At 37.8% G+C, this 115,343-nt stretch carries 116 protein-coding genes, 11 tRNA genes, 3 pseudogenes and 1 riboswitch (1 of these 131 running past the window's edge); of the genes and pseudogenes, 35 read left to right on the top strand and 95 right to left on the bottom strand.

The genetic code is table 11. The features are described from left to right. From BTR25_RS12210 to BTR25_RS12160, 11 genes are all read right to left on the bottom strand, one after another. Positions 1 to 1,118, bottom strand: partial view of a LysM peptidoglycan-binding domain-containing protein gene (locus BTR25_RS12210; RefSeq protein WP_368482988.1) — the 5' portion only. The gene continues 175 nt to the left of window position 1, outside the view; only the first 1,118 of its 1,293 coding nucleotides appear in the window; its start codon is at positions 1,116 to 1,118; its stop codon lies off the left edge, out of view. A gap of 60 nt (positions 1,119 to 1,178) precedes the next feature. Beyond that, on the bottom strand, positions 1,179 to 3,779 hold the full coding sequence (locus BTR25_RS12205) for a polynucleotide kinase-phosphatase (protein ID WP_075688336.1): 2,601 nt from the start codon (positions 3,777 to 3,779) through the stop codon (positions 1,179 to 1,181). After that, positions 3,776 to 5,134: a 3' terminal RNA ribose 2'-O-methyltransferase Hen1 gene (locus tag BTR25_RS12200; protein ID WP_254842694.1), complete on the bottom strand. Its 1,359-nt coding sequence runs from the start codon at positions 5,132 to 5,134 to the stop codon at positions 3,776 to 3,778. Before BTR25_RS12200 ends, BTR25_RS12205 begins: the two co-directional genes overlap by 4 nt. A gap of 140 nt (positions 5,135 to 5,274) precedes the next feature. After that, the gene (locus BTR25_RS12195; RefSeq protein WP_075688335.1) at positions 5,275 to 7,851 is read right to left on the bottom strand and encodes a DEAD/DEAH box helicase; all 2,577 of its coding nucleotides are present in this window, start codon (positions 7,849 to 7,851) and stop codon (positions 5,275 to 5,277) included. A 76-nt stretch (positions 7,852 to 7,927) separates the two neighbouring features. Next, positions 7,928 to 8,119 carry a YbxH family protein gene (locus tag BTR25_RS12190; protein ID WP_075688334.1) on the bottom strand — a complete coding sequence of 64 codons (192 nt, stop codon included), beginning with the start codon at positions 8,117 to 8,119 and terminating at the stop codon, positions 7,928 to 7,930. Between the two features lie 123 nt (positions 8,120 to 8,242). Then, a complete protein-coding gene (gene ppdK / locus BTR25_RS12185) occupies positions 8,243 to 10,912 on the bottom strand; it encodes a pyruvate, phosphate dikinase (RefSeq protein WP_075688333.1) in 2,670 nt (889 codons plus the stop codon). 3 nt (positions 10,913 to 10,915) lie between these two features. Then, on the bottom strand, positions 10,916 to 11,743 hold the full coding sequence (locus tag BTR25_RS12180; RefSeq protein ID WP_254842693.1) for a pyruvate, water dikinase regulatory protein: 828 nt from the start codon (positions 11,741 to 11,743) through the stop codon (positions 10,916 to 10,918). A gap of 18 nt (positions 11,744 to 11,761) precedes the next feature. Then, positions 11,762 to 12,397, bottom strand: a complete 636-nt coding sequence (gene ccpN, locus BTR25_RS12175; protein WP_075688332.1) for a transcriptional regulator CcpN — start codon at positions 12,395 to 12,397, stop codon at positions 11,762 to 11,764. A 166-nt stretch (positions 12,398 to 12,563) separates the two neighbouring features. Beyond that, a complete protein-coding gene (gene mutM, locus BTR25_RS12170) occupies positions 12,564 to 13,373 on the bottom strand; it encodes a bifunctional DNA-formamidopyrimidine glycosylase/DNA-(apurinic or apyrimidinic site) lyase (protein WP_075688331.1) in 810 nt (269 codons plus the stop codon). Positions 13,374 to 13,478: 105 nt separating this feature from the next. After that, positions 13,479 to 13,549, bottom strand: a tRNA-Gly gene (locus tag BTR25_RS12165). A 100-nt stretch (positions 13,550 to 13,649) separates the two neighbouring features. Next, positions 13,650 to 13,916, bottom strand: coding sequence for a DUF1450 domain-containing protein (locus BTR25_RS12160; protein ID WP_175596765.1), 267 nt, complete (start codon positions 13,914 to 13,916; stop codon positions 13,650 to 13,652). Between the two features lie 380 nt (positions 13,917 to 14,296). On the opposite strand from BTR25_RS12160, the gene BTR25_RS12150 reads away from it, so the two are divergent. Continuing rightward, positions 14,297 to 16,096 (top strand): GNAT family N-acetyltransferase, encoded by a 1,800-nt coding sequence (locus BTR25_RS12150; RefSeq protein ID WP_083652346.1) that lies wholly within the window; start codon positions 14,297 to 14,299, stop codon positions 16,094 to 16,096. Positions 16,097 to 16,430: 334 nt separating this feature from the next. Here the strand turns inward: BTR25_RS12150 and BTR25_RS12145 are convergent, their stop codons facing one another. Then, positions 16,431 to 17,411, bottom strand: a complete 981-nt coding sequence (locus tag BTR25_RS12145) for an NADPH:quinone reductase (protein WP_075688330.1) — start codon at positions 17,409 to 17,411, stop codon at positions 16,431 to 16,433. Positions 17,412 to 17,807: 396 nt separating this feature from the next. Here BTR25_RS12145 and BTR25_RS12140 point away from each other — a divergent pair, with 396 nt between their 5' ends. After that, positions 17,808 to 18,140: a hypothetical protein gene (locus BTR25_RS12140; RefSeq protein WP_075688329.1), complete on the top strand. Its 333-nt coding sequence runs from the start codon at positions 17,808 to 17,810 to the stop codon at positions 18,138 to 18,140. Positions 18,141 to 18,453: 313 nt separating this feature from the next. Here the strand turns inward: BTR25_RS12140 and BTR25_RS12135 are convergent, their stop codons facing one another. From BTR25_RS12135 to BTR25_RS12085, 11 genes are all read right to left on the bottom strand, one after another. Beyond that, on the bottom strand, positions 18,454 to 19,695 hold the full coding sequence (locus BTR25_RS12135; protein ID WP_075688365.1) for a mechanosensitive ion channel family protein: 1,242 nt from the start codon (positions 19,693 to 19,695) through the stop codon (positions 18,454 to 18,456). A gap of 257 nt (positions 19,696 to 19,952) precedes the next feature. Then, positions 19,953 to 20,034: transfer RNA gene (locus BTR25_RS12130), tRNA-Leu, on the bottom strand. A gap of 6 nt (positions 20,035 to 20,040) precedes the next feature. Next, a tRNA-Trp gene (locus BTR25_RS12125) sits at positions 20,041 to 20,114 on the bottom strand. A gap of 7 nt (positions 20,115 to 20,121) precedes the next feature. Beyond that, positions 20,122 to 20,206, bottom strand: a tRNA-Tyr gene (locus tag BTR25_RS12120). Between the two features lie 31 nt (positions 20,207 to 20,237). Beyond that, a tRNA-Ser gene (locus BTR25_RS12115) sits at positions 20,238 to 20,330 on the bottom strand. A gap of 17 nt (positions 20,331 to 20,347) precedes the next feature. Next, a tRNA-Met gene (locus tag BTR25_RS12110) sits at positions 20,348 to 20,424 on the bottom strand. 17 nt (positions 20,425 to 20,441) lie between these two features. Beyond that, positions 20,442 to 20,518: transfer RNA gene (locus tag BTR25_RS12105), tRNA-Pro, on the bottom strand. Between the two features lie 5 nt (positions 20,519 to 20,523). Beyond that, a tRNA-Arg gene (locus BTR25_RS12100) sits at positions 20,524 to 20,600 on the bottom strand. Between the two features lie 24 nt (positions 20,601 to 20,624). Continuing rightward, a tRNA-Leu gene (locus BTR25_RS12095) sits at positions 20,625 to 20,713 on the bottom strand. Positions 20,714 to 20,720: 7 nt separating this feature from the next. Then, positions 20,721 to 20,795 (bottom strand) — tRNA-Gly (locus BTR25_RS12090). 5 nt (positions 20,796 to 20,800) lie between these two features. Next, positions 20,801 to 20,885: transfer RNA gene (locus BTR25_RS12085), tRNA-Leu, on the bottom strand. 166 nt (positions 20,886 to 21,051) lie between these two features. Between BTR25_RS12085 and BTR25_RS27575 the strand changes: the two genes are divergently transcribed. Further along, positions 21,052 to 21,207 carry a hypothetical protein gene (locus BTR25_RS27575; RefSeq protein ID WP_175596764.1) on the top strand — a complete coding sequence of 52 codons (156 nt, stop codon included), beginning with the start codon at positions 21,052 to 21,054 and terminating at the stop codon, positions 21,205 to 21,207. A gap of 47 nt (positions 21,208 to 21,254) precedes the next feature. Here BTR25_RS27575 and BTR25_RS12080 read toward each other — a convergent pair whose 3' ends face one another. The 29 genes from BTR25_RS12080 to BTR25_RS11945 form a co-directional block, all read right to left on the bottom strand. Next, positions 21,255 to 22,025 (bottom strand): class I SAM-dependent methyltransferase, encoded by a 771-nt coding sequence (locus BTR25_RS12080; protein ID WP_075688328.1) that lies wholly within the window; start codon positions 22,023 to 22,025, stop codon positions 21,255 to 21,257. A gap of 84 nt (positions 22,026 to 22,109) precedes the next feature. Further along, positions 22,110 to 22,868, bottom strand: coding sequence for an exodeoxyribonuclease III (locus BTR25_RS12075; protein WP_075688327.1), 759 nt, complete (start codon positions 22,866 to 22,868; stop codon positions 22,110 to 22,112). A gap of 82 nt (positions 22,869 to 22,950) precedes the next feature. Next, complete coding sequence (locus BTR25_RS12070; protein ID WP_075688326.1) at positions 22,951 to 23,736, bottom strand: divergent polysaccharide deacetylase family protein; 786 nt, start codon at positions 23,734 to 23,736, stop codon at positions 22,951 to 22,953. 107 nt (positions 23,737 to 23,843) lie between these two features. Further along, complete coding sequence (locus BTR25_RS12065; protein WP_075688325.1) at positions 23,844 to 24,281, bottom strand: peptidylprolyl isomerase; 438 nt, start codon at positions 24,279 to 24,281, stop codon at positions 23,844 to 23,846. 225 nt (positions 24,282 to 24,506) lie between these two features. Continuing rightward, complete coding sequence (locus BTR25_RS12060) at positions 24,507 to 24,971, bottom strand: CBO0543 family protein (RefSeq protein WP_075688324.1); 465 nt, start codon at positions 24,969 to 24,971, stop codon at positions 24,507 to 24,509. Continuing rightward, positions 24,898 to 25,893, bottom strand: a complete 996-nt coding sequence (locus BTR25_RS12055) for a DUF2515 domain-containing protein (protein WP_483295255.1) — start codon at positions 25,891 to 25,893, stop codon at positions 24,898 to 24,900. The genes BTR25_RS12060 and BTR25_RS12055 overlap by 74 nt, the downstream gene beginning before the upstream one ends. 272 nt (positions 25,894 to 26,165) lie before the next feature. Next, positions 26,166 to 26,666 carry a G/U mismatch-specific DNA glycosylase gene (mug, locus tag BTR25_RS12050; RefSeq protein WP_075688322.1) on the bottom strand — a complete coding sequence of 167 codons (501 nt, stop codon included), beginning with the start codon at positions 26,664 to 26,666 and terminating at the stop codon, positions 26,166 to 26,168. Between the two features lie 42 nt (positions 26,667 to 26,708). Continuing rightward, the gene (locus BTR25_RS12045) at positions 26,709 to 27,290 is read right to left on the bottom strand and encodes a YitT family protein (RefSeq protein WP_075688321.1); all 582 of its coding nucleotides are present in this window, start codon (positions 27,288 to 27,290) and stop codon (positions 26,709 to 26,711) included. A gap of 98 nt (positions 27,291 to 27,388) precedes the next feature. After that, on the bottom strand, positions 27,389 to 28,723 hold the full coding sequence (locus BTR25_RS12040) for a Na+/H+ antiporter NhaC family protein (protein ID WP_083652345.1): 1,335 nt from the start codon (positions 28,721 to 28,723) through the stop codon (positions 27,389 to 27,391). A gap of 108 nt (positions 28,724 to 28,831) precedes the next feature. Further along, positions 28,832 to 29,260, bottom strand: coding sequence for a cell wall hydrolase (locus BTR25_RS12035; RefSeq protein WP_075688320.1), 429 nt, complete (start codon positions 29,258 to 29,260; stop codon positions 28,832 to 28,834). Positions 29,261 to 29,383: 123 nt separating this feature from the next. Next, complete coding sequence (gene mgrA / locus BTR25_RS12030; protein ID WP_075688319.1) at positions 29,384 to 30,376, bottom strand: L-glyceraldehyde 3-phosphate reductase; 993 nt, start codon at positions 30,374 to 30,376, stop codon at positions 29,384 to 29,386. A gap of 104 nt (positions 30,377 to 30,480) precedes the next feature. Next, entirely contained in the window at positions 30,481 to 32,361 is a 1,881-nt protein-coding gene (gene abc-f, locus BTR25_RS12025) for a ribosomal protection-like ABC-F family protein (protein WP_075688318.1), read from the bottom strand. 135 nt (positions 32,362 to 32,496) lie between these two features. After that, the gene (locus BTR25_RS28435) at positions 32,497 to 32,631 is read right to left on the bottom strand and encodes an RAxF-45 family protein (RefSeq protein WP_303046828.1); all 135 of its coding nucleotides are present in this window, start codon (positions 32,629 to 32,631) and stop codon (positions 32,497 to 32,499) included. A 72-nt stretch (positions 32,632 to 32,703) separates the two neighbouring features. After that, a complete protein-coding gene (locus tag BTR25_RS12020) occupies positions 32,704 to 33,120 on the bottom strand; it encodes a hypothetical protein (RefSeq protein ID WP_075688317.1) in 417 nt (138 codons plus the stop codon). Beyond that, a complete protein-coding gene (locus tag BTR25_RS12015; protein ID WP_139311226.1) occupies positions 33,077 to 33,286 on the bottom strand; it encodes a hypothetical protein in 210 nt (69 codons plus the stop codon). Before BTR25_RS12015 ends, BTR25_RS12020 begins: the two co-directional genes overlap by 44 nt. A gap of 90 nt (positions 33,287 to 33,376) precedes the next feature. Further along, positions 33,377 to 34,690 carry a trypsin-like peptidase domain-containing protein gene (locus BTR25_RS12010; RefSeq protein ID WP_083652344.1) on the bottom strand — a complete coding sequence of 438 codons (1,314 nt, stop codon included), beginning with the start codon at positions 34,688 to 34,690 and terminating at the stop codon, positions 33,377 to 33,379. A gap of 151 nt (positions 34,691 to 34,841) precedes the next feature. Continuing rightward, positions 34,842 to 36,275 (bottom strand): sensor histidine kinase, encoded by a 1,434-nt coding sequence (locus tag BTR25_RS12005; protein WP_083652343.1) that lies wholly within the window; start codon positions 36,273 to 36,275, stop codon positions 34,842 to 34,844. Then, positions 36,247 to 36,951 carry a response regulator transcription factor gene (locus tag BTR25_RS12000; protein WP_075688315.1) on the bottom strand — a complete coding sequence of 235 codons (705 nt, stop codon included), beginning with the start codon at positions 36,949 to 36,951 and terminating at the stop codon, positions 36,247 to 36,249. The genes BTR25_RS12005 and BTR25_RS12000 overlap by 29 nt, the downstream gene beginning before the upstream one ends. A gap of 202 nt (positions 36,952 to 37,153) precedes the next feature. Then, entirely contained in the window at positions 37,154 to 38,149 is a 996-nt protein-coding gene (locus tag BTR25_RS11995) for a phosphotriesterase family protein (protein ID WP_075688314.1), read from the bottom strand. Positions 38,150 to 38,173: 24 nt separating this feature from the next. After that, positions 38,174 to 39,148, bottom strand: coding sequence for a quinone oxidoreductase family protein (locus BTR25_RS11990; RefSeq protein ID WP_075688313.1), 975 nt, complete (start codon positions 39,146 to 39,148; stop codon positions 38,174 to 38,176). A 16-nt stretch (positions 39,149 to 39,164) separates the two neighbouring features. Next, on the bottom strand, positions 39,165 to 39,950 hold the full coding sequence (locus BTR25_RS11985) for an enoyl-CoA hydratase/isomerase family protein (protein WP_075688312.1): 786 nt from the start codon (positions 39,948 to 39,950) through the stop codon (positions 39,165 to 39,167). Between the two features lie 18 nt (positions 39,951 to 39,968). Continuing rightward, on the bottom strand, positions 39,969 to 40,739 hold the full coding sequence (locus BTR25_RS11980; protein ID WP_075688311.1) for an SDR family NAD(P)-dependent oxidoreductase: 771 nt from the start codon (positions 40,737 to 40,739) through the stop codon (positions 39,969 to 39,971). Positions 40,740 to 40,764: 25 nt separating this feature from the next. After that, positions 40,765 to 41,838 (bottom strand): phosphotransferase family protein, encoded by a 1,074-nt coding sequence (locus BTR25_RS11975; RefSeq protein WP_254842692.1) that lies wholly within the window; start codon positions 41,836 to 41,838, stop codon positions 40,765 to 40,767. A 63-nt stretch (positions 41,839 to 41,901) separates the two neighbouring features. Further along, positions 41,902 to 42,303 carry an acyl-CoA thioesterase gene (locus BTR25_RS11970; protein WP_075688310.1) on the bottom strand — a complete coding sequence of 134 codons (402 nt, stop codon included), beginning with the start codon at positions 42,301 to 42,303 and terminating at the stop codon, positions 41,902 to 41,904. A 104-nt stretch (positions 42,304 to 42,407) separates the two neighbouring features. Further along, positions 42,408 to 42,968 (bottom strand): TetR/AcrR family transcriptional regulator, encoded by a 561-nt coding sequence (locus tag BTR25_RS11965; protein ID WP_075688309.1) that lies wholly within the window; start codon positions 42,966 to 42,968, stop codon positions 42,408 to 42,410. A 91-nt stretch (positions 42,969 to 43,059) separates the two neighbouring features. Further along, positions 43,060 to 44,673 (bottom strand): long-chain-fatty-acid--CoA ligase, encoded by a 1,614-nt coding sequence (locus BTR25_RS11960; protein ID WP_075688308.1) that lies wholly within the window; start codon positions 44,671 to 44,673, stop codon positions 43,060 to 43,062. 37 nt (positions 44,674 to 44,710) lie between these two features. Further along, positions 44,711 to 45,463 carry an SDR family NAD(P)-dependent oxidoreductase gene (locus tag BTR25_RS11955; protein ID WP_075688307.1) on the bottom strand — a complete coding sequence of 251 codons (753 nt, stop codon included), beginning with the start codon at positions 45,461 to 45,463 and terminating at the stop codon, positions 44,711 to 44,713. A 35-nt stretch (positions 45,464 to 45,498) separates the two neighbouring features. Beyond that, entirely contained in the window at positions 45,499 to 46,707 is a 1,209-nt protein-coding gene (locus BTR25_RS11950; RefSeq protein WP_075688306.1) for an acyl-CoA dehydrogenase, read from the bottom strand. A 133-nt stretch (positions 46,708 to 46,840) separates the two neighbouring features. Then, entirely contained in the window at positions 46,841 to 47,035 is a 195-nt protein-coding gene (locus BTR25_RS11945) for a hypothetical protein (protein ID WP_075688305.1), read from the bottom strand. A gap of 175 nt (positions 47,036 to 47,210) precedes the next feature. Here BTR25_RS11945 and BTR25_RS11940 point away from each other — a divergent pair, with 175 nt between their 5' ends. Next, positions 47,211 to 48,092 (top strand): VanW family protein, encoded by an 882-nt coding sequence (locus BTR25_RS11940; RefSeq protein WP_075688304.1) that lies wholly within the window; start codon positions 47,211 to 47,213, stop codon positions 48,090 to 48,092. A gap of 21 nt (positions 48,093 to 48,113) precedes the next feature. On the opposite strand, the gene BTR25_RS11935 is transcribed toward BTR25_RS11940, so the two are convergent. Continuing rightward, positions 48,114 to 48,386 (bottom strand): hypothetical protein, encoded by a 273-nt coding sequence (locus BTR25_RS11935; protein ID WP_075688303.1) that lies wholly within the window; start codon positions 48,384 to 48,386, stop codon positions 48,114 to 48,116. A 135-nt stretch (positions 48,387 to 48,521) separates the two neighbouring features. Beyond that, the gene (pssA, locus tag BTR25_RS11930; protein WP_075688360.1) at positions 48,522 to 49,013 is read right to left on the bottom strand and encodes a CDP-diacylglycerol--serine O-phosphatidyltransferase; all 492 of its coding nucleotides are present in this window, start codon (positions 49,011 to 49,013) and stop codon (positions 48,522 to 48,524) included. A 184-nt stretch (positions 49,014 to 49,197) separates the two neighbouring features. Here pssA and BTR25_RS11925 point away from each other — a divergent pair, with 184 nt between their 5' ends. Together BTR25_RS11925 and BTR25_RS11920 are read left to right on the top strand one after the other, a co-directional pair. Then, complete coding sequence (locus tag BTR25_RS11925) at positions 49,198 to 49,452, top strand: sigma-G-dependent sporulation-specific acid-soluble spore protein CsgA (protein ID WP_075688302.1); 255 nt, start codon at positions 49,198 to 49,200, stop codon at positions 49,450 to 49,452. 1,085 nt (positions 49,453 to 50,537) lie between these two features. Continuing rightward, positions 50,538 to 51,791: an erythromycin esterase family protein gene (locus BTR25_RS11920; protein WP_075688301.1), complete on the top strand. Its 1,254-nt coding sequence runs from the start codon at positions 50,538 to 50,540 to the stop codon at positions 51,789 to 51,791. 42 nt (positions 51,792 to 51,833) lie between these two features. Here BTR25_RS11920 and BTR25_RS11915 read toward each other — a convergent pair whose 3' ends face one another. Continuing rightward, positions 51,834 to 52,442, bottom strand: coding sequence for a hypothetical protein (locus BTR25_RS11915; protein WP_075688300.1), 609 nt, complete (start codon positions 52,440 to 52,442; stop codon positions 51,834 to 51,836). Between the two features lie 79 nt (positions 52,443 to 52,521). Beyond that, positions 52,522 to 53,490, bottom strand: coding sequence for a DMT family transporter (locus tag BTR25_RS11910; protein WP_075688299.1), 969 nt, complete (start codon positions 53,488 to 53,490; stop codon positions 52,522 to 52,524). A gap of 205 nt (positions 53,491 to 53,695) precedes the next feature. Between BTR25_RS11910 and BTR25_RS11905 the strand changes: the two genes are divergently transcribed. Then, positions 53,696 to 54,310, top strand: coding sequence for a PH domain-containing protein (locus BTR25_RS11905; RefSeq protein WP_075688298.1), 615 nt, complete (start codon positions 53,696 to 53,698; stop codon positions 54,308 to 54,310). Positions 54,311 to 54,392: 82 nt separating this feature from the next. Here BTR25_RS11905 and BTR25_RS11900 read toward each other — a convergent pair whose 3' ends face one another. Continuing rightward, positions 54,393 to 54,617: a helix-turn-helix domain-containing protein gene (locus tag BTR25_RS11900; RefSeq protein ID WP_075688297.1), complete on the bottom strand. Its 225-nt coding sequence runs from the start codon at positions 54,615 to 54,617 to the stop codon at positions 54,393 to 54,395. A gap of 399 nt (positions 54,618 to 55,016) precedes the next feature. Then, positions 55,017 to 56,408, bottom strand: coding sequence for an asparagine--tRNA ligase (gene asnS, locus BTR25_RS11895; protein ID WP_075688296.1), 1,392 nt, complete (start codon positions 56,406 to 56,408; stop codon positions 55,017 to 55,019). Positions 56,409 to 56,728: 320 nt separating this feature from the next. Here asnS and BTR25_RS11890 point away from each other — a divergent pair, with 320 nt between their 5' ends. Next, the gene (locus BTR25_RS11890; RefSeq protein WP_075688295.1) at positions 56,729 to 56,959 is read left to right on the top strand and encodes a hypothetical protein; all 231 of its coding nucleotides are present in this window, start codon (positions 56,729 to 56,731) and stop codon (positions 56,957 to 56,959) included. 21 nt (positions 56,960 to 56,980) lie between these two features. Here BTR25_RS11890 and BTR25_RS11885 read toward each other — a convergent pair whose 3' ends face one another. Further along, on the bottom strand, positions 56,981 to 57,442 hold the full coding sequence (locus BTR25_RS11885; protein WP_083652342.1) for a GNAT family N-acetyltransferase: 462 nt from the start codon (positions 57,440 to 57,442) through the stop codon (positions 56,981 to 56,983). 72 nt (positions 57,443 to 57,514) lie between these two features. Here BTR25_RS11885 and BTR25_RS11880 point away from each other — a divergent pair, with 72 nt between their 5' ends. Beyond that, positions 57,515 to 57,655, top strand: coding sequence for a BA3454 family stress response protein (locus BTR25_RS11880; protein ID WP_075688293.1), 141 nt, complete (start codon positions 57,515 to 57,517; stop codon positions 57,653 to 57,655). Between the two features lie 118 nt (positions 57,656 to 57,773). On the opposite strand, the gene helD is transcribed toward BTR25_RS11880, so the two are convergent. After that, on the bottom strand, positions 57,774 to 60,098 hold the full coding sequence (helD, locus tag BTR25_RS11875; RefSeq protein WP_075688292.1) for an RNA polymerase recycling motor HelD: 2,325 nt from the start codon (positions 60,096 to 60,098) through the stop codon (positions 57,774 to 57,776). Positions 60,099 to 60,307: 209 nt separating this feature from the next. Further along, on the bottom strand, positions 60,308 to 61,150 hold the full coding sequence (locus BTR25_RS11870; protein ID WP_075688291.1) for a hypothetical protein: 843 nt from the start codon (positions 61,148 to 61,150) through the stop codon (positions 60,308 to 60,310). Positions 61,151 to 61,359: 209 nt separating this feature from the next. Between BTR25_RS11870 and BTR25_RS11865 the strand changes: the two genes are divergently transcribed. Then, entirely contained in the window at positions 61,360 to 61,890 is a 531-nt protein-coding gene (locus tag BTR25_RS11865) for a YceI family protein (protein ID WP_075688290.1), read from the top strand. A 50-nt stretch (positions 61,891 to 61,940) separates the two neighbouring features. Here the strand turns inward: BTR25_RS11865 and BTR25_RS11860 are convergent, their stop codons facing one another. From BTR25_RS11860 to BTR25_RS11825, 8 genes are all read right to left on the bottom strand, one after another. Then, the gene (locus BTR25_RS11860) at positions 61,941 to 62,873 is read right to left on the bottom strand and encodes an ATP-grasp domain-containing protein (protein ID WP_075688289.1); all 933 of its coding nucleotides are present in this window, start codon (positions 62,871 to 62,873) and stop codon (positions 61,941 to 61,943) included. 92 nt (positions 62,874 to 62,965) lie between these two features. Beyond that, positions 62,966 to 63,457: a L,D-transpeptidase family protein gene (locus tag BTR25_RS11855; protein ID WP_075688288.1), complete on the bottom strand. Its 492-nt coding sequence runs from the start codon at positions 63,455 to 63,457 to the stop codon at positions 62,966 to 62,968. Between the two features lie 118 nt (positions 63,458 to 63,575). Continuing rightward, positions 63,576 to 63,839 (bottom strand): metal-sensitive transcriptional regulator, encoded by a 264-nt coding sequence (locus BTR25_RS11850; protein ID WP_075688287.1) that lies wholly within the window; start codon positions 63,837 to 63,839, stop codon positions 63,576 to 63,578. Between the two features lie 225 nt (positions 63,840 to 64,064). Further along, positions 64,065 to 65,567 carry an aminotransferase class V-fold PLP-dependent enzyme gene (locus BTR25_RS11845; RefSeq protein ID WP_075688286.1) on the bottom strand — a complete coding sequence of 501 codons (1,503 nt, stop codon included), beginning with the start codon at positions 65,565 to 65,567 and terminating at the stop codon, positions 64,065 to 64,067. A 139-nt stretch (positions 65,568 to 65,706) separates the two neighbouring features. Beyond that, positions 65,707 to 66,051, bottom strand: a complete 345-nt coding sequence (locus tag BTR25_RS11840) for a hypothetical protein (RefSeq protein ID WP_075688285.1) — start codon at positions 66,049 to 66,051, stop codon at positions 65,707 to 65,709. A gap of 170 nt (positions 66,052 to 66,221) precedes the next feature. Continuing rightward, a complete protein-coding gene (locus BTR25_RS11835) occupies positions 66,222 to 66,617 on the bottom strand; it encodes a sporulation protein (RefSeq protein ID WP_075688284.1) in 396 nt (131 codons plus the stop codon). Between the two features lie 107 nt (positions 66,618 to 66,724). Continuing rightward, positions 66,725 to 66,869: riboswitch (cyclic di-AMP (ydaO/yuaA leader) on the bottom strand. Between the two features lie 220 nt (positions 66,870 to 67,089). Beyond that, entirely contained in the window at positions 67,090 to 67,812 is a 723-nt protein-coding gene (locus BTR25_RS11830; protein ID WP_075688283.1) for a polysaccharide deacetylase family protein, read from the bottom strand. 108 nt (positions 67,813 to 67,920) lie between these two features. Next, on the bottom strand, positions 67,921 to 68,457 hold the full coding sequence (locus BTR25_RS11825) for a VUT family protein (protein WP_075688282.1): 537 nt from the start codon (positions 68,455 to 68,457) through the stop codon (positions 67,921 to 67,923). A 353-nt stretch (positions 68,458 to 68,810) separates the two neighbouring features. Between BTR25_RS11825 and BTR25_RS11820 the strand changes: the two genes are divergently transcribed. The 3 genes from BTR25_RS11820 to BTR25_RS11810 all read left to right on the top strand — a co-directional run bounded on the left by BTR25_RS11820 (position 68,811) and on the right by BTR25_RS11810 (position 71,243). After that, positions 68,811 to 69,599 carry a Cof-type HAD-IIB family hydrolase gene (locus tag BTR25_RS11820; RefSeq protein WP_075688281.1) on the top strand — a complete coding sequence of 263 codons (789 nt, stop codon included), beginning with the start codon at positions 68,811 to 68,813 and terminating at the stop codon, positions 69,597 to 69,599. Between the two features lie 176 nt (positions 69,600 to 69,775). After that, complete coding sequence (locus tag BTR25_RS11815; protein ID WP_254842691.1) at positions 69,776 to 70,681, top strand: MerR family transcriptional regulator; 906 nt, start codon at positions 69,776 to 69,778, stop codon at positions 70,679 to 70,681. Positions 70,682 to 70,724: 43 nt separating this feature from the next. Then, positions 70,725 to 71,243 (top strand): MerR family transcriptional regulator, encoded by a 519-nt coding sequence (locus tag BTR25_RS11810; protein ID WP_075688280.1) that lies wholly within the window; start codon positions 70,725 to 70,727, stop codon positions 71,241 to 71,243. A 79-nt stretch (positions 71,244 to 71,322) separates the two neighbouring features. Here the strand turns inward: BTR25_RS11810 and BTR25_RS11805 are convergent, their stop codons facing one another. Further along, on the bottom strand, positions 71,323 to 72,300 hold the full coding sequence (locus BTR25_RS11805) for an acyltransferase family protein (RefSeq protein ID WP_075688279.1): 978 nt from the start codon (positions 72,298 to 72,300) through the stop codon (positions 71,323 to 71,325). Between the two features lie 249 nt (positions 72,301 to 72,549). Beyond that, complete coding sequence (locus tag BTR25_RS11800) at positions 72,550 to 73,785, bottom strand: DHH family phosphoesterase (RefSeq protein ID WP_075688278.1); 1,236 nt, start codon at positions 73,783 to 73,785, stop codon at positions 72,550 to 72,552. A 178-nt stretch (positions 73,786 to 73,963) separates the two neighbouring features. On the opposite strand from BTR25_RS11800, the gene BTR25_RS11795 reads away from it, so the two are divergent. Continuing rightward, a complete protein-coding gene (locus BTR25_RS11795) occupies positions 73,964 to 74,950 on the top strand; it encodes an NAD(P)H-dependent flavin oxidoreductase (RefSeq protein ID WP_175596763.1) in 987 nt (328 codons plus the stop codon). A 41-nt stretch (positions 74,951 to 74,991) separates the two neighbouring features. On the opposite strand, the gene BTR25_RS11790 is transcribed toward BTR25_RS11795, so the two are convergent. The 3 genes from BTR25_RS11790 to BTR25_RS11780 all read right to left on the bottom strand — a co-directional run bounded on the left by BTR25_RS11790 (position 74,992) and on the right by BTR25_RS11780 (position 76,735). Next, complete coding sequence (locus tag BTR25_RS11790; RefSeq protein WP_075688276.1) at positions 74,992 to 75,480, bottom strand: nitroreductase family protein; 489 nt, start codon at positions 75,478 to 75,480, stop codon at positions 74,992 to 74,994. 117 nt (positions 75,481 to 75,597) lie between these two features. Next, positions 75,598 to 76,326, bottom strand: coding sequence for a M50 family metallopeptidase (locus BTR25_RS11785; RefSeq protein WP_075688275.1), 729 nt, complete (start codon positions 76,324 to 76,326; stop codon positions 75,598 to 75,600). Positions 76,327 to 76,498: 172 nt separating this feature from the next. Further along, on the bottom strand, positions 76,499 to 76,735 hold the full coding sequence (locus BTR25_RS11780) for a hypothetical protein (protein WP_075688274.1): 237 nt from the start codon (positions 76,733 to 76,735) through the stop codon (positions 76,499 to 76,501). Between the two features lie 286 nt (positions 76,736 to 77,021). Between BTR25_RS11780 and BTR25_RS11775 the strand changes: the two genes are divergently transcribed. The 8 genes and pseudogenes from BTR25_RS11775 to BTR25_RS28430 all read left to right on the top strand — a co-directional run. After that, positions 77,022 to 79,427, top strand: a complete 2,406-nt coding sequence (locus BTR25_RS11775) for a Na+/H+ antiporter subunit A (protein WP_075688273.1) — start codon at positions 77,022 to 77,024, stop codon at positions 79,425 to 79,427. Then, on the top strand, positions 79,421 to 79,843 hold the full coding sequence (locus BTR25_RS11770; RefSeq protein ID WP_139311224.1) for a Na(+)/H(+) antiporter subunit B: 423 nt from the start codon (positions 79,421 to 79,423) through the stop codon (positions 79,841 to 79,843). The genes BTR25_RS11775 and BTR25_RS11770 overlap by 7 nt, the downstream gene beginning before the upstream one ends. Continuing rightward, the gene (locus tag BTR25_RS11765) at positions 79,843 to 80,184 is read left to right on the top strand and encodes a Na(+)/H(+) antiporter subunit C (RefSeq protein ID WP_075688271.1); all 342 of its coding nucleotides are present in this window, start codon (positions 79,843 to 79,845) and stop codon (positions 80,182 to 80,184) included. Before BTR25_RS11770 ends, BTR25_RS11765 begins: the two co-directional genes overlap by 1 nt. Further along, a complete protein-coding gene (locus tag BTR25_RS11760; protein WP_075688270.1) occupies positions 80,177 to 81,658 on the top strand; it encodes a Na+/H+ antiporter subunit D in 1,482 nt (493 codons plus the stop codon). The genes BTR25_RS11765 and BTR25_RS11760 overlap by 8 nt, the downstream gene beginning before the upstream one ends. 4 nt (positions 81,659 to 81,662) lie before the next feature. Continuing rightward, a complete protein-coding gene (locus tag BTR25_RS11755) occupies positions 81,663 to 82,139 on the top strand; it encodes a Na+/H+ antiporter subunit E (RefSeq protein ID WP_075688269.1) in 477 nt (158 codons plus the stop codon). Further along, positions 82,139 to 82,423, top strand: a complete 285-nt coding sequence (locus BTR25_RS11750; RefSeq protein WP_075688268.1) for a Na(+)/H(+) antiporter subunit F1 — start codon at positions 82,139 to 82,141, stop codon at positions 82,421 to 82,423. The genes BTR25_RS11755 and BTR25_RS11750 overlap by 1 nt, the downstream gene beginning before the upstream one ends. Then, on the top strand, positions 82,407 to 82,766 hold the full coding sequence (gene mnhG, locus BTR25_RS11745; RefSeq protein WP_075688267.1) for a monovalent cation/H(+) antiporter subunit G: 360 nt from the start codon (positions 82,407 to 82,409) through the stop codon (positions 82,764 to 82,766). Before BTR25_RS11750 ends, mnhG begins: the two co-directional genes overlap by 17 nt. 53 nt (positions 82,767 to 82,819) lie before the next feature. Further along, positions 82,820 to 83,163: pseudogene (locus tag BTR25_RS28430) on the top strand (CBS domain-containing protein); the annotation flags it as partial. Between the two features lie 58 nt (positions 83,164 to 83,221). On the opposite strand, the gene BTR25_RS11735 reads toward BTR25_RS28430, so the two are convergent. Next, positions 83,222 to 83,845, bottom strand: a complete 624-nt coding sequence (locus tag BTR25_RS11735) for a GntR family transcriptional regulator (protein WP_075688265.1) — start codon at positions 83,843 to 83,845, stop codon at positions 83,222 to 83,224. Positions 83,846 to 83,999: 154 nt separating this feature from the next. On the opposite strand from BTR25_RS11735, the gene BTR25_RS11730 reads away from it, so the two are divergent. Next, entirely contained in the window at positions 84,000 to 84,605 is a 606-nt protein-coding gene (locus BTR25_RS11730) for a DUF2238 domain-containing protein (RefSeq protein ID WP_075688264.1), read from the top strand. Between the two features lie 36 nt (positions 84,606 to 84,641). Here the strand turns inward: BTR25_RS11730 and BTR25_RS11725 are convergent, their stop codons facing one another. The 10 genes and pseudogenes from BTR25_RS11725 to BTR25_RS11685 all read right to left on the bottom strand — a co-directional run bounded on the left by BTR25_RS11725 (position 84,642) and on the right by BTR25_RS11685 (position 94,089). After that, the gene (locus tag BTR25_RS11725; protein WP_075688263.1) at positions 84,642 to 86,003 is read right to left on the bottom strand and encodes an aspartate kinase; all 1,362 of its coding nucleotides are present in this window, start codon (positions 86,001 to 86,003) and stop codon (positions 84,642 to 84,644) included. Between the two features lie 159 nt (positions 86,004 to 86,162). Next, on the bottom strand, positions 86,163 to 86,777 hold the full coding sequence (locus tag BTR25_RS11720; protein ID WP_075688262.1) for an NUDIX hydrolase: 615 nt from the start codon (positions 86,775 to 86,777) through the stop codon (positions 86,163 to 86,165). Positions 86,778 to 86,891: 114 nt separating this feature from the next. After that, positions 86,892 to 88,040 carry a homogentisate 1,2-dioxygenase gene (locus BTR25_RS11715; RefSeq protein ID WP_175596768.1) on the bottom strand — a complete coding sequence of 383 codons (1,149 nt, stop codon included), beginning with the start codon at positions 88,038 to 88,040 and terminating at the stop codon, positions 86,892 to 86,894. Then, positions 88,003 to 88,993 (bottom strand): annotated as a pseudogene (locus BTR25_RS11710) (fumarylacetoacetate hydrolase family protein). Before BTR25_RS11710 ends, BTR25_RS11715 begins: the two are co-directional and overlap by 38 nt. Before the next feature lie 24 nt (positions 88,994 to 89,017). Continuing rightward, a complete protein-coding gene (gene hppD, locus BTR25_RS11705; RefSeq protein WP_075688260.1) occupies positions 89,018 to 90,133 on the bottom strand; it encodes a 4-hydroxyphenylpyruvate dioxygenase in 1,116 nt (371 codons plus the stop codon). 182 nt (positions 90,134 to 90,315) lie between these two features. Further along, positions 90,316 to 91,110 (bottom strand): ABC transporter ATP-binding protein, encoded by a 795-nt coding sequence (locus BTR25_RS11700; protein WP_075688259.1) that lies wholly within the window; start codon positions 91,108 to 91,110, stop codon positions 90,316 to 90,318. Then, the gene (locus BTR25_RS11695) at positions 91,085 to 92,110 is read right to left on the bottom strand and encodes an ABC transporter permease (protein WP_075688258.1); all 1,026 of its coding nucleotides are present in this window, start codon (positions 92,108 to 92,110) and stop codon (positions 91,085 to 91,087) included. Before BTR25_RS11695 ends, BTR25_RS11700 begins: the two co-directional genes overlap by 26 nt. A gap of 104 nt (positions 92,111 to 92,214) precedes the next feature. Then, the gene (locus tag BTR25_RS11690; protein ID WP_075688257.1) at positions 92,215 to 93,213 is read right to left on the bottom strand and encodes an ABC transporter substrate-binding protein; all 999 of its coding nucleotides are present in this window, start codon (positions 93,211 to 93,213) and stop codon (positions 92,215 to 92,217) included. Positions 93,214 to 93,418: 205 nt separating this feature from the next. After that, positions 93,419 to 93,550 carry a hypothetical protein gene (locus BTR25_RS28425; protein WP_303046827.1) on the bottom strand — a complete coding sequence of 44 codons (132 nt, stop codon included), beginning with the start codon at positions 93,548 to 93,550 and terminating at the stop codon, positions 93,419 to 93,421. A 230-nt stretch (positions 93,551 to 93,780) separates the two neighbouring features. Beyond that, the gene (locus BTR25_RS11685) at positions 93,781 to 94,089 is read right to left on the bottom strand and encodes a cation:proton antiporter domain-containing protein (RefSeq protein ID WP_075688256.1); all 309 of its coding nucleotides are present in this window, start codon (positions 94,087 to 94,089) and stop codon (positions 93,781 to 93,783) included. A 131-nt stretch (positions 94,090 to 94,220) separates the two neighbouring features. Between BTR25_RS11685 and BTR25_RS11680 the strand changes: the two genes are divergently transcribed. Next, entirely contained in the window at positions 94,221 to 94,697 is a 477-nt protein-coding gene (locus BTR25_RS11680) for a hypothetical protein (protein WP_075688255.1), read from the top strand. A gap of 34 nt (positions 94,698 to 94,731) precedes the next feature. On the opposite strand, the gene BTR25_RS11675 is transcribed toward BTR25_RS11680, so the two are convergent. Both BTR25_RS11675 and ltaS read right to left on the bottom strand, forming a co-directional pair. Continuing rightward, on the bottom strand, positions 94,732 to 95,256 hold the full coding sequence (locus BTR25_RS11675; RefSeq protein WP_075688254.1) for an HD domain-containing protein: 525 nt from the start codon (positions 95,254 to 95,256) through the stop codon (positions 94,732 to 94,734). 173 nt (positions 95,257 to 95,429) lie between these two features. Then, positions 95,430 to 97,454, bottom strand: a complete 2,025-nt coding sequence (gene ltaS, locus BTR25_RS11670) for a lipoteichoic acid synthase (protein ID WP_075688253.1) — start codon at positions 97,452 to 97,454, stop codon at positions 95,430 to 95,432. A gap of 478 nt (positions 97,455 to 97,932) precedes the next feature. On the opposite strand from ltaS, the gene BTR25_RS11665 reads away from it, so the two are divergent. Beyond that, on the top strand, positions 97,933 to 98,115 hold the full coding sequence (locus BTR25_RS11665; protein ID WP_075688252.1) for an H-type small acid-soluble spore protein: 183 nt from the start codon (positions 97,933 to 97,935) through the stop codon (positions 98,113 to 98,115). A gap of 63 nt (positions 98,116 to 98,178) precedes the next feature. On the opposite strand, the gene BTR25_RS27570 is transcribed toward BTR25_RS11665, so the two are convergent. Both BTR25_RS27570 and BTR25_RS11660 read right to left on the bottom strand, forming a co-directional pair. After that, positions 98,179 to 98,337: a hypothetical protein gene (locus BTR25_RS27570; protein ID WP_175596762.1), complete on the bottom strand. Its 159-nt coding sequence runs from the start codon at positions 98,335 to 98,337 to the stop codon at positions 98,179 to 98,181. 68 nt (positions 98,338 to 98,405) lie between these two features. Then, positions 98,406 to 99,560 carry an acyl-CoA dehydrogenase family protein gene (locus BTR25_RS11660; RefSeq protein ID WP_254842690.1) on the bottom strand — a complete coding sequence of 385 codons (1,155 nt, stop codon included), beginning with the start codon at positions 99,558 to 99,560 and terminating at the stop codon, positions 98,406 to 98,408. Between the two features lie 319 nt (positions 99,561 to 99,879). On the opposite strand from BTR25_RS11660, the gene BTR25_RS11655 reads away from it, so the two are divergent. Then, positions 99,880 to 101,325 carry a nitrate/nitrite transporter gene (locus BTR25_RS11655; RefSeq protein WP_075688356.1) on the top strand — a complete coding sequence of 482 codons (1,446 nt, stop codon included), beginning with the start codon at positions 99,880 to 99,882 and terminating at the stop codon, positions 101,323 to 101,325. A 213-nt stretch (positions 101,326 to 101,538) separates the two neighbouring features. After that, on the top strand, positions 101,539 to 102,840 hold the full coding sequence (locus BTR25_RS11650) for a NarK family nitrate/nitrite MFS transporter (RefSeq protein WP_075688251.1): 1,302 nt from the start codon (positions 101,539 to 101,541) through the stop codon (positions 102,838 to 102,840). A 48-nt stretch (positions 102,841 to 102,888) separates the two neighbouring features. Here BTR25_RS11650 and BTR25_RS11645 read toward each other — a convergent pair whose 3' ends face one another. The 3 genes from BTR25_RS11645 to BTR25_RS11630 all read right to left on the bottom strand — a co-directional run bounded on the left by BTR25_RS11645 (position 102,889) and on the right by BTR25_RS11630 (position 108,521). Further along, on the bottom strand, positions 102,889 to 103,647 hold the full coding sequence (locus BTR25_RS11645) for a 3D domain-containing protein (protein WP_075688250.1): 759 nt from the start codon (positions 103,645 to 103,647) through the stop codon (positions 102,889 to 102,891). A gap of 188 nt (positions 103,648 to 103,835) precedes the next feature. Next, positions 103,836 to 105,893 carry a formate dehydrogenase subunit alpha gene (gene fdhF, locus BTR25_RS28130; protein ID WP_368482986.1) on the bottom strand — a complete coding sequence of 686 codons (2,058 nt, stop codon included), beginning with the start codon at positions 105,891 to 105,893 and terminating at the stop codon, positions 103,836 to 103,838. A gap of 144 nt (positions 105,894 to 106,037) precedes the next feature. After that, complete coding sequence (locus BTR25_RS11630) at positions 106,038 to 108,521, bottom strand: PAS domain S-box protein (protein ID WP_483295254.1); 2,484 nt, start codon at positions 108,519 to 108,521, stop codon at positions 106,038 to 106,040. A 405-nt stretch (positions 108,522 to 108,926) separates the two neighbouring features. On the opposite strand from BTR25_RS11630, the gene yhfH reads away from it, so the two are divergent. The 3 genes from yhfH (at position 108,927) to BTR25_RS11610 (ending at position 109,622) form a co-directional block, all read left to right on the top strand. Then, the gene (yhfH, locus tag BTR25_RS11620) at positions 108,927 to 109,061 is read left to right on the top strand and encodes a protein YhfH (protein ID WP_075688245.1); all 135 of its coding nucleotides are present in this window, start codon (positions 108,927 to 108,929) and stop codon (positions 109,059 to 109,061) included. A 119-nt stretch (positions 109,062 to 109,180) separates the two neighbouring features. After that, positions 109,181 to 109,372 (top strand): hypothetical protein, encoded by a 192-nt coding sequence (locus tag BTR25_RS11615; RefSeq protein ID WP_075688244.1) that lies wholly within the window; start codon positions 109,181 to 109,183, stop codon positions 109,370 to 109,372. A 16-nt stretch (positions 109,373 to 109,388) separates the two neighbouring features. Beyond that, the gene (locus BTR25_RS11610) at positions 109,389 to 109,622 is read left to right on the top strand and encodes a transcriptional regulator SplA domain-containing protein (protein ID WP_075688243.1); all 234 of its coding nucleotides are present in this window, start codon (positions 109,389 to 109,391) and stop codon (positions 109,620 to 109,622) included. Positions 109,623 to 109,675: 53 nt separating this feature from the next. Here the strand turns inward: BTR25_RS11610 and BTR25_RS11605 are convergent, their stop codons facing one another. Next, the gene (locus tag BTR25_RS11605; RefSeq protein WP_075688242.1) at positions 109,676 to 109,861 is read right to left on the bottom strand and encodes a cold-inducible protein YdjO-related protein; all 186 of its coding nucleotides are present in this window, start codon (positions 109,859 to 109,861) and stop codon (positions 109,676 to 109,678) included. A 100-nt stretch (positions 109,862 to 109,961) separates the two neighbouring features. On the opposite strand from BTR25_RS11605, the gene BTR25_RS27565 reads away from it, so the two are divergent. Together BTR25_RS27565 and BTR25_RS11600 are read left to right on the top strand one after the other, a co-directional pair. Beyond that, positions 109,962 to 110,108 (top strand): hypothetical protein, encoded by a 147-nt coding sequence (locus BTR25_RS27565; RefSeq protein WP_175596761.1) that lies wholly within the window; start codon positions 109,962 to 109,964, stop codon positions 110,106 to 110,108. A 69-nt stretch (positions 110,109 to 110,177) separates the two neighbouring features. Next, positions 110,178 to 110,348 (top strand): XapX domain-containing protein, encoded by a 171-nt coding sequence (locus BTR25_RS11600; RefSeq protein ID WP_075688241.1) that lies wholly within the window; start codon positions 110,178 to 110,180, stop codon positions 110,346 to 110,348. Positions 110,349 to 110,388: 40 nt separating this feature from the next. Here BTR25_RS11600 and BTR25_RS11595 read toward each other — a convergent pair whose 3' ends face one another. Both BTR25_RS11595 and BTR25_RS11590 read right to left on the bottom strand, forming a co-directional pair. Further along, on the bottom strand, positions 110,389 to 111,066 hold the full coding sequence (locus BTR25_RS11595; protein WP_075688240.1) for an LrgB family protein: 678 nt from the start codon (positions 111,064 to 111,066) through the stop codon (positions 110,389 to 110,391). Next, positions 111,050 to 111,436, bottom strand: coding sequence for a CidA/LrgA family protein (locus BTR25_RS11590; RefSeq protein ID WP_075688239.1), 387 nt, complete (start codon positions 111,434 to 111,436; stop codon positions 111,050 to 111,052). Before BTR25_RS11590 ends, BTR25_RS11595 begins: the two co-directional genes overlap by 17 nt. A gap of 143 nt (positions 111,437 to 111,579) precedes the next feature. Here BTR25_RS11590 and BTR25_RS11585 point away from each other — a divergent pair, with 143 nt between their 5' ends. The 3 genes and pseudogenes from BTR25_RS11585 (at position 111,580) to BTR25_RS11570 (ending at position 115,302) form a co-directional block, all read left to right on the top strand. Next, a complete protein-coding gene (locus BTR25_RS11585; protein WP_075688238.1) occupies positions 111,580 to 112,182 on the top strand; it encodes an SCO family protein in 603 nt (200 codons plus the stop codon). 419 nt (positions 112,183 to 112,601) lie between these two features. After that, positions 112,602 to 114,047 (top strand): annotated as a pseudogene (locus BTR25_RS11580) (ABC-F family ATP-binding cassette domain-containing protein); the annotation flags it as partial. Positions 114,048 to 114,139: 92 nt separating this feature from the next. After that, positions 114,140 to 115,302 (top strand): IS3 family transposase gene (locus BTR25_RS11570; RefSeq protein ID WP_139311222.1). Its coding sequence is split into 2 segments (ribosomal slippage): positions 114,140 to 114,455 and positions 114,455 to 115,302, totalling 1,164 coding nucleotides; the frame shifts between segments, so codons are not numbered across the junction. The last annotated feature ends 41 nt before the right edge of the window (positions 115,303 to 115,343 follow it).

Below are 115,343 nucleotides of genomic sequence, written 5' to 3'. Positions count from 1 at the left end.
CGATACCATGGCGACATCGAAGGTAGGTCAAATTGGATGGGAGATCCTATAGAAATGGCTTGGTTTTGGGCAGTTGCTATTGCCAATGCACGAGTGGCATTTGTCCCAACGACCTTGTCATAGCCATAAAGCGGCATCGCAATTTGTAGTTTACGAGGATTGATTTGGGTGATGGAATATTGAACAACCTGCTCCATCCACCAAATAGGAGAAACCGGATCTGGCGGGCCGCCCGGGTATCCATAGTCAATTGTCATGACCGCAACAATGTCTGCGACACTTCCAATCGCGGCGTAATCATATGCCCCAATGATCCGATTCGTTGGAATATCTTCCGTTTTTGCATGGACATTAACATGCAAAATCAACTCTCCTAATGCATTCTTTAATTCTCTTAAAAATAGATTAAAATCATTGCGTCGAGGCGGGGGTATAAATTCAAAATCGATACTAACTCCTCCGTAACCTCTTTGCCTTGTTAAATTGACCATACTTTCTACCAAATTTCTGCGGAATTCCGGGTTTCCAAGCACCTGACCTGCCAGCTCCGCACTAAAATCCACTCCGGTAAAATTACGAATCATTAATAAGGGAGTGATATTTAACTGTTTACTCCGCTCCACTATCGCTGAATCTTCTATCTCGTTATAGGCATAGCCTTCAGCTGTAAATGAATAGGCTACGACCGCTAGATACGTTAGTTGATCGGCGAGTGTATCGAGAATTGCAAGGATGCGGCTGTCGCCTGATGGCACAATAAACCCTAGTGTCGCTATGTCTAATTTAACCGGTGATGGGATGTTAATTATCTGCCCTATGAAAAGCTGGTTCGGGTCGATCCCAGGATTTGCTCCAAGTATCACTGAGATGTCCACACGAAACTGCTGGGCTAGTTTCCATATATGATCACCTTGCTTGATTCGGTAGGAGCGAATTGCTAATTGGTTGTCTGGTATGTACAGCGCGAGTCCAGGAACAAGGGAACTTGTTGGTGGCAAAGCATTTAGTTCAATGATTGATTGAATGGGGGTACCATATCGACTAGAAATTGCCCACAAACTTTCTCCAGAACGAACCACATGAATGCCCATCATCTCACACTCCTTTACCATCATCATATGGACATTTCTCTTGGAATATGAAAAAACGAACTAGTGAAACCAGTTCGTTTTTCCTGCCTACAACCGAGGATCAATTGGTTCAGCTTCTAAAGCGAGTATGCCTAACACACACTCATGAACACGTTCTAAGGATTCTCTTCGTATAAATCGATTAACAGCCTCTACACCGAGAGAGAATTCCTTTAATGCATTTCGCTGTTTCTTGCCAGCATTTCGTTTCTTTAACCTAGACAGATTTTCAGGCAGCAAATAATCGATTCCATAAATGATATGCAAATACTTACGACCCCTCACTTTTATTGCTGGCTGAAGGAGTTTCCCTTTGTGTCGTGTAACAAACGATTCCGGTTTGACAACAAATCCTTCATGACCCTCTTCGGTCATTTCTTCCCACCATTTAATGGCCGCTTTCATGGACTCTTCATCATTAACCACCCGGTAGTCTGTTTCCACAAACAACCCTGAAATTCTGCTGAATTCTTTGTTTTTTTCCATATGCCACGTATGTGGCTTGTCAAAAAAGGTTTCCGTGCTGTGTGCCAATGTATGGAAGGGTGCAATTTGGATTCCTTCAAATCCTTCTGTGTCCCAGCAATATTTCTGATACACTTTATTGAACACATTAGCGTTTTCCATTCCTGTATCCACTTCTTTAATCCAACCCGCAACATCTTTTCCGCTTTCAAGAGCTGTTTGAAGGGATGCATGTAACTTTTCGCGGTCAAGTAAGGCCATTTCACCAACATGTGCATATTGATTGACTATTAGGTCTTTTGCTTTAAGATTCCAAGGAAGAATTTCCGCATCAAGCAGCACAAAATCTGTGTTATACATTTCGAAATAACCACTTTTCACTAAGTCCTCATTCAGGAGTGTAACAATTTGTTCTTCTAGTTCTTTATTGAAAAAGGCCCTGCCTGTCCGGGTATATATGGTACCCAAGGTTTCTCTGCCAACATAATCCTTGGCAATTTCCTTATTTTTAAATAAAAATAATATTCCCCGGCTGCCCATATGTTTCTTTTCAACCACCATTGTATCTACACCATTAGCTTGGTAATATTCAAAGGCTTCCATCGGGTGCTCGAGATACCCATCTAATCGCGAAGGTTTCGGCGTTGGACTCATCGTTGGCGGAAGATAGACAATTTCCTCAAGCGGCAGCGTATAATGTGATAAGTCGTCCAGAGCTGGCTTAACACCATCATCATAAATCATAATTTCTCCGTAAGGTTCCGTTAATACCGAATATCCGTTCAAGAACTTTCTTATATTTGGAGCTGAGAGCCTCTTCAGTTCCCATTCCTTTAATGGATTGTCAGGCACATTCGCATAATCCTGCTTTGCCTTGACCGCGACAAAATGTCTTTCCGGATAACGATAAGCGGTTAAACTGCCTCCGAATACGACACCTTGATCAATATTTAAAGTGTTATTCACCAATAATGGCTGTGGTTTTGGATCATGCCCCCAAAGAATGAGTTCACTTGTTTGATGAGAAACTGACCAATCTTTTCTGATTGGCTTCCCATGTTCATCAAGTCCCCCGTGATCTCCGTACCGACAAAAATCAGAAATGCGGGGCGACTGCTTGCCGATATAGTGATCCTTTATTCCAGCATGAACGGCTACCACAGCATTCACACCATTCTTTTGAATAATATAATGGGATTTTGCTTCTAAAAGCAACTCTTTGATTTGCGCCTTTACCTTTTCCGTTTCTTCACGACCGTACTGGCGCTTGAAATCTTCAAATTCTGCGGCTACATTTTCATCACCATGTGCCAACGTAACATTTTTTCCATCAAGCCAGCGGGCAATTTTCCAGCCGTGATTACTATCAATCATATAGGCATAACCTGCTGCAACGTGCTTTTGGAAAAATTGTAACGTGTCTATTGACCTTGGTCCTCGGCTCAGAACATCTCCTAGCGAAAGGATTTTTCTTCCCTCCGGATGAATATAATACCCCTCCTCGTTTTCCTGATAACCAAGTTTGTTCAGGATCTCAAGAAATTCATCATAGCAGCCGTGTATGTCTCCGATCAAATCGATTCCGTTACCCACATCAATGGTCAATGGGTTATCAAGACGGTTGATATTTAGGACTTGCAGCTCTTCCTCCCCAAGCATGTAGACACGGCGATAAGGTTTCTTTTTAATGAAGCGGAGGGTATTTTTAAAATGTTGATACTGCTGTTTAATTCGATTTCGGCCCCGAGGAAAAGCCCGCTCGTTGTCTCGTCTCATTAATTCTGTTTCTGAAATATTTAAAACCATTGCAATTACGGGCACATGGTATTTTTTGCCCATTTGCAGATATTTTTCATGTTCTTCTTCTCGTAAATGGGTAGCATCAATAAAGGTTAATTTATTGAGTTTGCTTCGTTTTGCAATGACATAATCCATCGCATCAAATGCGGCATTGGATATTTGTTGATATTCATCAAAAAGTGCATCACTTTCGTCTTTTGGACGCCCGTTCCAGCTAATAAACTCAATATCGCTTACAAGAATACGGAATTGGTCAGAACTGACCAATTCAGAAGTGAGAATCTGATTTTCTTCGATTAATTGATTTAATAGGGTTGTTTTACCCGTATTACTAGGTCCTACAAGCAAGATAATTCCGGCATGTGGTAAATGGATTGTTGTCATCTTCCCTCCTCCCTTCTGAAAATGGCCATTTGTGTTGGATGTCCGTATGCCGGATGCTCCTCCCCAATCCCTTGAATGCTGATTTGATAAGGAGAATTCAAGGTCCACTCTTTTACTTTTTGAACAAATTCAGCTCTTGTCCATTCAAAACGGTGATCATCATGACGCATATTTTCTTCCATTTCATAGAGCACATTGTATTCCTGGTTGGGCGTAGTCACTATAAGCGTCTTTGGACGGTAATCATTCAGTATCGTATCAAAGATTTTAGGCAGCCTATCCTCATCAATGTGTTCAATCACTTCACACAAGATGATAATATCTTTGTTTTGCAAGCGGCTGTCAAAATAAAACAATGACCCAGCTAATGATTGTGGTTCTACATATCCTTCTTTTGCATTTACTTGCTCAAATCGTTCGATTGCCTTGATTCGAGCTTTATTAGAAGGCTCAATGGACAAAATTTCTGTTACTCCTTTTAAAAAACCCAATTGGACTGAGAGTTTTCCTTCCCCAGCGCCAAGGTCCACGATTGAGTCTTTTTCCGGTAAAGTGCGAATCAATTCAAGGATTGCCTCGTAACGAAGGTCATTTAAGCGAATCCTCGGGCTCTCTTTCTGGCTGTAGTTAGTCTGTCTTTTTTCATAATATTTAGATTGAGATATTAACGCATTAAACCTTAGGGCACGCTTAACAATCATCTGCTTTAATGGATGGCTCTCCAACCAACCCTCGCCGTAGCGTTCCAGCTTTTCAACTTCTCTTTCATCTAAGAAATAATGCTTATAATTATCGATTACCGGAACTAGAATAGAAACATGCTTTAAAGCGTTCTGAACCGTTTGTCTGCCAAATATCGTTACAAACCGAGCTGTGCTTTTATCACGGATGTTACTTTCACCGCGTTGTATTGTAACTTTGTAGTCCATTGGTTCAAACAACTCAACAAGTTCATGGTCACGTAAATCGGTTGACACTGGCCCAAACGCCAGCTCCATTTCAAATGGATGGTTAACCCACTCTACATAAGCTTCATCAGGCTTTCCATTCAAAGCAGTGCCAAGAGCCTTGCGAATGGTGGTGATAAAAAGGCTGCTGACAGCAAACTCGCGGTCATTTATGTAATGGGTAATATCATAGGAATCAGCTGAATTTCGGACTAAATCAATTGGATCCGGCTTTACGTAAATAACAAACTGTACTTCTTCTTTCGTAAAAACAGGGTAAAAGAGGCGTACCTTAAAATCTTTCTCATTCCGATCATACAAATTATCCGGATTTTTCGCGATCAGATAAGAAACCATCTCTGCACCGGAACCCCTTACGGTTAATGATAACTGCATCTTTTTTTGCACATCACTTTCCTCTGAAGAATAATTACACATACCTATTATCATGACACAAAAATAGTTATTAAAAAATCACAGGGACGGTTCTTGCGCTTCTTTCGTTTAGCTAAACGAAAGAAGCAGAAGAACCGTCCCCATGACTACCGTTAAAAATCATCAGCATAGCGGGATCTTCTATACTTTGCATTATGGCAGGCTTCGCAGGTTGGAAACGAGTGATCCCACGGAAGGTTCTTTCCACAGTTTTTGCATTTTTTGACGAATTTTTTGATGTCTGTTTTTAATTTGTCTTGGACCTTGTCACTCATTTCCTCACGTAGCCGCTCCCAATATGCGGCTTCCGTTCTTTCTCCTAAGCGATATAAAAAGAGCAGATGTAAACCGATCGCTTTATATGCTAATTCAAGATCTTCCAAACTTCGTTCCTTATATGGTGGCTCTGGGAGAGGATTTCCTTGTATAATCGCATACATCGTATCTTCCCATTGCCTAATCAGTGATTGTTCATTTTTAGAAAAAGGAAGATGCAAAAATCCATAAAGATCCATTAGTGGCAATCGCGCCTCAATTTCTGTTCCCGCAATTACATTATAAAGTGTCCGTTCCTCGGCCAGTGATGCTTTTTTGGTTCCTGGAGGGCTATCAAATTTTCCCCAAAGCTCGAAGAATGTACCTAAATCACGATAATAGCGTTGAAAGCGTTCAAACACTGAATTGGTCGGAGCAATCGCAAATGTATGAACAGGCTCATCCTCCTGTATTAACAAACGCTTCATCATTTTAATATCTTTAGTGAACGCTACTTTCCCGATATCATAAATTCCTTTTCGGCCTGCACGTCCTGCAATTTGTTTTACCTCCTGGGAAGTTAACAGCCTTCTTCTCGTGCCGTCAAATTTTTCATTCTCTAAGAACACAATCCTGCGAATTGGGAGATTTAAGCCCATCCCAATCGCATCCGTTGCAACGATGACCTTTGTTTTTCCTTCGTTAAACTGCTGAATTTGTTTCTTCCTCGTTTCAGGAGGCATACTGCCATAAATCATACTAACCGAATGGCCATCACTTTGAAGCCGGGAAGCTGTTTCAAGTACTCGACGTCTCGAAAAGCAGATTAAGGCATCCCCTCGTTTTGCATGTTTAATATGAAATTCTTTTGATTCGACCTCGAGTGGCGTATCACGGCTATACTCATGAATTTCAATATCTGACTCCCCTAAAAGCTGGAGCAGCATGGGCTTTGAATTTCTGCTGCCGATAATATGTACCTCATGTGCATTTGCTTTTGTAATGGCCTTATACCAGGAAAAGCCGCGGTCTTTATCGGTTATCATCTGGGCCTCGTCAATCACGATCACATCATAGGTTTCTTTCTCATGAAACATTTCAACCGTGCAGGAGATATGATTTGCATTTTCAACGATTTTTTCTTCTTCACCCGTTTTTAATGAGCAGAGAGTACCCTCATAATTTAACTTATCATAAACCTCAAGTGCTAATAATCGGAGTGGTGCGAGGTATAAACCACTCCTTGCTTCTTTCATTCGTTCTAACGCATGAAAGGTTTTACCCGTATTGGTTTCGCCTATATGAAGGACATAGCGGACTTGCCGCTCGACTCCTGGCCTGTATTCCTGACCAAAGATATCATCCATCATCCGAGCTTCTTCTGCTCTTTTCCTTTGCAGCTCAGCCTCTTCCTCTGCTTTTTTCCGTTCCCTTTCCGCCAAATCCCGTTCAAAAATATCATGATGAACTTGCGGGTCAAATGGAAGTTCAGCAATTTTTAACAAATCGCTCAAATATTCATCCTGTATATCCTCAATAAAATATCCTTCCACTTCATAAAGAAGCTGATCGATGCTGCCCTTCACAAAGGAAGCTGTTAATGGCTCATTGAAACTATTTAAAAACTCTTCTTTCCATTTCGCTGAAAGGTTTTCTAACACATGTTGAGGAATCAGTTCTGAAATATAATCTGCAATCAACCCCTCATATACGAAAAAGTATGTCTTGTATTCGAAATAATTTCTGCCCCATTGAAGAGTCTTATGAATATCACCTGTTAATTCTTCAAAAAATTTCCCCACTGTTGTATAGGAAGAGGGATTAAATTGACCCTGCTCAACTAATTTTTCTTCAAGTGCAAACGTATCGATATTTTGGAATTTCACATTATTCTTGATATCTGAGGCCAATTGTTTCGCCACAAAATGTCTGACAGATAAATATAATAGTCCGTAGTTTTCTTCAATCATACGGTTGGCCGCATGATCAATTTTCTTTCTCATCTTCATTTTTCCTTCTTCAAGGCGCGTTTGTTCTTCTCTTTTTATAAAAATTGCTTTTGCCTTGTGATATCTTTCTTCCCACAAAGCATCCTTCCCCTCAAATCTTTCCATTAGCCAATCCAAAACGTCAAAAGGCTGATAAACTCGCATTTCATCACGGAAGAGTTTATTAATCAATTTGCGGTCGATACCGTGTACTTCAAATCCTTTTTCACTTAAAAATAGCTTTTTCTCATTTTTGGGTACATCATTTGTCGATTTATTTAACCAAACATTGATCCAAATTTGTTCAAAATAATGCCTGCGTTCAGAAAGATATTCTTGGAAGGATGGGAGAGTTTCCATACCTTCAAAAAAACGATCAATGTCTTCATAGACCTTATTTTGTGTATGTTCTACAGCTAAGGGATAGATGGCTGTTAATTTATTCACAATTTCCCTCCTTTTCTATTTATTGTTAATTTTATTATAACAAAAAACAAGAAACCGAATAAACATTCGGTCCCGCTTAAATATTATTCTTTTCGCAGTATTGGTCTACCAATTCTTCGATTTGGTCTAGTTCTGGAAACTTACCAGAAAACCGAAACTGGATTTCTTCGAGAAATTCTTCTCTATTATAAACATGAATAGCCCCATTTTGCTGAATCACGCTGAATTCAGGTACAAACCGATATCCGTTCCGCTCAATTGCTCCCATAATGAGTCCCCTTTTTTTGTTTTTTTTAGTATAAGCAGAAATACTTTGATTAACCCAGGAAACCAAGCTTTCTGGTCCAAAAAAAATAGAGGAAAGTACAAACGTACTATCCTCTCCTTACTTTTAAGCTGTCGTATACATTTCCTTTTTATTAGACTCATGGCGTATCGTAGCCTGTGCCGCTGCTAACCTAGCAAGTGGTACTCGATAAGGTGAGCAGCTGACATAATCTAACCCTGTTTTGTAACAGAAATCAATGGAGGTTTTCTCTCCGCCGTGCTCGCCGCATATACCTGTTTTTAAGTCCGGCTTTGTTCCGCGGCCAAGACGAACTCCTTGTTCTACCAGCTTCCCAACACCTTCTTGGTCAAGTACTGCAAACGGGTTTTCAGGTAATACTTTATTTTCGATATATGCTTGAAGAAACTTACCTTCTGCATCATCACGGCTATAGCCAAAAGTGGTTTGGGTTAAGTCATTGGTCCCAAAGGAGAAGAAATCAGCTTCTTCGGCGATTTGATCTGCCGTTAATGCCGCACGTGGTATTTCAATCATGGTCCCAATGGTATAGTGAAACTCCTTACCTGTCTCTTCCTGAACTTTCTCGGCAGCATCAATAACCAATTGACGCATTTGCTTTAACTCATTTACGTGGCCTACGAGCGGTATCATAATTTCTGGCTGAACCTCAATCCCCTTATCAGAAAGCTTTGCAGCTGCATAAAATATGGCCTTTGCCTGCATTTCGTAAATTTCAGGGTGAATCATCCCTAAACGGCAGCCGCGGTGGCCAAGCATTGGATTGTACTCATCCAACTGGCGTACTTTCTTAAGCAGCAGTTCTTTCACCTTCAACTCCGGTGATGCTGGGTTTAAAATTTGTAATTTCGTTACTTCTACTAACAACTCTTCTTTATCCGGCAGAAATTCATGCAAAGGCGGGTCTAATAATCGAATCGTGACTGGGTACCCCTTCATCTCTTCAAAAATGCCTTCAAAGTCTTGTTGCTGCATTGGTAGCAGTTGATCAAGCGCTTCTTTCCGTTCACTATAGGATTCTGCTAAAATCATTTTTTGGACAGTTGGTATCCGCTTCAAATCCATAAACATATGTTCAGTCCGGCACAACCCGATCCCACCTGCACCAAATTCAAAGGCCTTCCTGGCATCTTCAGGGTTATCTGCATTAGCACGGACACCCATTTTACGCTCTTGGTCTGCCCACGCAAGTAATAGCTGAAATTCGTCTGATAACTCTGGTTCAATCATCGGGATCTCACCTAACATAATTTCACCTGTAGATCCATCAATGGTAATCACATCACCATATTTAACTAGTGTCTCTCCTACCGTAAATTGTTTTGCTTTTACATCGATTTTTAACGGTTCACACCCGCATATACAAGCTTTACCCATTCCGCGCGCGACCACCGCTGCGTGACTGGTCATTCCACCCCTGCTTGTAACAATGGCTTGCGCAGCAACAATTCCATGGATATCATCTGGCGTAGTTTCAGGACGGACTAGTATCACTTTTTTTCCTTCATTATTTAATTGTTCTGCTTCGTCTGCATCGAATACGACTTGACCTGTGGCCGCACCGGGAGAAGCAGGCAGCCCTTTTGCAAGGAGTGTGCGTTCATATTTGTCATCAATTCGACGGTGCAACAGTTGATTTAATTGGTCTGGATCTACACGCAGCAACGCGGTCTTTTTATCAATAATTCCTTCTTCAACCATTTCCACCGCAATCCGAATCGCTGCTTGGGCTGTTCTTTTTCCATTGCGGGTTTGAAGGATAAATAGTTTTCCTCGTTCTACAGTAAACTCAATATCTTGCATTTCCTGATAATGCTTCTCTAATCGCTTACAGGTCTCGGCAAATTGCTTGTATACAACCGGCATCTCATCTTTTAAAGTATGGATGGGCTGCGGAGTCCGAATACCTGCAACAACATCCTCACCCTGAGCATTGATTAAGTATTCGCCATATAGGATATGTTCTCCAGTTGAAGGGTTACGAGTAAAAGCAACACCGGTTCCTGAGTCATTCCCCATATTCCCAAACACCATACTTTGGATATTGACAGCGGTCCCTAGATGATCGGGAATTTTATTTAATCGGCGGTAAACAATTGCACGCTGGTTATTCCATGAATTAAAAACGGCATTGATCGCTAAGAAAAGCTGTTCTTTCGGATCCTGTGGAAATGCCTTTCTTGTATGCTTCTTTACAATCCCTTTATAGCCTTCAATGACTTCTTTCCAATCTTCCGCCGTCATTTCGGGATCGGTTGTATAGCCTTTTTCTTCTCGAGTTTCCTCTAATAATTGTTCAAAATAATATATATTAATATCAAGAACAACATTACTAAACATTTGGATAAAACGACGGTAAGAATCATAGGCAAACCTGTGATTATTCGTATGTGCTCCTAAACCTACAACGGTATCATCATTCATTCCAAGGTTTAAGATGGTATCCATCATCCCTGGCATAGAAAACACAGATCCTGAACGAACGGAAACAAGCAATGGATCAACCGGATCTCCCAGCTTTTTTCCCATTTTCTCCTCTAAATGGCTGAGTGCACCTAATACTTCACTTTCAACAAGAGAGGTGATTGTCTTTCCCGCTTCATAATAGGTGTTACAAGCATGCGTTGAAATCGTGAATCCATATGGAACTGGCAATCCAATCCGCGTCATCTCTGCTAAGTTTGCCCCTTTTCCTCCAAGCAGCTCCTTCATATTGCCATTACCTTCATGAAATAAATAAACGAATTTCTCCATTGGTTAAAAGCTCCTCTCTTTTTTTAACACCTCTAAAATTAAGCCCGCTGTCTCTTCTATTGCTTTATTTGAGACGTTGATGATCGGACAACCGACGCGCTTCATAATCTTTTCTGCATAATCTAGCTCCTCAAGAATACGTTCGAAGCTTGCATAGTTTGCTTTTGAGCCTAATCCTAATGCTTTCAGACGTTCTGTGCGGATTTCATTTAGTTTATTTGGTGAAATAATTAAGCCAATACAATTCTTTCTCGGTATCTGAAATAGCTCCTCCGGTGCTGGCACCTCCGGAACTAATGGTACGTTCGCTACCTTAAACCGTTTATGTGCCAAGTACATGGATAAGGGCGTTTTAGATGTTCTGGAGACACCGATTAAAACAATATCCGCCTTTAAGACCCCTCTAGGGTCGCGGCCGTCATCATATTTAACGGCAAACTCGATTGCTTCTATTTTTCTAAAATACTCTTCATCTAGCTTTCTCATTAAGCCTGGCCGATGATGTGGCTGTTTGTTAAAACTTGTCGAGAATGCATTCATCAAGGGAGTTAACAAATCGATCGCACTTATGTTTTCTTCCTGGGCCCTCTGGTCTAGGTAATTCTTTAATTCGGGTATGACAATCGTATAGGCAATAATCGATTTTCCTTCTTTTGCTAAGATGATCACATCTTCAATATCCTCAAAGTCTTCCACATACGAATTACGGCGAATCTCTACATTCCCACCATTAAATTGTGTAGCCACTGCTTTTACAACGAATTCAGCCGTTTCCCCAACTGAATCAGAAACCACATAGACAACTTCTTTTACTTCTAAAATGGCTGCCACTCTCCCTTAAATTGACTTTTAATCCATGATCTCTATATATGCTTTTGTTATCGTTGTTTTCGTAATTCGGCCAACAATCATATATGTATGGCTTTCTTTGTTAATTTCTTTCACCACTGGTAACGAATCAATGTGATTATTGATCATCTTTTTCGCTGCCTCAAGTAAGGTTTCGTCTGGGTAAATCGTAATTACATTTGGCATTCTTGTCATAATTACATTTACTGGTAATTCTTGGAGATCTTGATTACCAATCGCTGTTCTTAATAAATCCTTTCTCGATATAACCCCAGCTAAGTGATAGTGCTCATCTACGGCGTAAAGTGTCCCCACATCCTCTAAGAATAATTGAACGATTGCATCATAAACTGAAGTAGATTTCTCAACAACAATCGGATGTGCTTTGTAATCCTTTACCTTTTGGTGGAGGAACCTTTCAGCTTTCATCTTGGTTTCATAGTTATGATTAAAAAAATAGCCCACCCTTGGCCTGGCATCTAAATTCCCAGCCATCGTTAAAATCGCTAAATCTGGTCTTAATGCAGCCCTGGTTAAGGAAAGCTTCTCAGCGATTTGCTGCCCTGTTATCGGCCCGCCTTCTTTAACTATTTGAAGAATCTCAGCCTGACGCTTTGATAACTTAATCACATTCACCCCATTTATATCATAATTATGTACTATTTTTCGCAAAAATTTTAAATGTGCTATACTTATTTTTATTTAGTATATTACATTTGAGTGAAATGCGAAACAATTAATTTTACTTATTTTTGTCTAATTAGAAAACAAAAAAGAATTCCATCGTGTGACGGAACTCTTATTATTTTTGACAATTAGGACAGAAGAAGGTTTTTCGTGAAGAAATAGTCTCTTTCACAATTGTCGCTCCACATCTATGACAATTTTCTCCTTCACGATCATACACTAGGCAGAGCTTATTATATCCACCGGTTAATGTATCCCCATTATAAAAAGGATTATCCATGTATCCTCCGTGCTTAAGCGCACTTTGCAGAGCCTGCTGCACCGATTGATAGAGGATAGTACGCTCAGTTTTACTAATCTCTTCTATTTCCTTTTTTGGAAGGAGCCCTGCTTGGAAACAGATCTCATCCGAATAACAATTGCCAATACCTGCGATAAATTTCTGATCAAGCAGTTTTGTTTTTATCCTTCCCCTTCTGTTCCCTAGTAAATCTAAGAACTTTTGAAGTGTAAAATCCTGCTCAAGAGGCTCAGGCCCAAGATCCGATAGCTCTTGCTGAACATCCTTTTCATTATATAAATGAAGATATCCTAAGCGAAGCCCAATAAAATAAAGATGTTGATCTCCAAATGATAAACGCACCTGAATGGTCCGCTTTGGTTTATCTTCTTCACTGCCAAAATACATCCAACCGCCGAGCATTAAATGCAGCAATAGGACTTGACCGTTTTGTAGGTGAAAAAGCAAATGCTTAGCTCTTCGATTCACAGCCACGACCTTTTGATTTTCTACGGTGCGAATAAATAAATCCGGGTGAACATTAATGGATTTCTCACGATTGATCTCTACATCTGTGATGACTTGATTGGCTATCCTTTGGTTCAATAGTCCCCTGTAATTCTCCATTTCCGGAAGTTCAGGCATCTACTGCTTCCTCCCTTAAAATCGCTTTTTCCATATCATTTCCTAGAATACCGAGAAAAACGCAAAAAAACCGAACTCAGAAAGTTCGGTTTACATACATTCGTAAGCGGGTGATGGGAATCGAACCCACTACATCAGCTTGGAAGGCTGAGGTTTTACCAGTAAACTACACCCGCATTGCTCATGTCTTAAAATCACTATCAACAAGACAATAAATATTATACCGCTCAATATATTGAAAACGTAAAGATTGTTTCATGCACATAAATCATTTTCTCATTCTAGATTTTTAAGTTTTTCCAATAAAGCCCCTGATGTTTCTGCAGCAATAAATTTACCGTTAACAATAGCATAGGGAGATTGCTGACATTCTTTACATTTACTCTGACAATCATATTCTTTGAATTGAATATTTTTTTTATTTAGAAAGGCAGAATAATCAGATGCAAGCTCATCCGTTAAAAAACGATCTAGATTTTTCTCACAAACATCAATTTTGGTTGTTTTATTTCTTGAAAAAAACTTGGTAATAGATTTCACCATTTAAACATCCTTCATTGTTGATATATTCCCCTACATTATACCTAAACAATAGAGCATGCTTCCAATCATCTGTTTGTTCGCTTTATTGGGTTTTCTCTTATTAGTTTAGTTTGTGCCACTGTGAAACGAAACGAATACTCAACTAATTCCCTCCTTAAGCCATTTTCTAAAAGTATATCATACAAGACTACTCGGGTTATTGCTAATATCACTGTGAATAAATAATCCCTACAACCATTAAACAACAAATCCGTTACTAAAATTTATACCATGATATTTATAAGTAAAATGCACAATTTTTTGGACAAATACCGTTGCTAAGCCCCTCCACCACTCATATTATAAATGGACAAACTAATCAAATAAAAGGAGGAAAGTTCTTGGATATTAAAATTGTCAATGTCCCGTTTAGTGAAATCTCCTTTTTCTCGTCTCATTTAAAAAGTGCTGGGATGGATTACTATCGGGTCGAACAAACAACTTCATGGCTTGCAGCCAAAACAGGAAAAAAAATCGCTGGAATTATTGGGATAGAGACAGTTGGTAAGATCGCCCTTTTAAAGAGCGCATTCGTCCTAGAAGAATACAGAGGTAAGGGTATATTTGACCAACTTTTAAAAACAGCTTTAAAGCAAGCTATTGCGCTAGGTGCTTCGGAGGCAATCGGGTACTGTCTGCCTATGTCATTGAAAGGATTTATTAGGAATGGTTTTAAAGTTTCCTATCAATATAATGAAAGAGTGACTTGTGTTGTGAAAAAATTATATAAATTTAATAGGAGAGCAATTAGCAATGCGGAAAAAATAGCTAAAATTATTGATGGCGTCATTGTTTCAGGAGATCGGTATGCAGAATTTTTCGATGTGGTTAACCGCCCTGTCTTTGTTAAAAAACCCAACACATTAGTATTTCTTTATTACCTCGCTGACATTCGGATTGCAAGAAGATTAAATCGGTTTGAAAATTGTATCGTCGTTTATCAAGAAGGTTCCATGGTTGAGAACTTTCTGCCTCATCTCACCTATATTAAGGTGAGAGATATGTGGTCATCCTACTGGAAATTTATAGACTATTATCGTAGTTTATGGAATATTCCGCTTTTTGCCATAACTGGCACATGTGGCAAAACGACGACTAAGGAAATGATTAAACATATCTTAAGTTCACGGATGAACGTTCAAGCCACCTATTTAAGCAATAATACTACTCTCTCGCATTTAGAATACTTAGTAGGAATAACTGAGAGAACTGACGTCGCCGTGTTTGAAACTCCAGTAAGCGGACCTGGCCTACTAGCAGAAACCTGCCGCTTTTTCCGCCCTACGATTGGAATGATTACAAATATTGGAGTGGATCACTTATTATATTGCAAGACTCTTGATAATTATATTCAATCAAAAGGTGAAATTGTTAGGGGATTGAATTATGAAGGGACTCTTATTTTAAATAGTGATGATGATCGCATCAAAAAAATACCACTTAAAGATTACAAAGGAAAACTCATCTATTTTGGTATAGAAAATCAGGCAGATTTCGTTGCCACCGATATCCAATATACCAACGAGGGAATGCAATTTGTCGTTCAGTTTCAAGAACTGAGGGTTCCTGTAACAATAAATGAATTTGGCAGACATCAGGTATATAATGCATTGGGTGCAATTGCTGCTGTTTATCAAATCGGAGTATCCATAACGGAAGCAGCCAAAAGACTCTCAACCTTTCATAATATCCAATCTCATTTAGAAGTTTTTGAAAGCTTCAACGGTTCAATGATTATAGATGATACCTGGAGTTCAAACCCAACATCATTAGAAGTTGCGATTGAAGCATGGAATAACATCGGAAGTAAACGTCGAAAAGTAGCTCTATTAGGTGAAATGTCGCTGTTGGGAGATAAAGAGGTGGAAATACACCAAAGTGTTGGAAAACTAATCGCTGAAAATAACATAGATGTCCTAATCACATATGGTGAATTAGCAAAAGAAATTGCAACCGGCGCCAGAATGCATGGAATGAATGGGGTCATTCACACCTGTAATGATGCAGCCGAGGTAGAAAATTCAGTTTTGCCTTATTTAGATAATAAATCATCTGTCCTTCTCAAGGTCTCTATGTATGATAAATCAATCACGAGTCTAGTAACAAAATTAAAAAAAGGGCGTAAAAATCTTGGGAATTAGCATCACTTTAGTTAAGACGTTATCGCGGCGGGATGGTTCGTTCTGTTGGGGAGGGTAAATATACCATTGCCCCGCATGCTAAATTACAAATGGGATCGTACGGTAGAAGGAATTAAAGGCCTGGTGGAATTCAATCCAGACCCGGATCACGGATATGCAGTAGACTACATTAACCCCATCTACAGGTAAATACGTCCATTGGTAAAGTGGCCTGTCACCGCTCGAAACTTATTGCATTCGACAAGTGACGGCACCCTTTAGGTACAAAAGCAGAGAAGTAATAACTCTTAGAAGTAGTTTTAAAATACTCTGTAAAATCCTTTTTAGCTTTCCTCTATTCGATCGATAGAACCATTTTTCCCTTTGCTTTTTTACTCAATATTTGCTCATGTGCTTTTTCAGCATCACTTAGGGGCAGTTCATCTCCAACTATGGGTTTTAACATGCCAGCTTTCAAAAAGGATGCAACCCCCTCTAAGCTCTCCTTATACTCATGAGCTGGCGCATTCCAAAGTGCCATCCCGAGGATGTCCGCTTCTTTTATCATTGCCAATCTTGGATTTACCTCGATGCTGCCACGATTGCCAACAATAACAATACGTCCAAATGGGGCAATAATTTTCAAATCAGTTTCCAAATTTTCATTGGCCAATGACTCGATAATGACATCTGGACCCATACCGTTGGTCAAATAAAGAATCTCATTAAAGGAATTTTCTTTAATATGATTGAGTACGTAGGTAGCTCCCGCTGCTTCCACTAAAGCTTTTCCCTCCTTTGTACTGGCAGTTCCGATAACTGTAGCACCAATCCCTGCCGCTAGTTGAACGGCCAACAACCCAACACCGCCGCTGGCTCCATGAATCAACACGGTCTCCCCTGCTTTAATCTTTGCTCGATGAAAAAGAGCTCGGTAGGCAGCGAGCGCTGGAATACCTAGCCCTGCCCCCTGCTCGTATGTAACGGACTTTGGCAATAAATGGACAGCGTCTGCGTCACAAACTACTTTTTGTGAATACGTCCCAGTATTCCTCTTCGCAAGTAATGCAGCTACAAAAACCCTGTCTCCAGTTTTAAGATGCTCAACTCCCTCGCCAATTACCTCTACAATACCCGCCCCATCAAATCCAGGTGTATAGGGTAAAGTAGGAATATAAAAGGAATAAGTTCCAGTCCGAACATAAGCATCATTAGGATTGACACCTGCTGCATAAAGCCGTACACGAACTTCGTTAGAACCAGGAATCGGTTCTCCAATTTCGGTATAATTCAAAACACTTGGATCTCCAAATTGATCAATACGAATTGCTTTCATGTAAATACCCCCTTTCTACCAATTATAAATGTTATATGTCTAATTTAGAAAAATAAACTGGAAATTCTCTTAAAATTATCTCTATGCGGTGTATTCCGTTCGTTTGAATAGGATAGATTTATAATCAATAAAGATAGATTATAAATCTTTTTTTAAAATAAGAAGGAATCAGCAGTTAATAAGATAAAATTATTTCTCCAAGTTAACCCAGCAAACTTCCAATTTCGATAATAGAATTTCTCCTATACACTCAGGAAAAATAGATATAACAGAGATTTCAATAGAATTTGACGATGAAAAACGACCACTTTGTCAGAGGATTTTGGGACTATATCTGGAATATCACCTACTACAGGGAAAAACCCTAGATTTTTTCAGAAAGGTAGTGTTGAGAGTATGATATTTCCTAAGCAGCATCGAAAGGTTCCTGCACAAACCCAACAAGCCAATGGTGAAAAAACAAAGGATCCCGTCCGAAAGAGTCGCCCTAAGGTAAAGATCATGACGTTGTTGAAAATGACCGAACAAGTGAAGAAAGAGATTGAAAAACTAACGATCCAATGCCGATTTAACGCCAAAGAAGGTAATAGAGTCGCTAGTCAGATTCGAATACAAATCGAGGAAACGAAGAGAAAGGTTAGGGAATGTTCTCCTGCCGCATTACAATTCATTGGTCCAGGTGATCAGAATGCAACAACTTTAATGAAGAGAGGAGGGATAAGCATTTAACCATCAACAACCAAAATTAAATACAATATGTAGAAACTTATATAATTTATGAGTTTTATATATATTCGCTCTGCAGCCGCCCTCTGCAGAAAAAAGAGTGCTGCCGATAACGTGTCGGGAGTATTCTTTGTGCTTTGCTGTTAATTATTTATGATAATCAAGATCCTTCGCACATGCTATTTTAAAAGTTCCTGCCAACATTTTTTCCGAAAAATTCAGCTAAACCAGGATAAAGCAAAGGTAAGCAAGGGGACGGTTCTCATGATTCCTTCGTTTCGCTAAACGAAGGAATCATGAGAACCGTCCCCGTGTATTACCCTCTATTTACTTCAATCATATTTTTAAAGTCGTTGCCAGAAGGGTTTTGGAAGATATGCAGTCCAAATTCTGGTGCTACTGCAAATAGATGGTCAAAAATATCGGATTGTATCGTTTCATATATATCCCAGCTAGTATTATTGGTGAATGCATAAATTTCTAGCGGCATTCCATTTTCTGTCGGTGCCAGCTGTCTTACAAGCAAGGTCATTTCCTTACTGATTCCCGGGTGATGTTGAAGGTATTGATTGATATACATTCTGAACACACCGATATTAGTAAGAGCCCGGCCATTCACGCGGGTTTGTCGATCAATTCCATTCATAGCATTGTATTCGGCAATTTCACTCTCCTTAGTCGTGATATAGTCAGAAAGATAATGAATCGTTTTGAATTTCTCTATCATCTCTTCGCTACAAAACTTGATACTATTGGTGTCCATAAATATAGACCGCTTAATTCTTCGACCACCAGCAGACTGCATCCCTCTCCAGTTTTTAAAGGAGTCAGAAATAAGCGCATAACTTGGAATCATCGTTATCGTTTTATCAAAGTTCTGAACTTTTACGGTATTCAATGAGATATCAATAATATCTCCATCCGCTTCATATTTAGGCATTTCAATCCAGTCCCCCACACGCACCATATCATTGGCCGCTAACTGAATACCAGCTACAAGTCCTAACAGCGAATCTTTAAACACTAATAGCAGTACAGCTGATAGTGCACCAATTCCGCTGAGGAGAATAAACGGACTCTCCCCCATCAGGATGGCGATAACTACAATAGCTCCTAATGTAATAAAAATAATTTGAGCAACCTGGATATATCCCTTAATTGGCTTAGTCTTTGAAATATCGAAGGTTAAATAAATATCATTAAAGGCTTTTAAAAAGCTATTAAACACCATTAACCCAGCAATGATTAGATATATAATCGAAGCTTTTTCGATCAGATGTTGGTAGTTCGGAAAGGTTGGAGCAAAGAAATAAATAATAATCGCCGGTACAATGTGAGATAATCTGTGAAAAACCTTCCTTTCTAAAAGGACATTATCCCACGTGTATTTATTGTTAGTAATGATATGAGTAATGACTCTCAGTACCAACTTTTTCGTAATAAAATTAGCAATGATACAAATGATACCAATGAAAAGAATCATAATAATCACAGAAAGATAATCCGTTAAGACTGGATCAAAACCATATCCAAGAAGTTGTTTGTGAATGAGTTCCATCATTTTCCCTCCCTGTTTGTCATCATCCCTAGTTACTTTGTCAATGTTATATAAAAGCTGCTTTTCTCCATAATCCATATTCCAAACATATTCCCCTCAGTTTTCCACCTATTCCATACATTCATGTATCTTAAGAAGACCCAGAAGTCAAATAGGAGTTTGTTAAAATGATAATAAAGAGTTAACTACAAAACAAAAAACCAATACACTGAATATCTTCGGCATTGGTTTTTATATGTACTAAAGTTATATGTAAGTACCGGTGGTCGGGGTCGAACCGACACTCCTTGCGGAACACGATTTTGAGTCGTGCGCGTCTGCCAATTCCGCCACACCGGCATAATCTGGCAGGGGTAGTAGGAATTGAACCCACACCAAAGGTTTTGGAGACCTTCGTTCTACCTTTAAACTATACCCCTATGTAAATGGTGGAGGGGGACGGATTCGAACCGCCGAACCCTGAGGGAGCGGATTTACAGTCCGCCGCGTTTAGCCACTTCGCTACCCCTCCACATTGGAGAATTGAATTATTATATTATTTATGGAGGAGGAAGAGGGATTCGAACCCCCGCGCGGTTTGACCCGCCTGTCGGTTTTCAAGACCGATCCCTTCAGCCAGACTTGGGTATTCCTCCAGATAAAAGTGAGTAATTGGTAGCGGCGAAGGGAGTCGAACCCCCGACCTTTCGGGTATGAACCGAACGCTCTAGCCAGCTGAGCTACACCGCCAAATATATGAATTCTAATGGTCGGGAAGACAGGATTCGAACCTGCGACCCCTTGGTCCCAAACCAAGTGCTCTACCAAGCTGAGCTACTTCCCGAAATATGGCGCGCCCGAAAGGAGTCGAACCCATAACCTTCTGATCCGTAGTCAGACGCTCTATCCAATTGAGCTACGGGCGCAAATACTAAAATAAAATTATTAAATGGTGCCGAGGACCGGAATCGAACCGGTACGGTAGTCACCTACCGCAGGATTTTAAGTCCTGTGCGTCTGCCAGTTCCGCCACCCCGGCAACTCTCTGGAGCGGAAGACGGGATTCGAACCCGCGACCCCCACCTTGGCAAGGTGGTGTTCTACCACTGAACTACTTCCGCGTATATGGTGCGGGTGAAGGGAGTCGAACCCCCACGCCTTGCGGCGCCAGATCCTAAGTCTGGTGCGTCTGCCAATTCCGCCACACCCGCATATATTACTGATAGATTGCTATATTTCGTTACTGCCTTAGCAGCGACAAGATTTATAATACATCTTTTTTCTACAGAAAGCAACAGCTAATTTCAATGTATTTTTTTGGTAATACAGGAGAAAATATAAACACGATATTTTAGGTTAAAAGGAGATGATGATCCCTTGAGTCTACATTCGCAAAAGAAAGAGGAATACCTAACAATCATAAATCAAGATGAAAAAAATCAGTTAGAAAACTCTAGCAGCAATCAAAATTCTCCTGAGTTTGATGTTAGTGGCACCGCGCTAAACGGTCTTCATAGCCTATTTGACGATTGAGAAACCTAAGCATAAAAGAGAGTCATCTCTTTCATGCTTAGGTTTCTTTACAATTTCACTGCCTTTAAAATAATCGCTTCACCTTGAAAGGTAACGATTTGTCCATCTTCAACCATCACTCTGAATTTATCCTTTATTCTTTGGGTTGAGTTCAGGATAAACTTGGTCAGCTTTTCTTTTTCTTCAGTTGGAAGATTCATTCGATTACACCAAGGCACGAATCGAAAGGTTTTTGCAAACCGATGTGTTTCAATGAGTTCAAATCCTTCTCTTTCAAGCATCTGTATCCACTCTGTCTTCTTCCAAGCACGAAAATGGCTATAATCACGTATTTTTTCAATTTGATTATAAAATTGATCAAATTCATCGTCTTCTGGAACCACATTATCATCAAGTAAAAACTGACCATTTGCTTTCAGTACGCGATAAACCTCACTAACGAACCTATCCACATTAGGAAAATGATGTGGTGCGATCCGGCAGGTTACCATATCATAAGATTCATTATCAAAAGGAAGTTTTTCCGCATCAGCTTTTATAAAGCTAACATTCTCATGACCATTTCCTTTAATAAATCTTTCAGCCGCTGCCAGCATCTCTGGAGTAAGGTCAATGGCAGCAACCTTTGAAACTAATGGTGCAAATGCATTTGCCGTGTGACCTCCTCCGGTCGCAATATCCAGTAAGGTTTCCGTTCCGTTTATTGAGGCCATTTTAACCATCTGAGCCAAGTCTTTGCCATCTTTATGAATAGTACTAGAAACATAGGCAGACGCGCTTTTCCCAAACTGATTTTGAACATCACGTTTAATATCCATCTTTCCATCACCTCTTTACTTACTTTATAATAAAAGTGAAATAATGGAAATTACCAATTTATTATAAGCTTTGATAAGGAAAAGTTATTGAACACTTAATTCTAGGAGCACTGGGCAATGATCACTTCCCATGATATCGCAATGAATATCCGCTGTTACTAATTGATCTTTCAGTCTTTCTGAAACTATAAAATAATCAATCCGCCATCCAATATTTCGCTCCCGAACATTACGCATATAGCTCCACCAAGTGTAGGAACCTTCTTTTTCAGGGTAAAAATGACGATAGCTATCAATAAAACCATCGTTTAATAATGTTCTCATTTTCCCCCGTTCCTCTTCCGTGAAACCTGAATTACCCATATTGGATTTAGGATTGCGTAAATCAATCTCATGATGTGCCACATTTAAATCACCACAAAAAACAACAGGCTTTTTTTCATTCAACGCTTTAAGATGAGCCATAATACGGTCTTCCCAATCTAAACGATAAGATAATCTTGCCAGATCACGCTGGGAGTTTGGCGTATATACATTTACCAAGAAGTAGTTTTCAAACTCCAAAGTCAGTATTCTTCCTTCGTTCTCAGAAACATCTTCACCTACGCCATAACCAACAGAGATTGGTTCAACTTTAGTAAACACAGCCGTCCCTGAATATCCCTTTTTTTGCGCATAGTTCCAATATTGATGATAACCATCTAATTCCAGCTTTATTTGTCCTTCTTGTAATTTTGTTTCTTGAACACAAAAGATATCTGCATTTACCTCATGAAAATAATCTAAAAATCCTTTATTTACACAGGCCCTTAAGCCATTTACATTCCATGATACTAATTTCATTTTGAATCCTCTCCCTAGTTGCGATTCTTACTTTTAGAGGTTATTTTAGCATAAAACAAGGCGACATGCCGTCGCCTTGTTTTTATGGAACAAAATACTTTTCAGTTAACTTCTCTGCAAATAATTCAGAAGCAGGAACGATTTTTATGTTTCTTTTCTTAAATTCCTCCATGGATTGAAAAATCCCAACAGAACAGACTTTACCAGTCACTCCGACATGCCCGATTGCGATTCCTTTTCCATTTATTTCTGTTATTTTCGCTAGTTTAACCATTTGTTTTCTGACATGCGATGAGGAAGAGATATCATCAAGAAATACATCTCGCCTTAATAGAGGTACTCCTAGTTCCTTTGCAATTTGGGGAAATTTAGATTTGGGACTTGTTCCACTATCGATAAGATACAATTTTCTTTCCTTTGCTACTTCAACAATCGCTCTGACAACGTCCTCATCTTCTACTGCAAGTGAACCCATATGATTATTCATCCCTACTGCATAGGGAACACTTTTTAACGCTTCCTCCACCCTTTGTTTTACTTGCTTATGTGAAAGGTCCACGGTTATAGGTTTTGGCCCTAGCCATGAAGCTTTTCCCTTCTTAGGCTGCATCGGTAAATGGACAATGACCTCAAACCCATTCTTATGTGCCCATTCAGCATGATCCTTAGAGCTCTCCGTAAATGGCATAACAGCTGCTGTTATCGGAATATCTCCTTCCAAAAAGTCACGTACTCCCCCCGTACCGCCGCCAAAGTCATCAATAATAATGGATGCCTTTAACTGTTTCGGTTCTGATTGATTGGCTAATGCTGAAGTTTGAATAAGTAAAAACAGCAAGGGTATTAAAATCAAAGTAAACTTTTTCATGGCAACCCCCATAGTTATCTTTTGAATTTAATCTACCCTTGGGCTGTAGAATCATTCTTTAAAACCAATAAAAAAAGAGCCAACGAAAATTGGCTCTTTAATTCCTGCTATTCGTCTGATACTTCTACTTTCTCCATAACATCGCCATTTCTCATAGCTTTAGCAGCCTCAAGACCTGAAGTTACTTTACCGAAAACAGTGTGAACACCATTTAAATGTGGCTGTGGCTCATGAACGATGAAGAATTGGCTTCCTCCAGTATTTCTACCCGCATGTGCCATTGATAATGAACCTGGTACATGTTTGTGAGGGTTACCTTCCGTTTCACAATTGATTGTATAGCCGGGCCCGCCAGTTCCAGTGCCAGTTGGACACCCTCCTTGGCTTACAAAGCCAGGAATTACACGGTGAAAGTTCAAACCATTATAATAACCTTCTTTTGCTAACTTTTCAAAGTTTGCAACAGTACCTGGTGCTTCGTTAGGATATAATTCGAATTCGATTTTTTCTCCATTTTGCATTTGTATGTAACCTTTTTTAGCCATATTGAACATCTCCTTTATGTGAAAAATTCTTTTTTATCATACACTTTTCATCCATGAAAAGAAAGTTTGACACCTTAAATTTATTTATGGGATTATAATTTTCCTATCTTTGTGTTAAAATAAGATTACCCCTTCCGAACATTCGCTTGTTGCGGGACACTTAACCACTGTACGGACGGAAGGGGTACGTGATGTCGTGTTGAACGGCACCACAAAAGCCAAGACTTAGGTCTTGGCTTTTTTATATTCTTTATTGTTCCAGAGAAAAATCGTATAGCAAAACGCAAAAAGAATAAGGTACCAGAAAAAGGTATTTATATGCTGCCAATGATCGTTATGCTCAAAATATCCTAGTAATTCAAAAAATCTTTCAGCAACAGGCATGACTAGACTCAGAAACAGAATAATCCCAGCTCTCCCCCATTTGCTTACCTGTTGCATCAGATAGAGAAAAACAAAAATAAGAATTGGTAAGATACCAAAAGTAAAGACAATATTAATCGAAAATAACTCTGGGAACGGCCGATTTGGAAACATGTAAAGGTTTTTATCAATATGATATAAATCCAAAGCGGTACTCCCCAAACCAGCCAGCATTACCGCAGGAGTATATTCTTTAATCCAAGATCGTGATGACTTTCTTGGCCAAGGCTGCAAGTTCAAGTCTTTCAAGCGTTTTACAGTATTCATGTTTGATCTCCCCATTTATGGTATCAGACAGTTCATTCAGCTGATCAGCAACTCTCCAATCATTCAACCAATCACCCTTATCTGCTTCACGATGTTGAACATTTTTCCAAGCCGAAGGTAAGTCAGGGCTATATATTTTCCATGCACCTTTCTCTAGCTTACATGACTCAAGGCGAAGCTGATAAGCAAATCCAGGAATCCCCTCGTTGATATGGTTAAAGAGATGTGGCCAATAATCCTTTCTCGAGCCTGTATGCGGGTTTTCAGATGCCCAATTGACCACCTGCTTGAACACATCCTTTTTTTGAAAAAGGATCGTATATAACTTCTTTCCAATCAGAATCCTCTCATCTAAGGACTGAAATTGATGAACCGTTAAACCTGCAAGTTTTTGATTCTTATAAGGGAATAAGATTTGATTAAATGATAATAAGTCCTGTAACTGAAATTCAAATGTATYGATTACCTTATTCTTATAAGTTGAATTTTGGATTACTCTTTCTTCCAAATAGTTTTGTTCATTCATAATAAGTCCTACAGTTAAGATCGCCGAATCTTTTTTTTGCCAAAACTGCCCCCAAACAACYTCCATAAAACATGAAATATCCATAAAGGGAAGTAAATAAAAAAGTGGTTTATTCCTTTTCAAGCTTTCTTCATATAGTAACAACTGAGGATAGGCATCTTGAAAAATCAACCAATTGGCTCTTTCTAGAAAGGAGAAGAAAGCCTCCCTCTCGTTTCTTGAGAGTAGTCTTGAAAGAAATTCCCCTTTTAAATCTGTCATATTCCAGCCRCCATTACGAGAAACCATATGAGCTAAAAATGMCCAGTGTAATTCCGGGAGTTTTTGATATATTCTTAAATACGCCATTGTTCTAGTTAGGTTATTATCGTTAAGTCGGCTTGTTTCTTCTCTGATTTGTTTAAGAAGGTTTAATTCCGCCTTTGATAAGTTTTTCTTGTCAACATTTTTTTGTTGTTTTAACTTTCTTCTTAACTCGTTCTTAATAATTTCTGTGGATGTCTTCTCTCGATTCCGTTGAAAAAATATTATAAAGCACCTCCTCTCCTATTTTTGCAACCTATTATAGTTTATGAATGATATTTTTATTAGATGATGAGAAAACAAGAAAGAAAAGATAAATGCTTATAAAAAAAAATCGTCAGCTCTACGTGACGATTTACCAGAATTTATCTAATTTCCTTTAACTGACGATAAATTTCTACCATCTCATCAAGCTTCATTCTAACTAACCCGCTTGATGATGGGGCAACAAAGTCGATCGTACCAGGTACAACCGCTTCTCGTTGTCTGCCCCAGTCGACCTTCTTGATCCCGCTATACTCTTGATAAACACCTTTTCCTACAAAGCAGACAATCTTGGGCTTTAGTTTAACGATCTTTTTTCGCAAGCTTTCTTTGCCTTCTTTATACTCATCTTTTGTAATTTCATCTGCTGCTTTCGTAGGTCTATCGACTATATTGGTTATTCCCATTCCTAATTCTAGTAGCTGATGGTCTTCTGATGCATTAAACTTCCTAGGTGTTAATCCTGCCTCAAATAGTATCTTCCAAAATCGATTATTGGGATTAGCAAAATGATGTCCCATTTCGCTGGATCGAATACTAGGATTAAAGCCAACAAACAGGATATCTAGGTTCTCTTTTACATGGTCATTAACTGGTTTCATAATGTCCTCCTTGCATACACTCATATATTACACCAGGTTGCATTACTCCTCAATCTCTTTACTATTATAGGAAGTGATGATCGTTGCAAGTATACCAACGATTGATACAATTAATAGCGAATAGAGGAATCTAGGTTCTTGTAGTATTAACAAACTAGTTAAAATGAGAATTGTGTCCATGAAATATGCAATGATTCCGACATTAATCTTTGACCATTTTGCAAATAACAACGCTAGCAGGTCCATACCGCCCGGACTAATATGATGCCGTAACATGGTCCCGACACCTATCCCCACAATGATGCCGCCAATGACAACGCTGCTTATGATCGGCAACTGAAACACATTGCCTAATGGAGATAGAAAATTTATCATAAAACCAGAACAAAAAGCCCCTAGCACTCCGTATGTAAAAAAGGAAAACTCGACCTTTAAGGCAAGCAAGAACACAGGGATATTTAATAAAATAAAAACCATTCCAATATTTAGCTCCCAAAGATAGTTCAATAAAATACTAATACCAAACATTCCACCATTGATTAAGTGAAAAGGAAGAATAAATCCATTTATACCAATACCAATCATGGTACTTCCAAATCCAATTACGACTAATTTTTTTACCAATGTCCTCATCCCTTGTCCAAAAATCTATTTAATCACTTATATGTCTAAAACTCAGACTTCATTCATAAGGGATAGGATGGCAAAGAAAAAACAGAGCCTTATTTGACTCTGCTTAAGACCGATAACGTTCTTTTGGATATACCGATTGCTTTAACAAATGAAATAGTTAATGTTAGAAGAGGAAGTATCCATAAAAAAATCGCATATGGCAAATAATCTAAAATTGGCAGTCCCAAAATCGTACTACACATAATCGCGAGGACACTCCAAGGAACCATCCCAGGGAAGAGCATGGTAGTATCCCCCATCACTCTTGCTAATTCTTCTTTACTATACCTGCTTGACCAATGGGGGAGAAACGACCTTCCAGTTAAGATAATCGGAAGTGTTTGGTTGGCTGAAATCATACTAATGAGCAATGTTGCAACAAGTGTCTTTCCTGTATCTCCAACTAATGAACGTGAGGTGACTAACCACTTATCTAAATAAGGCTGAATCACATTTAATCTTTCTACCAAACCATTATAAGCTCCTGCTAAGGCAAGAAATAACAATAATTCATACATATTTTCCAGCCCGCCGCCAATTCCATCTATTCCCCGCCAAAAGGCAGCTGCCAAGCTTTGAACAGCCAACCCACTTATGAGTGATATGAATGATGCTGCTAATATACTAGAGATAAAAACGTAGGTAATTCTAATCTTTAAAATAACCATAAGAATTAAGACTAATGGTGGGACAACCTTGATTAGGGAGTTAGCATCCATTAGGAACGATTGGTGATCCCTTACCTGTTCCTGTGCTCCTGAAAAGAAATCAAAGCTTCCATAGATCAAGATGGAGAGTGAAACCGCTAAAATGGTCGTGAGAAGCATTGCCTTTCCTTGCCTTTTCACGGGCACTTCAAGCGTATGTGCTAATAATTGGTGGGCACTTGAAAACGGCGAAGTTCTATCCCCGACAAACGCCCCGGAAACTAATGCTCCTGCCACTATTTCTAATGGAAGATTTAAAAACATTGCAGTTCCTAGAATTGGTACCCCAACGGCACTTAAGGTTCCTACCGTTGTACCTAAAATCATGGAAAAAATCATCGCTATAATAAAAGATAAAACAAAAAAATGCTGTGGATTGATAATGGAAAGGGCTGCCTTAACCATTTGATCAATCGTACCAGATAGATACCACGAAGGCATCAGTAAACTAACGAGGAGGAGAATAATAATGACAATCCTCGTAGTAAAGACTCCCTGTAAACTAATATGTAAGATTTGGTGCCACTTAAGCCCTCGCTTGATAGCTAAATATACAAGAATCCCGTAACCTGGCAGGAACCCGATAACAAGTGGAATCTTAAAAACAACTGACCATAATATTCCTACTATAGTCACAAGCATAAGAAAAACGACTTGTCTTACTGAAAATTGATTCATTCGAAAACCACCTTTTTACACGATTCTATTATTATAATGAATTTGTAGATTTACGAAAAGCATTTATCCACAAAAATAGAGCCGTTCAATACGGCCCCATTGGATTACTCAATAGGTGTTATAGATATTTTCACACTCTTCACCAGTTGGCTGGTAAAAACAATGCAGTTTATAACGGGAAACGAAAGGCTGATTATACCATGTTGGCGGGCAATCACCTGGCGGGCGGAAATACCAAAGACTAAACTTTCCAGGCCAGAATCTTTCACCAGCTATTACTCTTCGTGCAAGACGTCTTTCACTTTCCCTTGCTCCTTGATAGAAATATCCTTTAGTTGTAGCTTCAAATGCTTTTGGCTGATAAATCATCTGTTCAATTGTCCGGAGCCCTTTAAAGTCGGAGCAATTCGCACGAATCCGGTTAATGCCGACATTGCCAACTAACAGCATTCCCATTTCTCCTTCACCTTCCGCCTCTGCCCTAAGTAATCTGGCTAAAAGGTCAATATCTGCAGACCTCGCTTTTACAACGGCCATCACGTCACCTCCAATGTGTGTTCACCTATATCATATTCGAGGGTGTAAGAGTGTTGACGATTAGGTTTTAGGGTAATAAATATAACCTACTGGAAATTTTCCAGCAGGTCAGTGTGGGCCTATTTAGCTCTTTAATATGTCTTCAATCATGTTTAATTCTTCGTCTGTAAAAGAAAGATTATCTAAGGCTGCAATGTTCTCTTCAATTTGACTGACACGGCTCGCCCCAATCAAAGCAGAAGTTACTTTCCCCTCACGAAGCACCCATGCTAAAGCCATTTGTGCTAAGCTTTGTCCGCGATTACCAGCAAGTTCATTCAATCTCTTTACCCGGCTAACTACTGCTTCCGTAACCATTTCGGATTGCAAAAAGCCGGTCGGACTTGCCGCCCTTGATTCGGCAGGAATACCAGATAAATATTTATTTGTTAATAACCCCTGTGCTAATGGAGTAAAGGCGATAGAACCTACACCATTCTTCTGCAGCACATCTTGCAGTCCGTTTTCAACCCAACGATTGAACATATTATAACTAGGCTGGTGAATCATAAGCGGGGTGCCTAACCTATTTAAAATTGAAATCGCTTCTGATGTTTGCTCTGCACTATAGTTTGATATCCCAACGTACAAAGCTTTTCCTTGGCGAACAATGGAATCTAGTGCTCCCATCGTCTCTTCCATAGGGGTGTTAGGGTCTGGGCGGTGCGAATAGAAAATATCGACATAATCAAGTCCCATCCGCTTTAAGCTTTGATCTAGACTTGCGATTAGATATTTCCTTGACCCCCAGTCGCCGTAAGGCCCCGGCCACATATGATAACCTGCTTTGGATGAGATAATCATTTCATCTCGGTAAGGCGCAAAGTCAGTCTTTAATATTTGACCAAACATTTCTTCAGCCGAACCAGCAGGGGGCCCATAATTGTTTGCCAAGTCAAAATGTGTTATTCCTAGGTCAAATGCTCTCCTAAGCATAGCACGGCCATTCTCATAAGAATCCACGCCGCCAAAATTATGCCATAAACCAAGTGAAATCGCAGGAAGCTGCAGCCCAGACCTGCCGCTTCGATTGTATTTCATCTTGTCATATCGAGTTGAATCTGCTTGATATACCATACCTACTCCTCCTTTATATGTACAATATTATTTATACACCAATTTGGAAAGGCTGCCAAATTCAACTCCTGAGTTTTGAACTCAGAAGGTGAATGAAGGTAAGTCTAGACCATTTCATCTAGTTGGTCATAAAGCTTGTCACGTTCTTTCTCCATTTGTTTCAATTCAGCATAATGAAGTTGGAGCGAGTCTAATTCAGTCATTGACTCCATCGCCTTCTTGAAGGAATGAATTGCCTCTTCAATATTTTCAAGCTTTTTTTCAATTTCTTCCGTACCAGTGATCCGTTTTGAAACATTACTATCAATGGTTCTAGTCACACTGCTTCTTACCTGTTTCCTAAGTAAACCTTCTTTACCATCCATTTGAATAAGCTTTTCTTTTGCCCAATTGTAATTTCCATGAAAAAAGGTTAATTTTCCATCTTTTAGCCAATATATTTTCTTGAAAATTTTATTTAAGAAATATCTGTCATGAGAAACAGCTAGAATTGAGCCATTAAACTTTTCTAATGCCTCTTCTAGAACCTCGCATGAATCAAGATCTAGATGATTAGTCGGTTCATCCAAAACCAATAGATTAATATCCTGATACATAAGTTGGGCAAGGCGCAGCCGCATCCTTTCGCCTCCACTCAATTGATGAACCTTTCGAAAAACTGCCGGACCATAAAATAAAAATCCTGCTAAAATATGCCTTGCTTCCCCTTCGTTTACGTGTACTTCAGAACGAAATACATCAATCAGCCGCTCATTTCCAATGCCATGGAATACATGTTGTGAGAGATAGCCTATTTTCACACTATCTCCAACTTTAATCATTCCTTCGTCGGCGGAACACTCTCCCAGAATTAATTTTAAAAGAGTGGATTTTCCAGTACCATTTTCACCGACAATTGCGGTTCGGTCCTTATATTGGACGAGCATATTAACGCCTTCAAAAAGATTTTTGCCAGCAAAGCTTTTCGAGACATTTTCCATCACAACCACATCTTTACCACTTCTGTCGCTAGCTTCAAATTCAACCGCCATTTTCTTAACGTCTATTACCGGACGGTCCAGTTTTTCAATGCGGTCAAGAGCACGCTGCATATTAGTTGCCCTCCGATGTAGTGCTGCACTTGGCGGGTTTGAACGATTTGCCCAATCTCTTAGGCGCTTTATCGCTTCTTTCATTTTTTTAATTTTCCGCTGTTGTTCTTGATATTCTTGAAACTCCCTTAATAGCCGCTCTTCTTTTTCTTTCAAGTACCCGCTAAAATTGGTATGGTAATCGGCCATTTCTCCATCTTCCAATTCGGCTATTTTTGTAACAACCTCATCTAAAAAGGAACGGTCATGTGAAATAAGAACAATGGTCCCGGTATAGTCCTTCAAAAATGCCCCTAACCACTCAATAGCTTGTAAATCTAAGTGATTAGTTGGCTCATCGAGCAACAAAAGGTCAGGCTGCCTCAGCAAACTTAAGCCTAGACCAACTTTTGTTTTTTCACCACCGCTTAGAAGTGAAAAAGGCTTATCAAGTAAGGAGGTAAGATGTAAACCTTGAGAAACTTTATCCAGCTGGGCTTCCATTTCATAACCCCCATTTAATGTAAACTCATCCTGCAATTTACCGTATTGATCCATTAATCGCTGGAGCTGATTTGGTGTTACTTCCTGACCCATTTCAAATTCTAACTCTCTAAGTTTACTTTCTATCGGTACCAACTGGTCAAACGCGGTCAATAACACTTCTCTCCCCGTTAAACTTTTATAGTCTGGTATTTGTGCTAAATAACCTAATTTCAAACCCTTTTTCCAATGGATTACTCCTTCATCCACCATTTCATGCTGCGCCAACAACCGTAACAAAGTGGTTTTACCGCTTCCATTCCTCCCGACAATCCCTATTCGGCTTCCCTCATGTACCTCAAAAGATAAATTATTAAAAATTAGGTTCCCACCGAAGGACTTGGCTATATGGTTAATACTTATAAGAATCATGTTTTTTCTCCTTTTTGAACCTCCAACCACAAAAAAACCGCAAGCATCTAGAGATACCCGCGGCCTAAAAGGCATGAAAAAAGAGTGCGTTCATGCACTCTCCACCAATCCTGTTTTTTGGGGTAAAGAGATGTTTTATCGTTCTACTTCCACTATGCAGTTTTCTAAAAAAGGCAGACTTCCCCCTTTGAAAACTACTTCATGAAAAATTGCACGGCACAAATATAAAGCTTCAAGCCATTGTACACGTACAAAAATAGAACGTTTCATCTCTTTACACCTCCGTTTCACTTCAAGATATTACCATTGTAATTTTTTCCTCACTGGTTTGCAAGCCTATTTTCATGTCCTTAGAAATTTTTTCCGAGATCCAAATCTCCGGCGATAAACGAACTTCCGGTAATCCTCCTCCTTCATTTTCCCATCAGCGGCAGCAAATAATAATGACTGATACTCTCGATAGTTTTCCATGACAAAAAGGGCAAACTCCTTCCGTTCGCCCATTGCTTTGTTTTTAAACTCTTCAAGCTTGAGAATTTCATTGATTTGACTTTCGAAAAAAGCCTTTGTATCTTCCCATTTTTGCTTTCGGTTTTCAAGTATATCCTGAGCATACTCAGGAAGCTTATCAATCACCTGATCAATATAACCTTCTGCCCACATGAGCATTTTATCCTTTTCAGGTAGTTCCATCACCATTCTCATTAGTTCAAGTTCATCTGCTTCTTCCCTCGCTGCATACTTCCCTACCTGATTCATTTCTTCCATTCACCCTTTTTAAATTGATTTCCTTTAACCGATTCATACTCTCAAGGGAATTCTCAATATCATACTCATTTTTCTTCTCTTCAAGCCATGCAGAATACTCAGTCTTCATTTTTTCATCAAGTAAGATTTCCTTTATTGCCGTAATTATGATCATCATAATACACTCTTTTCACTAAGACATTAATATTATGATATCCATAATCTAACTAACATTGTATTCCTTCTAATAAAAGACATGCTCCTAAACTTATTTGTTTAAGTTAACCGTTAGCGTGGTTGACTCTCCATCACGGTAAACTTCAACCTTTACTTCATCCCCTACTTTTACTTTCGTATATAAAAACCTTCTTAATTCTGATGCAGTTTTAATTTTCGTATCATTCATGCTGACAATGACGTCTTTTACCTGTAAACCTGCATTAGCTGCTGCAGAGTTCGGTTCTACGGTGGTGATGATTACACCTTCTGAAACATTATTTGGCCAATATAATTGAGGAATTTGTTCTAAATCTGCCAGACCAACCCCTAAATACGGCCGCTCAATTTTTCCGTTATTAATTAACTCATTCACAATCGGAATTAAATCGTTACTTGGAATCGCAAATCCTAGACCTTCCACACCGCTATTTGAAATCTTTAAACTGTTAATCCCTATGACTAATCCTTGTGGATTAATTAGTGCTCCTCCGCTATTTCCAGGATTAATGGCCGCATCTGTCTGGATAACATTTGTTTCCCAATTACCCGCAGAAGTTTCAATTGATATAGATCGGTTGATCGCACTGACAATTCCTTGTGTTACGGTTCTAGATAAATCAAGTCCGAGCGGATTTCCAATTGCGAATACCTGATCCCCTGGTCTTAGTGACGAGGAATCACCAAATTCAGCCGTCGCATCTACGTATTTTGCATCAATCTTTAATACTGCAAGGTCGGTCAGGGCGTCCGTTCCTACAATCTCCCCTTCAACCTTTTCTCCATTATAGAGAGAGATTTCTAGTTTAGATGCCCCCTCCACCACGTGATTATTCGTCACGATGTAGGCAGTATCCTTATTCTTTTGAAAAATCACTCCAGAACCTGTCCCACTTTGTATACTTTGTGAAGATGAGTTCCCATATATCGATCTATTTTGTAACTGTTGGTAATTAACAACACCCACGATTGTTTTAGACAGCTGCTCGACCGTGTCCGCGATAGAGGATGTATTCGTCACAGCTGATGTTGGTACTGCTTTTACGGTTGAAGTTCCTTCTAGTTGCTTGCTGCCGATTGACTGGCTTTCTACATTTGTAAAGTTTTTAATATAGTCGGTGTGTGGTAGAATTGTTAAGGTCAAAACTGACCCAATAATCCCTGCTGCCAGCGTCGATGCAAATCCTTTTAGATTTTTTTTCTTGTTACTTTTTTTCATTTCTACCCTGTTATAAATCAATGATTCCTCAGTCGCACTTATTACAGCTTCTATATCATCCAACAACTTTTCATCTACACCTTCATTTATATCTGTACGCTCTTGGTTTAACGTATTTTCATTCTCAAATTCATCCTTGTTACTCATGGCCTTTCTTCTCCTTTGCACGATTTCTGTTTTTATTATTCTTATCCCTAATTTAACCAATAATTATGACAAAACTATTAACAATCTATAACATGAATTGGAAATTATTAAGAAGAAAATGGGATTTTTTGACCTAAAAAAAACCATAGGCTTAGCCTACAGCTTGATTAGTCATTCGAATAATAAATTTTGACCCCTTACCTTTCTCACTAAGGACGTCAATTTCACCATTATGGAGCATGATTAGTTGTTTAACAATTGAAAGCCCAAGACCAAATTCTCCATATGGATTGCTCGTCCTAGAAATTTCCGCTTTGTAAAACCTGCGCCAAATATTTTGGACTTCTTCTGGGTCTATACCGATTCCAGTATCTTCCACTTCAATAATAGTTAAATCCTGCTCCATTTTCCCTCTTAACCAAATCGTACCATCTGTCGTGAACTGGATGCTGTTTTTGGTAATATTGATGAGGATTTGAACAAGACGGTCGTAGTCAGCGTAGACCATGACATTTTCATCGGCTTCTACAATAATCTTTACGTTTTTTTCTTCTGTTTGAACAGATAGCTGTTCTTGGATAATTTCAAGGAGTTCTAAAAGCTGGATCTCTTCCCTATGTAATTGGATTTGATTAGACCGAATTTTTTCATAATCTAAGTTTTCATTTACAAGGCGAATGAGCCGCTTTGCCTCCTGACTCACAAGGTTTATTCCACGCTCTTTATCTTCTTCAGGGATCATATCGTTTCTCAGTCCTTCGATGACTCCGCTAATGGTCGTTAACGGTGTTCTCATTTCATGAGAAACATCAGCCATAAACTGTCTTCTCCGGCTCTCAAGGTTTTCAATTTCCTCCATGGAATAGTTTAGCTTTTTCACCATATGGTTAAAATCATTGGCTAATTCACCAATTTCATCAAAATTGGAGGAAGGAACATGAACATGATAATCACCTGCAGAAACAAGCGAAGTTGCTTCACGCAGCCTTTTAATCCGATTAACATGGATTTTGGATAATAACCAGCTAAGCAAAAAGGAAACTGCCAATGCAATTAGTATCGTATAAATGAGAAATTGGTTCACTTCACGAATCATACTACTCAGACCGCTGATCGGCGAGGTTAACAAGATGCCGCCAAAGAACGCTCCACGGTCCATAAAGGGAAGGACGACAAAGGTAACCCCGTCCTGATTGAATCGTTTATAATCACTTTGAACAATGATTGTTTTCCCTTGAGTGATTTTCTCCCACTCAGAGGGCTTTAACTCAATGGCCGGTCCTTTTTTTCCAACTGCATACAGATACCCCTTTTGATCAAACAGACTAAAACTAATATTCCTTGATCGTAGTACATTACTATACTGATTAATAATCTGCTCTGATGCGATCGGGTTACGGTCAATATCCTCACTAATGGCTTCCCCATAAGCGATCAATTCATCTGCTTTACTTTCATATACTAAATTACTGACATAATAAGCAAACAATAGACTTAAGATGAGGAAAGCGACGACAATGATACTAATATGGCTAATAAACTGTTGAAAAATATATTTAATTTTTATCTGCTTGAATCGACTCATCAAACTTATACCCTACTCCCCATACAGTATGGAAGAATGGCTGAGAGGTGGTTTCTACCTTTTTCCTCAGCCGTTTTATGTGGACGTCAACGGTCCGTTCATCACCATAGAATTGATAGCCCCATACCCGCTCTAAAAGCTGTTCACGCGAAAATACTTGCTTTGGGTGTTCTACCATATAATAAAGTAAATCGAATTCCTTTGGGGTTAAGTTCATAATCGGTACACCATCAACTAGTACTTCCCTTGTGTTCTTGCTAATTTTAAAATGTTCCGACTGCAAGAAATCATCTTTTTGATTGGTGAATTGCTGTGTATGAACCCTTCGTGTCACTGCCTTAATTCTCGCCATTAGAGTAAGTGGACTGAAGGGCTTCGTAACATAGTCATCTGCACCCATTTCCAGCCCTAGCACTTGATCGGACTCTGTGTCTTTAGCGGTGAGCATGATAATGGGTACAATATGTTTTTCTTCTCTTATTTTCCGACAGATGGTGACGCCATCCATGCCAGGCAGCATCCAATCAACAATTAATGCATCCCAAGTGCCACTTTTAAACCGGTTATAGCCTTCTATACCGTCGTTAACAAATTCACCCTCTATCCCTTCCTTAGCAAAAAACATCTCAATCATTGAGCAAACACTCTTATTATCCTCAATTACTAATATTCTCAAAATCGTTCAACTCCTAATGCAATAATTAAATAGAGGTCCTTTTCTTCAGTTTAAACGATTTTCCATTCATATCAACTATCGGGATTAAACTTCTCCATTAATTAATAGTTTGTTCATAGTTTGGCAATAATCCATCATCATGATGGTTGCATAGCAACAAAAAAAGAGGCTTGAAGGAATCTTCATTAGCCTCTTTCTATACCTATGAAATTTTAACGGAGGCTCCTGAGAATAGTTCGATTGCATTTGCACCTATCATTTTGTCGATTTGTGCTTCGGTTATCCCATTATCACGAAGGGATGGGAGAATATTTTGGAATAGATGCGCTGGGTGCCAATTCCCCATAATTTGAGCTACCTGATCATTCATAACAGGCGGCCTTCCCAGCCAAACGGTGATGCTGTCATGAGATAATAGGATTTGGTCCTCATAGCCATCTGCCAATAAAGTCAATAAAGTCGTTACTCTTTCATGATCAAAAGGGGCTCCAACTAATACTTGAACACCAAAGCGGTCGAAACCAATACGAACACCCTGATCCATCACTTCTTTATGATAATCTGGGTTTGTATTCCCGCACATATGGCCAATAATAATTTTACTCGGATTGACCCCAAGTTCAATGAGCAGCTTTGCTTGTTCAGGTCCCATTGTTCCTTCCTGCGTATGCGTGAGGATTACAATACCTGTTTCTTGATGGATCCTTGCTGCTGCCCGGAAAAACATCTTCTCATACTCTGTTATTTCATCCTTACTAGATGCTAACTTAATAATCCCAGGCTTAATCCCTGTTCCTGCAATACCATCAGTAATTTCCTTTTTAAACATTTCATAAATATCCTCTTCAGCCGTTCCTAACCCTTGACGAAGTTTAAAGTATGGGGGTGCACCTTCGCCTTCATAGTAATATCCTGTTGCACAAATAATTTGCAATCCTGTTGCTTCAGAAATCTTCTTTAAAAACAATGGATTTCTTCCACACTCATTTGGAGTAGGGTCAACAACAGTATGAACACCAAAACTCATCATTTGCCTTGCAGCACCAACTGCAGCTTCTAAAGCTTCCTCTTCATTAAAAGCTCCTAAGGTAATATCTCCATGAAACCCTGGATAACCAAATGCAAAGTGTTCGTGAATCAGAGTTTTACCTAATTGATTAACAGAAATCGGACCTGTTACGGTTTCAACCATAAACATAAAAATCACACCCCATATCTATAATTATGGTACTAATATTAATTTCCCAGTCGTTTTACGTGACTGCAGGAGACGATGTACCTCGGCAGCTTCTTCTAACGGATAGACACCACCGATCATAAGCTTTAATTTCCCCTCACCTAGATAAGTCAATAATTCTACTAAACTAGGCTGAAGCAATTCTGGTTTTCTCATAATCTGTGGCAGAAAGAAGCCGATGACAGATTGATTTCTAGCCATTAGGGAAGCAGGATAAAAACGACTTTGCTCTCCGCTTGCTGCACCAAAAACGACTAGCCGTCCAAAGGTAGCAAGGCATTTAATGGTTTTATTAAAAACATCACCGCCCACCATTTCGAGTGCAACATCTACCCCTTTACCACCAGTCGCTTCGAGCACTTGCTCTACCCAATCTGACTCAGTGTAATTAATCAGGACATCTGCCCCCATCTCACGTGCAAGTTCTAATTTTATTGAGGAACTTGCCGTAGCAATAATTTTGCCAGCACCAAACAACTTAGCCAATTGGACGGCAATCGTACCGACACCACCTGCTGCAGCATGAACAAGAACGGTCTCACCTTTTTCCAAACGCCCCATCGTCTTTAATACGTGGTAGGCACTTAATCCTTGTAACGGTAAGGCAACAGCCGTTTTAAAATCTAAATGCTCAGGCAATGGTATAAGCCCCCTTGCATCTGCTAGAGCATAATCAGCATAACCGGCTGATTCAATTAGTGTAACCACTCGTGTACCAGGCTTTATGTTCGTTACCTTTTCACCAACTTCCGTAACAATACCTGCAACTTCTGCTCCTGGAATAAACGGGAGTTGGGTTTTAACGACATATTGACCCTCCCTTCGTGCTGTATCTGCGTAATTAACACCTATAGCCTTGATTTCGATGAGTACTTCATGGCCTTGTGGAACTGGTTTGTCAATTTGGACAAGGTTCAGAACCTCAGGCCCTCCAAATTCTTTTAATTGAACCGCTTTCATAAAACATTCTCCTCTATTATCTGCCTTTGAATACAGGTTTTCTTTTTTCTTTAAAAGCCGAAACACCTTCTTTGTGGTCTTCTGTCTCGACCATTAATGCTTGTGTCAATCTTTCTTGCTCGAGTATTTCTCCAAGGGTTGATGTAAACGAACGTTCTACCAGTTTCTTTTGTTTACCCATAGCTTTCCCTGGACCATGCGCTAATTTTAATGCTAGTTTAGTAGTCTCTTCTTGAAGCTTTTCTAATGGAACGACACGATTAATGACCCCTAATTCGTATAATCTTTCCGCAGGAATGGGTTCTGCACTAAATAAAAACTGCTTTGCTAAATGCGGACCAATTAATTTTGGTAAAAAGTATGATCCTCCCCCATCAGATACAAGTCCCACTTGAGAGAAACTAAGCACAAATTTACTGCCCTCTGCTGCTAAAATCAAGTCACACGCTAACGCTAAATTAAATCCCGCACCAGCGGCAAAACCATGTACCGCAGCAATAATTGGCTTTTCTGTATCTTTCATAGTAAGAATTAGTTCATTTAATTTGCCAACATGCTCATAAACATCACCAGGGCCTCCCTGCCCCATTGTTTTTACATCACCGCCTGCACTGAAGGAACGGCCAGCCCCTGATAATACAATCGCTTGGAGATCAGGGTCATTTTGAGCATTTACTAACGCCTCCTTTAAACCTAAAATCATTTCAGGGCTAAAGGCATTTAGGCTTTCTGGTCGATTTAGTGTTAACGATAAAACTGGACCCAATTTTTCTACTATTAAATGTTCTTGTACCACACGCATCTTCCTCTCATTTTTGATTTATTTAATAAGCCAGCCTCCGTCAACAAGTAAATCTGTCCCCGTCATATATGAGGCCTCACTTGAGGCAGCAAAAGCGATAACATTAGCAATTTCCTCAGGAGTTCCCACCCTCCCGAGAACTGTATTTTTTTGGATAGCTCTTACAAATCTCTCATTTTGCAGACCTTTCTCGGTTAGTGGAGTCTCAACAAAACCTGGTGACACAGAATTAACACGTATAGCATAAGGAGCTAACTCAAGTGCGAGTGACCTCGTGAAATTAATAACTGCAGCCTTTGCTGCGCTATAATGGGGAATTTCTGCACCAGCCTGATGACCTGATAGGGAGGCTACGTTAACAATCGCCCTGCTGCGCTCCTCACGCTCCGAGCCAGCGGCCATGATTTTCCCTAAAGCTTTTGATACTAAAAAGACACTCTTCAAGTTCACATCCTGCACATAATCCCATTCTTGCTCGGACATTGACAAAATCTTGGTATTAGCAGAACCCCCTGCATTATTAACTAGAATATGAAGATCTCCATATTGCTCCTCCATATATTCTGCTAGTTCCCGCACATCTTCTGCATCTGTCACGTCGGCTATAAAGATCTCTGCCATGGGAGTTTTACTGCTCTGGTTTATTTCGCGAGCAGTTTCCTCAAGCTTAACTTTGGTCCGCCCCACTAGGATTACCTTTGCTCCTTCCCTAGCAAGACGAAGGGCTGCAGCCTTTCCGATACCGCTTCCGGCTCCGGTTACTAAGGCTATCATCTGTAAAAATCTCAATGTACTACCTCCTTTCGTTACCTGATTACGGCTTTTCATGGGCAACAATGGTTGCATGTTCGATTAAAGTTTTTACTTTGTAATTTAGGTTTGCAAATCGAATATCACTAGTCTGGCCCTTCTTGTAGCGGTAATAAATTTGCTGACAGATGACCGCTAATTTAAAGTAAGCAAAGGTTAAGTAGAAGTTCATATTCGTGATATCCCGGCCACTTTTCTTGGCATACTGTTCAATAAATTGATTTCTTGTGAAGAAGCCTTCCTGAACCGTAAGAGACGCCGTACCTAAGCCTTCTTTTAATTGTTCAGGGTCATTTGCTTGTGTCCAATAACCAAGGGCTACACCAAGGTCAGCTAAAGGATCACCTACTGTACTCATTTCCCAGTCAAATAAACCAACCATATCGGTAATGTCCTCATTAAACATTGCATTATTAAATTTATAGTCATAATGAATAATAGCCGCCTCAGACTGTGTTGGAATGTGAGTAGTAAGCCACTTTATCAATAAATCAACAGAGGGTATTTCTTCAGTCATTGCCCGGTCATAGCGGCCAATCCAACCATGAACCTGCCTTTTGATGAAGCCATTTGGCTTACTGATTTCTCCTAGCCTCGTCGCGCTGTGATCAATTGAGTGAAGCTCGACCAACTTATTAACCATTACATTTGACAGTTGCTCACAAAGCTCCTTCGTTACTTTGACCTCTTTTGGGAAGGCAGTATCAATGACTATGCCTTTTTTTCTTTCCATGACGAAAAATGGACTCCCGACAACTTCAAGTTGGTTGGAAAATAAAATCGGCTTGGGTGCAGCTTGATAGACAGGATTTAGTTCAGAAAGGATTTTATACTCCCGTTCCATATCATGCGCTTTCGGTGCAACTGGCCCTAGTGGCGGACGTCTTAAAACGGCTTCCCAAACACCTATCTTAATTTGATAAGTTAAATTGGAGTGCCCTGCAGAAAACTGTAAAAGCTCAAGAGGCCCATTTGGAAGGTCCTCGATCTTGCTCCTTAAAAAATGTTCGAGGACGGTTAGGTTTAATTCTTCCCCTTTACGAACAGGAATGGTATCACTACTCATTTGATGAGGCATTCGACTACCCCCATTTCGGAAAATTCAGTATATTCCACTCATACTCCCACACAGAATGAATGATTATGCCCTAACAAAATAATGTTGCAGACCTTCTATTAATAATTCAGGAAGAGGCTCGCTTTGCTGTTTATCAAAATCAAAATAAACCATAATTGCATTCCCTTTAGCAATCAATTCTTCTGTTTTTTGATCAATCATATCATGCTCGATTTGGAAGCTTTTTGTTCCAATTTTAGAAACGTACGTTTTAATATTTAGAGTTTGATTAAAGTATCCTTGACTAACAAAATCACATTTAGTAGATGCTAGTATAAACTTCCAGTCACCCGTTTCCATGTTATATCCTAATGTCTCAAAGAAACGAATCCTCGCTTCCTCTAAATAAATAAAATAACTAGTGTTATTGATATGCCCAAGCGCATCCGTTTCACCAAATCGGACATTTACTTGTATCTCGTGCATGATTTTATCCACCCTTTATCCGTTAAAATTCAGTACCTGATTGGATAAAAATAGTAAATAAAGAGGGTCTTATTATGTAAAACAAAACCCTCCTGAATATTATTTTAAATCCGAATCCCTTCTAATATCATATCTACAAATATTTCTGACACTTCACGGTCACTAGAAGCGCCATCAGGCTTAAACCATTGATAACTCCAATTTGCAGCACCAAGAACTCCAAATGTAATAATCGGTGCATTAAGGTTTGCTCTAAACTCACCGTTTTTCATACCTTCTTTAATTAATTGTTCGATATTCATCCGGAATTGGTCACGTTTCGTAATCATACACTCGAGCCGATCTTCACTTAGATTTTTCATTTCTCTAAAGAAAATCTTGGCTGCAGATCCTTGGTTCTTAATACTGCTAATCAACAAATAAACCATTTCATAAAGTTTTTCCTTGCAGCTCATGCTTTTCTTTAAAATCTGTTCTTGGCGAAACAATAAATCATCAATATATCCAAGATTAATATCCATTAAAAGTTCTTCTTTACTAGAGAAGTAATAGTAAAATGTTCCTTTAGTGACTCCAATGGAATCTACAATATCTTGAATGGAGGTCTCAGTAAAACCTTTTTTCTCAAACAAAAGGATGCTTTGCTTTGTTAGCTTATCTTTCACAACATATGTCCTCGCAATCTGTTATATATCTTTCGAAAAAATTATACCATATTCTATTTCTCTCCTTTACCCGATCAATCTTATACCATTTCTACTTTTTTATTGTTTCTTCTCTTAAGGAGCGACGAAGTATTTTTCCAACTCCCGTCTTTGGAAGTTCTCTCCGAAACTCGACACTTCGAGGAACCTTATAGGCTGACATGTTTTGTTTGCAATATTGAATCATTTCATCTTCCATAGCAGTTTGACTAGCCTTCAAGACAACGAAAGCCTTAACGTCCTCCCCACGATAAGGGTCTGGAACTCCAATTACAACAGCCTCTTGGACCGCTGGATGTTCATACAGTACCTCTTCGATATCTCGAGGATAAATATTAAAACCGCTTGCAATAATTAGATCTTTTTTTCTGTCTACAATATATAAGTAACCATCCTCATCTACTTTTGCAATATCTCCTGTAAAAAGCCAGCCATCTCTAAGGGTATTCGCTGTTTCCTCGGGCATATTCCAATAGCCCTTCATTACCTGCGGACCCTTAATAACAACCTCACCAAGTTCACCAACAGGGACTTCCTCGGACCCAGTTGCAATATCGACAATTTTGTAATCGGTAGAAGGCATCCCAATTCCTACACTGCCTGGTTTACGAGCGGCGAATGGAGGATTACAGTGTGTGGTTGGTGATGCCTCCGATAAACCATACCCTTCCAAAATCTTTGCACCTGTTTTTCTCTCAAACTCTCGGAGCAGTTCAACGGGCATCGGAGCACTACCGCTGTTACAGGTTCTAATACTATTAAGACCATATTCTTCCGCACGCGGATGGTTTGTAATGGCTACATACATCGTCGGGACACCTGGGAAGGATGTAGGCTGTTCATTTTTAATCGTTGTCATGACTTCCTCAAGATCAAAACGTGGAAGCATGATCGATTCTGCACCCGTAAGGATAGACAGATTCATACATGAGGTCATTCCAAATACATGGAAAAGAGGGATTACGGTTAAACAGCGTTCTTTTCCAAATTCAAACTCATGTTTAAAGAACTCGTAACATTGCAGTACATTTGCTACAATATTCCGGTGGGTAAGCATAGCACCTTTCGATCTGCCTGTTGTCCCTCCAGTGTATTGAAGGACAGCCACATCATGCTCAGGTTCAATCTCAACAGGAGTTACTTTTCCATTTCCTTCCGTTATAAATTGGTCAAAGCCGCGATCAGGAGCTAGTTCCTGACCAGCTGGCTGGAAGCTGACAATAATTATATTTTTTAAATTTGTACGTGACTGCACACTTTTTACTCTTGGATAGAAAGCATCAAACACAACAATCGTTTCAGCCCCAGAATCATTTAAAATGTACTCTAGTTCTCGCTCAACCGACATTGGATTTACTTGAGTAATAATGCCTCCTGCTCCCAAACTTCCATAATAAGAAATTACATACTGTGGGCAATTTGGCAGCATAATGGCAATTCTATCGCCTTTTTGAACATTATTTTGTTGGAGTGCAGATGTAAAGGCTTGCGATAGACCTAGTAATTGTTGATAGCTTATTTTTTTACCATAGAATGATAGTGCATTGTTAGTGGGATACTTAGAAGTTGTTTCTTGAAGAATTTGCCCTAGATGTTTGTTTGGGATATTAATTGTTTTTGAAACTGTTTCTGGATATTGTGCATGCCACGCTTTAACTTCTGTCATTCATATTCCTCCTAAAATGTTATAGATTAATTAAGATCTAAAAAGTAAGGCCGCCCCCGTCAACAGACAAGGTAGTACCCGTAATAAATGAAGCTTCATCAGATGCTAGAAATAATATAGCGTTGGCCACTTCATCTGGAGTACCAATTCTTCCAAGTGCATTTGCTCGTGAGATAATTGGCCATTTCCGTTCATCCTGCTTCCAGCCATCAATAATTTTGGTATCGATCACACCTGGTGCAATCGCGTTGACACGTATATTAGACTTCCCATATTCCAAAGCAGCATTTTGTGTTAAAAGCACGACTCCAGCTTTAGATGCATTGTAGGCTGCTTGATATCTCTTACCTTTCAAACCTAGTAAGCTTGAAGTATTAACAATAGCTCCACCGCCTGATTTAATTATCTCAGGTACTGCATATTTGATTCCTAAGAAGACCCCTTTTAGGTTGATGTCTATTACTCGGTCCCACTCTTCTTCCGATAAGTCCACACTTTTCACTTCAGCATGAGCTATACCAGCATTATTGACTAGAACATGGAGTCCACCAAAAGTAGTAGTACAAGCATGGACTAATTGTTTTATTTGATGTGAATCCTTCACATCTGTTCTAACAAAAATCGCTTCACCACCGGATTCTCGAATGGTGGAAACGGTCTCTTCCCCGATAATTGAGTCAATATCGGCTATTACCACTTTCGCTCCTTCCATGGAAAATCGAACAGCTGTTGCACGCCCTATACCACTGCCACCACCCGTTACGATTGCTGCTTTTCCGTTTAATTTCATTTCTTTCACAGCCTCTCTACTAATCTGCCAATCTATTATTCGTATTTTTTTAATTCTAGCTTAGCCACTTGGGCACGATGCACCTCATCAGGTCCGTCCGCCAATCTTAATGTCCGCGAACTTGCCCACATAGAAGCAAGCGGGAAATCATCAGATACACCTGCTCCTCCAAATGCTTGAATGGCACGATCAATCACTTTTAGAGCCATCGAAGGTGCTACCACTTTAATCATCGCGATTTCTGTTTTGGCTTCCTTATTTCCAACCGTATCCATCATATAGGCTGCTTTTAAGGTAAGAAGCCTTGCCTGCTCAATTTCAATTCTTGAATCTGCAATCCATTCACGAATTACTCCCTGGCTAGAGAGAGGCTTTCCAAAAGCAACTCTGTTTTGAACACGCTTACATAAAAGTTCAAGCGCACGCTCAGCTGCCCCTATTAATCTCATACAATGATGAATTCTGCCAGGTCCTAATCTACCTTGCGCAATCGCAAAGCCCTTACCCTCTCCCCAGAGAATATTGTCTGCGGGAACCCTTACATTATCATAAGTAATCTCTCCATGACCATGTGGGGCATGATCATAGCCAAACACTGGGACCATCCGTTCAATTTTAACTCCCGGTGTATCAAGCGGTACAAGGATCATCGATTGCTGTTCATGCCGATTTGCACTCAAATCTGTTTTTCCCATCACAATGGCAATCTTACACCTAGGATCACCAGCTCCAGAAGACCACCACTTACGGCCATTAATCACGTACTCGTTCCCATCTCTCTCAATTCTAGCTTCAATATTGGTTGCATCTGAAGACGCAACATCAGGCTCCGTCATCGAAAAACATGAACGGATTTCTCCTGCTAATAATGGTTTTAACCATTTTTCTTTATGTTCTTCCGTACCATATCTAACAATAACTTCCATATTTCCCGTATCAGGAGCTGCACAGTTAAATACCTCTGGACCAATGGGTGATCGTCCCATAATTTCACAGAGAGGAGCATATTCGAGATTTGTTAACCCTGCACCGAATTCACTTTCGGGAAGAAAAAGGTTCCACAGCCCTTCAGCCTTTGCCTTTTCTTTTAACTCCTCCATGATCGGAGGTACTGCACTCCAACGACTTTCTTGCTCATCTAATTGCTGAGCATATACCTTTTCATTTGGGTATACGTGCTCTTCCATGAAGTTAGTTAGCCTGACCTGTAACTCTTCTACTCGCTTTGAGTAAGAAAAATTCATCTTCTCCACCTCTTCCTACATACTAACCAGTTGGTATGTCACAACTATTATTATACCTCCAAATTTTAGATATTCATATTCCTTTCTAAATATTCTAACAAATAAAAACCTCACAAACAATATTTTTGAGAGGTTAAAACCGTTTATTGACCTTCTTTTGCTTGTTCATTATTTCATAAGACTTTTCAATAATGTCCGTTAAAACATCCCCTTTATAAACTCTCCCTAATTTAAGGTTTTCTTGATAATAAACAACAATTTCATCAAGCTTATCTGAAGTTTCCTTTGCAATCCTCACATTCAATTGGATCCTTTCGTTTCCTGTCAAAAAAAACCACTCCTATCATAAATATAGCAAGATGCTAGCAAGCTTTATATTTCGTGTCATTACAACTAAGATATATTGATATTCTACAACAACTTAAGACATTTTCCTTAATTTTTTTAAAAAGTTACATGAAAAGTAAAATATTGACGATATTAACGTAAGGGAGGTTTCTGTAATGTTAATATCGTGGATTTTGGGGACATGGTTACTAGTTCATCAAGCAACCCCTCCTGATCAATTAGTTATAATGAAAGATGGTCAACCGATTACTACGATAAGTAGATCTGAATACTCTATTTATAGTAGTGGAATACCGATTATAAATTCGAAGAAGTTTGATGAGTTTACTGAGAAATTAAACCACCTAGTATCTAGGCCGGCTAAAAACGCCTCCTTAGATAGTGCAGATAACATTATACCTGAAATTGCAGGTTCAACAATCAACAAACAGGCCTTTACGGAGAGTTTTTATGATTACTTTTTTGGACATAAAATGACTGAACTGGAACTGCCCATACGTCCAATCTACCCAAGGGTTGATAGTGAATTACTTTCGGAGATTCGGAGCAAACGCATTGGCCGATATTTAACATCCTTTAATCCGCGTAATAGAATGCGGACAACCAATATTGACTTAGCTGTTGAAGCCATTAATAACTATGTCGTTTTTCCTGGTGAAACTTTTTCCTTTAATCGTGTTGTTGGAAAACGCACAGTTGAGAAAGGATATAAAAAAGCTAAAGTCATTGTACGAGGAGAATTTGCTGAAGATATAGGTGGCGGTATCTGCCAGGTTTCTTCCACTTTGTTTAATGCCGTTGACAATGCAGGCCTGCAAATTACACAACGTTTTTCTCACAGTAGAAATGTCTCCTATATTCCTCCAGGGCGTGATGCAACCGTTAGCTGGTACGGACCTGATTTTGAGTTTTTAAATAATTATAACCAAGCTGTTTTAATAAGAGCAAAAACAGTCGGACACCTATTGGTAATTAAACTTTACTCTTCAGATATAATTGAATACGAACCTAAAAAAGTACCTTTTCCACCATTATAAAAAGTCCGCAAAAGCGGACTTTTATTTTTTTTCTTTGCTATTTAAAGCACTCGCAAGCAGTTCATCGGAAAACTCAGTTAAGGCAGCATTGTTCATCGTACCCATTTTAGGAGCGAAGTTCTCAATGGCATTTTGAAAAGGAGTTGTAAGATCCCTTCTTCGACCTCTTGTCAGTCCTAGAATGGCTGCACTAACACCTAAGCCTAAAAGAGATGCCCACATGGTTCCTCTCCCTCGTCTTTTGTTCTTGAACATACTAACGAATGGAAGCAGTTTCATTAAATTTCTCACCATAGCACCCCTTTACCATATTTTAAATGGAAAGTTAAGATCAGCTTCCCAAACTTATTTTGTGCATATTTTGAAAGAATATGTTTGGAAAACACGGTGTACTTTGTCATTTATTAGAACAAAGCTGGGTAGTTCCTTTTATAGTTTTTTAATCCTGATGGGACTCACCATAAGAAGCGCAAGTATAACAGTGATTAAAGTGTTACTGTAGAGGAATATTCCCATAGTCGCAACCATTAAACCTGCTGCTGTTATCGGTAGGCCGATAAAGTGGCCAACTGTTGGTTTCACATTAAATTTCGCTAACCTCAGTGCCCCCATTGTTGGAAATAGCATAAATGCCAATGTGGTAAATGGAGATGGAGCATGTAAGGAATAGAATAGAAGTGCAGGTGCAACCCCTAAACTAACGATATCAGCCAAAGAATCAAGTTCAACACCCAACTCACTGTTCACCTTTAACTTTCTAGCTATTTTACCATCAAAAAAATCAAAAGCAGTAGATAAAAAAATACACAAAGCAGCCGCACGATAATACCCATTCATATTAAAGGTAATGGAAAATACCCCAGATAATAAGTTCCCGATTGTAAACAAATTAGGTATTGCTTTTAAAAATTGGTTAGTCAAGGCTTCTTCTCCTTTTTTCAGCAATCCCCTCTATCCACTTAGCTTTTTCCATAATTACAATGCTTATTCTTCTATTTGCTTTTAATAAAGTTTTTGAAAACGCATACGTTTTTTCTAACAGCAATATGGATGTATATATTGAGGGTCTCGTTAGAAAATAGTATAGAAAGGATTGGTGAAAGGGATGGATCAAACCTTAAAATATCTTCGGGAAATTTTATCAAATTACACAGATGAACATCATCCTACTGGCAGGCATATTTATCGTAAATTAGCAGATGGCGATTTCCATTCTGAGGGTGATTTTGTCCGAAAATTAACTCAAAATGAGATTGAATTTCTCAATAAGATTTTACCTAACGAAATTAAACACGCCCAAGAGGAACAGGACGATAAAAGAGCTTATGAATTAAATGAAGTGTTTGAGCTCTTATTTTAAGGAAAATGAAGAGATGACAGGATATGCCATCTCTTCTACGGGAAATAGTCAGACTATTTATTTCCGAGGCAACCGCAATCTACGACAAAAGACGATTCAAACAGATAAAAAACCCTTCAGCATACGACAAGAAATTCATTTAGTTCGTTATTTTCGCTGGAAAATCTGTTTAATAATTGGAATATGTTGGAGAAATGAAAAGGCTGCCTCAACTTAGAGACAGCTCCTTGGGAATTAACCTCTTAGGGGACCCAACCATTGACACAGCCAAATATACTTCTTACTAAACTTTTAGTCGCTATAACAGTCTAAAAGAAGTTCAGAGCTAAGCCGATGTGTGTTTTGTTCCGTTGAAGGAATTAATTCACATGGTATTAAATGGAATTCAAATCCCTTAAAGAAACAACTTACTCGGGTTGTTGATTAACGATGAGACTCAATCCTCTTTTGGCAAGGCTTCTTGGCAATGTTCTTTAAATTTAGAAAGATTTCTTTAATTATTTGGTAAACAGTAATTTTACCAACATACTTGTAAATTTTCAGTTAACTTTCCTTCATCCATGGAACTAGCTGAGATTCGAATTTAATCCAAGTATCAAATAGGTATACTCTATTTGACTTTGTATTATTAGGTTTTATGATCCCTCATTTAAATAAAATAGGTTTCTTCTCATGTGGAAGCTTCCATATCATTTTTTAAAGAATCATTTTGGTTTGAGGAATTTATCAACGTATGGATAATAGGCAGATAAATTACACTTTACTCCCAAGGTTTAATAATACATAGAGTAAAAGGAGTTCTCCTATCGCTAATTTAGACAAGTTATTGTTAACAAATTTACATCTTCCTAATTCAAGACAACATCGCTCCACCTGCCAAAAAACTTGTTAAAGGAAACCTACTACTCGTTCATAAAACGGAACGAACACGTATGGCTGAGTCTCCTAAGAAGTTAAGATTCACTTATCCTTTACAACTATATTATAGCATCACTATGCCCGATGTTTACTTAATTATTGTGACCAATTAGTGAACTCTTCAGAATAAAGTAAATATTCAACAAAAAGTGGAAAGGGCTGGTTTCATGTTAGATCAAGTTAAAAAGTATGCAGTACCCTTTGATTCTGTTGATAACTTAGATCCCCTGCTTGAAGCAATTGGTGATGCCAAATATGTACTTCTTGGGGAAGCATCTCATGGTACATCTGAGTTTTATACTGTACGAACAGAATTATCAAAAAGATTAATTTCGGAAAAAGGTTTTTCAGTTATTGCAGTTGAAGGTGATTGGCCTTCAAGCCAGAGCATCAATAAGTATATCAAGGGATATAATCATGTCAAGGATGTACAAAGCGTATTGGGATCTTTCAATAGATGGCCGACCTGGATGTGGGCTAACCAGGAAATTGCAGCTTTAGTCGATTGGCTAAAAGAGTATAATGATCAAAAAATCCCAAAACATAAGGTTGGTTTTTATGGTATCGATGTCTATAGTTTATGGGAAAGTATGGAAGAAATAATCCGTTATTTAGAAGATACACAGTCTCCGGGCATTGAACAAGCTAGAAAAGCTTTTTCATGCTTTGAACCATATAATAGAAACAATGAATCATATGCTGTTTCTGCCGGATACTTATCGGAGGACTGTATGAAAGAAGCATTAGAATTACTGGGGACAATAAGGAGAAATAAATGGAAATATGAAGATTTTGAAGAAAACAGCTTAGACATGGAAGTGAATGCAATAGTTACAAAAAATGCAGAGGCTTATTACCGAACAATGGTACAAAGTGATGCAGAGTCTTGGAATATTAGAGATCGTCACATGGTTGAAGCTCTAAATACTATTATGAATTATTATGGTGACGATGCAAAAGTTATTATCTGGGAGCATAATACCCATGTTGGCGATGCACGAGCAACAGATATGAAGGATGAGGGAATCGTTAATGTTGGCCAGCTTCTAAGGGAAGCAAAAGACCCTGGTGATGTTTTTATCGTTGGTTTCGGCACCTATAGCGGAAGGGTAATTGCCTCCAAGGAGTGGGGATCAAATCTCGAGAGCATGGAAGTCCCTAAAGCACAATTCGGCAGCTGGGAGTATATTTTGCATGATGCTGGCCCATTTAATAAATACCTAATATTTAACGAAGAAAATCGTTCGAAATTCAGCACCACTATTGGCCATCGTGCCATTGGGGTGGTTTACCGGCCAGAATACGAACATTTCGGTAATTACGTTCCCTCCAACATGAGCCAAAGGTATGATAGCTTTATTTTTATAGATCAAACTACTGCCTTGCATCCCCTTACTTTGGAAAGAAGTATTATTTTATAATAGTTATAAAGGTCTTCCACTGGATAGAGGAAGACCTTTATATCAATCTATAACGGGATTTTCGTAATTATCCTTTACAACTATATTATACTCGTTCACTTTTTCTTCAATCCGCCTTGAATTTTCTCTTAATTTATCATCATAAGGTATGGTGATCATTCTTCCATCTTTCATTTCAAACTTTACCTGGTAGTAGCCAGTTGTACCTTGATGGTTCCGATAAACCTGGTGTAAAGTCGTGACATCTTCCCACCCAAAGTGTTCTTCTTTAATACTTGTTAATGAATTATAATGAATTCCCTTTTCATCGAGATAGTAATAGTTTACCAAACTAAAAACAAAAACCGGAATACTCAGGAGAACCAATACCACTGTTATCCATTTTAATTTCTTGGCTTCTGTTTTTTGTCTTAAGATTAAGTAAACTGTCAGGACAACTGCTATGTACAGCATCCCAATCATAAAGCCAATGTAAGAGGTGAACGGTGTAGTGAAGAACCATTGTGAACGTGACATAAGAAACATGCTTTGATAGGTCGCTACTACTACAAATGGGACAAACAAACTGCTGATGTACAATATAATCGTATAAGCAACTATCTTTACTTGGGTTTCCTCTGATGATTCATCTTTTTTTCTAAATAAATTCAAAAATCTCCTTCTCCCTTTTATTTTCTAATAAATATTTGACGTAATAATCATTAAAAAGTTTTAAGATAAAAATAAAAAATTATGCGCTCGCCTTTTTCCTATTGATTACCACATTTCTTTGTGAAAGCAGGCTATGTAGAATMATACCAACCATAACAAAAATCATTCCAAACCACGCACTCATTGTTGGAAAAGCTGAATTCAAAAAGAGAAGCTCTCCAATTAAAGAAAACAACACTGCCATTGCTTGTGTAGCTTCAACTGCGGCAAGCTTTTTCATACTCCCTCTGACAAGGTCTGTAGCTTGAAAAAACAAAATGGTAGCAATAACTCCCGATGTAATCGCAACGATGCCAGATTGAATCGATTGTCCCATAGTCGGTGGTCCGACAGTCACAAGGCCGGTTAAAGCTAAAACGAACCAAAATGGCATACTAGCAATTGTCATCCCTAATACTCTTTGAAAAACATCAAGACGCCCACTGCATACTTCCATCATCTTTCTATTTCCTAAAGGATAGGCAAACGATGCAACAATAATAGGGATTATTCCAAAAGCTATTTCAATGAATGTTAAATGGTTAGCCTGCTCTACCTGCATCAAAACAATCCCCAGCAGGATAATTAAACTGAGCGACAAACCTTTAAATGGTATTTTACCCTTTACCCGTATTGGTCCATCTTTAGTCATAACTTTTTCGTAAAATAAAGGTGCCAGCAAGGATCCGGATATAATCGTAACTTGCCAAGTAGATGCGACAATCCATCCAGGAGCGTACGCAGCCGAAAAACAAAGAGGCCCATAAAATAAAACAAACCCAACAAAGCTCCATACTAGCCACGCTCTCGGATTATTTTTCATCTCAATTAGTAAGGTTTTAAGGTTTCTTCTTGCTAGAACAACAAGCAGAAGCAAAGGAACCATAAAAATATAACGAAGCGAGGCACTCCAGATCCAACTTCCTCCTGCCAAATCCATTGACCTATTTAAAATGAACGTAAAAGCAAAAAAGAAAGCAGCAAGTAAACCTAAGATGATGGGACGCATAATTATCTCCTTTTAACAATTCTCTTTTAACTCTATTCCTATATTTTACCACATTTCAGAAAAATCGTTATTTTAAGTTCTAAAATAATTAGTGCATACAATAAAAACGTTGTGCATAAATTGATTTGTCAATCATAGTTTGGAACCTTTTGAAAATACAAACGTATTTTTATTGTCTAAAAAATTTCGATTTGGGGATGAGCGTATGTTCGGTAAAGTAGCAGCTGATATTCTAGGAATAAGCGATGTCGGATCTGTCATTAAGCCTGAAAACTATGACAAAGTAGATGCAGATGATTATGTTTTACATGAGGATCATGAGAAGATATACTTTCTAATTAAATCTAAATCAGATGAGTATTGTTTTACAAATAATGCCCTAATCCATCTAGATGGTACAAGTGCAACTAGTAAGAAGCGCATGTTACACCGCTATAGTTATGCTGCCAATAGAATTTCGGATGTTAAACTTGAAACGGCTGGCACAGTTGATCTTGATGTAGAGATTAAATTTAAAATTGGCTCTCAACCGTTCTCGATTGATGTTCATAAAAAACATATTGAAGATGTAAAGGATCTATATAAGGCACTCATTAAAATCGCAGAAATTAGCCGCGAGAACGAGGTTTCCCTTCAAAACGCAAAACAAAGCCTTGATGTTGCCTCAACCACTTTAGGCAAAATGACTAGTTCAGATAATAATCTAGTTGTCCAGTTTAAAATGTTAAACCAAGCTGCTTTCCAATGGCTTGAAGATACAAAAAAACAATACAATATTAAGGATTTTGGCTACGTGTTCGATAAATACATTAACAATTAATGTAAAGCACTTTAGCAAACAAAGAAAAAATACCTCTAGTTTGACTAGGGGTATTTTATACATGTGGTGAACTTTTGAGAAATTAAACGACTTTTTCGTCTTCTACCCAATCATAAAGATCCTCAATCTGGCAATTTAATTCTTTAGAAATGGTCATGGCTGTACTCAAATTCATAATTTTCTTTGTCATATATTTATCAAGTTGATCTTTCGGGATACTAGTGTTGCGTTCTAACCCATCTAAATCCATGTTATTCTTATTTAATAAATGCTCGAGGTTACTCTTTTTCGCTTTAAAATTCGTCAAAATGACACCTCACTTTTTTAAAGCATAACATAGTTAACCCTCAATTCAAAGAAAGTGGGTTAATTTTCGATTTATCATATTTTCCATTTTCAATCACAGAAACTCTAACTTAATTTGTGGTATACTAAAGTAGGAACTAAAAAAGGGGTGTCGACTTTGAGGAGTCAAAATAATAGCTATAAAACCGGGCAAACAGTCAGTATCAAAGAAACTGGCGAAGAAGTAACTATTATGAAATCACAATATGTAAAAAATATGAAAAGATACTCGTATATAGTAAAAGAATATCCCACTACATTTTTTTTCGAAGAAGAATTACAAAATCGTAATTAAACCATTTTCAAACTAAAAAAGAAGACCCATTCCATAAAATGGTCTTCTTTTTTGTTTTTTCTTTATTTAAAAATCTGCATTCCCTGTAGTTCTTGGGAATGGGATCACATCTCTAATGTTTGTCATTCCAGTCAGATACATAATCAATCTCTCAAAACCTAACCCATAACCCGAATGTTTTGTTCCGCCATACTTTCTTAATTCAAGATACCACCAGTAATCTTCCTCATTCATACCAAGTTCGTTAATCTTCGCAGTTAAGATATCTTCACGTTCTTCACGCTGGCTTCCACCTATTAACTCTCCTATACCAGGTACTAGTAAATCTGTGGCTGCTACTGTTTTCTCATCTTCATTAAGCCTCATATAAAAAGCTTTTATTTCTTTTGGATAGTCGGTAACAAAGATTGGTTTGTTAAACACTTTTTCACAAAGGAAACGCTCATGCTCTGTTTGCAGGTCCAAGCCCCACTCAACTGGGTATGAAAACTTTTCTCCCGATTCCTTTAAAATCGAAATTGCTTCCGTATATGTTACACGAACAAATTCGGACGTATGTGCATTATTTAAACGATCTAATAAACCCTTCTCAATAAAGCTGTTGAAGAAGTTCATTTCCTCTGGAGCATGCTCCAGCACATAACCAATTACATACTTAACCATCTCTTCAGCGAGGTCCATTATATCTGGGAGTTCTGCAAATGCAAGTTCCGGTTCAATCATCCAGAATTCAGCCGCATGTCTTGCTGTATTAGAGTTTTCAGCTCTAAACGTTGGACCAAATGTATAAACATTTCGGAATGCTAACGCAAAAGCTTCAGCCGACAATTGCCCACTTACTGTCAAATTTGTTTCTTTATTAAAGAAGTCCTTCGTTAAGTCAGTTTTTCCTTCTTCGTTTTTAGGGAGATTGTCCAGATCTAGTGTTGTAATGCGGAACATTTCTCCAGCCCCCTCAGTATCACTACCTGTGATAATTGGAGAATGTACATACACATAACCTTTATCTTGAAAGAACTTGTGGATTGCATAAGATGCTAAAGATCTTACACGGAATACAGCTGAGAAAGTATTTGTTCTTGGTCTTAGATGAGCAATTGTTCTTAAGTACTCAAATGAATGTTTTTTCTTTTGCAATGGGTAGTCCGTTGTTGACGTTCCTTCAATCATAATACTAGTTGCTTTGATTTCAAAGGGCTGTTTTGCTTGTGGAGTATGTATAAAGTCTCCTAGCACTTTAATAGTAGAACTAATCGGCAGTTTCGTGATTTCTTTAAAGTTTCCTAGCTGTTCGTCGAAAACGATTTGAACACCTTTAAAGAAACTTCCATCATTTAACTCAATGAAACCAAAGGTTTTAGAATCCCGGATGGTTCGAATCCATCCAGATAGTTCAACTTGCTGACCAATAAACTGATCTGTATTTCTGTATAACTCCTTAATTAAGGCAGTTTTCATTGTTTATGACCTCCAAATCTTATGTAAAAAAACCTTCCATTCCCAAGGGGATGAAAGGTAACTTCCATGATATACATTGTTATTATCCCTTCAATATTATATTAAAATCACGTCAATTAAGCAATATTCTACTGAATTCAATTGAATTTTAAACTTTTATTATCGATCGGACAGTCCAGCCACAATAAATGACGACTTTCATACAGTTTAAAACACTAATTGACAATTTAAATGTATTTTCTGAAAATTTGCAGGATTTTTTAAAATAGAAGTCGAAATAATTAAGAAATGTACGATTCTTGATATAAGGAGTGTTGATTGTGGATAAAGTTACCTGTATTGCTTTTCTGCTGTATCAGTCTTCTAAGAGTCAAGACATCAAAGAAAAAGCCATTCAATTATTGAATGGTGATATTTCTATAAGAGATTTAAAGCGGAACGTTAAAACACAATCCTATATATTATCCGCTGAAACAAAATTAAGAAAAAATAAGATCGACAAGTTTCTTGTCCAGCAATTTGTCGAAGAATTTATGTTAGTAGAAGTATAGGCTTCCCGGCGGAAGCTTTTTTTATGGTAAAGTTTTCTCAAAAAACAAAATTTTCTTGCAATTGTCATTTAATTCTGTTTTAATATAAAGAAATCCCAATGAGTTCCAGAATTGTGCTGCTTTAAGGTTTTCACCTAGCATACCTAGGCGAACATTTTTCACACCTCGTTTACGCATTTCATTTTCGTAAAGAGCATACGCATGTGCTCCAAATCCAAACCCTTGGTAATCAACATGAATCATTATCAGTCCTAGCCACGGACAATTGTCTTTCGGATTTTCCATTAGGTAATCTAGAACCCCTATATAGGTATCCTCTAATTTAATGAAAACTGATGTTGTAGCTGGATTACTAAATTCATTTTCGATATCTGATAAAGTTCTAGTACGAATACCATTTTCAAACACGTTATAGTTGTGGTTTGAATTTACAATTTCAAGAGCTATATAGAGTGTTTCTTTTGTAATTTCTTCAAAATACATCAAAAGGGTTATCCTCCGTAATTAATTCTATTTTCGAATAGTTCAATTTTATTGAAAGAAAGGTGATTGTAGATGCAACAAGTTCATGTACTCGTTACGTATGAAGGAAAAAGCTATTTGACAAATGTAATAACCCATCACAATACCCCCGAAGAAGAGATATACCGAATCGCGTTAGAACAGGTACAAAAACAATGGAAAGTCACTAACTAATAAAACCCCACAGGCAGCTATTAACAGAGCTTCCATTATTATTCTATTCGAAATCTCCGTGATTAAGGAATACTAGATTAGTTAAAGCGGCGACTAGAGTTAGCCGCCGCTTTTATTTTCAATCATAATAAAACAATTCCCTCGATGTTGTCCTCATTAAAGGACTAATATCACCTGTGGTAAACATATACAGTTCATGCATGGCTCTTGTGCATACCGTGTAAAACAACTTTCTTTCACTTTCGTTTGAATACAGTGAGATGTCCGAAATAATAACAGCATCAAATTCTATACCCTTAGCCAGATAGGAAGGAATGACAAGAATCCCTTTCTCATATGATAGGGTCCCCTTCTCAATTAAATGCAGGGAAACTTCTTTCTTTAAATCGGTATACACTTTTTTACTATCATTTGCTGTCCTGCAGATTACTGCAATTGTCCTGTGTCCTTTATCTTGAAACTCCCTTATTTTGCTTGCAATTAAATGGTTTAAGGGCTGAACAGCCTTTTTAACTGCTGGTTTTGTTCCTTTTCGATTGAAAGGTTCTATCCATTCACCACCATCAATTAAACTGCTGGTAAACTCAACAATTTCTTTAGTAGAACGGTAGGTCTTAGATAAGACAATTCTCTCAGTATCTTCTCCTTCTTCTAATAAATCCGTCAAGGCATTTTCTGATCCGGTTGCACCTGAAAAAATAGCTTGGTTAAAATCCCCGAGCAAGGTCATTTTACTATATGGAAAGAGCTTTTGAAGATATGCAAACTGAAATGGTGTATAATCCTGAGCCTCATCAACAAAAATATGTCGTATTCCTGTGTTTGATTTTCGCCCCTCGATTAAATCCATTAAATAAACATAGGAAGTCGCATCCTCGTATGACAGTGAATGATTGGTCAACTGATTAATGGTTTGATTACAGATTTGCTCCCACTGATCAAGTAGTATTTCCTGATGATTTATCCCCTTTTCAAACAACATATGATAAAGCCCTAGAGTGTCAATAAATTTCAACCTTTTTACTCGTTTAAATAAGGGCTTAAACTTCTCTTTTACGACCATCTCAGCAAGCAGCTTTTGTTCCTGAGCGAAATCATCAAAACTATTATCAGTATATCGGCTTTTTTCTTGCAGCTTCTTAAAAGCCTCTAAGTAATCTTCCTTGTCGAGGAATTGAATTTCTTCCTCCACCCAGCTTTCGACACGTTCCTTCCTTACTTTTCTTTTAAGTTCCCTAAGAAGCCATTCCTTTACGTGTTCCATCCGGTTGGGGATGCTTATATCTTTATCTAGCGAGTAAAAATGGTCATAGATATCCTCTTTCGAAATGAACACTTCACCACGGAAGTGTAAATCTTTAAAAAGAAGTCCCCTTTTTGATAATTCAACCACGAACTGATCAATGATATTCTTAAATGTTAGGCTTCCCTTGAAACGTATTCCTTCTACCCTTGTGTGATACCCCTCTTGATTTATCTCACCATTAAGTAAGTATTCCATCTGATCAAAAGCATCTTCAACTACGACGCCTTTCCCAATGCGATGGTGTAAATATTCCATAAATGTTACTTGCTGCATATTTTCTTCACCTAACTCAGGAAGCACAGTTGCAACATAACTATTAAACAAAGGGTTGGGAGAAAAGAGCATAATATTTTCTGATTTTATCGTGTCTCGGTAGCGATAAAGTAAATAGGCGACCCTTTGCAGGGCAGCAGAAGTTTTACCGCTTCCTGCCACGCCTTGAACAATTAGCAGCCTGCTCTTTTCATTACGAATAATCTTATTTTGTTCTTGTTGAATGGTAGCTACAATACTCTTCATTTGAGTATTTGCGTTATTCCCAAGTACCTCCTGCAGCATCTCATCACCGATGGTTACACCTGTTTCGAACATGGCCTTTATTTCACCTGTTCTAATAATGAACTGCCTTTTTAGTTCCATTTCCCCTTCTATCAAGCCATCTAATGTTTTGTACTGGGCAGACCCTGGTGAGAAATCATAATATAAACTAGAAATGGGTGCCCGCCAATCGTAGATTAGAAAATCTTGATCATCTTCATCCATAAAGGAAGAAATACCAAGATAAATTTGATCCGCTTTTGCTTCACCATTTTCTTTGAAATCAATTCGGCCAAAGTATGGTGATGAATATAGCCTGCTCAAAGTATTAAGCTGCTGATCCACTTGCCGATATGTCCGTTCTCGTTCTGATAATAATTCGGCCTGCTGCTTAATACTAGCAGCTGATTCTATTTTGTCGTCAGGTTCATCAAAATTAACGGTTACATCCTCCCAAAAGAGTTTCCGAATATCAAGAACATCGGTCCTAATCTTACCACTACTTTTCTGGAGTTTATCAACCTTGCTCTTTATTTGCTTTAATATAAAATTTACCCGGTTTTGTTCGTCTTTCCAGTTATTTCTCTGCACATCACTCATAAAATCACTCCCCAGAAAAATTATGTCCTTTTATTTGACAACCAAAAAACTATGTGGTAAAATTATAATAAGGGGTATATCATGCTGGTGTAATCAAATCAAACTTAAACTAAAATTTATTTTAACATAGCTCTAATCTGTAAACAATACATTCTTCGCCCTAAAGGCGTTTTTTTATATTTATTTACCCTAACCATCCTCGTTTCTTCTCATTCAGTTTCTTCTTTCTCATTTTCAAACACAAAGTCTCTAAAAATCCCGTATACGGTAATTAGGATGATTCTAATCAGGATGAACTCCAACCAATGAATTTTACTCCTTAACAGTTTTATTTTTTTAAAGAAAGTGTTTAGGACAATACTTGATAAAAGGGCAGTAAACTTTTTTCTCCAAGTGTTTTCCCTCAACAAAATGATCGTCGACATTAGGGACGTTGCGATCGCATATAGAGGAACAATCACAAAATGTTCTTTCCAAGAATGAAACTTCCCAATTCCAAATCGGAATTTTCGAGTAGCTGCGAATAAAAATAATACATTGGCCTCAGTAACCATCATCATTAAAAATAATGACATTACTCTTAAGCCCCTAAATTTCTGATTTAATCCCCAGTTCCACAAATCACTAAATTTAAAATACACCGGTATTAAGATAAGTGTGTAAATCGTTTTCCACCAATGCTTTTTAAAAATTTTTAGTCGTACAAAAATTAACTCTACAATTGAAAAGTACAAGCCGCCGATAAACTTTCCGATCCAACCTATTTTTACTGAGGTTAAGAAAACCGCTGTGAACGGAACAAAAATGGCTTGAGATAAAATGGCTCCCACAATATCATCAAAAAACGGTTTTTTCATGATTTTCGGTTTATAGGTATAAGCATTAAATATATTTAAAACAATATATTCGAATAAGTAGGCAACCCCAATATTAGACATTAATAAAACGAATAACTTTTTTCTTTGTTTATTCTTATGAAAGGTAAATACCAAAAGTGCTGTATGAATCATTAGCAGCAAAACAAAGGGTATTGTATTTTTTTTCTTCTTCATAATTAAATCCTCTCAATATGGCTAGGTAGTTATAGTATTTGACTAACACCTAGTTTCATTCCATCTAATAATTAGTTGCCCTCCGCTACTTGTAAAAATTAAATAAAAAATGTTTGACAATATAGTGACCTCCAACATATAATTTATCTTGAATTAAGTTATTTTAATTTCGAGATAAATAAATTAAAAACAATCTGGAGGAGAAAAAAATGACAAAAACAAAATGGGCTCTTGATCCGTCACACAGCAGCGTAGATTTCTCAGTAAGACATATGATGATTGCAAATGTAAAGGGAACATTCCATAACTTTACCGCTACTATCGAAGCAGATCCAACAGATTTAACATCTGCAAACATTGAATTTTCAGTTGAAACTGCTAGTGTTGATACACGTAATAAAGACCGTGATGCTCACCTTGTTTCAGCAGATTTCTTTGATGCTGAAACTCACCCAAACATGACCTTCCGGACTACTAACATTGAAAAAACAGAAGAGGGAGAATATAAAGCTACTGGTGATTTATCTCTACGTGGCGTTACAAAACAAGAAACTTTTGTTGTAACATTTGAAGGCCAAGGTAAAGACCCTTGGGGTAACGAAAAGGTTGGTTTCAGCGCAGAGGGAACGCTCAACCGCTCCGACTATGGTTTGGTTTGGAATGCAGCATTAGAAACTGGCGGCGTTCTTGTTGGTGATAAAGTAAAAATCAATTTGCAAATTCAAGCTGCTAAAGCATAATTATTTACAAAAAAAGCTCTCCAACCTTTGGAGAGCTTTTTCTTACTGCATCACTTATTTAACTCTGTGCTTAAGAATCTTGCTAACTCAAGCATTCCATACTTCTCCGTCTTTGCTTCAGCATCGGCATTATAATTCGTATTCGTATTAATATCGTATGTAAAAATCTCTCCATCAGCATTTTGGATAAATTCAATACCTGCAATTTGAATATCGTTTGCAGCTAGTAACTTTTCATAATTTCTTAAAATGGGATTTGAAAAAGTCTCAAGAATTTCAAATTTAGGTTTTACATCTGTTTGTTCACCTATAGGGCAAAATAAATCCTCTATTTGACAAGCATCCGCTGGGCAGAGTTGAAATCCTCCACTAGAATCTACCTTAACTGCGTAAACAAACTTCCCACCGACAAATTCACAACGTATGATACAATTTTCTGGTGACTGAATATATTCTTGTATTAACGTTATACCATCTATCGGCTCTTCAAAGGACTGACCTTCCACATAATTTCTTAACGCAGGAATCGATTGGAATAACTGAACTCCAAGTCCTTTCCCTGCCCGATTGTGTTTTGTAATGAAGGGTACCCCATCAAACTCATTTGCAGCCTCGATAATTTGTTCCTTACCAACTGTAGCAATGGTACGAGGTGTATGTATACCAAACTTTTTTAATTCGAGATATTGTTGTACTTTGCTAATCTCAAGCTGAAGTGCACGCGTTCCATTAAAAACCTTTCTACCGTGAGCTTCAAGCCAAGCAAGAACTTGTAATGTGAACTCAGGTGCATATCGATGTCCTCTTGTGTGAGAGGAGGCACTCATACGATTATAATAAATACCTTCCGGTGGTTCTTTTGAGAGGTCAAGGCGTCCTCCATCCAAATACCATTCTTCATATGGTACCTGTAGTTGGTCTAGACGGTTGGTAAGGTGTACGGTCCACTCCCTATTTTCATGAATGATATAGACTTTTTTCATAAAGAAAATCTCCTCTCTATCTATCCAAATCTAGTTACTATTATACTACCAGGCATTAGAAAAAAAAAAGCCGCAGTAGTCGGCTTTATTCATTATCTGATGGTGACTCTTGTACCGTTTGGGACTAATTCAGCAAGTTGGAGTACATCTCGATTATACATTCTTATACAGCCTTTTGATACTGCTTTGCCGATTGAACTAGGATCATTCGTTCCGTGAATGCCATATCCTTGTTTGGATAATGACAACCACAAAACCCCATAGGGCCCTCCAGGATTCATTTGCCGGTTTACAATCACAAATTCACCGATTGGTGTCCCTGATAACATCTTGCCGACAGCGATTGGAAAAATTCTAACTAATTTCCCGTTATTAAATAAAGATAGTTTTCTTTTCCCTATTGATATTTGTATCTGATATGGAATTGTATTAGGGTCAGGTAAACCTGGGATTTTAATTTTTTGTCCAACAGACAATTGCTGATAATTTACTCCAGGATTTGCTGCATAAAGCTGCCCAAGAGTAATGCGGTAATCTACAGAGATTTTATATAGCGTATCACCCGGCTTAACGATGTGAAACATAGGATCCCGCCTTTTTCATTAGCATATGTTGGGACACTTCAACGGTTGCCTTAATACTATTCAAATAAAAAAACGTAATCAGAATATACTGATTACGGAAAGTGTCTACGTGCCCTTACTATCTACTTTTTACCAGCATATTTACAGCTTCTTCAACAAGTTTTGAAGAATCATTATTTCCGGATTCGATGGATTCCCTAATGCAATGCTCTAGGTTCGAACTGACAATAACCGCAATCGTACGGTCGATCGCTGACCTAGCTGCAGACAATTGAGTAATAACGTCCTTACAATCCTTACCCTCGTCCATCATTCTTAAGATTCCTTTTATTTGACCTTCTACACGTTTTAAGCGATTAACTGACTTATCATTATAAATCATCATCTTTTTCACCTCTGTTGTTTCCGATTTTAATCTAAAATCATCCAGAAGTCTATTACTTATATGAACAATTTTTAACCTACTCCCCTCTCCCGATCATTACCTACCTTTTAAAAAGATTATTTTTTCAGTTAACCTGCTATGCGAATCTTAACACAAATTACCGGTACGGATTGGGGTATTTAACTTTTTTAGGAAATTGGTCACAAATGACCAATTCCACCATTATTCTAGCCTAAAGAGTGATGATAAATCTTCTCGAATGTGATTGATGTAAAAATAATCATTGCTTGAAGGATCATAAACATAATCTTCCTTCCATTCGTTTATGTTCTTAGTAATTTCCTCCATCGCACTTATAAATAATTTTATTTCTTCATCCGTCATAATTGGGTGTATCGAAAAACGGACCCACCCTGGTTTTGTCGAAAGATCGCCCTGATCAATCTTATTTACAATCTGCTTTGATGTTTTTTGGTCAATGTCTAAAAGGAGATGACCATATGTGCCTGCACACGAGCAGCCACCTCGAACTTGGATTCCATATCGATCATTTAACAGCCTGACAATTAGGTTATAGTGGATATTTTCGTTAAAGAATGAAACAATACCTAACCGGTCCTTTCTTGTAGCTTCTAATATATGGAGTTTTGGTATCTTCTCTAAACCCGATAACAGGAGATTAAGCTGTTCCTTCTCCCGTTTTAAAATATTTTCAATCCCCATTTGGTTTTTCAAATTTATACAGAGGGCTGTGCGAACCGCTTGAAGAATACCAGGTGTCCCTCCATCCTCTCGGATTTCAATTTCATTTATATATTTGTGTCCACCCCATGGATTTGTCCATGTTACGGTTCCTCCACCAGGATGATCCGGAATTTTATTAGTATACAATCTCTTATCAAAAAGTAAAACACCGCTAGATCCTGGGCCCCCTAAGAACTTATGTGGTGAAAATAGAATAGCATCCAGCTTTTCTGAAGGGTCTAATGGGTGCATGTCAATCTTTACATATGGTGCGGATGCAGCGAAATCTACAATACAAATACCACCATGCTGATGCATTATTTTTGCTAAATGATGATATTTTGTTTGGATTCCAGTTACATTTGAACATGCAGTGAACGAACCAATCTTAAGCGGACGATCTTTATATCTCTTTAATAGGAATTCAAGATGTTTTACATCTACATCTCCATGCTCATCAGGATTAATGATTTCCACATCAGCTATCGTTTCTAGCCATGTCGTTTGGTTTGAGTGATGTTCCATATGGGTTATAAATACAATTGGACGCTCACTGCTCTTCAGCTTTAAATGAGCTCTCCATTGTTCAGGAACTCTAACACCTAATATTCTTTGGAATTTATTTATGACGGAGGTCATACCAAAACCATCTAGGATTAATACATCATCTTCGTCCGCATTCACATGTTCCTTAATGATCTTCCTTGATTGTAGGTAAATACCTGTTGTGGTTAGGCTAGTAATGTTTGATTCAGTATGTGTATTAGCCAAAAAAGGTCCAACCACCTCAGAGATTCTCTGCTCAATTGGATCGTAGAGCCTGCCGCTTGCTGTCCAATCTGCATAGATAATTCGACTTTTACCATATGGAGTCTGGAACTCTTGATTCATTCCAATCACTTGAGAACGAAATTTCTGAAAATATTCCTCCAAATTACTAGGTATGTGGTACAGGTTACTACCGATCCTTGCTGTAATCACTGTTCATCACCTCACAGTATTTTGTGCTTTAATTTACTATATGCACAGCAATTAAAGTCGGATATTTTTGGTCTGTTAAAGATCAATTTCTCAATAATAAAACCTGACCTTTTTTTGGTCAGGTTCTAATTTATTATACTTAGACTGTTAGTTTTGATGTTTCTTTCCTATTTACCTCATCGATCTTTTGTATAAACATTTGAAATACCCTTCTTTTTTCTTCTAGATCTTTTATGTATTCTTTTAATTGATTATAACTTTCTTCAAAAGGTTTATGATACATTTGCCGGATGTTTTCAATAATTTCTTCATTAACTGTCGATTGAATGACCTGCTTGGTTATTCCATATTTATAAGAATAAACTTTTAATTCCTGAGCCACTTCATCGTATTCTTTATCAATTTCACCTAGCACTAAAGAGATGTCACTCTTCCATTCATCGAGTGATTTTTGTAAATAAGATTTTGCCATTGTCTCTTCCATCATACACCGCCTGATAAGGTTCAATTTGGATATCCTTATTATACAAATCTTACTTTACGTGGTAATGACTGTTCGTTTACATTTCATTATCAATAAATAGTTCTTTAGGCGGTTACTAGTTATAAAAAAACAAGGACCAATTTCACTTGGTCCTTGTTTTCACATTGCTATTAATGTCGATCAATTAAGATAGGAACATTTTGAGTAATATTGTTAGCATTTCCAAAATCAATATTAATACTTAACGAGTAGTTGAAGAAATCATTGGAAATATGCTGGATATCATCTGGTACATTAAGTAAGAAACTGATTTTACCTGTCTGATTTGGGCAGCATTCAAGTGAACAAAAGACAGAATGGCTGTTTAATGTTTCTTCTATAGAATCATGTGTGTCGGTGCTAATCAAATCAATGTCGTAGCGCTTAATTTTATTTTTTATAAGCCCGCCTTTAATTTCAATTGTCCCGTTTATGACACTTCCAGCCACATATACATCCCTATCTAAATGAACCATGGTTTTAGGCAATCCAATTTTCATTTTCGTTAAGTAATCTTTTAACATCATTGTATTCGTCACCTTTTCCTAAAAATAGGCATAATTAAAAGACCCACATAATCAGTCAAGCAGCTTCAGACAAAACGAAAAAGCCTCCTGTACTAAGACCGGTCCTTATGACCTCCTTCGCTAGCCGACGAAGTTAGCTGACGGGTAGGATGGCGAAAGAGTACTTTCATCCCTTCTACTTTGTAGAATTAACCCCAAAAAATTGGTTCCTCCGTACCCGAACAAAAATTCGAGTTTAAGCCGTAACTATTTAATTAATATCTTAATCTGACGCTTATTTTATATCCATACTGATTGGTTGTAAAGCATGGTATTTACTCAAATTATCCGTTTTTAGGCGAATTTCCGTCTTAAACATTGCCATATCTTTGGAATGCTCAAGATTTAGCCAAATAGGTTGATTTTTCTCAGCAAATTGGGTTATAACCGAGAAGATACGCGAAGAACATTCTGGCCCCAGTGGAAATCTTTTTTATTCAAGCTTCTTCATGAAGTCTTCCATTGTCGTCGAGTATGTAATATAAATGCGCGGGAGATAATATAGCTCGTTTTTTAATCCTTTTTTCATATAGGGACCAGGTGTAGTGGTTAATCCATACTTGTAATATTTTTTCGTTTCCTGTACAACTCGATCGTTAAAGTTTCCATACGGATAGGCAAGTGCTAACACAGGTCGTCCTGTGATTTTCTCGATTTTTTCTTTTGACACTTTTAGTTCATTATCGAGATTATCTATTTGAGTTAAATCAGGATGTGTACGGGTATGAGACTGGATTGATATGACATTAGTGTCCGACATCATTTTCAACTCTTTTTCTGTGAGGCGGTTAGGACGTCCAATAAATTCTGAAATGACAAAGAAAGTAGCAACTGGCTGAAAACGGTCATCCCTTATTTTTTCCAATACCTTAAATGCATTTAGATTATTTTTATAACCATCATCAAAGGTGATAAAAATGGGTTTATTTACACTTTTTAGATCTTCCCAACGTTCAAAGGTTAATAAGGTATAGCCATGGTCCTTTAAAAAACGCATCTGCTTTTCAAAGTTTACTGGCGTTACATACAATTCCTTAGAGCCTTTCCCACTATATTCTTCAATTGAATGATAAACTAAAATCGGTACTTTTTGAGAAGCAAATGCTTCTGTTGGAAGTATAAAAACGAGCATTATTAAGATAAAAATCCTTTTCACAAAATCCCCCTAAATACAGACTTATTATTATTGTCCCTATTCCAACCGATTGTATTAACAAAAAACGCCTATTCGGTGTTGAATAGACGTTATATATATATATATATATTAATGACTAGATGCGGGACCTTGATAAGTTTGAACTTGATTCAAGATTAGGGCACCCATGCCTTGAATAATAGTCTTAACAATTACTTGACCGGCAATAGCGAAAGGTACTGCCTCCCATGGTAAGAACCCTGCACCTACTGGGCTGAGACCAATGATGACAAAGATAATGGAATCTAATAATCCACCAACTAAGCCACTGTAAAAAACTCTCCAACTCATTGGAAGCTTTAATCGTGTATATATTTCGGTATCTGTCGTTTCGGAAACTAAAAACGAAATAGCTGAGGCCATAACAATTAACAAGGTATCACCTAGATAGAAAGATACAAGACCCGATAAAAGTAAAGCCAATCCTATAAATTCATAGGTCTTCTTTCTTCCATATTTATTCTGAACCAAATCTCTAAGAATGAACGTTGCTCCAACCAAAAATGTTCCCATTGGGATAATAAACACCCCTAAATGAAGCGGTGCAAAGGCAGCAGTTACCACATTTGCAGTAACAATTGCTAATAAATAAAATAAAATCCTCATGTTGACTCCTCCTGTAAATATGTCTTTTATGGTCCTTTTAACATCCATTAATGTTTTTCCAAATTATACAAACTCCTTTAAATAGAAAAACAGTACCACTAAGAAAGCAGTACTGTTCCTCTTAGTTTTTTTAGAGAGGGGTGCTAGAACCTCTACCGCGGTTAGCGGATTCTATTTAATTTCCGTTAACAACTATACCATAAAAAAATTTTATTCACATTATCAATTAAAAATTTCTTGATTAAATTATACTCTGAATACCTTTGTCCTATTACAATTTCAAAACAGTCAAGAAATGATTTTGTTATATTTAAATGTTAAACTTAATTATCTTAATAAAAGGAGCAGCAACTATGTCTCAATATAAGATTTTATTTTTAGATATCGATGGAACGATTTTAAGACCTGATGATACGATCGAGGGGTCAACTAAAGATGCCATTTCACAGGTCCAAGCAAAAGGGATTGAGGTATTTCTAGCAACTGGAAGGCCACTGCATGAGTTACAAGAAATCTTCAAGACATTAAAGATTCAATCCTCCATCGGTTATAATGGTGCATTTGGGCTCTATAAGGGTGAAGTTTTATTTAACGAACCGATGAATCCAGAAACTATTAAACAACTCCTCTCGGTCGCGGAACTGAACAACCATGAAGCAGTCCTCTATACAAAGGATCAAAACCTATTTACCACGCTCAATAATCCTCTAACAAAGGAGTTTATTGAGAGGTTCCACTTACACCATAACGAAGTGTATTCCCCTTCCTTTGAAAACGACATCCTAGGATTGACCTTAATCAACTTAGGTGAAAAAGAGGTTAACCTCTATAAAAATAAGGATGGTGTCCACTTGTCTCAAGTAAATGTAGAAGGTTTATACCATTGTTATGATGTAATTAGAGACACAGTTAATAAGGGCATTGGAATTGGGTATGTACTTAAACATTTAGGCATAAAAAAAGAGCACAGCATCGCCTTTGGGGATGGGATGAATGACAAGGAAATGCTAATGAGTGTTGGGACCAGTTTTGCAATGGGAAATGGACACCCCGACCTTTTCCAATATGCGACACATAAGACAACCTCGGTTACCGAATCAGGGATCTATAATGGGTTGAAAAAATTAGAGATCATCAATTAAGTTTTTGGAAGTGACCGTGCAGATGCACGGTTTCTTTTTTTGCTAAAATTGTTGGTATTTCGTGATATACGTCTTGTTTTGAAAGCTTTTGTCACCCTGCAGGAAAAATAGCTGTCCAGTGTGAATTACTACTATTAAACATGATTCTCACGATATAAGATAGAAAGGACCTGAGCATGATGCATACTTTGAATTTAAAGGAAGTTTCCAAAATAATAAATGTGAACAAAAGTTTAATTCGACAATGGGAGAAGGACTTTGAAGAAATGTTGGTCATTCCTAGAACCAAACAAGGGGCAAGAATCTACACGGAATCTGAAATAAGTTTTTTATTAGTGGTTAAAGAATTGTATGGTAAAAAATTAAGCAAGGAATTAATCCGAGAACAACTAAAGAAAAAACTAAAACCCGAGGTAAGTACTGAGGTTGTTGAACAAAACTTTCAAGAAGTAACAAAGGATATCAATGAACCAAGTGTTCCTATAGCTTCAGAAGAAATGACACCGGTTGTTTCTGAAAAAACAGCTTTACAGAATGCTGATCTGTTTTTTGATGCAATGGATACTTATAAGGAAACGTTTTTAAATGAGGTCAAAAGTGAAATTAGAAGCGTCCTTCGAAAGGAAGTAGTTGAAGAGGTTAGAAAAGAAATATCAAAAGGGACTTTTTATACTGTCAAGTCTCTTTCAGATTCCATTTACAAATCTAGCGCAAATACAAAGGCTGAGCTCGAAGAACTCTCTGAGCATTTGGATAAAACATCAGAACGCACAACTGAGTCATTGCGTTATTTATCAAACAGTATATCAACTGCCTCTATTGAGACATCTGAGGAAATCTTTACACTGTCCAAACAGCTTTCAGAATCTACGGAGCAATTGGCCAATTATGTAGATAGTACAAACGCTGAAATTTATTCACTTACCGAGGCACTTGAAAGGGATCGAGAAGATTTTGTTAAGGAACGAGAGGAATATCGACATGACATAAGGCAAAGAGAGGCGGCTTTTCAGAATATGTTAGTAAGCTTCAGAGATGTAGCAGCAGCGAAAGAAAAAAAATGGTGGAAGTTCTGGGAGTAAGTTAAGGAATAGGATTTTAAATTTTTCTCTCGGGGGAATGATGATGAACACAAATGAGGTTGCCAAATTATTAGGAGTTTCTACCAGTACCATTCAACGATGGGTGAAGCAGCTGGAATTACCAATGGAACGAAACGAACGAGGGCATTATTTTTTTAATCAGGAAGATATAGAACTTTTAAGGAATATCCAAGAGCAAATCCAAAACGGTACCCTTCTCCAAGATATATCACCAGTGAAAAGAAGAACAATCAGAAAAGGTACTGTAAAGGCAGTAGAGAGTAATGCCGAGCTAGAGAGATTATTCACCATTGTAAGTGAATTAGAGGCAAAAATGAACTCAAAAGCTGACTCTGTTGCATCTTATCAACTTTTGCAGCACCGTCGGGAAATAGAGGAATTAAATAATCAAATAAAAGAATTAACGTATCAGATGGATCACCTCCAATCAGAACTTAATGAACTTAAGAAACCCGTTATGATTGAAAAGCCGCTTGTTTTAGACCAAGGAAATGTTAAAAGAAGGAAAAAAAATATTGTTAGCTCATTGTTTGGGTTTTAAATTTTATAGCCCTAACCTTAGCAGAAAAGGCCGAACGTAGTTGATTTGAACGTTCGGCTTTTTTAATATATACATCGTTTTATGAGATTCTTAGTTCAACCAAAGGACGAGTATATTTTTTTATTAGATAACTTCCTAGAAATAAGCATATCAGGAAGGACGAAGAAAATAAAAACAGATAATTTTCAAGGACAGCACCTGGGATTATACTTTGGATCGTCTTGATAATAAAACCATGTAACAAGTAAACGTATAATGTTCTTTCCCCAATTTTAGTAATCTTAAATTGAGTCGACGGAATTAGCGTCAAGAAGCCATAGGCAACAACTATTGTCGACGTATATTGTAACGCACGTATAAGTCCATCTGAAATCTGCTTTCCACCCATATTTTCGTAAGAAGTCGCTCCTAATAGCCATTGTACTGAATCTTTCGGAGCCTCTATACCAAATATGATCAATGTCACTGTGATAATAAGAATTCCTAAAGGTTTTGCAAAACTTGCCTTAATTAACTTTTTTAATTGACCTCCTTCCAAAAGAAATCCTAGCAAGAAGTACGGAAAAAAGACAAATGTTCTTGATAAACTTAAATAACTCCCCACTTGATCCAAATAACCAATTCCAATACCCAATAGAACGGATAGCAAAAAGCCAATCCATTTCAACCTTGCAAACACGTAGAGCATGATATTCCAAAAAAATAAACTTAATAAAAACCATAGAGACCAATGCGGCTGCAAATAATTAAATTCAAGTGTTGCCTTTGTCCCAACAAAATAATATAAAAGCGAATAAATTGATTGAAAAATTAAATATGGAAGTAAGACCTTACTAATCGACTTCTTAAAATATCCTTTCTTTTTAAATCCTTTCGCAAAATAACCTGAAATAAAAATAAATGCTGGCATATGGAACAAGTAAATAAACGTATATAACGTAAACAAAATCTCATCTTTTTCTTTTAAAGGGCTAATCACATGTCCAAAGACGACAAGGAAAATCAAGATAAACTTAGCATTATCAAAGTATTTGCTTCTCTTTTCTGTTGTTGCCATTTTCTCACCTCGAAATCATTCACGTATTATATAAAGATAATTTTTTATACCTATTCTAGATTAGTAACCTTATATTACATGAGTTATATTACAGAAATATTTAATCAAGCTAACTTTCTATTTCATTTAACTAACAATATTGAAATAATGATATAAACTACCTAAGATAAAATGACTATATTTAGAGCAGAAACAGAAATTACATCACGGGAAAACAAAAAGAGCTTGGGATAACAAGCTCTTTCCTTACTATAATTTGTGTATTATGTTTTCAACAATCGTTCCATAATTCTCTTTTACAGCCTGGGTTGTAATCTGCTGGGCTGAGGCATACTGCCGCAGGCAATCATGATCAAATCGAAGCCAAGAGATATACTTCCTTTTAACATGCCTTTCTGCTTCTTCATACGTTGTGAATACTTCATTTTGTTTGACACCATTATGAAAAACAAAAAATTTATGATCCACGTCCGGCTTAATATAAGTTATTTCTCCAGCGGCATTCTGATAGCTTGTACCATACTGTGCACCCTTTATATTTAGTTCATTTCGATCTGGGTCTGGCTTTAATGTCGGAAGATTAAAGGCACTGATAACAAATTTCTCAAAGGCTTCCTTGTTCATTTCACTGCCTGAGGCTTTTGGGTGGCCCCCACCTCCATATTTTCTAGCATACTGAGCAACGTTGACATGATCATGGATTGTTCTATACCCCATTTTCTTTCCGCTCATATTTAACAGAGCGATCATATCTAAGTGAGGATATATTTTATTTAATGCATTGCCCAGCTCTGATAAATACTGTTCCGCATGGATAATTCCGATACAATACTCATCAATCTGACCTTGTACGATTTGTCTGCTTTTAGAATTTATGTACCGTTCAATCTTATTTTCTTCAATATCAAGCAGCTTGTTTTCCATTTCGGTTAATGAAAATGAGGCAGGATTTTCATTAAACCGCTTTAACATTTCCTCTTCAAATACTTCTCGACTCATAATATAAAATAAATCATTTAGTCTCTTCGCATCAAAGTTTTTATTTTCATCCCATTCCCATGTGTCGTACTGCCTGATAAGTTCGATAAATTGCTCTAATGCATTATTTTCTTTCATTAACTTATTTTCAAGAAGGTACTCGTAAAACAACGAGGTTGCACAAGTTTTCTTCCCAGTCTCATATTCAGGTACTACAATCCCCCATTCATACTCATTGAAGTGACTTGCCGTAATATGATGATCAATCATTCTAACGTGCTTTCCCTCTTGGAAACGCTGGGCTAATTTTTGTTCGACCTCTTTATTTACAGCAAGGTCAGTTATATATACCTCTTCATGATCTGGATGTTCAACAAAGGTATCTACTCTTTGATTTAAATTTCTATAAGAGCAGTATGCTACGTCGACATGATCACCAAAAGCTAGCTTTGCAATTACCCCGCAGCCGAGCCCATCTAAATCAATATCCGTAAAAAGCTTTACCATTTTTACACCTTCTTCTAAATTTGTAACCAACTTATAGTTTGTTCATGGCGACAATTTGTATACAATACCAAGTTTACCATTAAGTAATATAAATAACCTCTATGACCAGGTAATAAATATCACATACATGATTTCAAATCCGTGTTATGCTCCTACGGTAGGTAAACCAATTTAACATTTGAAAAGGGGTAATATTTTGAACTTTCCACAACTAAAAATCGCACATATGATACCAAAAGTTCCTATTTTCCAAGGCGGCATGGGCGTTGGTATTTCACTAAGCAAGCTTGCCTCCGCCGTAGCTAATGCAGGTGGTGTTGGGATTATTTCGGGTACAGGAATTTCAGTAGAAGAGCTGCGAACACATATTAGAAGAGCAAAAGATCTTGTTACAGATACTGGTTATATCGGTGTAAACGTGCTATTTGCAATGAATGATTTCGCTGAAAAAATGAAAGCTGCAATTGAAGAAAAAGTTGACTTTATTATTTCGGGTGCTGGAATTTCTAGGGATATGTATTCATGGGGTAAACAGGCAGGTATTCCAGTCATCTCTATTGTTTCTAGTGCAAAACTTGCTAGGATTTCAGAGCGTCTTGGGGCTTCTGCCGTTGTGGTTGAAGGGTTTGAAGCAGGTGGTCACTTGGGTACAGATAAGCCTTTGTTCGACATCCTTCCAGAAATAGTCGAGGCGGTCTCCATACCAGTCATCGCTGCAGGAGGTATAATGACTGGCCGTGATATTGCAAAGGCTCTTTCAATGGGAGCCTCCGGTGTACAAATTGGTACCCGATTTGTTGCTAGTGTAGAATGTGATGCTCCCGAGTCGTTTAAACAAAAATACGTTGAAGCACGGAAAGAGGATACGGTGTTAGTGAAAACGACTGTTGGCTTACAAGGCAGGGCGATCATCAATAACTTTACAAAGTTAATCAGCGGCGGAGACAAATTAAAGATAACAAAATGTCATGATTGTCTGAAAAATTGTTCTTACCGTTTTTGTACTCTAGATTCACTACTAAAGTCTGTTGACGGAGATGTAGAGAACGGACTAGTATTTGCTGGTGCTAGAGTGGATGAAATAAAGGAAATTCTTCCTGTACAGCAAATTATTAATAACCTAACCAGTGAATATCGGCAAGCTATGCAAGAAAGTTCTCTTTAACAAAAAAGCCAGTCGAACAAATCGACTGGCTTTTCCTTATGCTACGGAAGTGTTTTTATTTTATTTTCTATTGGTGTACGGGGTTTAGGATCTGGAATCACCTCTGGATAACCAATACCCAATACCCCGACTAGATGATAAGAATCAGGGACATTTAGTAATTTTCGATTTTTTTCCGTTATTCCAATCGATGACCAAAATGTTCCTACTCCTTCTGCCCATGCAGCTAGGTTGAAATTTTGGATCAAACAGGCAGTTGCTGCTAAGTTTTCCTCTGTTTCCACATTTGAAGCACCGTGTCTAGAAAGGAACGCTATTACTAACGGAGCATCTCCAAAATTCGATTTATGATTTAATTTTTCTCTCGTCTCAGTACCTACTATATGAAACTCCCACGGTTCAGTCATTCTGTGATTGGGAGCCATTGAGGCTGCTTCTAACCAGGAACGAACTAAATCTACGTTTATTAGAACATTGGGTTTAAATTTTTTAATATTCCGACGACTCTTCATAATGGACAAAATATCCACTAAATCCCCCCTCACTCTGCAGATAAATGCAGTTACACATTATTCTATGCCTGCCTATCCTAAATATGGTTATTTTTTATGTGAAAAAGCCCGCAGAATGCGGGTTTCTAAACAATCCTACCATCTTTCTGTGCTTTCCATTTGAAACCTTGTTTCTATTTCTATTTCACTAAACTTGAATAATCCTTTTTTATAACTTAGAAAACAAAAGAATAACGCTTGTAGAAGGAAGAACATCCCCCATACCTGTGGTGGTAGGAAGATCGTTAATTTCGATAAGTTGGCTGCATCCCCTGCTGAATGAGGCTGAAGAAAACTTATTACCAATATATCATATGCGGTACTCACCGATTCAATTAACAGTACGGAGGCAATTAACTGACAAAGGTTTTTAATTAAATTTTTACTTCCTTTTATCAAAAATGATAGAAAAATAAGTCCAAATGATAACAGCCAAAATAACCCATATGGATTACGTACCCATAATATAAGATTGATTATGATAAAACCTAGCAGAATATCAATAAATATAGTGTACTTTTTCCTTTTGATTAGCCAAAAGGATAAGAAGGCTATAAACGAAGATAATATATATCCTGCAGCGCTTGTTAAAAGATTTATGATCCAAGTAGACTCAGTTCCATATGTTACTCCATCAGAATTCATGAAAAGAGAAATAGTTTCAATATTTCCTCCTAATAGAGCCACAAACGCATGACCCGATTCATGTATGAGGGTATTAATAATCCTAAAATAATCTCCTACGATTGGAAGTTGAACGAGCATAAACGCAAATGCCATGAAGAGGAAAAACCTTGCGCTGAATTTTTCTTTTAAAAATCCCATTTCACAGTCCCCTTTTACCTCAATTAGTGAAATATTCTTTATTTTATCTTACCATTATTCTGTATTTCCAGAAAATGTTATGCCTTAACCAGGGACGCAGGGACGGTTCTCCTGCTTCCTTAAGGAGGCAGGAGAACCGCCCTGTGCTACGGCTAACACAAAAAGGACCCTATTAGGGTCCAGTTTGCTCCATCCGTTTGCGGATTTTTATATATTCCCTCGATTTAAAGTTCCAGGTCTCAATTGTTTCCGCATCAACTTCTTCAGGGCTAAATATATAATCTGCAATTGACTCGGTGTCGTTGAGTACCAGCTTAATATAATCCCGTTTGGTATGTTCATTCATAACCCATGCACTTACAAATAATAGAACAAAAATTGTACATGATATTAGCACCTTGTTTTTCATCACATCAACCGCCTTGTTTATAGTTTTAACTACAAAATTGCGGTTTATTACATATTTTTAAAAAAAATTTTTTAATAAAATAACCGGTTTCTTCATATTTAATAAGTTTTTAAAACCTTACTTTATCAAGGATTTCGAGCCATGCATTCCCAAAAAATATAAGGTATACTTTAAATTATGTACCGGACTGTAAAAAATATTTGTTTCATCTCACTCCCATATTTTCATAAAAATTTCTTTTTCTACGCAAGATATGGGTGAATGTAATGTCTTAAGGGGGGAGTTTATGTCAAGTCTACACTGGGCGGTTTTTGCGCCTTTTTTACTGGCCATTTTTGTGCCAACATTTTATAAGCGGTTCCGTAGTATACATACAGGTTGGTTGATCCTAGGCTTACCAATACTTCTTTTTGTCTATTTCCTACAGTTTATATCTATAACTAAAGGTGGAAATACGTTTACTGCAAGTGCCACATGGATCCCGTCACTAGAAATCGGTATTGATTTTTATGTCGATGGATTAGGGCTATTATTTGCCCTACTAATTACAGGTATTGGATCTTTAGTCATTCTTTATTCTATTTATTACTTATCAAAAGAAAAAGAAAAATTAAATCAATTTTATGTTTACTTACTATTGTTTATGGGGGCAATGCTTGGGGTTGTTCTTTCTGATAACCTAATTGTTCTTTATATGTTTTGGGAATTCACGAGTCTCTCCTCATTCCTGCTAATTGGTTACTGGAATGATCGAGATCGCTCACGGTACGGTGCACAGAAGTCATTACTTATCACAGTTTTAGGTGGATTGGGTATGTTTGGTGGGTTCATCATCTTGAGCTTTATGGGTGGAACCTTCAGTATTAGGGAGTTAGTTGCCCAAAGTGATACATTGATCAATCATCCCCTATTCATTCCTGCTTTACTATTAGTGTTACTTGGGGCTTTTACAAAGTCTGCTCAGTTTCCGTTTCATATCTGGCTTCCAGGTGCGATGGAAGCACCTACACCAGTAAGCGCCTATCTACATTCAGCAACAATGGTAAAAGCCGGGATATATTTAGTCGCTCGATTGAGCCCTGTTTTTGCAGAGTCTGGAGTTTGGCTATGGGTGGTTTCTGTAGTTGGCTTAGTTACCTTATTCTGGGGATCTTTTACTGCAGTTAAACAAACGGATTTAAAATCACTTCTAGCTTACTCGACTGTCAGTCAGCTTGGTTTAATTATGTCATTATTAGGCCTAGGTGCAGCCGCACTCCACTATGAGGATTTGGATGATAATATTTACATGGCGGCCACTGTCGCAGCGATCTTCCATTTAATTAACCATGCGACATTTAAAGGAAGCTTGTTCATGGCTGCAGGTATTGTTGACCATGAAACAGGTACACGAGATATAAGGAAGTTGGGCGGTTTAATGCCCTTTATGCCTATTACCTTTACAATCACTGTCATAGGCGGGTTTTCTATGGCGGGTCTTCCACCCTTTAATGGTTTCTTGAGTAAAGAAATGTTTTTTACTGGTATGATCCATACTTTACAGCTTGATATTTTCAATATGGAAACTTGGGGTCTTCTTTTCCCAGTGGTTGCATGGGTTGCTAGTGTTTTCACCTTTATTTACAGTATGATTTTAGTGTTTAAAACCTTCACTGGAAAGGCTCAATTGGAAAAGCTGGAGAAAAAGCCCCACGAGGCACCTATTGGAATGCTAATATCGCCAGTTATCCTTGTTTCATTAGTTATCATTTTTGGATTTTTTCCAAACTTATTATCTTCTACACTCATAGAACCAGCTGTTGCAAGCATTCAGCCAACACTTACCAGTCATGATTTCCATGTACACATTTCTTTCTGGCATGGCTGGACGACTGAACTATGGATGACCATTGGTGTAGTCATTTTGGGAACTCTGCTTACCTTAACACTCACAAAGTGGATACCAATTTATAAGGTATTCCCAGAAAAGTACACTTTGAACAAGGTATATGACGGTATTCTTTCGTTATTGGATCAGTGGACAAATCAATTGAACAAAAAGGTTATAACAGGTTCAATACGAAGTTATCTTATCTATATTTTTTCCTTTTTCTTTCTTATTTTAGTATATGCATTGTTTATCAAAGATGCATTTCATATTGACCTAACCAACCTTGCACCAATAGGTATATATGAATTGGTTTTAGTCTTGGCAATGGTCATCGGAGCTATATCCATTATTTTTGCTAAGTCACGCTTAACTTCAATTATTATATTAGGTGCTGTCGGCTATACCGTATCGTTGTTTTTTGTTCTCTTCCGAGCACCAGACTTAGCACTCACCCAGCTTGTAATTGAAACCATTTCTGTAGCACTCTTTTTGTTATGCTTCTATCATTTACCTAAGCTTGCGAGTAGAAGCGAGGAACGAATTACGTTCAGATTAAATAACGCCTTGGTTTCAATCGGAGTGGGGATTGTTGTAACGCTAGTAGCTCTTTCGGCTCATAGTCAAAAGTTATTTAATCCAATTTCAGACTATTACTTAGAAAATGCCTATAAAGAGGCTGGAGGCAAAAACGTTGTGAACGTCATCCTTGTCGATTTCCGGGGGATGGATACAATGTTTGAAATTGCTGTTTTAGGGATTGCAGCTCTAGGTATCTTCGCAATGATTCGACTAAGGCTGACAAGGAGGAATAAGGAATCATGAAGAATGATTTAATCCTTCAAACCGTAACAAAAGTAGTTGTATTCATCATTCTCCTCTTTTCTGTTTCGATTTTCTTCGGTGGACATTACTCACCTGGTGGAGGCTTTGTCGGCGGTCTTTTGACGGCTGCAGCGATTGTACTATTACTGCTTGCTTACGATATAAAAACGGTAGCAAAGCTTATACCAGTTGATTATAAGTTAGTCGTGGCTACAGGATTATTGATATCGACCTTGACAGTTGCAGGGGCAATGTTTTTTGATGTCCCTATGATGACACATGCATACCAGTATTTTGATATCCCGATTCTAGGTCACACATCACTCCATACTGCCGTGTTATTTGATTTAGGGGTGTACCTTGTCGTTGTCGGAGTAACGATGACCATTATTCAAACAATAGGGGAGGATGAATAATGGAGATCTTAATGGCATTTGTAATTGGTATTTTATTCACGTGCGCAACCTACTTAATGCTTTCTAAAAGCATTTTGCGTATTATTATCGGTACCGGCTTATTAAGCCATGGTGCCCACTTGCTTCTTTTGACAATGGGTGGTTTGAAGAAAGGGGCGGTACCTCTATTAACTGAAGAAGCCGCTTCCTATGTAGACCCATTACCACAAGCACTTATACTAACGGCCATAGTTATCAGCTTCGGAGTCACTGCCTTTTTACTTGTACTTGCCTACCGAGCATATCAAGAATTAGGTACCGATGATATGGAGCGATTGAAAGGAAACGATGTAAATGAATAATCTTATTTTAATGCCTGTAATCTGGCCGCTATTAACAGGTATCATCCTTATATTCCTAGTAAAACAAGTAAGGCTTCAAAAGATCATTTCCATGCTTTCTTCATTAATTGCTATTGGGATTTCTGTTACTGTCGTTTATCAAGTATCCCAATCAGGATCAGGTATGCTGACACTAGCAGTTGGAAGCTGGCAGGCACCATTTGGGATTATCATAGTTGCCGACATGCTTGCTTCCTTACTGGTCTTGACAACTACTGTAATCGGTTCGGCAGTTCTTTTCTATTCATTTAATGCAATAGGAAAAGAACGGGAGCAATTTTACTATTACCCAGTATTGCAGTTTTTGCTTGTAGGTGTTAACGGAGCATTCTTGACAGGAGATATTTTTAACCTATTCGTCTTTTTTGAAGTAATGTTAATGGCTTCATATGTCCTTTTGGTCCTTGGAGGCACCAAGAAACAACTAAGAGAATCATTAAAATATGTCATTGTTAATGTCCTAGCTTCTGCCTTCTTTGTTATTACAGTTGCCTATTTATATTCGATTGTCGGTACTTTAAATATGGCACAAGTAGGGGAACGGGTTGCTGAAGTGAACCAACCAGGAATACTTAGTGTAATTGCGATTAGTTTTTTAGTTGTATTCGGTACAAAAGGAGCTATTTTCCCATTATATTTCTGGCTACCAGGTGCCTATAATGCACCACCTATTCCTGTCATGGCCTTGTTAGGTGCATTGCTTACAAAGGTTGGGATTTACTCCATCTTCCGAACTTATACACTTATTTTCTATCATGATCAGTCCTTTACACATACGATTCTAGGTGTGCTAGGCTTATTAACGATCATTGTTGGTATAACCGGGGCTCTTGCTTACTGGGATGTTAAAAAAATTATTATTTATAATGTAGTCATTGCGGTTGGCGTCATTAGCTTTGGTATCTCATTAATGAATGTGCCAGCCCTAACAGGTTCTATATTCTATCTAATCCATGATATGTTAATTAAAGCAGCGCTATTTTTACTTATAGGGATTATGATTAAGGTAAGCGGAACCAGTGATTTGAGAAAAATGGGCGGGTTGATTCAACTGTACCCTGCTATAGCCTGGACCTTTTTCATTGCAGCTATCTCATTAGCTGGCATACCTCCATTTAGTGGCTTTGCCGGAAAATTACTTATTCTGCGAGGCGCCGTGGAAGCTGAAGCGTATTTTGGTCTAGCGATTATTCTACTTTCAAGCTTAATGGTCCTCTATTCCGTTTTTAGAATATTTATGTATGGGTTCTGGGGAAAATCTAACCCTAGTTTAAGTAAAGTCAACGTTACTAAATTATTCATTCCTGCTGTGATTCTGGTAGTACTATCAGTCTTATACGGTCTTGGGACTGAAGAAATATACCCATACATTTCACAGGCTGTAGAAATACTGCTTTCGCCAGAAATCTATATTAACGCTGTACTAAAGGAGTAATGCTATGTCCTTTCAAATTTTACTGAATGTATTTCTCGCATTCATCTGGATGTTTTTGAAAAATGATTATGGTTCAAGTTCGTTTTTTATTGGGTATCTCCTTGGGCTGTTAATCATGCTTGCTTACAGAAGATTCTTTACTAGCCGTTTTTATTTAGTTAGAGTTTGGGCGGTAATTAAATTACTAGCTCTTTTCTTAAAAGAGCTAGTACTATCCAACATTAGTGTCCTAAAACACATTCTAAGTCCCACCTTGAATATAAAACCAGGGATTTTTGCCTTAAAAACGGAATTGACTAAGGATTGGGAAATTACCATCTTAGCGAATTTAATCACGTTAACTCCCGGAACACTAGTTGTTGATGTTTCGCTTGATCGACAAACGCTTTACATTCATGCTATGGATATCCCTGAGAAACATGAAGCCATCGACAGCATAAAGAATACATTTGAAAGAGCCATTATGGAGGTGAGCAGGTAATGTTTGAAATTATCATAAAAATCGCGTTGCTAGGCATCTCCCTCTCGATATTAGGACTAATTTATAGGTTAATTAAAGGCCCCTCTACTCATGATAGAGTAATTGCACTTGACGCAATTGGAATAAATCTGATTGCTCTTGTAGCCATTACTTCCGTTGTTCTTGACACAAGTGCATATCTCGAAGCCATACTTTTGCTCGGTATCCTTTCCTTTATCGGGACTATTGCATTCTCCAAGTTCCTAGAGAAAGGAGAGATATTTGATCGTGGCCGAGACCTTTAAAATCATCTCAATGATCCTTATTATACTTGGTACAATCCTATCCTTAGTTTCAACCTTCGGACTGATTCGATTACCTGATGTTTATACAAGAAATCATGCTGCATCCAAAAGTACGACCCTTGGAATCATGACAATTCTTCTTGGTACATTTGTCTATTTCCTTAATGTCCATGGCCATTTTGATTCACGCGTTCTGTTAGGGATTTTCTTCATATTTTTAACTAGTCCTGTTGCTGGTCACCTGATTAGTCGCTCTGCCTATCATTCAGGAGTCAAACTGTGGGATAAAAGTGTCGAGGATGACTTAAAAAGTTCACAAGATAAGGTCTATGTAAAAAAGTAGTTTTCAAAGACTGCTTCTCATGGTAAGAAGCAGTCTTTTTGTATTCCGATTTTATTTTGATGGACGAGCCATTTAGTGCACTAGGATCCAGTGACAAGAAGCTCGTTACAGGACGAGCTATACCAAATGCAAAAAGAGTTAAACAAAACAATCATTTTTGTAACGCATGATATGGATGAAGCTATTAAAATAGCAGATAGGATTATGATTTCTAATCCAGTAAAAAATAACCTCGAAGCGAAATGTCCTCCAGGCGATTGAAATTATGAAGGATAATAAAGTTGATAGTTTAATGGTTACCAATAAAGATCACCTACTACTAGGTCTTGTGACCTTAAAATCAATTCACCTATTAAACCACATGGCCTCAATAGAGGATGTAATGGAGAGTAATGTTCATGCGGTGCATGGAAGGATTATTAGATTCGTAACGAAAAGCCGGGTTTCCCACCGGCTTATTTTTTTTCCTCCATAAAATGGACCACTCTTTCATAGGTTTCATCAGCGCCAATTACTAGCAGGATATCCCCTTCCAAAATTAGCGCATATGGTCCTGGTGATATAATTAATTCACCATTTCTTTTCATTCCAATCACGGTACCACCTGTATTTTGCCAGAACTTAACCTCTGAAATTGTCTTTCCAATATGTATACAGCCAGGAAAAACTTCCACTTCAATAGGAGCCAATGGATTGGTGTGTCGTAGTTTTCCAGAATAATCCAGAATTTTTCTCAACGTATCAAATAATTCTCCATCTAGTTTTTCTCGTTCAGTGATTAGTGTTTCCATTTGTTTTTCAAGGTCTTTAATACTAGCCAAATTTGAAAAACGATGAATATATTTGTAGGCGTTCTCTCGGGAAGATATAACAATCCCACTTCCCTTTGTCGACTGAACAATCTCAACATCCTCTAAAATCTTTATGGCTCTTCTAACTGTCTCCGGAGAAACATGATATTCGCTTGCCAGTGTCGACCTTCCATGGATTCTTTCGCCTACTTTATATTTCCCATCGTAAATTCTACTGGCTAAATCAATTGCAATGCGTTCGTAGGTTGGAATTTGTGCCCTTTGCATAGATCGGATCCTCCACTACCATTTTTTCTAATATAACTTATATCCTAATATACTCTTTTAAATGTGTATATGCGAGTGTTTAACTGATAGTAATGACTTACTCTCAGTTATTTTGGATATAATTTGATACATATAATCAAAGGTGGTGTCATGATTGAATAGAAAGCTTGTGCTCATCTTAAGCTCTATATATGTTTTATTTATGGTTATTTTATTCTTTTATTATCGTTCGGAAGGGCAAAGTTTTAAATCTACGGTAGCGATTGGGGGGATAATTTGCGGAGCCGTTCCCTTACTTATGGCGATTTTTACCAAATGGCGTTTTAACCTGCCTATCGTTATTTCTTACCTAGTCTTCCTAGTAGGTTCACAATATTTCGGTTCGATCGTAGGCTGGTACGGCCTTGGCTGGTGGGATACTTTCATGCATTTTATAAGCGGGGCCATACTTGCCTTCGCCGCCGTTGCCTTGTATGAGAGATTGGTCCATCGTGAAGCTTCACCGGATATTTCTCCTTTACTAGTGTTTCTTTTTACCTTATCCTTTGCATCACTTGGAGGAGTCTTATGGGAGATCTATGAGTTTAGTTCAGACCAATTCCTTGGCATGACTCTCCAGGGTGGAGGAAATCATGACACCATGGTTGATTTAATCTCTGACACCGGTGGTGGTCTGATTATTGCCATCTGGGCAGGTATTAGAACAAAACTAAAAATCCGGAAGAACCACAATAAAAAAGCAAAAAAGCAGACCAACTAGTTAAAAAATCGGTCTGCTTTTTTAGCATTTTTGTAACTATACTGTAACAGCAGCAAAAAATTCCTCATATAATGCTTGAACTGCTCTTTTTTCATCTACAACCTTTACACCAAACATCATACTAACCTCTGAAGAGCCTTGGTTAATCATTTCAATATTAACCTCTGCCTTTGCCAAGGCTTTAGATGCTCGTGCCATTGTACCAACATTCCGGCGCATCCCCTCGCCAACCACCATAATCAATGAGAGGCTGTGCTCTATTTTGACTTGATCAGCTTGTAATTCCGTTTCAATCCGCCATTTGATTTCATTTTCTAAATCTAAGTCAAACTGGCTTTCTCTCAAAATTACCGACACATCGTCAATACCTGAAGGTGTATGTTCATACGACAGGCCATATCCTTCTAATATGCTTAACAATTTACGGCCAAATCCAATTTCTCGATTCATTAAGTACTTGCTAACATAAATACTACAAAATCCCTTATCGCTTGCAATACCAATTACGGGTCCATTCGTATTATCACGCTCATGTACAATTCGTGTTCCGGGTGCACTTGGGTTATTTGTATTCTTAATTTGCACCGGGATTCCCGCTTTGAAAGCAGGAACAAGTGCTTCATCATGTAGGACAGTGAATCCTGCATAAGACAATTCACGCATTTCCCGATAGGTTAATTCCCTTATTTCCTTTGGCCTACCTACAATAAATGGATTGACAGAAAATACTGCGTCAACATCCGTGAAATTTTCATATAAATCCGCCTTTAGGGCATTAGCCAGTATGGAACCAGTAATGTCAGAACCGCTGCGAGAGAAAGTAAAAACTTCTCCTCCTAGACTATATCCAAAGAACCCTGGAAATATTAAGACGCCTGACCTCTCGTGAAGGGCATATAAACGGTCATAGGCTTCGGGTAATGCTTGGGCATTACCTGGCTCATCACTCACCAGTAAACCTGCTTCCTGCGGGTCAACGTAATATGCTTCTATCCCCTGCTGCTGGAAGTACGCAGCTACCAATTTTGCATGGTTATCCTCACCACTTGCCTTTAACCTATCCATAAAACGATCTGGCTTGCTTTTGTCACCATTCAACCGTTCTGTTAAATCTTCCTTAATTTCCTTAATAACCTCATCAGGAAGTGCTAACTCCTCAGCAATCGCCGAGTATCTCGCTATTACTGCACTAAGCTCATTCTTCGGGTCGGAATTTTGCAGGCATTTTTCTGCGCACGCAATCAATAAATCCGTTACCTTCTCGTCTTCTTCATACCTCTTTCCCGGTGCAGACACGACAACCACTTTACGCGCACTATCAGAAGTAACAATCTGAAAAACCTTCTCGATTTGTTTTCCAGATGCCAAAGATGATCCTCCAAATTTCACAACCTTCATAAAAAACATCTCCTAATCACTAAAAAATATAATTTTAATTTTATCTGTATTCTGAAAATAATCAAGTGTTTTCTCTTGGAAAAAGACATTTGTTTTTCTGGAATGTACAAAAAGGATAAAAAACAGTGAATTTCATATTTGAAATTCACTAATTCCACTCTATTTTATGATGTCAATAAAGTGAGCTAGGATCTTGGCTGTCAGCCCCCAGATGACGTTTTCATTATAAATATAGAAGTATTCATCTAGAGCTTTTGACTGCCAGTTATAATTTTCACCGCCAACAATTAAATCAAACGGAAAATTCTCTTCTGGCTCAACTTTGAAATGGATGTGATAAACTTTCGGTTCATTCTCAAGAAAAAAACATAACGGCACACTGAAAACTTCGCCGACCTCTTTGGGATTAGGGTTAATTGTTTCAGGATTACTAATCAGACCAACATAAGGGTAAATGATCATTCCAAATGGGGAAATCATAAAATCCAGTGGATATACTTCCGTTATATTCTCTTCTTTTAATCCTAACTCTTCAACAGTTTCTCTAATTGCAGCACTTTTTTCACCTTTATCGTCTTCATCGATTCTTCCACCAGGGAAACAAATTTCACCAGGCTGCCTTCTTAACTCTTTGGATCGGACTTCAAATAAAACATGTAATCCATCCTCTTTCTCAATAAGCGGCAGCATAACCGCAAACTTTGAAAATCGCTCACTCCCCAAGATGGCGGGGGCATGGCTTCTTAATTTATCGTGGATTTTTCCTAAGTTCATGATTTTCCCCTCCATAATAAGAACTTATTTATAATACTATCACTTTTTTCATGTAAATTGCCCATTCTTTCCATAAAAAACAATCCAGCATTTGCCGCCGGATTGTTCTAAATATTATTCCTTTTTATCTGTCCATGAATACATGTAGGTTGGGTCCTCGATTTCTGTCAATCCTTTTACCACTTGCAGAGGATGAAAGGTATCAATCATAACAGCCATTTCAAGTGTTTCTTTTTTCCCTATGCTGGATTCGGGTTTACCTGGATGCGGACCATGCGGAATACCACTTGGATGAAGTGTAATCGACTCTACTTGAACTCCTTTTCTACTCATAAAATTTCCCTCAACGTAATAAAGCATTTCATCACTATTTACATTACTATGATAATATGGAGCAGGTATCGCTTCTGGGTGGTAATCAAATAACCTGGGTACAAAAGAGCAGACGACAAAATGTTTGCCTTCAAATGTTTGATGCACGGGTGGCGGTTGATGAACTCTTCCTGTAATTGGTTCAAAATCTTCTATGTTAAAAGCCCACGGATATAAATACCCATCCCATCCAACCACATCAAACGGGTGATGACCTAAAACATGAGAATGTATGCTTCCGCGGGATTTTAATAATACTTCAAATTCTCCCTGTAGATTATAGGTTTCTAGCATTTCTGGTCCCCTTATATCCCGCTCACAGAATGGACTATGCTCTAACAACTGGCCGTATTCATTACGGTAGCGCCTTGGAGTGGTTATCTGGCTAAAGGCCTCCACAAATAGCATCTTTGTTGCCTCATTCTCATCAGGCAGGATCCGGTAAATTGTACCGATTGGTATGACCAGATAATCACCAGGCCGATATGTTATGGTTCCAAACATCGTTTCGAGTTTTCCAGAGCCATAATGGATGAATAGCATTTCATCTCCATCACCATTTCGATAAAAGTTCTTCATCGGCTCATTTACATAAGCTGTTCCTATAAGTAAATCCTGATTTCCTAATAAATAGGTCCTTGAGGTGAGCGCATCTCCCTTTTTTTCAATCTTGCCTGTAACAAGGTGGCGGTGCTTTAGTGATTGTTTGCCTTCATACTCTGGCAAATATGATGTATTCAATTCCGATTTCAACACTTCTGTCGGCATATAATGGTGATAAAGAATTGATTGAGTGCCAGAAAAACCCCTGGTACCCATCACCTGCTCTCGGTACAGGCTTCCATCCTTTTTCTTAAACATTGTATGGCGCTTGTGAGGAATACTTCCCATTTGACGATAGTACACACCACTCACCTCACTTCCAAATTTGTGATTGAGTTTTTTAACACTCCTAGCTTTTCAATTTCTAGTTCTACAATATCACCTGGCTGCAGCCAGCGATGGATCCTTGACCCAAGCTCTAGGATACATCCGGTCCCTACAGTCCCGGATCCGATGATCTCACCTGGAAAAAGTGTTGTTGCAGCTGAAGCCTGTTCAATCATTTCATTGAAAGAATAAAATATATCCATCATATTCCCTTGTGATATCAGATGGCCGTTGACACGCGCTTTCATCGAGAGATTAAAGCCTTTCCCCTGTTTAGAAGCTTCCAACTCATCCTTTGTGATGATCCATGGGCCAATGCTAGTAGCAAAATCCTTTCCCTTTGCAGGACCCAGCCCCACCTTCATTTCTAACTGTTGAAGATTTCTTGCACTCCAATCATTCAATATGCAATACCCGAAAATATAGTCATCCGCTTTCGATGAAGGAATATTTCTTCCTTGTTTCCCTATGATACAGGCAATTTCAAGCTCATAGTCTAGCTTTGTGCATTTTTGTGGCATAACAATTTTTTCTCCTGGAGCTTTTATCGCAAGATGATTAGAAAAATAAAAGACAGGGATCTGATACCATTCAGGGATCATGTCTAAACCCCTATTTTCTCTAGCGGCTTTTACATGTTGTTCAAAGGCATAAAAGTCACGAAAGCTTCTTGGGTTCGGCAATGGCGCCTTTAAATGAATTTCAGTTAACCGATAGACACCTTGATCACCTTTATTCAATGTAAGTAGCTTAGCGGCTCTTTTCAACGCTTCGTCATTAAGATCAAGAAACTCTAACATCTTTTCAGGCAATTCTCCCTCAGTTGCTTCATACATATCAATGACATGGTCTATATCTAACAGGAGGCCAGCCCTTATCTTTCCGTCATACCTTTCAAACGTTACAAACTTCATCTAGTCACCTGCCAGTCCATTAGATTATAGATTACCTCGTCTTTCCTGCTCTCGTTCAATTGACTCAAATAGAGCCTTGAAATTCCCTTCACCAAAACCACGGGCACCCTTCCTTTGAATCACTTCAATAAACAAAGTGGGACGGTCCACAATAGGTTTTGTAAAAATTTGCAGCAAATACCCCTCATCATCTCGATCTACCAAAATATTAAGCTCTTTGAGTTTTTCGATTTCCTCGTCAATTCTTCCTATACGCTGTCCTAAATCCTCATAATAAGTACTTGGAGTTTTTAAGAACTCCACACCATTTTCTTTTAAGGTAGTAACTGTTGAAACAATATCCTCAGTTAATATGGCAAGATGTTGTACTCCCGGCCCATTGTAGAATTCTAAATATTCCTGGATTTGCGACTTGCGTTTTCCCTCAGCAGGTTCGTTAATCGGAAATTTAATGCGTCCTCCATTATGCATAACCTTAGACATCAGAGCAGAATATTCAGTCGTAATATCTTTATCAGAGAAATGCTTCATCTCAACAAATCCCATTACCTTTGAATAGTACTGCACCCATTCCTCCATTCTCTCAACATTTCCTACTACATGGTCTATTCCGATTAGCCCTGCATCCTTTATTGGCAGGTAAACTGAGTAAGGCTCATAGCCAGGCAAGAAATCTCCTTGGTAATTCTTCCGTTCCACTAACGTATGGATCGTATCCCCATATGTACCAAGGACGGCCTTTTTTACCACACCCTTTTCATCTCGCAATTCAACTGGGGCTGCTAGGGCAATTGCTCCACGCTCTACAGCACTAGCAAACGCCTGCTCAACATCATCCACTAATAGAGCAATATCCTTTACTCCATCACCATGTTTCTTCACAAAATTAGCAGCTTCAGTATGATCTTGGTACGTGCCTGTTAGGACAAGCCTAATATTTCTTTGCTGGAGAACATAGGAAACGGTTTCACGATTCCCTGTTTCGAGGCCGGAATAGGCAACCGGTTTAAATCCATACGCGGTACAAAAAAAATGACATGCTTGTTTGGCATTTCCAGTATACATTTCGATATAATCTACATCTCTCACTGGAAAAAAATCATTTTTTAATTCATCAGCTTTTACTCTCTTCCCTTTCATCGATACTCCCCCTACCCCTAATAATTTTATAATATTCAGAATATATTTTAATTGATGTAAACCTGTCCTCTCAAGAGCCGACATTAAAGCAATAACGCTTTCAGGTAATAAAGCCTCCCTCAGACAAACAAAAGAGAAGACAGCCTATGTCAGGCTGTCTCCTCCTCTATATACAAGATCTCTTATCCTAGTATTGCTCTATCACTGACCATCTGTTGGCCGCGAATTCGTTTGAACTCGTCTAATAAACCCTCGATTGTGAGATCCTTCTTTTTATCTTCATTTACTTCTAAAATGATTTGTCCTTTATCCATCATGATCAACCGATTACCAAGATCAATCGCTTGCTGCATATTATGTGTAACCATTAAAGTAGTTAAATTATACTTCGCAACAATTTCCCTAGTAAGATTCGTAATTAACTCAGCTCTAGAAGGGTCAAGTGCTGCCGTGTGTTCATCCAGCAATAGAATGGAAGGCTCCGTAAATGTAGCCATTAATAATGAAAGTGCCTGCCGTTCTCCGCCAGAAAGCAGTCCTACTTTAGCACTTAATCGATTTTCTAACCCTAAGTGAAGAGTTTCTAGAACTTCACGAAAATATTCTTTTCTTTTTTTCGTAACTCCCTTTTGCAGTGTTCTTCTCTTGTTACGTGCAAACGCCATGGCTAGGTTCTCTTCAATCGTCATGGTTGGCGCTGTTCCAGCCATCGGGTCTTGGAAAACGCGTCCAATCATTTTGGATCGATTAAACTCGGACATATTGGTAACTTCTTTACCGTCTATATGGATTTCACCAATATCTGGCACTAAAACCCCAGAGATAATATTCATTAATGTCGATTTCCCCGCACCATTACTTCCGATCACCGTAACAAAATCTCCAGGCTTTAGAGTTAGGTTTACGTGGTCAATGGCGATTTTTTCATCGGGTGTTCCTTCATTAAAGATCTTATGAATCTGATTTAAGTGCAGCATGGCTTTCACCCTTTCGATCGACAGTTGCTTTAGTCATTCTTTCCGTTCTTCTGCGCGCTTTTCGCTTTTTTTCCTTTGAGTAATCAATAATTTTAGGGGTCGTTAAGGCAATAATGACAATGGCTGCAGTAATTAGTTTCATATCACCTGGATTTAAGAAATCCACTCTTAATGCTAGAGTGACGACAATTCGATAAATAATGGCACCGCCGATTACTGCTAGTGTTGCTCTTGCAATGGACTTTGTTCCAAACAGCGCTTCACCGATTATTACAGAAGCTAACCCGATTACAATCATACCAATTCCCATCCCTACGTCTGCAAACCCACCTTGCTGGGCAATTAACGCCCCAGAAAAGGCTACTAAGGCATTGGATAGACCAAGCCCTAAGATCACGAGCAGGTTTGTATTGGCAGACAAACTGCGAATCATACGCTTATTGTCACCAGTGGCTCTAACAGCGAGCCCTATTTCAGTTTGTAAAAAGGAATCTGTCAGCCATTTAATTAACAAGGTAACAAAAATCATAAAAATAAGAATGCCCCATGTTTCTGGTAAACTATCACCAAGTCCAACCATGGTTAAAATGTTATTAAAGAAAGAATTAATGCCGAGCTCCTCAAAAAAATTGCTGATTTTCGTAAAAGCTGTTTCACTATTTAACAGAGGAACATTCGATTTTCCCATGATTCGAAGATTAATTGAATAAAGAGCAATCATCATCAAAATTCCGGAAAGCAAATTATTTATTTTTCCAAATGTGTGAAGCAATCCCGTCATACAACCCGCAACAAAACCTGCAAATAAAGCCATGAAGGTTGCAAAGAACGGATTAGCACCATTTGCAATCATAATAGCTGAAATTGCAGCACCTGTTACAAAACTTCCATCAACCGTTAAATCTGGGAAATCCAGAATTCGAAAGGAAAGATAGACGCCTAGTGCCATAATCGCATATATAATGCCTGCTTCAAATGATCCAAATATGGCTGTAAACATTGAAATCATCCTTTCCTAGCCTTGTGACTTTTAGATTAATTGACCCATGTCGTGACAAGGAGTCAACCTTTGAGGCCGACTCCTTGTTGATATAAAAGCTATTATTATTCACCCTCGTAAAACTCACCAAGATTCTTCCAGTCTTCCTTCACTTCCAGCCCTTGTGCCTCAGCAGCTTTTTTATTAATCATCAGAGTTAAGCTTTTTGGTAGTTCTACTGGAATCTCAGATGGCTTCTTGTTACCTGTTAGAATTTCTACAGCCATTAAACCAGATTGATATCCAAGCTCATAGTAATCAAATCCACTTGCAGCTACAGCACCTTTTTTCATAGAATCAAGTTCACCAACAAATAGTGGGATTTTTTTACTATTCGCTACAGAAATAACCGTTTCAAGTGCGGAAACAACCGTATTATCTGTTGGGATATAGATTGCGTCAACACGGCCGACTAAGGATTCAGTTGCCTGCTTCACCTCAGCAGACGTTGAGACAGAGACCTCTACTAGCTTGGCACCCTTCTTTTCTGCTAATTCTTTTACTTCTGCCACTTGAACAATCGAATTCTGCTCACCTGAGTTATATATGACACCAATCTCCTTGGCCCCTACTTCATCTGTAATGAAATTAATCGTTTTAGCTGTACCTTCAGGATGGTTATCGGTTGTACCGGTAATATTTTCTCCCGGCTGATCAAATGCTTTGACCAATTCAGCACCGACAGGGTCTGTTACCGAAGTGAAAATAATTGGAATCGTCTTCGTTGCATTTAACGCACTAACTGCACTTTGAGTCGCATTAGCAAAAATCAAGTCTACCTTATCCCCAACAAAGTTATCAGCAATGGTCTTTGTATTGTTCATATCTGCTTGTGCATTTTGTTCATTATATTTCACTTTAATTCCTTTATCTTCTAACGCTTGTTTGAAACCCTTTGTCGCATTGTCTAAAGAGTCATGCGTTACAAACTGTGAAATACCAATTTTATATACTTTTTCACTATCATCCTCTGTTGACCCGCCTGCTGTATCATTACTCCCACAACCAGCAAGCATTAACATACCTGCCAGCGCAAATGATAGAGCTTTAAAATTCTTCTTCATCTTTTTATCCCCCTTTTTTAGTTTAAATAATCTAAAAATTAATTATATTATAAAAATTATTCTAGTATTTTTTTATACTGAAAGTCAATAGAATTGTTCAAAATAATTTTATACTTTAACGCGTATAAGTGAAAAAGTTCAACTAATAGTAAAAACCCTCCATATACATTGGAGGGCTTTGAGAGATTTAATTTATGTTATCTTCTTACCAGTCACGCGTGCGATCAAGCAACTGATCAATCTCAATCGGTGCTTTTTGGTTTGTTACATTCTTCTCAGATGTTAGATCTGTAGTTGATTCTAGTAGTTTATCAATATCAATTAATACAACACCCATATATCTAACCTCCGTGTCTTATTAGGTACCATATTATTCGACGCGAAGAGTTCTAGTATGGGGGTATCCAATCTATTCATTTACGCTTTAATATTGTTAAAACCATCAGCCGTACTCAATTCTATTTTTTTGTACCATCCTAAAATGCAGGCTTCATCATTGGTGGCGTAACGATGGTAGTGACTAAGACAAGCACAATTAATGCTGCAAATAATTCTTGATTGACCAATTTATTTTCTAATCGGTATTGCCGCAATAATGGTTGAAACCAACGGTAAAATCCCTCGGACGACTTTCCAGCCAACTAAAATATCACAATAATTTATTCCTAGATGTACGTCCTTACCGCTCGATATACTCATTAAAAAAGCCAATGCAATAATGACCACAACATCATCAATGACGGCTGATCTTAATATTGCCGTACCTGCTCTCGATTTTAGTTTATTTAATTCCTCAATTCTTGAAAAAGATATGCTCACACTTGTTGCTGATAAAAGCAATCCTAAAAACATTGCTTGAAAATCATTCAAACCCATCAATCAATCCCTAAAGCAAGCAGATTTCGCAAAATACGAACTTACTTTATTTAATGCCTTAAAATAAAAAGGTGTATCTTTTTGATAAAAATCGGTATGATAAAATCATTATGACTTTATTGGAGGTAACTATGCTAACTTTCGACGAAAAACTAGCAATTATCGAGAAGTTCCCAGAACTTGAACGAAAAGATGTTTCATTAAAACGAGTCAACTTTCAACTTATTAACAGTGTATCCGATAAGAAAAATATCGTTTACCACCTGCACCCTAATGGAAATGGCTTTGTATATTCAGGCCATCTGCAGGACTATACCACAGACGATAAAGGTATGGTAAATATTCGAGATTACTCTGAGGAGGAATTGAATATATTGCTCCAGAAAGCCATTCAAGGTTTATCACCCGTTCAGCGATCCGCGGAAGAACAAGCTATTGTTGGAGAACAAACTGAAGAGCGTTGGGTAAACGAGGACAAGGATCATCTTATTTTAATTAATGAAAATGATGCTTGGAATATATATTATGGACTAAATTTGGATGAAAGTTTTAATACATATGGTGAAGCTGAAGATTTCTTAAAGGAAGAAGGATTTCAACGAGTATAGAAAATTACAAGCTGTGCTAAATGCACAGCTTGTTCTATTTTGCTGAGCGTGCTAATTCCTCATCAATCCATTCATCCAATCGGATAATGCTTTGTTTTCCACGCTCATACTCAATCGTCCTGTAGTGATGCATTCCCCCCTCTTCTTCATCTTTTTCGTCAGCCCATTTTACAATTTGTTGGAGAGGTGTTCGTATAATATCATTGGATGGAAGAAAAGAATCTGTGTGAAATAAAATGGCCAGTGCAATCGTTTTGGCTTTTACCGGATTTTCTCCTAACCGAATCAATAATTTATGCGCCCTTTCTGCTCCTTTAATGGCATGAATATCATTTTGCTTATATAAATCGTAATCCCATTTCCCATTTTTATACCATGTGTAATGACCCATATCATGTAATAGACCTGCTTTTGCAGCGATGTCAATATCCAAATGGTATTGTTTCCCTAAGTGAAAGGCATGATAGGCAACAGCGATTGCATGTGCTAGACCAGAACGATTTAAATATTTCTGTGCAATGTGGTGTTCATAAATGTGGAGTAACTTTACATCTCTCATGCTCTTTCCTCCTACCCAATTAATAACGTGAAAATTTTTAAGATTAATTATATTATAAATATAAAGTTTTTTCTATAATTATGTAAGATTTTCTCTTTACAAAAACAGCCAAAAAAATGAAACATTTTAAATGTAAAAAGGGAAGAATATCATTCTTCCCTTCGCTGCGCTAATTATTCTTCAATTTTTTCTTCAACCTGTTCTTCACTTGTTCCTTCTGTAGATTCTTCTTTCGGCTCGTTAGTCGAATCTTCATTTTTTGGGCCTTTGTTTACTTTTGGAGCGATATATTCATAATCACTAGGATTAATCGGGGTGTATCCCTCCGGATGGTAAAATCGAAGAAGATCTTTATAAACAATTTCATCTGACATCTGTAACTCGATATTTACTTTATCGCTAATTTCTTTACAGGAATCACTATTTTCTAACCATTCCCCTGTTTCAGCATCGTAGCATTTTCCCTTAACGCTAACAACTTCCGGTGTTACGAAATCACCGTTTCTAAATAATGCCCAATTACGATGTTGTTTTGATAGTAGATCAGAACCCAATTCCATAAAATCCTTTGTATCAATTCCTAATAGGTGCAGAATTGTTGAACGAACGTCCACCTGGGCACCATATTGGCTTTGAACCCCGCCCTCTAAACCAGGTACATGTATAAATAATGGAACGCGTTGTAACCCTGCACTTATCGCTGGAGTAACCTCGTCAACACCAAGTACCTGTGCCATCGCCTCATTATGATTCTCAGAAATACCATAATGGTCCCCATACATAACAATTACAGTATTATCGTATAATCCTGAGGCTTTTAGATCATTAAAGAACTGTTCAATTGCTTCATCCATATAGTGAGCTGCCTGGAAATACTGATCAACCACCTTATTCCCTGTTTCACCTGCTGGGAAATCGGTATCTTCTGGATCCATTTCAAACGGAAAATGGTTAGAAAGACTCATAAACTTTGTATAAAATGGCTGAGGTAAGCTTTCGAGCAGAGGCATAGATTCTGTAAAAAATGGTTTATCCTTTAAGCCATAATTTTTAGTATTTTCATCCGTCATGTTGTAATAATCTGCATCAAAAAACTGGTCGTATCCTAGGGCTTTATACATGACATTACGATTCCAAAAGGTTTTATAGTTACCATGGAATGAAGCTGAGTAGTAACCATAACCCTTAAGTATCGCCGGCATAGCGTGATACGTGTTTTGAGCTTTGTTTACAAATACAGCGCCCTGTGCCATTGGATATAAACCATTTTCCATTAAAAATTCAGCATCCGATGTTTTTCCCTGTCCCGTTTGATGGAAAAAGTTTTCAAAATAGAAAGTACCCTTGTCATTTGCCAGCGAGTTCAAAAATGGTGTTACTTCCTGTCCGTCTGGCATCTTATAATTAATTGCAAAACTCTGGAGAGATTCCATCGCTACATAAACAACATTCATACCTTTTGCTTTCCCAAAGTATTCTGGGTTTGCTCCTGTATAGTTAGCTTTTCTGTAATTCTCAACCTCAGTTATGTCACTGCTATCAGCAAGTGCACGCTGACCCGAGGATTTAATATTTTGGATAACATCATAAATGGTAAAATTGTATGCGCCTAGGTATTTTACTAAGTAATTTCGATCAAACGAACGACTCAATAATTGTGGACGATCCTTTTCTGCCAAACCAAGGTTGAATAAGAAGATCGTGATTGAAAACAATAAAACAACCTTAAAAGCTTTTTTGTTTTCGACAGTTACTTTCTTATAAAGGGTAAATGCAAGGAAAATTAAAATAAAGAAATCAGTAAAATAAAAGATATCATAGGGAGACATTAGTGAGAGAGCACTATCTCCTAGCTGTCCAGCATTTGTCTTAGTTGACATTAACACCGGAACTGTAATGAAATCACTAAAAAACCGGTAGTATGCGATATTTGCATAAAGCAAGAAGGACAAAATAAAATTGGTAATGATTATGATCAATTTTGTACTTCTCTTAAAAAGTAGAGCCAATCCAAAAAAGAACAAAGCTGAACTTAAAGGATTAATAAATAAAAGAAACTCTTGGAGTGTATTATCAATTCCGAGTGTAAATTCTATTCGATAAGCAGTATACGTTTTTAACCAAAACAAAACAACGGCAATGGAAAAAAAGACTAGATGACCATTATTTTTTATTTGGTGCAGATTAATTTTTTTCATTTTACTTCTCCTCTCACTTACCAAGCAGCTTCGGTAAACGAACCTTACTAATATACCATGTTTTGTAATATAATGGAAACAAATCATTCCACCCTGAAGAAAAAGTAACTCGCCATTTTTCTAAATAAGCTTGTAAAATAAAAAATTTTATTGCCAACCTCAACTATATAAGACGAGTTTAACCCAATAAAGTTTCATAATTTTTACTTTCCTTATTGTAACCGCTGCGATTAATCTTTTATTCTGTCCCTCAACTAGTTTGAAATGTTGTATGGTATTAAGTAATAATAAAGTCCAAATCGGAACAGTACAATATGATAAAGGTCTCATCTTTAAGGATATAAGACAGGCATAGGTTTTAGACTTATTTCTATAACTTTTTCACTCATACAAGCAATTTAAATTTTAGATCCGCCTATTGAATGAAATAATTTTATTAGCAAAAAATATAACGATAATTATTTTAGGAGTGAAGAAAATGAATGAGAATCGTGTAAAACAAATTTTATCATCTTCCGCAGATATTGAAGTGAAATATAACGGTGCTTCAGTCTGGATTGATGAATTAAATGAGGATGGAAGAACAGTCACTGTACATTTGCGTGGCCCGCTTGAAGAGAGAACGATTGTGGAAATTGCGGAACTTCGAGAAGAAGAATAATCAAAAGCCACCTTATGGGTGGCTTTTGATTATATATAACGGAAACAGAAATACCCTGTGATCTTACATGTCTTCATTTTCTTTTTCAAAAGCACTAGGCTTAGGCTGCTCTTGTTGAACGAATCCTCCCAATGTTTTTCTGTTTGCCTTGCTTGCATCTTTTCCAGCTCCAGGTGCAATATTCGCCATTGGAAGCTGTTCCAATTCCTTACCTCTTGGCATTTTCTTCACCTCTTATCATATAAGGTGTTCTAAAGCTTATCTTTTTAAACTATTTCCTTAGGTAAACATCACTTTTGGTGGGAGTGAATCGCATGGTTTGCCAGCATTTGAATCGTCATATCATCCATGGGTGGATTATGCAGCCCTGCCCTGACATCTCGATAATATCGTTGAAGAGGGTTTTTCAATGAGAGACTTCTCGCTCCGACTATTCTCATTGCCAAATCAACCACACTGACTGCTGTATTTGTAACTGATAATTTAACTGCACCTAAAATTGGAGCCATCCCTTCCCTACTATGTACCTCCGACTGATCCCACTGGTTTGCTACTGAATATAAAAAAGATTCAGCCTGCATCAATGATAACTCGATTTCACCAATTTTCTGCCTAACATTCGGCAGATCAATGATTGCTCCACCTATGCTATTGGGAGAATATGTACTCGCAAATTCAATTGCTTGTGTTTTCGCTGCTTTAGCTATTCCAAGATAGCAGGCAGGAATGTGAAGGAGCCATCCATTTGGTTTCTTACCATCGTTTCCTATGGTTTCTACCAAATTCTCAATAGGCACTATAACGTTATGTAGTAATAGATCATGGCTTCCTGTTCCTCTTAAAGCAATGCTATCCCATGTTTCTTCGATTAGAACACCGGTAGTGGAGCGTGGAACTAAAAAATTCCCAACTTTATTTTCATCTTTAATAGTGGCACTAACGATGAAATAATCAAGAACTGGTGACATCGTGGTAAATGTCTTCCGGCCATTGATTACCCAGTGATTTCCTTTTTCCTCCGCGGTTGTTTCTGGCTTCCCGCCCCTTGTCGGACTTCCAGTATTTGCTTCAGTAGCGGCAGCATTTATTAGGGCACCATTCATAATTGCTTCACACATTTTCTTAAATACGGCTTCACTCCAAACCTCTTTTTCAGCCAAGTTTTTAATAATCCCCATATGCCAACCAATCGATAGTGCTGTTGCACCATCACCTTCAGCAATTTTTTCTTGTAAACGAAGTAATTCAAACAGTGAAATTTCTTGACCTCCATACTTTTTTGGCACCGTTAAGGAAGTATATCCACTTTTCTTCAAGTCATCTATATTCTCAAAGGGGAAACCTCCTTCAACATCAACTTGATGAGCCCTCGTTGAAAATTGGCTAGAAAGTCTTTTCATTAACTCATATTTTTCCTCAAATGCTTTAGCCTGGATAAAATTCAATCGTAAACTGCCTCCTTCACCAATAAAAAATCACTTTCGCTAACTGTATCACGAATGCTTCTATCATAAAACAAATCTACACGCGTGGTTTGCTAAAAATATTTATTTTTCTATTAAATTGAGTGTCATATCTCACAGTTTTATCGTAAAAAGTGTTCTATAATACACAATGAAAATCTTAAACGGACACAGACTATTCATGAAATTTGTTAGCTGCATATTATTGAGGATACTATCAATCAAATAGGAAAATGGGGGGATTGGACTGAATAACGCAAGATATTTGCTGCTACAAACTGGCAGCCTTATTGCAGGGTTTATGGTTTGGGTGCTTATTTCTTCACTCATGCCGTTCATTTCAGCTGAAATTGAGCTGACCTCAACACAAGTAGCATGGGCCACAGCGATACCCGTAGTACTTGGCTCTCTACTACGGGTACCGATCGGTTATTGGACAAATCGATATGGCGCAAGGTTACTATTTACGCTCAGCTTTCTGACTTTACTTGTACCAATTATCATCCTAAGTTATGCTTCATCCTTACTAATGCTGCTATTAGGTGGATTTATGCTCGGTATTGGAGGAGCGGTTTTTTCAATCGGGGTAACATCTCTCCCAAAATATTATCCAAAAGAAAAACATGGTTTCATTAATGGAATTTATGGTGCAGGTAATATCGGAACCGCCCTTACCGCATTTTCTGCACCAGTCTTAGCAAGTACATTTGGCTGGAGAACGACAGTCCAAATTTTTCTAATCGTTGTTGTCGTTTTTGCTTTTCTTAACCTATTAATAGGTGATCGAAATGAACCTAAGCTGAGGGGGTCACTGTCTGAGCAAGTCAAAGCTGTTTATAGGAACCCCAAGCTATGGTTTTTGAGTTTATTTTATTTTATAACATTTGGTTCATTTGTTGCATTTACAATTTATCTGCCATCTTTTTTAGTAAACCATTATGATTTAGATAAAGTTGATGCAGGATTACGTACAGCCGGTTTTATTGCTTTAGCGACAGTGCTCCGGCCTGTAGGAGGCTTGCTCGGCGATAAGTTTAATCCATACCTTATCTTGTTAGGGGTATTCTCTGGGCTGACTTTTGCAGGATTCCTACTATCCTTTTCACCTACGTTACCGATTTATTCCTTCGGGTGTCTATTAGTTGCCTTTTGTGCAGGTATTGGGAATGGAGCGGTATTTAAACTAGTTCCACTTTATTTCACCAAACAAGCTGGTATAGCAAACGGAATCGTGTCAGCAATGGGCGGCCTTGGAGGTTTCTTTCCGCCGATTGTTCTAACGATGACATATAATATTACTGGTCATTATGCAATTGGTTTTATGGCGCTTTCAGAATTTTCATTAGCTGCTATGGTTATGGTTATGTGGCTTTACTATTCAGAGAAGCTGGATATTTCTGCGAAAATTGTCCATCATGCAACTGATGGTGTTACTGTAACAGACGGGAATGGAATCATTCAGAGTGTTAATCCCGCATTCACAAGAATAACAGGTTATACATTTGAAGAGGTAACCGGAAAAACTCCAAGTGTTCTCCAGTCTGGTGAACATGACAATAGCTTTTATAAAGCAATGTGGTCCAGCCTGGTCAAAACAGGTTATTGGGAAGGGTTTATTTGGAACAAGCGTAAAAACCAAGACATCTATAAAGAGTGGCTTACCATTACAGCGATCAAAGATGACCTAGGAGAAACTAGAAATTATGTAGGCATGTTTTATGAAGTGAAAGAAGATAAAAAGAAATGATGACCCCAAGACTTTCTTCGGAAAGTCTTTTTGTGTGTTTACAGTCTCAAGTTATACGGCAAATATTACAACTTTTTGACTTTAGCCTTGAGTTCACAGTTCCTTCACTATTTTTGTGACCAACGTCACAAAAACCGTGTTAGCATGTGTTTTATAGTAGAAACATAAACAAACCATTCTATGAAAAATACAAAGGTTTAGGGAGAGGTTAACATGGCACGAATCAATTATTGGAATCCAGAGGATGAAAAATTCTGGAATGCAGAAGGAAAAAAACACGCACAGCGAAATTTATGGATCTCTGTACCATCGCTTATGCTTGCATTCATCGTTTGGCAGATATGGTCAGTGGTTGCAGTTAGATTAAATGATATTGGATTCAGTTTTACTGATGAACAGTTATTTACATTAGCGGCCATTCCCGGTCTTGTAGGTGCAACACTTCGTTTTGTCTATACTTTCGCAGTTGGAACAATAGGCGGAAAAAACTGGACTGTCATTTCAACAGCAGTGTTAGCCATTCCGGCAATCGGAATTGGTTTCGCAGTACAAAACCCTGATACACCTTTTTCAGTTATGTTATTGTTAGCAGCACTTTGTGGTCTTGGTGGAGGAAATTTCTCATCATCATCTGCCAATATTAGCTTTTTCTTTCCGAAAAAGGAAAAAGGAACTGCACTTGGTATTAATGGCGGTTTAGGAAATATGGGTGTTTCGGTCGTTCAATTTGTCACACCACTAATCATTACAACTGGAGCTTTTGCTTTTGCTGGAAAAGGTCAAGTATTAGCAAGCGGACAAGAAGTTTATTTACAAAATGCAGCTTTTATCTGGGTAATCCCTATCGTAATTATGACTTTGCTCGCTTTCTTTAAAATGGATAATGTACCAGGAGCAAAACAATCGGTTTCCGATCAATTTGTTATTGTAAAAAGAAGACACACTTGGATTATGACTGTATTATATGTTGCAACATTCGGTTCTTTCATCGGATATTCAGCAGCCTTCCCACTTCTATTAAGATCTCAATTTCCAGAGCATATTTCATTAGCCTTTTTAGGTGCTTTGCTTGCTGCCTCTGCAAGACCTGTCGGTGGCTGGATTTCCGATAAACTTGGTGGTGCAAGAGTCACAGCATTTGTTTTAGTCATTATGGGTATTGGGGCTTTAGGGGTTATTTACTTCCTAAATACCATGCAGTTTGCAGGATTTTTAATTTCTTTCTTAGTCCTATTTATTGCTGCAGGTATAGGGTCTGGCTCAACCTTCCAAATGATTCCTGGTTTATTCGTTACTAAGGAAGCAGCGCCAGTTATTGGTTTTACCGCAGCATTTGCAGCCTATGGATCATTCTTAATTCCAAAGTTATTCGGCTGGTCTGTTAATACGACTGGTACACCAGTAACAGCATTCTATTTCTTTATTGGATTCTATGTTATCTCATTTGCTTTAAACTGGTACTTCTACCAAAGAAAAACAGTAAATGTTGAAGTTACAATGAAACAAGCCGGTTAATACCCGGCTTGTTTTTTTACACAGAAAAAAACTGCCATATGGCAGTTTTTAGTTTAGGACTGTTACTTCTACTTTCTTAACACCCCAGTTTATTGCATCTTCGTGTTCTGGGATGAATACATCGATTTTATTTCCTTTTATTGCTCCACCTGTATCTGCTGCGGTTGCATATCCATAACCTTCTACATAAACTTTACTCCCTAGTGGGATGACGGAAGGATCTACTGCAATCACTTTTTCATCTGGATTGTCCAGTATATTTACTCCAGTAGCTGTTATACCTGAACAACCTTCACATGATGCAGTATAGGCAGTAGCTGTTACAGTTAGTTCCTGAACTTCAGTTTCAGTTTCTACCGTTTTCTGTGTGTTATTAGTAGTGATATCCTCGTTAACCCCTGTTTCCTGCTCAGTGGAATCACTTGTTACTGATTCTTCAGTGTCAGACTTCGGATTTGGCGTGACTTCTTCACCTGTATTATATATGACAATCTCTTTACCAGGTTTGATTAAATCTGTTGTAAGTTCATTCCACACCTTAATTTCTTCTACACTCACTTCGTGTGTTAGAGCAATTTCCGATAAAGTATCATATGGTTTAATCGTATAACGTTCTTCCTTTGGTATAGAAGAAGCTTGGTCGATATTATTATTAACGGAAGATAATTCTTCTGTTTTTTTCTGCTTTTGTTTTCCTTCTTCTAACATTGGAGCATTGTCACTAATCTTGATCTCTTTTGCAAAAACATTAGCACCGATTGTTCCAGAGAGTACTGAAATAGCTATGAATACCTTAAATTTATTCACTTTTTTACCTCCTGTGTTCTTCTGAAGTTAACTAAGACTATCTTAACATGAACCTTTTTAAAACAAAGAACAGGGAGATGATAATTGGTTTACAACTTTATTAACTATATTACAATAATATTTCTAGGTTACTCATTATTCTGAATAGAAAAAAAGGTACAGACATTGGTCTGTACCTTTTTAGTACATTATATACGGTCAATTGCTACTGCACATGCCTTGTATTCAGCGGTACCTGAAATGGGGTCATACTCATTCAGAGTTAATACATTAGTTGGTGTTTCGCTCCAATGAAAACTCATGAACACCAACCCTGGGACGACTTGTTCAGTGATCTTTACTTTAACGGTAAGTTCTCCTCTACGCGAACGAACCTGAACCACTTCACCATCAGTTATACCAAGTTTCAATGCATCTTCAGGGTGGATATCCACCGTCTCTTCAGTCTGTTTTACTTTAACTCCTGGAGCATAGTATCTCGTCTGAGAATGAGTATTATAGGATTCATACCGTCGTCCTGTTGTTAATAAGAACGGAAACTCTTTATCAGGAAGTTCCAATGGTGGTGTGTAATCAACTGGCACAAATGATGACTTTTCTACTTGAGTCTCTTGATTATGAAATCTTTCATGCATAATAAATGTTCCTGGATGATCCTCAGTTGGACATGGATAATGAATACTGAATTCCCTATCTAGCCTTGAATAAGAAATCCCTCCATACATTTCCCATGCAAGCTTCCTAACCTCATCCCATATTTCTTCACTGTTAGCATAGCTCAGCGGATACCCCATGATAGTGGATAATTCGCAAAGAATCTGCCAATCTTCCTTTACTTTTGGCAGTGATTCTACAGCTTTTCGGACTCTTTGGACTCTTCGGTCGGTATTCGTGTAAGTCCCGTCCACTTCCCCCCAAGATTTTGCTGGGAGTACTACATCGGCCATCTTCGCTGTATCAGTTAAGAAAATATCTTGAACAATTAACAAATCAAGCTTCTCTAACAATTTTTTTGTATGATTCAAATGCACATCTGCTAGAAGGGGATTTTCTCCGATGATATAAAGTGCTTTTAGCTCACCTGCTTCAAGTCGATCAAAGGTTCTGGTCTGAGTATCGCCTGCTTGTGGATTAAGTGTAACATTCCATTCTTTCTCGTATCGACTCCGATATTCATCATTTGTAAGGCTCATTGCTCCTGCAAGCTGGTTTGGCAAGCAGCCCATATCACCCGCACCTTGAACATTATTTTGACCTCTAAGCGGCATGATGCCCGTGCCTTCCTTGCCAATGTTTCCTGTTAGTAATGCTAGGTTTGCAATATCAAAGACATTGTTGACACCACAGTGGTGCTCGGTTATTCCGAGTGTATAAGCAATCATCGATCCGTTTGAGGATGCATACTCTCTTGCAGTCGTAACAATATCTAACGGGGACAAACCTGTAATAGTTGATGCATATTCAGGTGTATACGGCTCAACCTGTTTCTTTAATGACTCAAAATCGATCGTAAACTGTTGAATAAACTCAGAACTGTATAAACCTTCATTAATAATTACACGGATAAAGGCATTAATTAATGCTATATCTGTGCCAACATTTATTTGGAGGTGGCGGTGTGAAAACTTTACCATATCAATTTTCCTTGGATCAATTACAATGACTTTTAACCCAGATTTGATTGCTTTTTTTATCCGGTTTGCAATGATAGGATGGGCTTCTGTTGTATTAGAACCCATTAAAAGTAATACTTCTGCTTTATCAAAATCTTCAAGTGTGTTAGTTGGAAAACCGCTTCCAAATACAGTTGCCAGACCGGCAACACTAGAAGCGTGTCAGGTTCGGTTACACCCATCAATATTATTACTTCCAATTACTGTCCTCATAAATTTCTGAGTGATATAATTCGATTCGTTTGTTGTTCTAGCACAAGCAAACATGGAAACTGCATTAGGACCCCAAGTATCTCTAATGGTGGATAAATGTTCGGCAATGAATTTGTATGCTTCATCCCAGGTTGTTTCTACCAATTTACCAGCTTTTCGAATTAGCGGTGTTGTTAATCGATTCTTCGCGTGAACATATTCATATGCAAATGCACCTTTTACACAGGTTTGCCCTTTATTAACAGGTGCTTCCTTATCTCCACGGATCTTAACAATCCGATTATCTTGAACTTCAAGTACTAATCCGCATCCTGTGCCACAATATCCACATATGGTTTTAACTAAATTAGCTTCACCCATTCCTTTCCCTCCCAAATAAAACATAATTACCTATATAAACATATTAATCTATTTAATCCGAATAATGATTTTTATTTACAGAAAAGTTTGTCTATTTTTTGACATATGTATAAATAAAAAAACGAGAGGTGAACTCTCGTTTTTTTAAGCCGGTTTGGCAGGTAATAAAATGTTAAATGTAGTTCCTTTATTCGGTTCACTCTCAACAAAAACTTTACCGTTATGGCTTTCAATAATCTTAAAACTAACCATTAATCCTAAGCCATTACCATTTTTTTTGGTTGTATAGAATGGTTCACCCAATTTTTTTAGTTTTTCTTCCGGAATTCCCACTCCGGTATCTTGAATAGAGATTTGAACATTATTTTCATGAATACTGGTTCTGACTCGTAATTCTCCACCATTCGGCATTGCTTCTATTCCATTCTTGATAAAGTTCAAGAATACTTGTTTCAAACGGTTTTCATCACATTCGATTTGGATAATCTCATGGCTGCAGTCAAATGAAAGTCGAACATGTTTTTTCCTAGCCTCAAACTCGAGCAAGGAAACAACATTCTTTATCACTGGGATCACATTCTTTTCTTCCAATTCCACAGCCTTTGGTTTTGCAAGTACCATAAAATCCTCTACGATTGTATTTACACGTTCTATCTCATCAAGAATAATATTTAGGAATTCCATTCGCTCTGGGTCCTTTTCATCTAATGAAAGAAACTCAGCATAACCCTTCATAGATGTAAGCGGATTTCGAATTTCGTGAGCAACACCTGCAGCAAGCTGACCAACAGCAGCAAGCTTATCTTGGCGGTGAAGGACTTCTTCTGTCCTTTTTCGTTCGGTAATATCATTCCTAATCGCAACATACTGATATGGTTTACCTCTTTGATCAAGGAATGGAACGATGGTGGTATCCACCCAGTATAAAGATCCATCTTTTGCTTTATTCCTGATTTCACCTTTCCAAACGTTTCCTTCTCCAATGGTTCTCCACAAATCTTTGAAAAATCCCTTAGAGTGATAACCTGAATTTAAAATACTGTGGCTTTTACCAATAATTTCCTCTCGAGGATACTTAGAAATCTCACAAAACTTATCATTTACTCCGGTGATCATTCCCTTAGCATCTGTGAATGCAACAATGGTTGACTGGTCAAGAGCAAACCGAATATCTGTATTGGCTTTAATAGACTCTTTTAAATGCTCTTCAGACCGTTTTCGGCTAGATATATCAGACCTAATGGCAACGTATTGATATGGTTTTCCATTTTCGTTTAAAAAGGGCACAATCGTTGTATCCACCCAATAAAAGGTACCATCCTTTGCCTTATTACAAATTTCACCCTTCCATACGTCTCCCCTACCGATTGTACGCCAAAGCTGTTTAAAGAATTCTTTCGAGTGATAGCCTGAATTTAAAATCCTATGGTCTTGACCAAGGAGCTCTTCGCGATTATATTTAGAAATTTCACAAAATTTATCATTGACACTTGTGATAAGCCCTTTTTCATTTGTAATCGCTACAATGGAAGACTGATCAAGAGCAAAAGTAATATCACTGGTTTCCTTTATTGACTGAAAAAGTGCCTTCTCTGCTTTCTTACGAGTGGTAATATCACTGCGAATAGCAATATACTGTATCGGTTTTCCTTTTTTATTTACAAAAGGTACTATCGTAGTATCCACCCAATATATTGACCCATCCTTCGCTTTATTACGAATTTCACCTCTCCATATTTGACCAGACTGAACCGTTGTCCATAAGTCCTTAAAAAATTCCTTAGTATGGTAACCTGAATTTAATAACCGATGATTCCTTCCGATGATCTCTTTTTTTGTATATTTAGAGATTTCTTCAAACTTATCATTAACAAAAATAATGCAGCCATCGGGGTCTGTAATGGTCACTATTGTTGATGCGTCTAGGGCTGCTTTAATGTCGGTCAAATTTGTATCAGTTTCAGCCAGCATTTKGCTGATTAAGGTACTCGACCCAATTAGTCCACTGATAATGAGTATAGACAAAAATAACACTAGGTAAATTAGAAATGAATTTGGGTCAGCCGTTTCAAGGGCTGAGTTACTACTGGAAATTAGTGTTGATGCTCTTTTTAATAAGAAGTGTCCTTCAATAATTGCTCCTGACATAATCAGGGCACTAACTGGTTTTAACCAAGACTGGTTTCCTTTTGAGTAGCTGAAAGAAGAAAAGAGAATCCAAAAGGAGAATAAAAAAGAGCCAAATATAACTAATACAGAGACAATTGTCAGAGGTATACTGAAAGATATGGTTAGATTCATTGCAAATACACTAATAATATGAATAGCAAAAACAGCAATTGTTAAAAAAAGACTCCCGATTAGTAGGTGTAGATAACGGTTATATTTACCAAAGAAGGGAAGAAAAGCGAATGCCGTAAAAGCTATACTACCAAAAATGGACAAAATGGTTAATGGGATTTGATAACTAGAGAACCGATTAACATCTGCAGCAATTAACCCAATAAAATTCATTCCCCAGATTGCAATCCCTATTGAAAGTGATCCGCCTATATATAAAAGTCTTTTACTCTTCTTAGTAGAATTTTTTATTAATGTAAACATGTCCAATCCAGTATATGAAGCCATAATGGTTAATCCTATGGCAATAAGAATTAAATAAGGATGAAAACTTATAGAAGCAATACCCACCACCCCCATCCCTCCTCAGTTTCAATCTATTTCTACTATGATTGTAAGGTAAAATAATAATTTATGGAAGGATAATTGGAGGAACAAACCTTATTTATTATTCTTGTCCAAATAAATGGACTTCATGATACATAAACACTCTTTATTGACGCAGAATAATTCTGTGTTGAAAAGTTTCGACCTTGAAGTTCTTACAAGCCATATTTTTCTAGGTAAAAGTATTAATTTTAAAAAAAAAGAAAAAATTTTAAAAAAAAGACTACACAAATTTCTTTTTTTTGATTATACTGTACTACAACAGGTGGTAATTAAATAGACTGTACTAAAAAAGGGGGATTTTAAATGTTAATGAGTCCGGTTGAATTTTTTCGTAATTTACCTAATAAAGAATGTCCAGAATGTGGCCAGCACATGGAGGAACAAGCAGAAAGTTATTTAATGGAATGTGACCGCTGCTTATCAAAAAGAGAAGAATAATACAAGTACACGTAGATAAACTTTTCGGGATACCGGAGAGTTTTTTCTTTTTTATTGTAGAAATAGGAAAGCATAAACATCTTATGGAAGGCAAATGCTTAGAGCAGGAGGTGTTTGTAATGGCAAAGACACAAAAGGAAGATTATCTTACTACTGCTCCAAAGGAATCACAAATAACCATCAATAACGGAGCAATCTACCCTAATCTAAAAAATATTGCTGGGAACTCTGTTGACGGTCATAAAGCTCTTGAGGAAGCAAACACCATTATTAGTGGTGATGAAATTGGACAACAGAACGAAAATTTATAAATAGGGGATAGTAAAAATGGATATGATTGATCTAACAAATGCGAGACCTGGTGACGAAGTGTATGTAATATATCGGAATCCTCATGTACCCTCAGTTGCAAACATTAAAGCTGCTGAAATTGTTCAACACCCAAAGGATCCTAACTCATTGGCTCTATTTCTAAATGAAACATTCCATGTGATAGAGGATGACGATGCTTTGTTTACTAGTTCTGAGTCAGCAATGAAAGCGTATGAGGACCATTTCTAATCAAGAATAAAAGACTGTCTAATCTATCCGACAGTCTTCTTAACCATTGTAATTTATATTTTTGGAAGTTCTCTCATTTCTTGGATCATTTGGTTACCGCACATCGGGCAAAGTAAATCATCGGTAACAAAATCTTTTCTCATCCAGCCAATACAGGATTCATCCATACAAGAAAAAATTTGAGTATCCACCATTATGTTTTCAATCTCATCATCTTTGGCCCTTTTACCATAAAAAATGGGAATCGCCTCCTTTTTTATTAGTATGTACCAAAAAAGCTCTTTTCAAGCTAAGAACTGTTTCTTTTAACCTAAACAAAATAAGAAAGGAATAATTTACATGCGGATGACTCAAAAAAAGTTCACGGTTGCCGGTACCGATATTGAAGAGGTTAAAAGATTAAACAAGCAATCAGGACTAAGTTACAATCAGGTAAAACAACTTCTAGCAGAAAAGTGGATCCAGAATAATATTTCAAAACCTTAACATACTTAAATTATGAATGAATTCTTATGAGTTTTCTTTTTGATCTAAAGTAAGAAACGAGGAATATTTGTGAAAGAGATTATTTTAAGTATCGTGGCAGGTATGGCAGTAGGAATTCTTTTTRGAATGTTAAAATTACCACTTCCTGCACCTCCTGTATTCTCTGCCGTTCTAGGCGTTTTTGGAGTGTACTTTGGAGGGGTTGTAGCTGAGTGGGTTATAACAAACTTTTTGAAATAAATTGTAGCCCTCCTATTTGGAAGGCTACTTTCTCTCATCGTTAGATAAAAAAATTAATTAGGTATGGAACTGCAAATGCAGTAAGAATTCCGGCTATTCCCATTGCAGCCCCTGCAACTGCACCTTGTATTTCCCCCTCTTTAACTGCCTCTGCAGTCCCGATCCCGTGTCCAATTGTCCCAATGGACAAACCACGGGCAAATGGATGGTCAACTTTTGCCCAACTTAGTACCTTAGGACCAAACATCGCTCCAATCATACCCGTCACCATGACAAAACCCGCGATTAATGAAATATTTCCTTTCATAATTTCTCCCACTTCTATCGCTATCGGTGTGGTAACAGATTTAACACTCAATGATACGATTATTTCCTTTGAAAAATTGAAAGCAACAGCTAAACCTATCGCAAATGTTATGGTAAACACTGACCCAAGGATTAATCCTACTAATGCAGCAGCAAAATAATCAGCAATCAGCTTTTTATTTTTATAAATCGGAACAGCTAAAGCAACTGTTGCTGGTCCGAGCAGATAAGTCATGATGTTTTTTGCGGGTGTGTATGCCTCATATGAGACATTCAGCAATTCTAAAGCGATAATAATCACCACTGTACTTAGAAAAACAGAATTGGTGAATGGAGATGAGTATTTTCTTCCTAATTTAAGGGTTAGTAAATAGATTGATACAGTTAAAGTAAGACTAAATAACGTGATCATGATTATTCACTTCTTCTTTTTTTTCTATAAGAGACTGCGTTACTTTTCCTGATGCAATTAGACCTATAATCGCACTAATAAGCAAGATGATTAGAAGWATAAATCCATCCCTTTTAATGGTATCTCCGAGTGTCATTAAACCAACCGAAATAGGAATAAAGAAAAATCCTAAGTGCTTTAAAAGCCAGCCTGCCGCGACTTCAATTTGCTCTACCTTAATAATCTTCAGCCAAAACAATAACAAAAGAATCAACATTCCAATCACATTACCAGGGATTTTTATATGTAGGATTCGAGCAAGATCATTACCTAAGTGGTAGATTAGTATTAAAACAATTAGTTGCATGATGAATACAGATATACGTTTCATGGAATCCCCCTGCCTTTCTCTCCTTCTCTAGTATAAATGAACATCTTTACGATCGAGTAGTTTTGTTCACAAAATATCCATATCTTTTTCCGAGAAACTTATTTATCTTATTGTTAGGAGATATTCTTAGGAGGCGTGCCTAAATGAAAAAGATTTATTTAATTTCCACTCTTGCAGTTATACTATTAATCGCAAGCGGAATCTCATTTTTTCTTATACGCGATGCAAGTGCACAGATACCAAATAATATTACTCTAACAAACCAAAATGGCGACCGTTATTCAATTGGTGAAGATGAACAGAAATTAAAGTTAGTTGAATTTATCTATATGAACTGTCCAGATATTTGCCCAACTACTACTCAAAGAATGGTTAAGCTTCAATCTGACTTAGAAATGAATGGTGTTTTTGGTAAAGAAATCATGTTTCTTACCATTACAATTGATCCTTATCGTGATACCCCTGACATGCTGCGAAAGTACATGGAGGGGTTTGGGATTGAAAACAATGAGGGTTGGGTTTTCCTAACAGGTGAACAGGAAAACATTAAATCAGATCAGCAAAAAATTAGGGAGGTTGCCGATTCCTTGCAATTCCAATATAAAGATCCAGGTAATGGACAATACGTGCACACTTCTTTCACCTATTTAATAGACAAAAACAATAAGTTTGTTGGAAAATTTCCAATGGGTGAGGGCTTCGACAAGCAAGTGGTTTATGAAGCAATTATGAAGGAAATAGAATAAGCATAATAAAAAAAGCGGTTAATCCTAATGGAATAATCGCTTTTCTATTACCTATTTAGTTCACCGATGAAGGGTATTTTTTTATTTTCTGTAGAGACAAAAGGTAATTAGACTTCGGTTTAGTTAAACTCGCTTTTATACCAGCCTGTTTTAATTTATTTACGAGTTCAGTAAGCTGCTTCCTTGGCATACTTCTCACCTTCTTATTTACTAACATATACTAATTCTACAATAAAATTGTGAATAAAGTATGAAATCCAAAAAAAAAATTAGAAAAATTTTCATTATTTCTTCAGTATACCTCTAGCTATTAAAATGGATGTTATGTGAGCTAGACCTTTCGGTATATTAAGAATTCGCTCTTCACCTTTTTTAATGATATAATAGGTAGATATTTTGTGGTTGGAGGACTTAAATAGATGATTACAGTTAGTAATGTAGGGTTAAGATATGGTGACCGAAAGTTATTTGAAGATGTAAATATTAAATTTATTCCAGGAAATTGCTATGGATTAATAGGAGCAAACGGAGCAGGAAAGTCGACTTTCCTTAAGATTTTATCTGGAGAAATTGAATCTCAAACCGGGACAGTTCAACTTGGTCCAAATGAACGAATGGCTGTATTAAAGCAGAACCATTTTGAATACGAAGAACATGAAGTCTTAAAGACCGTTATTATGGGTCATGCAAGACTTTACGAAGTAATGCAGGAAAAAGACGCCATCTATATGAAAGAAAATTTCACAGACGAAGATGGTATGAAAGCAGCTGAGCTAGAAGGTGAATTTGCCGAACTTAATGGTTGGGAGGCCGAGTCTGAGGCTGCAATTCTTCTAAAGGGACTAGGGATTGAAGAAAGTCTCCATTACAAAAAAATGGAAGACTTAACTGGTTCAGATAAAGTTAAAGTCTTACTTGCACAGGCATTATTTGGAAGACCAGATGTACTCCTGCTTGACGAGCCGACAAACCATCTTGATATTAAAGCCATTCAATGGTTAGAAGAGTTCTTAATTAACTTTGAAAATACTGTTATTGTTGTATCCCATGACCGTCACTTCTTAAATAAGGTTTGTACTCATATAGCTGATTTAGATTTTGGTAAAATCCAAATCTACGTTGGTAACTATGACTTCTGGTATGAATCAAGTCAGCTGGTTTCAAGAATGGCTTCGGATGCAAATAAAAAGAAAGAAGAAAAAATAAAAGAACTGCAAGCCTTTATTGCCCGTTTTAGTGCAAATGCGTCTAAATCTAAACAGGCAACTTCCCGTAAGAAGTTATTAGATAAAATTACACTGGATGATATCAGACCATCATCCCGCCGTTACCCATTCGTTGGATTTACTCCAGAACGGGAAATTGGGAATGACTTGTTAAAAGTAGAAGGATTAACAAAAACCATTGATGGAGTCAAGATTCTAGATAATATTAGCTTTTTTGTAAATAAAGGCGATAAAGTTGCTCTTGTTGGTACAAATGAAGTAGCTAAAACCACGCTTTTCAAAATATTGATGGGCGAGATGGAAGCCGACAGTGGAACCTTTAAATGGGGAATTACAACTTCCCAGGCTTACTTTCCAAATGATAACTCTGAGTATTTTGAGAACAGCGAGTTAAACCTAGTTGATTGGCTTCGTCAATTTTCACCCAAAGATGAGAGTGAAAGTTTCTTACGCGGATTTTTAGGCAGAATGTTATTCTCAGGTGAGGAAGTATTGAAGAAAGCAAGTGTTCTTTCAGGGGGCGAAAAAGTACGCTGCATGCTCTCCAAAATGATGCTAAGTGGTGCAAACGTTCTTCTTCTAGATGAACCGACAAACCACCTTGACTTAGAATCAATTACAGCATTAAATAATGGTTTAACTAATGGGCTAACCTAAATTAATGAGACAATATAAAACACCTTCGAAAATGTTACACTTTAAACAAGTACATTTATCGGGGGTGTTTTTGCATGGGCAAAAACTTATATACTAGTGAAACTAAGTGGGCTGTTGTGAGAGAAAAACTTGAGGGAAAATTGACCACCAAAGAAATTATGGACAAGTATCAAATAAAGAATAAATCTCAAGTTGAGACCTGGATGAGATGGTATAAAAAGGGTGAAATCTATCGTTTTGATCAACCAATTGGAAAACAGTATACATTTGGTCATGGGCCTGAGTTTTCAAGTGAGGACGAGCGAAAAAACAATCAAATTACACATTTAAAGATGGAGAACGAAATCTTAAAAAAGTATTTAGAGATGAAAAAGGAGTGGATAAAAGAATAGTAGTACAGATTGTAGGAGTATTGAGTAAAAAGTACACTATTTCGGCTGTTTTAAAGGTATTAGAAGTCCCTCGTTCAACCTATTATCGCTGGCTGAAGGGATTTGAGGATTATAGAAATGAGCACGAGAATTTAATAATTGAGATCTGTGAAGCAACTAAATATCGCTATGGACACAGAAAAATAAAGGCAATTTTAAAACGTGAATATGCGATTGAATTAAACCGAAATACGGTACAAAGAATTATGCAAAAACATCATTTGCAATGTAAAGTGAAACCAAAGCGAAAATGGAAATCACAAGGAGAAAGTGAAGTTATAGCTCCAAATATTCTTAACCGTGAATTTAATGCAAGTAAACCAAATGAGAAATGGGTTACTGACATTACTTATATTCAATATGGAAGTGAAACGTTGTATCTTTCCACGATAATGGATTTGTTTAATAATGAAATAGTTACTTATAAGCTTTATAATCACCAACAAACCCCATTAGTGATTGATACGTTAGAAGAAGCTCTGAACAAAAGGAATAATCCCAAAGGGATTATCATTCACACCGATCAAGGAAGTGTGTATACGTCATATACATACCAGAATTACCTTAAGAAACATCATTTGGTTAGTAGTATGTCCAGGCGTGGAAACTGTTGGGATAATGCGGTGATAGAATCATTTCACTCTAATTTAAAGACAGAGGAATTTCAGTATTCTAAGTTTAATTCAATGACAAATTTTAACGTAGTATCGAAAATTGACGACTATATGTACCACTATAACGAGAATAGAATACAAGAAAAATTAGGCTACCTCACTCCAAAAGAATTTGGAATGATGGCAGCCTAAAATGGTGTTTTATATGTGTCTCATTTAGCTAGGTAAGTTCA

Origin of the sequence: Bacillus sp. MRMR6 (assembly GCF_001940785.1) — a bacterium.
Lineage (GTDB): Bacteria > Bacillota > Bacilli > Bacillales > Cytobacillaceae > Neobacillus.
Note: the sequence above shows the minus strand (reverse complement) of the source record. Positions and strands in the feature narration are given on the sequence as shown.

What these genes read in the sequence shown, in the direction of transcription:
- BTR25_RS27565 (WP_175596761.1), top strand. Translation starts at nt 109,962, where the DNA reads ATGCGGATGACTCAAAAAAAGTTCACGGTTGCCGGTACCGATATTGAA.
- BTR25_RS11675 (WP_075688254.1), bottom strand. Translation starts at nt 95,256, where the DNA reads ATGAGAGATGTAAAGTTACTCCACATTTATGAACACCACATTGCACAG.
- BTR25_RS11700 (WP_075688259.1), bottom strand. Translation starts at nt 91,110, where the DNA reads ATGCTGCACTTAAATCAGATTCATAAGATCTTTAATGAAGGAACACCC.
- BTR25_RS11940 (WP_075688304.1), top strand. Translation starts at nt 47,211, where the DNA reads ATGTTAATATCGTGGATTTTGGGGACATGGTTACTAGTTCATCAAGCA.
- BTR25_RS11935 (WP_075688303.1), bottom strand. Translation starts at nt 48,386, where the DNA reads ATGGTGAGAAATTTAATGAAACTGCTTCCATTCGTTAGTATGTTCAAG.
- BTR25_RS11990 (WP_075688313.1), bottom strand. Translation starts at nt 39,148, where the DNA reads ATGAAAGCGGTTCAATTAAAAGAATTTGGAGGGCCTGAGGTTCTGAAC.
- BTR25_RS12080 (WP_075688328.1), bottom strand. Translation starts at nt 22,025, where the DNA reads ATGGATATTAAACGTGATGTTCAAAATCAGTTTGGGAAAAGCGCGTCT.
- BTR25_RS12015 (WP_139311226.1), bottom strand. Translation starts at nt 33,286, where the DNA reads ATGATGATCATAATTACGGCAATAAAGGAAATCTTACTTGATGAAAAA.
- BTR25_RS11610 (WP_075688243.1), top strand. Translation starts at nt 109,389, where the DNA reads ATGGATATGATTGATCTAACAAATGCGAGACCTGGTGACGAAGTGTAT.
- BTR25_RS11680 (WP_075688255.1), top strand. Translation starts at nt 94,221, where the DNA reads ATGCTAACTTTCGACGAAAAACTAGCAATTATCGAGAAGTTCCCAGAA.
- BTR25_RS11925 (WP_075688302.1), top strand. Translation starts at nt 49,198, where the DNA reads ATGGATCAAACCTTAAAATATCTTCGGGAAATTTTATCAAATTACACA.
- BTR25_RS12010 (WP_083652344.1), bottom strand. Translation starts at nt 34,690, where the DNA reads ATGAGTAACAAGGATGAATTTGAGAATGAAAATACGTTAAACCAAGAG.
- BTR25_RS12160 (WP_175596765.1), bottom strand. Translation starts at nt 13,916, where the DNA reads ATGGTGAAATCTATTACCAAGTTTTTTTCAAGAAATAAAACAACCAAA.
- BTR25_RS11870 (WP_075688291.1), bottom strand. Translation starts at nt 61,150, where the DNA reads ATGAAGAAGAAAAAAAATACAATACCCTTTGTTTTGCTGCTAATGATT.
- BTR25_RS11985 (WP_075688312.1), bottom strand. Translation starts at nt 39,950, where the DNA reads ATGCGTGTGGTACAAGAACATTTAATAGTAGAAAAATTGGGTCCAGTT.
- BTR25_RS11595 (WP_075688240.1), bottom strand. Translation starts at nt 111,066, where the DNA reads ATGATCACGTTATTTAGTCTTACTTTAACTGTATCAATCTATTTACTA.
- BTR25_RS12035 (WP_075688320.1), bottom strand. Translation starts at nt 29,260, where the DNA reads ATGGCCGTTGTAAAAGCGAGGTCTGCAGATATTGACCTTTTAGCCAGA.
- BTR25_RS11760 (WP_075688270.1), top strand. Translation starts at nt 80,177, where the DNA reads ATGAATAATCTTATTTTAATGCCTGTAATCTGGCCGCTATTAACAGGT.
- BTR25_RS11950 (WP_075688306.1), bottom strand. Translation starts at nt 46,707, where the DNA reads ATGAATTTTTCTTACTCAAAGCGAGTAGAAGAGTTACAGGTCAGGCTA.
- BTR25_RS11780 (WP_075688274.1), bottom strand. Translation starts at nt 76,735, where the DNA reads ATGAAAAACAAGGTGCTAATATCATGTACAATTTTTGTTCTATTATTT.
- BTR25_RS11785 (WP_075688275.1), bottom strand. Translation starts at nt 76,326, where the DNA reads ATGGGATTTTTAAAAGAAAAATTCAGCGCAAGGTTTTTCCTCTTCATG.
- BTR25_RS11855 (WP_075688288.1), bottom strand. Translation starts at nt 63,457, where the DNA reads ATGTTTCACATCGTTAAGCCGGGTGATACGCTATATAAAATCTCTGTA.
- BTR25_RS11810 (WP_075688280.1), top strand. Translation starts at nt 70,725, where the DNA reads ATGAACACAAATGAGGTTGCCAAATTATTAGGAGTTTCTACCAGTACC.
- BTR25_RS11975 (WP_254842692.1), bottom strand. Translation starts at nt 41,838, where the DNA reads ATGCCTCATCAAATGAGTAGTGATACCATTCCTGTTCGTAAAGGGGAA.
- BTR25_RS12060 (WP_075688324.1), bottom strand. Translation starts at nt 24,971, where the DNA reads ATGAATACTGTAAAACGCTTGAAAGACTTGAACTTGCAGCCTTGGCCA.
- BTR25_RS11665 (WP_075688252.1), top strand. Translation starts at nt 97,933, where the DNA reads ATGAATGAGAATCGTGTAAAACAAATTTTATCATCTTCCGCAGATATT.
- BTR25_RS11960 (WP_075688308.1), bottom strand. Translation starts at nt 44,673, where the DNA reads ATGACAGAAGTTAAAGCGTGGCATGCACAATATCCAGAAACAGTTTCA.
- BTR25_RS11690 (WP_075688257.1), bottom strand. Translation starts at nt 93,213, where the DNA reads ATGAAGAAGAATTTTAAAGCTCTATCATTTGCGCTGGCAGGTATGTTA.
- BTR25_RS11800 (WP_075688278.1), bottom strand. Translation starts at nt 73,785, where the DNA reads ATGGTAAAGCTTTTTACGGATATTGATTTAGATGGGCTCGGCTGCGGG.
- ltaS (WP_075688253.1), bottom strand. Translation starts at nt 97,454, where the DNA reads ATGAAAAAAATTAATCTGCACCAAATAAAAAATAATGGTCATCTAGTC.
- BTR25_RS28435 (WP_303046828.1), bottom strand. Translation starts at nt 32,631, where the DNA reads ATGAAACGTTCTATTTTTGTACGTGTACAATGGCTTGAAGCTTTATAT.
- BTR25_RS11650 (WP_075688251.1), top strand. Translation starts at nt 101,539, where the DNA reads ATGGCACGAATCAATTATTGGAATCCAGAGGATGAAAAATTCTGGAAT.
- BTR25_RS11775 (WP_075688273.1), top strand. Translation starts at nt 77,022, where the DNA reads ATGTCAAGTCTACACTGGGCGGTTTTTGCGCCTTTTTTACTGGCCATT.
- BTR25_RS11725 (WP_075688263.1), bottom strand. Translation starts at nt 86,003, where the DNA reads ATGAAGGTTGTGAAATTTGGAGGATCATCTTTGGCATCTGGAAAACAA.
- BTR25_RS11865 (WP_075688290.1), top strand. Translation starts at nt 61,360, where the DNA reads ATGACAAAAACAAAATGGGCTCTTGATCCGTCACACAGCAGCGTAGAT.
- BTR25_RS12140 (WP_075688329.1), top strand. Translation starts at nt 17,808, where the DNA reads ATGATATTTCCTAAGCAGCATCGAAAGGTTCCTGCACAAACCCAACAA.
- BTR25_RS12065 (WP_075688325.1), bottom strand. Translation starts at nt 24,281, where the DNA reads ATGGCTAAAAAAGGTTACATACAAATGCAAAATGGAGAAAAAATCGAA.
- BTR25_RS12020 (WP_075688317.1), bottom strand. Translation starts at nt 33,120, where the DNA reads ATGAATCAGGTAGGGAAGTATGCAGCGAGGGAAGAAGCAGATGAACTT.
- mgrA (WP_075688319.1), bottom strand. Translation starts at nt 30,376, where the DNA reads ATGGTATATCAAGCAGATTCAACTCGATATGACAAGATGAAATACAAT.
- BTR25_RS11860 (WP_075688289.1), bottom strand. Translation starts at nt 62,873, where the DNA reads ATGAAAAAAGTCTATATCATTCATGAAAATAGGGAGTGGACCGTACAC.
- BTR25_RS11850 (WP_075688287.1), bottom strand. Translation starts at nt 63,839, where the DNA reads ATGATTTATAATGATAAGTCAGTTAATCGCTTAAAACGTGTAGAAGGT.
- BTR25_RS11880 (WP_075688293.1), top strand. Translation starts at nt 57,515, where the DNA reads ATGCAACAAGTTCATGTACTCGTTACGTATGAAGGAAAAAGCTATTTG.
- BTR25_RS11905 (WP_075688298.1), top strand. Translation starts at nt 53,696, where the DNA reads ATGTTCGGTAAAGTAGCAGCTGATATTCTAGGAATAAGCGATGTCGGA.
- BTR25_RS12070 (WP_075688326.1), bottom strand. Translation starts at nt 23,736, where the DNA reads ATGAAAAAGTTTACTTTGATTTTAATACCCTTGCTGTTTTTACTTATT.
- hppD (WP_075688260.1), bottom strand. Translation starts at nt 90,133, where the DNA reads ATGAAAGGGAAGAGAGTAAAAGCTGATGAATTAAAAAATGATTTTTTT.
- BTR25_RS11695 (WP_075688258.1), bottom strand. Translation starts at nt 92,110, where the DNA reads ATGTTTACAGCCATATTTGGATCATTTGAAGCAGGCATTATATATGCG.
- BTR25_RS11825 (WP_075688282.1), bottom strand. Translation starts at nt 68,457, where the DNA reads ATGAGGATTTTATTTTATTTATTAGCAATTGTTACTGCAAATGTGGTA.
- BTR25_RS27570 (WP_175596762.1), bottom strand. Translation starts at nt 98,337, where the DNA reads ATGCCAAGAGGTAAGGAATTGGAACAGCTTCCAATGGCGAATATTGCA.
- ppdK (WP_075688333.1), bottom strand. Translation starts at nt 10,912, where the DNA reads ATGGAGAAATTCGTTTATTTATTTCATGAAGGTAATGGCAATATGAAG.
- BTR25_RS12075 (WP_075688327.1), bottom strand. Translation starts at nt 22,868, where the DNA reads ATGAAATTAGTATCATGGAATGTAAATGGCTTAAGGGCCTGTGTAAAT.
- BTR25_RS11805 (WP_075688279.1), bottom strand. Translation starts at nt 72,300, where the DNA reads ATGGCAACAACAGAAAAGAGAAGCAAATACTTTGATAATGCTAAGTTT.
- helD (WP_075688292.1), bottom strand. Translation starts at nt 60,098, where the DNA reads ATGAGTGATGTGCAGAGAAATAACTGGAAAGACGAACAAAACCGGGTA.
- BTR25_RS11735 (WP_075688265.1), bottom strand. Translation starts at nt 83,845, where the DNA reads ATGCAAAGGGCACAAATTCCAACCTACGAACGCATTGCAATTGATTTA.
- mutM (WP_075688331.1), bottom strand. Translation starts at nt 13,373, where the DNA reads ATGCCTGAACTTCCGGAAATGGAGAATTACAGGGGACTATTGAACCAA.
- BTR25_RS11685 (WP_075688256.1), bottom strand. Translation starts at nt 94,089, where the DNA reads ATGGGTTTGAATGATTTTCAAGCAATGTTTTTAGGATTGCTTTTATCA.
- yhfH (WP_075688245.1), top strand. Translation starts at nt 108,927, where the DNA reads ATGTTAATGAGTCCGGTTGAATTTTTTCGTAATTTACCTAATAAAGAA.
- abc-f (WP_075688318.1), bottom strand. Translation starts at nt 32,361, where the DNA reads ATGATTCTTATAAGTATTAACCATATAGCCAAGTCCTTCGGTGGGAAC.
- BTR25_RS12205 (WP_075688336.1), bottom strand. Translation starts at nt 3,779, where the DNA reads ATGACAACAATCCATTTACCACATGCCGGAATTATCTTGCTTGTAGGA.
- BTR25_RS28425 (WP_303046827.1), bottom strand. Translation starts at nt 93,550, where the DNA reads ATGGGTGTTGTATTAATTGATATTGATAAACTACTAGAATCAACTACA.
- BTR25_RS11955 (WP_075688307.1), bottom strand. Translation starts at nt 45,463, where the DNA reads ATGAAATTAAACGGAAAAGCAGCAATCGTAACGGGTGGTGGCAGTGGT.
- BTR25_RS11755 (WP_075688269.1), top strand. Translation starts at nt 81,663, where the DNA reads ATGTCCTTTCAAATTTTACTGAATGTATTTCTCGCATTCATCTGGATG.
- BTR25_RS11750 (WP_075688268.1), top strand. Translation starts at nt 82,139, where the DNA reads ATGTTTGAAATTATCATAAAAATCGCGTTGCTAGGCATCTCCCTCTCG.
- BTR25_RS12190 (WP_075688334.1), bottom strand. Translation starts at nt 8,119, where the DNA reads ATGGGAGCAATTGAGCGGAACGGATATCGGTTTGTACCTGAATTCAGC.
- BTR25_RS11835 (WP_075688284.1), bottom strand. Translation starts at nt 66,617, where the DNA reads ATGATGTTAAAAGATTACTTAACGAAAATGAAAATTGGATTGCCTAAA.
- BTR25_RS11840 (WP_075688285.1), bottom strand. Translation starts at nt 66,051, where the DNA reads ATGGAAGAGACAATGGCAAAATCTTATTTACAAAAATCACTCGATGAA.
- BTR25_RS11920 (WP_075688301.1), top strand. Translation starts at nt 50,538, where the DNA reads ATGTTAGATCAAGTTAAAAAGTATGCAGTACCCTTTGATTCTGTTGAT.
- BTR25_RS12145 (WP_075688330.1), bottom strand. Translation starts at nt 17,411, where the DNA reads ATGAAAGCAATTCGTATTGATCAATTTGGAGATCCAAGTGTTTTGAAT.
- asnS (WP_075688296.1), bottom strand. Translation starts at nt 56,408, where the DNA reads ATGAAAACTGCCTTAATTAAGGAGTTATACAGAAATACAGATCAGTTT.
- BTR25_RS12040 (WP_083652345.1), bottom strand. Translation starts at nt 28,723, where the DNA reads ATGAATCAATTTTCAGTAAGACAAGTCGTTTTTCTTATGCTTGTGACT.
- BTR25_RS11720 (WP_075688262.1), bottom strand. Translation starts at nt 86,777, where the DNA reads ATGAACTTAGGAAAAATCCACGATAAATTAAGAAGCCATGCCCCCGCC.
- BTR25_RS11585 (WP_075688238.1), top strand. Translation starts at nt 111,580, where the DNA reads ATGAAAAAGATTTATTTAATTTCCACTCTTGCAGTTATACTATTAATC.
- BTR25_RS11815 (WP_254842691.1), top strand. Translation starts at nt 69,776, where the DNA reads ATGATGCATACTTTGAATTTAAAGGAAGTTTCCAAAATAATAAATGTG.
- BTR25_RS12135 (WP_075688365.1), bottom strand. Translation starts at nt 19,695, where the DNA reads ATGGAACTCATTCACAAACAACTTCTTGGATATGGTTTTGATCCAGTC.
- mug (WP_075688322.1), bottom strand. Translation starts at nt 26,666, where the DNA reads ATGAAACCAGTTAATGACCATGTAAAAGAGAACCTAGATATCCTGTTT.
- BTR25_RS11885 (WP_083652342.1), bottom strand. Translation starts at nt 57,442, where the DNA reads ATGTATTTTGAAGAAATTACAAAAGAAACACTCTATATAGCTCTTGAA.
- BTR25_RS11820 (WP_075688281.1), top strand. Translation starts at nt 68,811, where the DNA reads ATGTCTCAATATAAGATTTTATTTTTAGATATCGATGGAACGATTTTA.
- BTR25_RS11765 (WP_075688271.1), top strand. Translation starts at nt 79,843, where the DNA reads ATGGAGATCTTAATGGCATTTGTAATTGGTATTTTATTCACGTGCGCA.
- BTR25_RS11970 (WP_075688310.1), bottom strand. Translation starts at nt 42,303, where the DNA reads ATGCACGAGATACAAGTAAATGTCCGATTTGGTGAAACGGATGCGCTT.
- BTR25_RS11715 (WP_175596768.1), bottom strand. Translation starts at nt 88,040, where the DNA reads ATGGGAAGTATTCCTCACAAGCGCCATACAATGTTTAAGAAAAAGGAT.
- BTR25_RS12005 (WP_083652343.1), bottom strand. Translation starts at nt 36,275, where the DNA reads ATGAGTCGATTCAAGCAGATAAAAATTAAATATATTTTTCAACAGTTT.
- BTR25_RS11995 (WP_075688314.1), bottom strand. Translation starts at nt 38,149, where the DNA reads ATGTTTATGGTTGAAACCGTAACAGGTCCGATTTCTGTTAATCAATTA.
- BTR25_RS11655 (WP_075688356.1), top strand. Translation starts at nt 99,880, where the DNA reads ATGGTTTGGGTGCTTATTTCTTCACTCATGCCGTTCATTTCAGCTGAA.
- BTR25_RS11615 (WP_075688244.1), top strand. Translation starts at nt 109,181, where the DNA reads ATGGCAAAGACACAAAAGGAAGATTATCTTACTACTGCTCCAAAGGAA.